This window comes from Ruegeria sp. YTSC003, assembly GCF_059609785.1.
On the sequence record NZ_JBXWMK010000014.1, the window covers coordinates 1 to 95093 of the forward strand.

A 95093-nucleotide genomic window follows, 5' to 3' on the forward strand; every position below is an offset into this window, starting at 1 on the left:
CGAGCCTGCGTGATCTGAGGTTTGTACTGGTCGAATAGTTTTCGAACAGGTTTTTTTGAGCATGATCTCGTTAAAGGGCTGTCATTTCCCCAAGGATGCAGTTTCGTACGTTGTTTACTTCTATCTGCGGCACACAGTGTCCTATCGTGACTTGGAAGAGATCATGGCTGAGCGCGGTGTGCGGGTTGATCATGCCACATTGAATAGGTGGGTTGTGAATTACTCGCTGATCGTCGCAGCTCGTGCGCAGTCAAAGAAGCGTCCAACACTGAGTTCATGGCGTATGGATGAGACCTATATTCGAGTTCGCGGCAAATGGATGTACCTCTATCGGGCCGTCGACAACGCAGGAAATACCCTTGATTTCATGCTGTCAGAGCGCAGGAACCGTCCAGCAGCCGCCAGGTTCTTCGCCAAAGCGCTATCGACAAATGGAACCCCGAGCAAGATCGTCATCGACAAAAGTGGCGCCAGCGCAGCGGGCATTCGAGAGGTGAACAAAATCCTCAATCGGTTTGGCTGCTCAGCCAAAATCCAAACGGTCAGGTCCAAGTATCTGAATAACCTGATCGAACAAGATCATCGATTTATCAAGCGTCGCTTCCGGCACATGTGTGGGTTCAAATCGTTCAGATCCGCCTCGGCTACACTGGACGGCATCGAAGTCGCCAACATGATCCGAAAGCGGCAATTCCCCAGCAATACGACGTCTGGCTTCCAGCTATTCGCAGAGATCGCAGGATAGGTGTATCCAGTAAGTCGCTGACTTTGGCCGTTCCTAATATTTGCGACAGAACCGTTTACAACAGATGCCTTTCCGAGGTTGCCCACCAGCGCAATGCGAATGCCATCACAGCTTGGTCGTCATTTTGTAACCAGAAGGAAAATAGAGTTTGGCGTGAGTTACGTTTTTCTCCACCAGCCAAGTGGTTCTTTCGATGGTGAACAAGGCCGTTCCTTCGTTTTCCCCCAGGAACTCCGCAACCTCCAGATTGGCGTTGGTCGCTGAAAACGTCAGTTCGATCTCGGTAAACGGAACCTCACGGACAAGCCACTCGTTTGGCCCAATTTCTTCGAACGACTGATCGCGTGCCTGAGGAATGGTCGCAAGATTGATCCAGCGCTCTTCGAACTGAAAGGCTTTGTTTGAGGCAAAGTGCATACATCTGAGATGCAGAACCTCACCCCCTTTTGGGATCTTGACCCGAGCGCGCAACCAGCCGGGGGCGGGGATGACCTCGCGCTCTACAAGCGAATACCGATAGGAGGCCCCGAGGTTGGTGATTTCTTCCCGAATAAGCGGAATTGTGATCCGGGCTTGGCGCGTCGGGGCTGTTTTAACCCGTGTTCCTGCCTTGCGCTTACGCTCAAGAACGCCATCATCAACCAGTTCGCGCATTGCTCGATTTACTGTGGCCCGCGCACAGCCAAATTCCTTGGCAAGCTGAATCTCACCGGGCACTGCCGCGCCGGGCGGCCAGGTGTTGTCGCGGATGCGGCCAAGGATGTTTGATTTTATATCCTGATAGCTCACCCGCACGACAAATGGCCTATAATATGTCTAAATTTATTGCATAATGTTTGTACTCGTATGCGGCGAGGGATTGCAACCGTCGGCGCGCCCAATTCGAACAACAGCAAGCATACGCAGCCTTCCTATGACCAACCCGAAATGCGAGCAGCAATGAAGCATGTCCGAACCAGAACCCTGGAGCCCATCCTGTGGAAAAACGGCATGGGGACCACGCGAGAAATTGCACGGGCAAGTGGCGAGCAGGGCGTCATCTGGCGTGTGAGCCTTGCTGACGTCGAAGCTGACGGGCCATTTTCCACATTTCCGGACATGTCTCGTATCCTGACCGTTGTCGAGGGAGATGGCTTTGATCTGGTTGGTCCGGCGACACCGTTGAACGCGCGGTTTTCCGATCCACTCAGGTTCTCAGGCGATCTGGAATTGTGGTGTCGGCTGATAGCGGGTCCAGTGCGCAATATTAATGTAATCTATGATTCTGTTCAGTGCGCTGCATCCGTGGATTGCCTGACCGGTGAGGACACTCATGAGCTCCAAGCGGGTCCGAACGAAGTTCTGTGTCTGTTTTCAGTGTACAAGGGCTGCTCTATCGACGGACACAGGGTTGAGCCCACTGAGGCTGCGATCCTTGAGGATGGCAATTTCACAGTCATCGGGCTCGAGGACAGCATTACGTTATTGGCGCGCCTCACGAACCGGTAGCGGGCAAGAGAACCTCAATCTACCATGGGAGGTAACCTAGCCGTCACGCGTTGAAATTAGCCCGGGGTGCATTTTTGCGTGCGAAGTTTCGACAGGTGGCTCAGCAATGCGTTCGCTGTTTTCCACGTCACCTGCTCCTTTTCTTCGGCGGTCAGTGCTGCCGGAACAACCGCATGAGTATAAGGATCGTCCGTGAAGATCGGATAATCCGATCCCAGCATAATTCTGTCTGCGCCCAAAAGCTTAACAGCTGCCTCCAACGCACGTGGCCCAAGCGAAGCGCAATCGTACCAGAGCCGACGCAGACGCTGGGTCGGGAACGGATCATCCGGGTTGCGATGCCGCGCAATGCTTTCTAACCGCTCAAAAATAAAGGGGAGCGTGCCGCCCAAATTAACTATCTGAAAGGAAACAGCCGGGTAAGAATCCAACAGGTCTGACATGATCATGGTCAAGGCGACCTGAGAAGCGCTGGATTGCAGTTCCACTGCGGACAGTCGATATTGCGTCAGGTCCGCAGGGCGCGGCGGCGGGTTTTGCCCGACTTTCAGACCAGGGTGCAGCATGATGTGACAGCCGTATTCGTTTGCCGCTTCCAATAGCGGTCGCAATGTGTCAGCTTCGGCCAAAGAGTTGAAATAGTTCGACGGCAAAATAATTCCAGGCAAACCCAGATCGCGACGAACACGGCGAAGCTCTGCACAGGCAATATCAAGATCATCCAGCGGAACTCCGGCCAACCCGATCAGTGCACCATCGCTATCAATTCCCAACTGGGCAAGGTGATCGTTAAAGGCAGAGATAACCGGTGCAATTTCCGTGGCGGGCAACAGATCAGCGCCAAGTGCTCCGGGGAAGGTCAGCAAGCGGTGCGTCAGTCCCTGCTTTCGCATTTCGGCCAGACACACTTGCGGGTCATGATAGGCATCGGTGAACGGAAATTCTCCATTCATCGCTGACATCACAGTGACACCATCTGTGCGTGTTCTGAGGCGAGGATGCGACTTTCGGGCGCGCAAAGTCTCGACCAGCCCACCACCGTAGTAATGGGAATGCATGTCAATGCGCATATCGGTCTCTCCTGACATCTCGATTACTGACGTAGCGCACAGAAAAGGCCCACCGATTGATTATCGCAGCGGGCCTTTTACAATGTCAAAGTCAGAACGTTACAGGCCCCATTTTGCGGCGGTCGCCGCGAAGAATCCCTGCGACTGACGCAGTTCGATCCAGCTGTTCACATAGTTGATCCATACCTGATCGCTTTGGGGCATCAGCATCGCGATCGGTGTCGGCGCACGCGCCTCATTTACTTCAATCTGACGCAGGTTTGGGAATTTTTCGAGCAGGGTCGAACCTTCGATATTCGATGTGATGAAAACATCAGCGCGCCCTGCCAGAACCTCCTGGAAACCGCGCGCCGGGGCCTCAACGACCTTGATGTCAGCGTCAGGGAACCACTCGCGGACGCTTTTCTCGAATGTCGTCCCCAAGGTGGTCGCAACCTTGACTTCCCCGTTGTTGATCGAGTCCCAATCCGAGAAGTTTTCAGCCTTTTCTTCAGTCGTAAAGGGATAGATTTCAACTGAGATATAGCTATTCGAATACCCGGCAGCTTTCAGGCGGGGCGGGCTGATAGAGGCCGAACCTGTAATGTGATAGTTCCCGGCAACGACACCGTTTACCAGGGTCTTCCAATCCGTTGCCACGAATTCAAGCTCCACGCCCAGATCTTCGGCGAGTTGGGTCATGACGTCGATATCATATCCCTTGTAGGAATTGGTTGCCGGATCCCGGACGGACATCGGGTTCCAGTCGCCGGTTGTCCCGACTTTCAGCACCCCATTGTTCAGTATGTCATTCAGAGCCGATTGGGCATTGGCCGCCCCTGTGAGCATTCCAAGTACAAGACCCGCGGCCAGGCCCATTGATTTCAGCAGCTTCATCGCTTCCTCCCCTTTTGTTCGCGCGTTCGCAACCAGATTTATGTCTGTATTTATCACATTTTGTATAGTTTTAATTTGAAGGCAAAGCTAGTCTTACGCTAACAATCTCAAAGGGGCAGGTCTATGTCAGATGCATCGCCGGTCATCACAATCCGCGACTTGAATAAGTGGTACGGAGACTATCACGCGCTCAGAGACATCAATCTGGATGTCTCGCTTGGGGAAAGAATTGTTGTATGCGGGCCTTCGGGATCCGGCAAATCAACGCTCATACGATGTGTGAATTCTCTGGAGGAGCATGATTCCGGTTCGATCACGGTCGACGGGATCAAAATGACGGACAAAAAGGCCGCCGAAGAAATCCGATCCGAGGTTGGCATGGTGTTTCAGCAGTTCAACTTGTTCCCCCACCTGACAATTCTCCAAAATCTGACGCTAGGACCAATCAAGGCACGTGGCCTGTCGAAATCGGACGCGGAAGAACGCGCCATGACATATCTCGAACGAGTCCGGATTCCTGATCAGGCGCACAAGCGGCCAACCGAACTTTCCGGTGGTCAGCAACAACGGGTCGCCATAGCGCGCTCACTTTGCATGGAGCCCAAGATCATGCTTTTTGACGAGCCCACCTCGGCGCTAGACCCCGAAATGATTTCAGAAGTGCTCGACGTGATCGTGGATCTTGCCCAAGAGGGAATGACGATGATCTGCGTCACCCACGAGATGGGGTTCGCGCGCAAGGCAGCGGACCGGATGATCTTTATGGATCAGGGCGAGGTGATCGAAACAGGTACACCCGAAGATTTCTTCGAGGCACCTAAATCAGAACGTTGCAAGCTTTTCCTCAGCCAGATCCTTCAGCACTAAGGGGTATCACATGAAACGTACAACGCTTGTCGCTCTTTGTGCGCTTGTCATTCTCGCCGGTTGTAGTTCTTCGGGCAACTGGGGATGGTACGTCGTCAACCCCTCTACAGAAACGGGTCAGAACAACATCCGATTTCTTTTGTCGGGTTTCTGGTCGACGATCAGCCTGTCGTTGATTGCCGCCGTTCTATCAATGGCCATCGGGCTTCTGGTTGCCCTGCCGGGCATGTCTTCAAACCGATGGCTGCGGTTACCAAGCAGGGTCTACATTGAATTCATCCGCGCCATACCGCTCCTGCCGATGTTGTTCTGGGTATTTTACGGATTCCCGGTTGTTCTGAAATCAATCGGTATCAATATCAGCATCGACGCGTTCTGGGGCGCGATCATCACGCTGGCCATTTCGGATAGTGCCTTCACCGCCGAGATCTACCGCTCGGGCATCCAGTCGATTGACAAGGGTCAGACCGAAGCGGCAAAAACTGTTGGCCTGAACTACCGCCAGACGATGCAGTATGTAATCCTGCCGCAGGCGATTAAGCGGATTCTACCCCCGTTGGCGAACCAGTTCATCTATATTGTAAAGATGTCCGCCTTTGCCTCGGTGATCGGGATGCAGGAGTTGACGCGCCGTGCCAACGAGTTGGTCGTAACGGAATACCGACCGCTTGAGATCTATACGCTTTTGATCTTTGAATATCTTGTTCTCGTCCTGATCATCAGCTTCTTCGTACGCTGGCTGGAACGAAAAATGAGATCGGACGAAAGCCGCTGATCAATGAACAAAGCTGGCGAAATCCGCGGCGACGGCCTGCGCCGCGGCATTGACGAGTTCACGCCCGTGTTCGGGTCGGGCCAGTTCAGAATAGGACCCAACGCGCCCATCGGGAAAGTCGCGCCGATGTTCATCGGGCGGCCCATGGCGGTCACCCGCGTGGGCCGCGATGTACTCGGCAGAAAGCTTGCGCGGAGGACTCGTGACTCTGGCCTGAACAACGCGATGGGTGGCCTGTGTAATCGCGACCTCGGATGGGGTGGCGTGCATACCCTCCCAGTCGCCGTAATAGCCACGTCGGAGTTTGTTGACCCGGTCAAAGTCCCACCAGCTCCGAATTCGGACTGTCGCACTTACGTCGTGGGCCGCCTTCCGCAAGGGCTCAAGGTTGGCACCGTGGCCGTTCAAAACATAGATCATCGAGAATCCATGGTGGGCCAGCCCATGCATAACCTCTCTCGCCAGATCGCCGTAGAGACCGGTGCTCAGCGAGACGGTGCCCGGAAAGCTCATGTTGAACGGCGCAGGGGCGTAAGTCAGTTCGGGTGCCACTATCGCGCTAGCGATATCGGCCGCAGCCCAGGCGATCTCGCGCGCGCAAATGGCATCCGTACCGATCAGACCGATGGGTCCGTGCTGTTCGATGGACCCGGTCGGCAGAATAACTCCCTTTCGGGTTTTGAGGTATGTCTCGACCTCGGTCCAGGTCATCTCTTCCAATCGCATATTGCCAGCTAACAGAACCATTCAAGAAAAGGAAAGACACGATGTCCTGGAGCGGATTTCTCACTGAAACAATGGAACGTATAGGCGTTTTGCAGAAACAGGCCCCGGGTATGTTCGAGGGGTTCAACTCGATGTCCAAAGCCGCCAAACGCAATGGCGCGCTGGATGAAAAGACCAAGGAGCTGATCGCCCTGGGCATTGCAATTTCGACGCGTTGCGACAGTTGTATCGGGTTTCACACCAAATCGCTTGTCCGGCTCGGCACTACCCGCGAGGAGTTTTGCGAAGCATTGGAGATGATCGGCTATATGGGTGGCGGTCCTTCGATCGCCTTTGGCGCAAAAGCGCTGGAAGCGTTTGACGAGTTCAATGGTACCGGTGCTTAGGGGCCACACTAAGGCAGCGTGCATCTTTTTCTGTCATCCGTCAGAGCTGTTGACCCACTGAACAGTACCTTCATCTGGTTTTGTTGCCAAGATTTGAGCCCGTTGAGTTGTTTGAGCACTCGCTTGTGAGTCAGGTGGCGAGCTCAGCGAACTGCTGAAATGGACAAAGTTCGGGCGTGAGTTGGCCGCTATGGATCATGTGCGACACTTCGCTTCCGTCGAGCGTTGCCGCCGCTGAAGCAATGGTCTTGAACCTGCACATGTGGCGTACCCTCTGAATGAATGGGATGTGTCGCAAACTTTTGGAAGGGCCAGTGGCGGCGATTTACTGGCACGCCTATGGTTCTGTTGCAAATTTTTGAGCATGGCGAGCTGAATCAGCGATCGTATCGGTGTTAACCGGCGAGTTCGGCAAAATGTTTGAATGGACAGACTCCAGGCGTAAGTTGCCGTTTGCGCACATGTTTTGAGAACTGGGGCAAGCCGCGGAGCTTTTGAGCCGCAGATCCAATTGAATTCCTGAGTCAAGCTGGTCAATTTCGAACCAGTTGTTTCCAATTTTGCACGAACTCGCGTGGTAGTTGCCGTTATGACATTGCGTAAATGGATTTGATCTGAGGAAACTCCATGGCAACGCCCGGCAATTTTATCTTTTTTGTAACGGACAATCATGCGCGCAACTTTCTTGGCGCAGCGGGGCATTCAACTGTGCTCACCCCGAGCCTGGACAAACTTGCTGGACGTGGAGTTCGTTTTGAAAACGCTTACGCCACCACAACTTTGTGTTGCCCGGCTCGCGCAGCGATCGCCACCGGCCAGTATCCTCACCAAACCGGGTTCTGGGATAACGCGACGATGTATGATGGATCAGTTAAGTCCTGGCACCATCGGCTGCGCGACGCAAACGTGCCAGTCACTGCAATTGGGAAACTGCATTACCGTTCAGAGCAAGATGACAATGGATTTGCCGAGGAAATTCACACGATGCACGTGGTCGATGGGATTGGATCCCCGCTGACGTTGTTGCGAGCAACTGAAGATGGGGTGCCAAGTCGCGCGGGTCACAAGGCAATCTATGGGAATTCTGGGCCGGGAGAGACAGATTACCAGATTTATGACCGCCAGATCACCGAACGCGCAATCGACTGGTTGCGCGCCAATGCCGACAACGCTGAGCCGTGGGCCTTGATCGTTTCTTATCCCAGCCCGCATCCCGCGTTCCGGGCGAAACAGGAGTTCTGGGATCTGTACCCTCCGGAAGACATGACTTTGCCGTCCACGTGGGACGCGTCTGATCGCTATGACCATCCAGCTATGGCGTATCTTGCGTGGATGAATCAGTTGCCTCAGGGCATGGACGAAGCATTCTTGCGAAATGCCTATGCCGGATACTGCGCCCTGATCACTCAAACCGACGCAGAAATTGGCAAAGTAATTGATATGGCTGAAGAACTGGGCCTGACTGACACCACGCGGATAGCTTACACATCGGATCACGGAGAGGCAATCGGTGCTCATGGTATTCTGGGTAAGGCCAATCTGTATGAGCATTCCGCCGGTGTTCCACTAATTTTGGCTGGTCCGGGATTGCCGGAGGGTAGGACGGTTTCAGATTGTGTCGGTCATGTGGACCTGTTCCCGACTATTTTGGATCTGTTTGACGTGCCAACCCCAAAGGACGGGGGCCTGCCGGGTTGTTCGCTTTTGCAAGTGATCAATGGCGAGCAGCCACAGAGAACGGGTTTTTCCGAATATCATGCGATGGGAAGTGTAAATTCCAGTTTCCTGATACGGCAGGGTGACTGGAAACTGATCTATCACGTCGATATGCCCAACCAGCTTTTTAATCTGGCGACTGACCCTGATGAAGCAATCGATTTGCTGGCCGGTGGGAACACCCACCCAAAAGAGGCAGAACTATCGGCACTGCTGTGCGCGATGGTCAATCCCGAAGAGCTGAACGCGGTCAGCAAGGCTGATCAGTTGGCCCGGATCGAGGAGTTGGGCGGTTATGAGGCCGTAAGAAATTCTGGCTCTATTGCGGCCTCGCCCATTCCCGGCATGAAAGTCAATCTGGAGAAGATCTGAGTCTGCCGTTTAGTCGGCATCCAGTTTCTTGTCCAATTCTTGCCGATACGCCAGAACCTCATTTCGGATCGCTTTTTTCATGAATGCAGCGGCTCCGTCGACTTCATTGTCGACGGGAACGACGAAGCCAACAGGAATAGAATGCTGTGTTTTAATGCGGCGCAGAACATGGGTTTCCCCAAGCAGGGCCTTGGAGAAAATGCCGTCCGTAATGGTCAAACTGCCGACTGCCAGCCCGATATTGATCGCGACGTCAACCGTTCCGCTTTCTTGCCGAACGTTTGGGATTAAACCCGCACTGTCGAACACCCGAGCAATGCGTTGACGCATGATCGAACCGCTCTCTATCAGCGACAGAGGTTCATTGGCCAAAGCCTGAACAGGAATTTCACGTTGGTCAGACAAACCATGTGTCCGAGGTAAAGTAACGCACAAGGGAAAGTCGATGATTGGCTCTCCGCGAACGCCGGCATGCACAACGGGAACCGTCGTGAGCGCAATGTCGAACATGCGCGATGCAGCCCAACGTTTGATACTATGTCGGGCCTCAACGCTGATGCTGACACGAGTGTTGGACTTGGTCTCACGGTAATAGCGACGAACAGCGCTTGGGAGAATTTGCTCGGCCATTCGGGGAAACCCGAGTATCCGGATCGTCTGCTCTTTGGTCGCGCCATTGCGAATGGCATCGGAAATTCGCGGCAGCTCATCTACGACACTGAGCGCTCGAATTGCTTCGGGTAAAAAGGTTTCAGCTGCCTCGGTAGGGATCAGGCGCTGCCGTTCTCTGCGAAACAGTTTCAGTTCCAGATCACGCTCTAACGCCGATAGCATTCTGCTGGCCGCAGATGGCGTCAAATGCATCTTCTCAGCGACGCTTGCAATTGTCCCTGCCTGCATGACCTCAACAAACAGCCTGAGTGAGGGAATTTTGGGCATTCTGGCGGACATTTCTGAACCCTGACTTGGTGCCAATTTGGTGTATTTTGGGAACCAACTTGCCGGAATTATTCAATCCGTGCACGAGTAAAATAGTCAGCTCGTGATCCGAATTTCCTCTAACACTCATATCAAAAAGATATTTTTGAACCGATTCCTGCGTTGGTACTGTTTTTACTAAATCTGGGATCTCTGATTGGATCTGTCGGTTCGAAAGTGGGGCACAAATGAACAATGACGCAATTGCGGCGGCCAAAGAGGTTATGCATCGCCATGTGCAGGCACTGAATGCACGTGATGCCACGGGCATATCGAAGACGCTCCACTTTCCACATTATCGATTGTCCGGCGAGGCGGTGAAGATCTGGGAAACCCCAGACAGCTATTTCAGCGATTTTAAGACGAGGGCTGGGGGCGATTGGGGCCATACCGAATGGGGGCATCTGAACGTGCTGCAATCCAGCCAAAGCAAAGTGCATTTGGACGTAATGGTGAACCGGTTCGACCACGACGGGCTGCCCTTGGTGTCTTTTCCTTCGCTGTGGGTGGTTACACGGATTGATGGTATTTGGGCGGCGCAGATGCGGTCATCGTTTGCGCAGGATCTGCGTTGAACTGATATCAGATTTTCTTCTTTCTCTGGCACGGCTATAGTGGTTTAGACTGCTTAAATTGCTAGAGTTTGATATGAACATCCGTCAGCTTCGCTATTTCATTTCAATCGTTGATCAGGGCAGTGTTTCCAGTGCCGCGAGGGTACTGCATATTGCCCAGCCCGCGTTGAGCCAGCATATCGCAAATCTGGAAGAAGAACTTACCACCGAATTGCTGATACGCTCATCACGGGGGGTCAAACCGACAAAGGCTGGCGAAGTTCTGTATCAACACGCCCGCAAGATAGTGGCGCAGATGAAGCAAGCCACCGATGACGTCCGGAAAGAGGCGGATACGCCCCGTGGTGAAGTTTCGATCGTCGTGCCGCCGATGTTGGGCGTTCATGTTGCGCCGTTGTTGTTGGAAAGGGTGGCCGAGAAGTATCCCGAGGTCGAGCTTCGAATTCTGGAGGAGCTGGCGTTGAACGTGAAAGAGATGATTGAAAACAGCCGCGTGGATCTGGGTATCCTGGCGACCCGCGAAAAAGCGTCCAAGGCTGAGTATCTGCATCTCTATACGGAACCTTTATACTTGGTGACCCGACGCAAAGAGGGCGACAAACCCTGTTCCGGGGATGAAACCATCGATGTCAAAGCCTTGTTCTCTACGCCATTGGTCTTGAGCCAGCAGTCTCATGCTGTCCGCGAAATTGTCGAAGATGTGGCTGAAAAGATGGGTCGAGCGCTGAACTTGCGTGTCACAACAGAATCCGCCCGGCTGAGGCTTAGCTACATCCGCAGCGGTGTAACGTCGGGTGTGCTGCCGTGGCCGTCAATTGATGCACTTTGGCGCCGCGGGGAAATCTCTGCAAAACGTTTGGTCAAGCCAGATTTGATCCGCGAAGTTTACTTGACCTGGCCACGCAATCAGCCGCTGAACGCGGGATCGCGGGCCGTTCGGCAAGAGTTGCTGGATATCTGCCACGAACTGTTTGACAGCGGTATTATCCGAGGCACGTTTCGGCATGTGCAAACCGAAGGTCAGAAGCCGTAAAGGCGCGCCGGATTATCTGACAGGATTGCTTTCCGAGTTTCTGCGGATGGGGCCCAAGTCGCCAATTCATCCAACAAATCGCCGTCATTGGGCATAGCGACCGGAATATGTGGGTGCGGCCAGTCGGTCCCAAAGACAACCTGATCTGGGTTCGCCGCAACCAATGCCTGCGCGACGCGTGTGACATCTTCATAAGGCAGCGTAGCCCGACCTGTGATCCGATATGCGCCTGAAAGTTTGCTCCAGGCCTTGCCTGTGCCCATCAGGTTCAACAAAGCCTGAATCCCTTCTGAATCGATGCCCCCTGCCACTGGAAAGTGCCCCATATGGTCAAAAACGGTCTGCAGCGGCAGGGTCGAGAAAAAGGCGTAAAGATCGGGGAAAGCGCTGACGTCGAGTAACACCTGAAGATGCCAGCCCATCGGCGCGATCTTGTCGGCGATAGTGCGTACCTCGGTCATCGCCTTTTCACCGCTGAACAGCAGATTGGCCCGGACTCCGCGCACGCCCTGATCATGCATGTGCTGCAACTCATCCTCGGTGATCGAAGCGTCAACCACGACCACAGCACGGTAGCGTTCAGGGTCGGTAGCCGTGGCCTCAAGCGTCGCACGATTGTCGGTGCCGTAAATGCTGGGCTGTACGATAACAGCGCGCTGAAACCCCAATGTTTTAAGCAAATGTTCATATGATGCCAATGACGCTTCCGGAGGGGTATACAATCTGTCCGGCACCATCGGGTACAGTTCTGGCGGGCCGAACACGTGGGAATGGCAATCGCAGGCCAACGGTGGCATTTTAAATTGCGGCGCGTGCGGTGCCCCATCCGGTGCCGCGCAGCTCGGGATTTCTGCGTTGGCCCCAGTCATGTCGAGGTGCCGTTTGACGCGACAAAGTCAGCGTTAACGCCCGGGGCAGGGGTTGCGCCAAACCCGCCACGCTCCAGTACCGCCTCAACACCGCCATGTTTCGCGATGATCGCCGCCTGATCAGCTTTGGCCTGACGGTCAACCGCATCCGGGTCGCAAACCTTGAGCAGTTCAGTATGCAGTTGGGCACGGGTCCCTTCGTACTCGGGCGCGGTCCCCAGATCGTTGACTTCACCCGGGTCGGTGTCAAGATTGAAGAGCTGTGGCTCATAGCCGGTGTAATAAATGTATTTCCACGGGCCCTTGCGGATCATGAACGCCCCGGACATGGCGCCGGCAGCGTGATACTCTGAGAATACAGCGCGGTCAGGGCAATCTTCCTCAGCCGCAATCCGGAACAGGGAGCGGCCGGGCAACTTAGGGTCATTGGCCTTAAAACCAGCGCACTCCAGTACGGTGGGAAAGACATCTGCCAGCGACACCGGTGTCTTGCTGACCTTGCCGCCGGGCACGTCTGGTCCGGCCATGATCATTGGAATGGCGGCGGCCTCTTCGTACATGTTGGATTTGCCCCACATGCCACGCTCGCCCATGTTGTCGCCGTGGTCGCTAACATAGATGACATTTGTGTTGTCGTTCAGCCCAGCAGCTTCGATCGCATCCAGAATTCGACCAACATTGTAGTCCATGAAGCTGACCAGTCCAAAATAACCGGTCAGCGCGGCCTGCGTGCGTTCCTCATTAAAATTGTCGTAGACAAAGCAATGGCGCAGTGCCTTGAGCCAGGGGTGGTCATCCTCGCGCGCAGGTTTCGAAGGTTTGAGATCCATGTCCTTGTACAGGTCATAAAACTCCTGTGGTGCGGTCAGCGGGAAATGGGGCGCAACCATCGAGATGAAAACTGTCCATGGCTTGTCGCCCGCCTGTTCATTGCCACGTTCGGCAATCCATTCGCATGCGGCATCGGTGATGTTGCGATCATACGTGGTGTACGAAGTTTCACCTGCGCCTGCGCTGTCGGCCAGATCGCGGGCTTTCCAACGGCGCGGCAACGGCTCTCGTACACATCCCAGCACGTCGCCGACACCGTTGACCAGATGCATCGGGATCTGCTGGAAATCCAACCCGACTGGGTCAGATGCGTTGCGGTAGTGCAGTTTGCCGATCGAACCCACCGGGTTACCGTTTTGCTGCAGGTAATGGCCCCATGACTTCGGCTCGCCCGTGTAAGGTGTGGCATTGTCCCAATGGCCGGTCTGATGGCCATATTTACCAGTTGCAAAACTGGCGCGTGCAGGCACGCAGATGGGCGCGTTGGTATAGGCGTTTTCGAATAAGGTGCCCCGCGCGGCCAGCCGGTCAAGATTGGGTGTCTTGATAAATGGGTGTCCGGCGCATCCCATGATGTTGGATGCGTGTTCATCAGACATCAGGACAATCATGTTAGGGGTGGTCATTGCGGCCTCCATTTTGTGCGTGCGCTTCAATCCGCGCCAAAAGTGCGGAGCTGGGATGTGCGGGTTTGACGTTGCCATACCGCCCCGCTTGGGACCGGCAGGAAAACCCGGTCGCCAAAGCGCCAGTTCCGGCAACGTTTAAGGGTTCGCGCCAAGACATTTCGAACAGTTGGCTAGACATGTCTCGGTGTTCGGCTTCGTGGCCAAACAAACCAGCCATGCCGCAACACCCGGTGCTGGCGATGTCGAGCGTCAGGCCGAAATGCCGAAACACTGCTTGCCAGCGCCGGGGGGTGGCGGGGTCGGCTGTTTTCTCGGTACAGTGTGAAAACAAGGTATAGCGCCCCGTGTCATCAACGGGCATTTGGGGAAGTGAGTGCAGAATGTCAGACAGGAATAGGTCCAATGACATGACTTTTCGCGCGCCCAGATCGTATTCCTTGTTCAGCAGGTCGGTCACGGCGGGTTCAAGGCTGATCAAGGGCAGATCGTCGGGCATGACCCGCAACAAAAAAGCGGTTGTCTGATCGCGCTGCGTTTCAAAGGCATCCATCATGCCACGCACTTGCCGTGCCTTGCCATTGGCCACAGGTGGAATGGCCCAGACAGTAAATCCCAGCTTCTTCAACAGGGCTGTTGATTGCGCAACCACGCCGGTGTCGAATGCGCCAGTGAAACTGTCGAGGACCAGAAGTGCCGGATTCTGACCCCATTTCGATGGCGTCGTGTCCGGATAAACAATGCGACCCCCGGCGTTTTGCACCGCCTCTTCTGCGGTCAGCGGCGCATAGCGCGGGATATCGACAAGGCCAAATCCCCGGTTCAACACAGCCCTGGTCAAGCTTTTCCCCAACACCAGATTGGCCAGACGCGGCAGCTTGCGCAGGGCAAGCGAAAGCCCCTCCATGTGGCGCAGCAGGTGATCGCGTGCAGGGCGCGCGCGGGTCTGGAAGTACTGATGCAAAAAGGCGGATTTCATCGCCGGGATATCTACGCGGACCGGACATTGACCGGTGCAGGATTTGCAGGACAGGCACGTGTCCAGACTGCGTTTCAGCGCCTCTTCAACAAGGGCGGCATCCTCGCCGGTTGAGCGCAGACGCGCCCATTCGCGGAATAGGCTGGCGCGACCCTTGGGGGCTTGAACCTTATCGTGCGTAGCCTTGTAGGACGGGCACATTGGATCGCTAGGTGCCCAGTTGTGGCACGCCCCGTTGCCATTGCAGGCAATCGCGCGTTCGATGGCGCCAAAGTTTTCTTCGTTGATTTCCGCATCGCGAGGGCCGCGCATGGGTACGGCGTCGATCTTCATCACCGTCAGATCGCTTTCGGCGGCTGTCACCAACTTGCCGGGGTTCAGGCGATTGTCGGGATCAAACCAAGCCTTGATTTTGCGCATCACCGCATAAAGCTCGGGACCAACATAGCGTTCAACATATTCGCCGCGCACGCCCTTGCCATGCTCGCCCCAAATCAGGCCTCCGTGTTTCTGACACAGGTCCGATACCGCGTCCGAGACTTTGCGGATCATCGCCCGATCCTGCGGCTCTCGCATGTTCAGCATTGGGCGCACGTGGACGCAGCCGACATCTGCATGCCCAAACATGCCATAAGATAACTCGAACTGATCCAGAAGCGCGCCGAATTCGGCGACAAAGGCTGACAAGTTTTCGGGCGGTACAGCGGCATCTTCGACAAAAGGCAGCCCGATCCGCTTTGTCTCAACCGCGGCCAGCAGTCCTACAGAGCGTTTGCGCATTTCCCACAATGCTGACATTTCGTCGGGTTCTGCCGTGGTCACCTGTGCTGTGACATACACGTGGTTTTGGTTCAGAATTCGGGCCAGACGTTCTTGACCGGCTGTGACGTCTTCAACCGTTTCACCGATGAACTCGACAAACAGGAACCCGCCTGCATCGCCGATCTGGCCTAGCACGCCCTCAAGCTCGCTCCACATGGGCGAGGCGGCGGCAAGGGCAAGGATCTTGTCATCCAGAAACTCTATTGCGCTTGGATCTGCCTGCACCAGATGCGGAACATGTCTGAGCGCCAATGCGCAGTCGTCATAAGCCAGAACTGTCAGCGCCCGCTGTTTTGGAATTGGTGTCAGTCGCAGGGTCAATTGGGTGGTCAGCGCCAATGTCCCCTCTGACCCAGCCAGAAGCTTGATAAAGTCGAATTCACCCGACGCGCCGCGCGCCTGATCAAGGTTATAGCCGGTCAGCCCCCGGTTCAGCTTTGGGAAACGTCGGGCGATCTCGGCGGCCTTGTCGTCCAAGTCCTGACGCAGAGCATGTCCCATTTGACCAAGCTCCGCATCAAGTGATCCGTGAGTGGTGACAGAGACAGGCCGCCCGTTGGCCAGAATCACATCCGCTGCGATGACATGATCAGACATGCGCCCATAGATCCGGCTGCCTTTGCCGCTGGCATCGGTGGCAAACATACCGCCGATTGTTGCCCGAGAAGAGGTCGACACCGTGGGTGCAAAGAAAAATCCGTGGGGTTCGAGAAAAGTGTTGAGCTGATCCAGCACGACACCGGGCTGAACCGTGACAGTTCCTGCCTGCAGACCCAGGGTCTCGATACCCCGCATGTGGCGCGACATGTCTACAATCACACCCGCGTTCAGTGATTGCCCGTTGGTTCCCGTTCCACCACCGCGTGCTGTCAGGGCAATGTCATGCTCTTGCGCCAATCGGGCCAGTATTGCGACGTCCTTGCCGGATTTGGGAAACAGGATCGCGTCTGGAGTAATGTGATAGATGCTGTTGTCCGTGGCGGCGACCAGACGAGCGCCTTCATCGTTTTCGACATCACCGGAAAATCCCTCTATGCGCAGCGCATCGAGATACCGAGACAAGGATTCGGGGGGGTGATCCAGCATGTTAGCGATCCTGCAGGGTTGGTCCGGGCGCAAATACGCCCGAACCCATGGCTTCAGGTTTGCGGCGTGGGCGCTTGGTTCGACGTCCGCATGCGGGCGATGATCCGAATACCAATGGCAACCAGCGGTATGGCAAAGAACACCAGCGCAACAGGACGGTGCAGGAAGATGCCAAAGCCGTCATCGGTCAGTAGCACCGATTGGCGCAGCGCTTGTTCGGCACCTGGTGCCAGAACAAAAGCAATGATCGTGGCAGCGGGGCTGAAGTTCAGAGTCCGCATGAAGTAGCCGATCAGACCAAAGAGGCAGGCAACGGTGACATCGAACATCGACGAGCGCGCCGTGTAGGCCGAGATCAGTGCCACAGCCAGGATAGTTGGATAGATCAGACGCTGCGGCACCTTGTCGATCACACGACCGATCAGTGGACCACCGAACCAGCCAATGAGACCATATAGAGCGATCCCGATCAAACCGGCTGCGAACAAACCGTAAACGATGTCGCCCGAGGTCTCAAAAATCTTTGGCCCCACTTGGATGCCATGGATCAGGAACACGCCCATGAGCATCGCCGCAATGGTCGATCCGGGCACACCAAGCGCCAAAAGCGGGATCATCGACGGACCGGACACGGCGTTATTGGCCGCTTCAGGTGCCGCGACGCCTTCGATCGCTCCTTTGCCCCATTCATCTTTGTTTGCAGCTTTCGCCCTGGACGAACCATAAGCCACAAAACACGCCACGGCGGAGCCAACGCCCGGAATCAGACCCACCATCGAACCGATCACCGAACCACGCCCGATGAAGGGCAGGCAGCGCTTGACCTCGGCCCAGCTTAGGCGGTCGTCATCGGGATTCTTGGCGCGGATTTCGTCATGATGTTCTTGACCTTTGCGCGCAGGGAAAACTTGAGCAAAAACTTCGGAGATCACGAACAGACCAATAAGAAGCGGAACCAGCGAGAAGCCGTTGTAGAGTTCGACCATACCGAAATCGAACCGCGGCTCGGACGTAATCGGATCCAGACCGATCATCGCCAGCGTTGCCCCGAACAGAGTCGATGCGATGCCTTTGAGTACCGAGTCTGAAATGACAGAACCGATGATCAGGAAGGCACAGACATAGATCGCAAAATAATCGGGCGGACCCAGCTCTCGGGTCAGCTGCGCAATAGTCAGCGCGCCAAAAATCAGGATGAACTCACCGACAAAGTCGCCAATGACCGAGGCCACAGTCGCCGTTTTCAACGCCTTGCCCGCCTGTCCTTTCTTGGTCAGCGCGTGCCCGTCGATTACTGTGGCCGCAGCCGCCGTTGTCCCAGGCGTGTTGAACAGGATCGCGGATATCGACCCCCCGAACCGTCCAGCCTTGCCGATGACGTAAAGAAAGGCCAATGCCGACAGAGGGTCGATGTAATACGTGATTGGCACCAGCATGGCGATCGCGGCCGAGGCCGTCAGCCCCGGCACAGCACCCACGATGACACCCAGGACCGCGCCAAGCACTACAAACATAAGCGTCTCGGGCGTGGTGAAGATGGTGTAGAAACCGTTCAGAAGTTCCATGTCATATCCCTCACTTCAGCCCGATCAGGGCCAGGGGGTTGAAAATGGTCGCCTCCGGTTCAAACACGGTCATCAGCTTGAAGAACAGCAGATAGAGCGCGACGGTCGCACAGACAGGCAACAGGATCAGGGCCGGGCCACGCACGGCGAAGATCAACGCGGCTACCAAAAGCAGCACGAAACAGGCTGTGACGTAACCAAAGGCGCCGAACATCCAGACAAAAGCGATTCCCAAAGCAAAGAGCGGCACTGCGTCGGCAAAGAAGCGTTTGATCTCAAAGCTTGACTTGTCAGCAGGGGCGACTTGCTCGCGCAGGCCAAAAACAGTCATGGTCACGCCGATCAAGCCCAGGGCGACACAGATGGCTTGTGGAAAGAACCTTGGTCCGATGCCTTCCTCATCAATGAAATCCAGCGAGATGTTGAAGGATTTCCAGAAAAAGAAAGCCGCGAGCACCACCAAGGCCAATCCGGCAAAAATGTTGTGGCGCGCAGTCTTGCGCGCCACTTCAATTTGAACACCCTCGGTCATTCCAGGGTTTCCAACAACTTGACCCACTCGACCTTCGAGTTTTCGATAGCCGACGCGGTATCGGGGCCGCTCACGCTCGAAGTCGGCAGGCCGGCCTTGGAGAGGGTGTCGATATAGGCAGTTTCCTGAGTGATCGCGACCAAGGCATCGGACAGTTGCGCAACAACCTCGTCAGAGGTACGAGCAGGAGCCATCACGATCATCGGGGTTGAAACTGGGATGAAGTCGACGCCCAGTTCCTTGGCCGAAGGGGCATCAGGCGCCGCCGGGTGACGGTCGTTTGACAACACGGCCAGCAGGCGCACGTCGTCCTCAAACCCACGGCCCAGGTGCGCGCCCATGACGCCAAAATCAACATCTGCGCTGGTCAGCGCAGCACGCACGCCTGAGCCACCTTTGAACGGAACGTCCTTGGCTTTGACGTCGTTGGGGTTCAGAACACCCAGACCCGCCATGTGCCAGACGTTGCCGCGACCAGTGTGACCCCAACGCAGTTTAGTGTCCGAAGTTTTGGCTGCTTCGATCAACTCGTCCAGCGATTGGATCGGCGAACCAGTGGGGACAAAGATGCCGGCGGTCAGCTCACCAATGGTGCCGACCATTTTGAAGTCATCTTCCGAAACAACCTGTGGTTTGATCAGATTTTTCAGAACCATCGAACCGGCGGACGCCAGATAGAGGGTGTACCCGGTGGGCGGCTGGTCTGCCACAAAGCGACCACCAACAAGGCCGCCACCGCCGGGTTTATTGACGACAACAACGGGCTGACCGTCCAGATGTGCGTCAGCGGCGCTGGCCAGCGCACGGGCGTAGGTGTCGGTGCCGCCGCCTGCCTTGAAGCCGACGATCAGGTCGATCGGGCGCTCGGGAAAATCCGCAGCCTGTGCCATGGAAGCGGCAGCCGCCAGGACAGTGCCGGTTAAGGCCGTTTTGATCTTAGCAAGTGTGAACACGTTTGTTTCCTCCCAAACATGAGTTTCGACCGAATGAGGTCATTGGATTTTGAATTGCATCGAGATTAGCGAGGGCTTGCTGATCGCAGAAATATTATATGCGTATCCCGGCTATCACGTTTTCCGATGCCCAGTTAAACGCGCTCCAATAGCACGGAAATACCTTGACCGACACCGATGCACATTGTGCACAGTGCTAACGAAGCTTCGCTCCGACAGAGCTGATTTGTGGCCGTCAAAGCCAAACGCGCACCTGACATGCCTAGGGGATGACCAAGGGCGATGGCGCCGCCATTTGGATTCACATGCGTCGCGTCATCGGGCAACCCAAGGGCGCGCGTGACGGCCAGCGCCTGTGCAGCAAAGGCTTCATTCAACTCGATCACGTCGATCTGGTCGATGCGCATGCCAATTCTGCTCAGCAGTTTTTGTGTAGAAGGTGCAGGACCATAGCCCATGATGCGCGGTGCAACACCTGCCGAAGCGCCTGCCACGATCCGTGCCCGTGGCGTCAGCCCGTGACGTTTGATGGCCTCTTCGCTGGCGATGATTAAAGCCGCCGCGCCATCATTGACCCCGGACGCGTTGCCCGCCGTCACCGACCCGCCCTCGCGGAACGGTGCGCGGAGTTTGGCCAGGCCTTCGGCGGTTGTTTCCGCGCGAGGGTGCTCATCAGTATCGATAACTTTGGGATCACTTTTGCGCTGAGGTATGATCACTGGTGTGATTTCTTCAGCGAAGACGCCAGCCGCCTGCGCCGCCGCCGTCCGCTGTTGCGAGCGCAAGGCGAATGCGTCCTGATCTGTGCGACTGATCCCGAAATCTTCGGCCACGTTTTCGGCCGTCTCAGGCATCGAATCGACGCCATACTGGGCCTTCATCAACTTGTTGACGAACCGCCAGCCGATGGTGGTGTCATGCACTTCATTGGCACGGCTAAAGGCGCTGGTGGCTTTGGGCATCACAAAAGGTGCCCGGCTCATGCTTTCGACACCGCCTGCGATGATCAGGTCTGCATCTCCCGATTTGATCGCGCGCGCGCCATAAGCAACCGCATCCAGGCCTGAACCGCACAGCCGGTTCAATGTCGTGCCGGATACGTTTTCGGGCAATCCCGCCAGCAGCGACGACATACGCGCAACGTTGCGGTTATCTTCGCCTGCCTGGTTGGCGCAGCCATATAGCACATCGTCCACAGCGGCCCAATCGACGTTCGGGTTCCGCTCCATCAGCGCCATTAAAGGCACAGCGCCCAAATCGTCGGCCCGAACAGAAGACAACCCGCCACCATAGCGCCCGATGGGCGTGCGGATGGCATCGCAAATAAACGCATCAACCATCAGATCACCCCCGCGTCGCGCATTGCCTGAATGGCAGCCGCGTCATGGCCCAGATTGCGCAGGATCTCATCCGTGTTTTGTCCTTTCTTGGGCGGAGCGGACTGAAACTCGTTCAGACCGGCGGAGAATTTGGTGGGGTATCCGGCCTGGAACGTCTTGTCCTCGCCTTCGCCCAACTCACCAAACATGCCGCGTTCGATCAAATGCGGGTCTTCGAACAGGCGCATGTCTTCATACACCACCGCCCAGGGCAGATCGGTCGGGCCAAAAAGCTCTTCCCACTTGGTCAGGGTTTTCGAGGCGAACATGTCCGACATCAACCCATGCACTGCCTGTTTCTGTTGGTTTCGCAGCTTGTTGGTGCGGAAATCCTCGCGCCGCAGGTCGGGGAATTCGTCGCCCATCATCTCGGCCAAGACCAACCAGAACTTGTTCTCGAATAGACCGATGGCGATGTGTTTACCATCTTTGGTTTCAAAGATGTCATTGTCGGGCATCACAAAGGACATCCGATCCGGATCACCGTCGCACAGATCATGCGCAATCCGCACAAGCGGTGAGGACCAGTTGACCATCGCATCGGTGATGGACACGTCCAGATACTGCCCTTTGCCGCTCATCTTGGCAGATCCCATGGCAACCGCCAGCGACAGCGCGCCATACATCGCCCCGGCGTAGTCCGACAGTCTGACCTTGGGGCGCGCGAGCTTGTCGTTGACCTGAGAGGGCACCGCAAAATAACCCGACAGTGCCAAAAAATCGATATCGTGACCCGCCCGTTGACGATAGGGACCCGTTTGACCAAAGCCCGAGAGTGAACAATAGACGATGGCCGGGTTTTGCGCCTTTACCGCTTCGTATCCGAAGCCCAGTCGGTCCATTACGCCGGGACGAAAGCTTTCGATGACGGCATCTGCGCTTTCCAAAAGCTTGGTCAGTACCGCTTTGCCTTCGTCGGATTTCAGATCCAGCGTCAGCGACTTCTTGTTGCGGTTCAGGCGGGCAAACATGTCTTTGCCCAGAAAGCGCCCCGGGTCGCCGTGTTTGGGTTCTTCGATCTTGATGACCTCAGCCCCCAGATCGGCAAGCGTTTGGGTTGCAAAAGGCCCGGGCAGCAAGCGCGACAAGTCTATGATGCGCATACCGTTCAGAAACGACCACTCATTCGTCATTGTGCGGCCTCCGGGTTTGCGGTTTTCCATTCTTTCTGGATGCCTTTTCCGATCGTGTTGCGTTGAATCTCTGAACTACCGGTGAGCACGCGGAACATACGCAGGCGGCGGAACACCCATTCTACTGGATGGTTCTTTGTCATGCCGGTTGCCCCATGGATCTGGATCGCTTTGTCAGCAACCTGAAAGGCATTTTCTGCCACGAAAACTTTGCACATCGACGCCTCGGTCCGGATGTTTTCCCCCCGGTCGGCCTTGGCGGCGGCCGCGTGGATCATTGAATGAGCAGCAAAGTTGGCGGTCTTCATGTCGGCCATCATGTGCTGGATCGCCTGGAAATTGGCGATAGGCTTTTTGAACTGCACCCGACGATTGGCATAATCCACTGCCTGTTCCAACGCGAATTGGGCATGGCCCAGCATGGTCGGGCATTGCAGCAGGCGATTGATGTTGATCCTTTCCATCCCCAATTTGAAACCACCACCCAGTTGGCCCAGTATGTTGCGCGCAGGCACGCGAACGTTCTCCAAGATAATGTCGTTGTCGATGTGTTGACCCGACATGGGTAGGTAATGTCCTTCGATCCGGTATCCGGGCGACTTTGCATCTACCAGGAATGCCGTCACGCCGTTGGTTCCGGCCTCTGGGTCAGTCACACACATGACGATGGCAAAATCCGCCGTGCGCGAGGCGGTGATGAACCGTTTGTGGCCGTTGATGATGTAATCATCTCCGTCCTTGACCGCGCTGGTCTGAATACGCGCAGCATCGGATCCGGCATTGGGTTCGCTCAACGCAAAACACCCTGCTCGTTCGCCGCGGGCTGCCGGGTAAAAGAACTCTTCGTTCTGCCCTTCTGTCGCTTGTGTGATGATATACCCGATCCTCATCGGGCCACCGTTTTCACCCAAAACGCAGCCATAAAGCGCCGCGTTCGACCGGGTGGCATCCTTTTTCAGAGTACAGAGCTGATCGATAGACAGGCCTAAGCCGCCGAACTCTTCGGGCAGGTTGCAACCATAGATGCCCAATTCGCGCGAGCGTTTCCACCATTCTTCGAGCTGAGCACGTTCGAACCGAGTTTCATGGGTCAGCCCGTTCTCTTTTTCGAACGGGAGCATTTCATTGTAGAGTAAGTCGTTGACCTTGGTGCGAAGCTCGGCAAATTTGCCCGCTTCCAGGCCAGCTGTTGCGCGGTTCAACCCCTGATTCATGATTACACCTTCCGATCCGAACCGGCCCAGTATCCATCACGCACCTGACGGCGCAGGATCTTGCCGGCGTCATTTTTAGGGAGCTCGACCACAACATCGACCGAATGCGGTTTCTTGAACTTGCCCAGCTTGTCCACGCAATGCGTTATCAGGGCATCGGTATCGATTTTGGCACCATCGCGTGCCACAACAACGGCCTTGACTGCCTCGCCGAGGTCAGCGTCAGGAACGCCGACAACGCAAACTTCGTAAACCTCAGGGCGTTCGAACAGGGCATTTTCAACTTCGTTGGGGTATACATTGAACCCGCCGGTGACGATCATGTCCTTCTTGCGGTCAATGATAAAGATGTAGCCGGTGTCGTCGATATAGGCGATGTCGCCAGTGTGATAACGCCCGTCTTTCAGAACCGGAGCAGTCAGCTCGGGCGCGTTGAAGTAGCCTTGCATGACATCCTCGCCCTTAACCACCAGCTCACCAGCCTCGCCCACGGGCAATTCGTTGCCTTCGTCATCGATCACCGCGACCTCAGTCTCAAAGAGGGCACGACCGCAGGAGCTAAACAGTTCGGGCCGCCCGTTCAGGGCCAACTCATGGTCCGCTTCGGTCAGCAGCGTAACCGAAGAGCACACCTCACCCGCGCCGTAACCCTGGTTTAGGATCGGGCCAAAGAACTCGACCGCTTCTTGCAAACGCGCTGGGGAAATGGGGGCCGCACCGTACCGAAGCAACTTAAGTGAGGAGAGGTCGTAGTCGCCTCGGTTTGGTGCGGCCAGAATGCGGTTGATCATAGTCGGGACCAGATAGGTCTGCGTAACCTTTTCGGCCTGAAGCGTCGAAAGATACGTGTCTACGTCGAACCGCGACAGGATGACGTTGGTGTGGCCCTGTGACAGCAAGGGCATGATCGCCATTCCGGATACATGGGTAATGGGTCCCACGTGCAAATACGTTTCATGTTGATCAGGATACAGCCGAGAACGGAAAGTGATCTTACGCAGGATTGCTCGGCGATTGCGGAGGGAATGCATCGCAGCCTTTAGCACACCTGAAGATCCGGAGGTGTAATGGTGCACCATGATGTCATCTGGCGAGACATCCGCGCAAACGGTCTCGGTCTTAGCCTGAGCTAGAGCATCCTCATAACTACCACCGTCGCCCATCACCAACAGCTGCAAGTTTTCGTTTTCATTGAATGCCTGCTGCGCCGCTGCCAAATGCGCCTCGTCTGTCAGCAGAATTTTGACTTCACTGTCCTTGCAGACGTGAACAACTTCGTCTGCTGACAGGCGTGCATTGATCGGCACGCGGGTAAAGCCACCTTTGAGCAGAGCCACCTCGGCCTCGACGATTTCGGACCGGTTCCAAGCCAGAACCGCTACACGATCACCCTTGGTCAATCCTGCATCCGACAACGCGTTCGCAAGCCGGTTTGTACGCTCTTCCAGTGTCGCATAGGACAGTGATACGCGTTCGTCCTTTACGGCAATCCGGTCGGCCCAGAACAGGGCGGCGCGTGTTACAAGATTTCCCAGGTTCATGTTCAATTCCTCGCATTATCCGATCCAGGCCTCGAAATGCGGAGGCACAGCAAGATTGAAAGGAAGGGTAGAGGGCTAGTTGTAGACAAGAAAATACTATTTACAGCTGTCTAAGATAGTAAAAACTTATTGCAGGATGATGCCCTGACAATGATTGTCGCTCTGCAATATTATAATAATTTATTATGGCGGTGATCACACCATAGTATTTTCCACGACTTTGGTGCTTCAGCTAAACATACAAGGCAAACCAAAGGCTGATCGAAGGGGAAAGTCATGAATGCGGTTACTTTGACGCGCAAAGATCAGGTTGGCATCGTCCGGGTCGACGCCCCCCCGGTGAACGCCATTTCCCAGACAGTGCGGCAGGGTTTGTTGGAAGCATTTGACGAGGTCACAAACGACCCGCAGATTGCTGTTGCGGTGCTAATATGTTCCGGCCGGACCTTCATGACAGGGGCAGACGTAAGGGAGTTCGGCAAACCGCCGATGCCGCCCCATCTTAACGATCTGGTGTCCTTCATCGAAAGCTGCCCTAAGCCTGTTGTTGCGGCAATTCACGGTCAGGCGCTTGGTGGTGGACTGGAACTTGCGTTGGCGTGTTCCCACCGGATCGCGACCGCGAATGCGCGCTTTGGGTTGCCCGAAGTAATGCTTGGAATCGTGCCCGGTGCGGGTGGCACGCAGCGGCTACCGCGATTGGTAGGCGTGGAACAAGCGCTTAACTTGGCGGTGGAAGGTAAGCCGGTCTCTGCCAAAGTAGCCGTTGAAATTGGCCTGATTGACAAGATAGCAGACGATCTTGAACCGGAAGCGATCACCTATGCAAATGCGCTGATCGGGGTCGATACTGCCCCTCTCAAGCTCAACCTGCCGATTTCGGCTGACAGCTTTGATCCTGCGCTGTTCGATCAATGGCGGGCCATGTGTGCCAAACGCAAGCGTGGCTTCGATGCGCCCTTGGCGGTTATCGACGCACTTGAGGCTGCCACCGGGCCGGATTTTCAGGCTGGTCTCGACAAAGAGCGCAACTTGTTTCTAACCCTGCGCCAAAGCACGCAATCTGGTGCATTGCGACATATCTTTTTTGCCGAACGCGAAACCTACAAAGTAGAGGGGCTGGATCTGTCGCAAGCAGGCGAGATCGGCAGTGTTGCGGTAATCGGGGCGGGAACCATGGGAGCAGGGATTGCGCAGGTCTTTGCCACCCAAGGCATTGCCGTCACTCTGGTCGAAATCTCGGACGAAGCGGCACAGTCCGGAATCAACCGAATCCGGGGCAATTTGGAACAAGGGGTCAAGCGCGGCAAGATGAGCGCAGCCCGTGCCGAAACCATTTTGACGCTGATTTCACCCACGACCGACTATGACGATATGGCTTTGACCGATCTTGTGATCGAAGCAGCGGTCGAAGACATTGTTATAAAAAAGAAAATCTTTAAACGGCTGGATAAGATCTGTCACCCAGGTGCCATTTTGGCGACGAATACTTCGTACCTTGATATCGACGAGATCGCCCAAGCGACCGATCGCCCCGAGCGCGTTGCCGGCCTTCATTTCTTCAGTCCTGCCCATATCATGAAGCTGGTCGAGATCATTCGCACCGATCAGACGGACCCGGCGGTAACGGCGACGCTGGCAGCGACAATGAAAAAGCTGGGAAAAACGGGTGTGATTGCTGGGGTCTGCCACGGGTTCATTGGTAACCGGATGTACCAAGCCTATCAGCGCGAAGCTGGGTTGTTGATGCTGGAATGTGGATCACCTGAACCGGTTGACGCCGCGCTGCGCCAGTACGGAATGGCGATGGGGCCGTTTCAGGTGCTGGATTTGTCGGGCATCGATATTGGCTATCTGATGCGCAAATCGCTGCCTGTCGGCGCAGTGCATCCTCACGCATTTCAGGTCCATGACCGGCTTGTCGAAATGGGGCGCAAAGGCCGCAAAACCAAGGCTGGCTTTTATGGTTACAACGAGAAGGATCCTTCGATAGACGAGGTTGTTCTGGGACTAATCCGGGAGGCGGCCGAAGATGCAGGGATCAATTCGCGCGATCTGAGCGCGGAAGAAATCGCGCGACGTTGTATCGACGCGCTGCAGCAAGAGGGTGACGAAATTTTGAAAGAAGGCATCGCGGCTAAGCCCGGTGACATCGACGTGGTGTTCGTCAACGGCTATGGGTTCCCTCGATACCAGGGTGGTCCGATGTATCACAAGAATTCAGTCACCGACCAAGTTCCGGTCTAAATTCGGCGGTTGTCGGGACGGGATGCGTCGCAAACGAGACTGTTATGTTAGATGGCGTGTTTCGAAATTGTGAGATGCGGCTTGAACCTTAGGTGGGCACTAGGAAGTGTTGGCGCATGAATTCGATTTCACCTCTGACGCCTCGTTGTTAGTAGTGAATGTGGCCGCGTTTGATGGTTCGGATGGTATCAATGCCACTCAAGGTCGCTTTTAATAAGGTTGTTACGCCGCTTCTTGTCGATGTGCCTGATGCTGACAAAATGCGGATCATAGGAATGATTAATCATCACGGATGACGCGCCGGTATGTTGGCGCTTTGTCTGTGCAGATCGACACTGGACATTGTAGCCCCGTCCTCTCATTTGCTTTGCGAAGAAAGGCTCGTGCAGCTTTGGCATCCCGCCTTACGGTTAGTCGGAAGTCGACCATTTGACCGTTTGCATCCATGACGCGCCAAAAATAGTGCCATTTGCCACCGACCCGAATGTTGGTTTCATCGGCATGCCAACCGACACTCGCCCGATGCAGATACTTCTCGGTCCGCCTGGTCAGCTCAGGCCCGAATTTTTGAATCCACCGGTACACTGTCGATCGATCTACCGAGATGCGACGCTCTGACAGAAATTTAACCACATCTAAAAAGGTAAGCGGGTAGCGCAAGTACCAACGCACGGCACAAAATATGATCTTACGCGGGAAGCGGCGTTTCTTGAAAGGGGAACTACGCGGCATGACCAACCTCAAACGCAAGAAACTGGCCAAATGAGCCGATTAACGCGATAGTCCCCAAGCGATGGGGTTATCGTCTGCCAGTTGACTTCATTGGCAAAGCGGTGCTGCAGGCCCACATAGATGCTGCAGACCCCCAGCAGGATCATGATGATATTTTTGAACACCGGGCCGACATTTGGAATCCACAGCAGGTTCTCAATTCCGCGCATGGTGATCAGAATTTTGATCCAGCGCATTATGATGACAATGATAGCGATGCCCCACGGGCTGAGCTCGAAGCGCAGAATCTGCGCCCTGACCAAAGCAAATAGGTAAAAGACCGCGGGAACCTTCGGGCAATGGTAGCAATAGGCCGAACTCGCAGTGCCAAATGCAACTCAGGGTTGGGTGTTTGCTAAAGAGAAACAAAAGGTTGCTCCAATCGTATGTTTGCGTGCGCCGATTAGTATTTCAAATGGAAGTATTTCGACGAAACAAACCACATTGGAGACAGATCATGTCCAAGTCGTCGTCTTTGGCGGTGTTAATGTGGCGGGCAAGATTTTGGACCTAAATCTGAATCCCCGCAAGATTGGCGAACCTCTTTCGAAGAGCCCCTGGCCCGTGACCTTGAAGGGCCCACTACCAAAGCCGAAGATCAAGGTCAAAGACGGTCCGAAACGACTGAAACGATCGGATAGTGAGGACAAAATGCCAGCAAAAAGAAAACTTTGCGTTCCGGACATTTTACAACTGCAGTAGTGGCGGAGGCAGTCGATAAAAGAACACTTTTAACGTACAAAAAGAATGACATCGCTTTCTGGAAGCGATTTTTGCTTCGGGTTTTCTCTCGATATATTCCGCACTTTAGGCGAATGGAAACTCTCTTGGAGTTCGGCCGACACGATGAAAGACCTTTGAGACGCAAATGGAAGAACGTGTGCACTTTTGAAATTGCAGCTAAAGCGAAATTAACAGCTTAGTGCAGCGTTAGTGGCAGAACTATGTGTCGCCCGACAGGTGGCGTTAGGTTTTATTCTAAGGGCAGGTTGACCGATCTGAGAAGCGCAACAATATTCGAACCGCGATTTTCCAGAAGCTTGGCAATTTGATGCACGCCAAATCCTGGAACATTCCACGTTTCGCTATCAGAATTCACTTTGTTCTCATCCATACTGGTGTTTCGACCCAGATAGAAGCACGCTGCTGAACCGAGGCTCTTTGCGTATTGGGCTACAATAGACAGGGAGTAAAAGCTAAGCAATCGTGTGGTTGCCAGCGGCAATGTAGTGGATCTTTTGCGCCTGCAGCGAATGTCGGGAACGAATGTTGCGACCGCAGCGGCCGAGAGTGGTGGTCAACGACCGGCTTGGGCTGCAAGAACCAAAAGGTGAACATGGAGTAGCCGATCTACCAACTCGTCGGATGCTTCTCTGAAACAACAGCGTACGCCTCAACCGGCTCCCTGATGCCCTTCATCTCCACCTCTCCCTTGCCTACGGCATCCACAACGCCTTCGACGGCAGCCCACATTCGGGGAGAAATCAGTACCTCATTGCGGGTGGCCATGTTGCAAAGCCGCACGGCCATGTTGATCGAGGTTCCTGAGGCAGTGCAATCAAATCGTCCCGCTGAACCGACGATACCGACCGTATTGTAGTCAAACGAGATGCCAACTCCAAAAAGAACCCGATTGCCCAGCTTTTGCCATTTGGCGCAGAACACTTGCATTTTATCGCGCATGGCCAGTGCCATGCACACCGCGTCGCCTGCCGGATGAATAACCGGAATCGAATCCTTGAAGGTATCGCAATTTGTGGACAGCTCCGGTTTTGCAAGGGTTTTCTTTGTGATTTTGATCGTTTTGCGTAGCGGTCGTTTGTCCGGCCTATTTGTGCGGCGCGTTTGACCGCTGGCCCTGATGAAATACGCATGCTGAATCCCCATCAAGTTGCCGGACTATGATGCCCTGGCAATGCCAAGGGGTGTTCCGGCGGCGGCAAAGATCATCATCACAGGAATTGCCCTTGCAACTCGTATGGAGCGTTTCTCATACGCCCCGAAATCTCAGGCTGGCTTGTATACTTCTTGCTTGGACAAGACCGCCCAGGCGATCCGGGCGGTCTTGTTGGCCAGAGCCACGCTGACCAACCGTGCGTGCTTTTTCTCCAACAAGCGCCGGACCCATTCTGCGGTTTGTGTTTGCATATGGATAACACGTCTGAGAACCGCAGTGTCACCTACGATAGGCAGTTTGCGTAGATACCCATCTCCCGTCTTCGTGATCCTTCCCAGCCGGTCCTTACCGCCAGAGGAGTTCTGTCTCGGGACCAGCCCGAGCCAGGCCGCAAACTGGCGCGCAGACCGGAGTTGCGCGGGATCAGCAATAGTGGCGGCAAGAGCCGTCGCGGTGAGCACCCCGACGCCCGGGATTGTGGCCAGCCGTTGGCTGACCTCGCTCGTGCGATGCCAACCCTGTATTTTGCGATCGAGATTGGTGATCTCTTCTTCCAGTTCATTCATCTGCCGGGCAAGTGACAGCAGCGCGACCCGCGCCACCTGAGGGATGTCGAGGTGACCTTCCTGAAGTCTGGCGCAGAGGTCGCGTATCTTGTGCGGACCTCGGGCAGATACGAACCCGAATTCCGCCAGATGGGCCCGCAACGCGTTGATCAGCATGGTGCGTTGGCGGACCAAAAGGTCGCGTGCTCGATGCAGCATCAGAACCGCCTGCTGATTGGCGCTCTTGATCGCGACGAAGTGCATGTTCGGTCGGGTAACGGCCTCACAAGTCGCCTCGGCATCCGCCATATCATTTTCTGCCGCCTCACATATGGCTTGACATACGAGGGCGCGATCAGACGTACCTCATGCGCGAGCGCGGCAACTTCGCGGGCCCAATGGTGGCTGGCCGCACAGGCCTCCATGCCAACCAAGCAGGAGGCCAGGCCGGACAGCATATCGAGCAATGCGTCGCGCCGAACCTTCTTTCTAAGAACAACCTCTCCATCAGCATCAACTCCATGAAGCTGAAAGACGGACTTGGCCAGATCGATCCCGAGTGTTGTAACATGCATGTGGACAGCTCATCTCTTCCGTTGGGTACAACAACGCCAACATTGGCACATTGCGATGCCGCGTGGTGGAGCTGTCCACACCATCAAGTTGTTTGACGGCGTTTGAAAGGAGCCGCGGAAGGCGCGGTCAGGCTGTTAGCTCAAAGGCATGGCCATTCCAAAGATCGTGTGCATCTGATCGTGCGCGGCGGAAGAAGACGGTACAGAGGCATAAGCGGCGGCGGAACATGGTGTTGATTTGGTTGTGGACGACGAGAAATCGTGGAGCATGGCGTGGTGAGTTGAACCGGCCCATCATCTTTTCCTGCTTTCGCGTCGGCCGATGTGATCCTTCGATCCGGTTGTCGGCCCCTTGCGCGCCGGATGATCGGTGCCCGGCGCGAAGGCCTGGGTCGGCTTGGTATAGCTGCGCAGCTTGTCCGTGATCACGACACGCGGTTCGCCATAGGCGGCAGCCAGTCGGCCGAAAAAACGCTTTGCGGCCTTGCGCATTGCGGCCAGGCTGAATCACAATGTCGAGTACATCTCCATTGCCATCGATTGCACGCCACAGCCAATGTTTCACGCCGTTGATCGGCACGACCACTTCGGCCATTTGCCATGTATCGTGCGGCCGGGGCCGGGCGCGTCGGATACAGGCCGCAAACTGAGACCCGAAACGGTTCACCCAGAGACGAACCGCTTCACGACTGACAATGACGCCACGCTCCGCCAGGAGGTCTTCGACATCCGCCGTGCTGAGAGCAAACCGATGATATGCCCGCACCGCATAGGCGATGATTTCGCAAGGAAAACGGAAGCCCTTCAGCCGCGGCAATGAGGTTGGTAAGGTCATGGGACCGCGCGATCCGAGAAGGACAACGCGATCAACTTGGTGTTGCTTTTCAAAGAGATCATGCTGAAGCTTACCAAAAAACTTTACGCTGAGAACAAACGTCGGACCCTGCGTACTTGTCAATCCAGACAAAAAGTTTGCGACACATCCTTTTTCACTCTGTGGCGGGTACCCACAATCCACCGATCTCTGTCTTCGCAATACGTATGGTCAACGCCATTGCGACAACCCAGCCGGTCATTACGGCCGCTGCTGTGCCGAACCACACTCCGGTTTCGTTGAATCCCAATATGCCAATAAACACCCAAACAAAGAACGCGACCCCAAAGGCCTGGCGATAAAGGCTAATCCAAACGGTCCAAATGGGTTTTTTGAAGGCCTGCAAAAGTGAGTTGATTGAAAATAGCATCATGTAAAAAGGCAGGATCAGACTGTCGACTCGTAGATATCCCACACCAACGCGTACAACCTCTGGGTCCGCTGTAAAAAGGCGCATAACTAAGGGACCACCAAGCCAAAGGATCGGGATCGCAACCAGCGACATATAAAACCCGACTCGCCAGCAATAAAACAACGCGGCGCGCACCCGCTGGCTGTCCCGAGCACCGAAATTCTGTGAGGCGATTGGAAGTAGGGCACCCGTGACACCCAGAATGGGCAGCAACAAAACCTGTTCAAGCCGTATAGCGATTGCATAACCAGCAATTGCATGTTCACCAAACAGCTTCAGCGCAAACTGCAGGACAAAGGCCGACAACAACATGATCGTAAACGAAAAGGCAGTGGGCAGAACCTGCAGCGAAATTTCTGCAAACCGTTTCAGGCGTGGTTTGAAGTAGGCTGCGCGCATGCGTTTCATTCGCCTCCGCCGAAGAACCTGCTGGATCAAAAAGATCATCACGCCTGTCTGGCTGATCACCGTAGATAAAGCCAAACCGTTGAAGCCGATGCCCGGGATTAGGCCCGGAATTCCGTATATCAGAAGGGGATTCAGGAAGATGTTCGCCAGAAACGCAACAATAAGTGCCCGTTGCATAGACACTGCGTCGCCATGGGCCTGCAAGATGCCATTACATCCATGAGCCAGAAGAAATCCAGGCATTGCCAAAAGCAACCAATAGAAATAACGAAGCCCGGCTTCACGATAAACGCCTGGTTCCGAGACAAGCTTGATTAACAATGGGCCGAACCAAAGCCCTGCCAGGGCAAGCAGGCAAGACGCAACGATTCCGTAAGTTATCCCTTGGGCCGCTAGGCGACGTGCCGCTCGGTTGTCGCCTGCACCCAGAGCGTTTCCAACCAGTGCACTCATAGCTGCACCGAGCCCGACGCCTACGGAAATGGAGATGAAAAAAGCTTGAAAACCTAGGGCCAACCCGGCTTGGGCGCTGGTCGACAACAGCCCGGCAAAAAAGATGTCGACGATGTTGTACAGTGTACTGAAAAGCATTCCGACTGCGCCGGGTATCGCCAATGTTCGGAAATGGCCTGCAATGGACCCTTGGGTCAGATTAAGGTCGATTGCCTGAGCCATGTTAACTGGGTGTCATGGGCGCTCGGCCTGAACTGTCAGAAAGACAAACTCAGGGGTCAGAACATCCTCAAACCCGTGGTTGAGTTCAGCGTCCACACTGATCGAGTCGCCGGCTGACAGCGTAAAGCGGGCCTCGCCATATCGGTAAACGGCTTGGCCTTCGAGTGCTTGTACAAACACTACGCCGTGGCCGACATAAGTGGGCGGCGGTCCGCCTTCGCGCAATAAAGTCACACGGCGCGCTTGAAATCGCAGGTCTTTACGAGAATGCAGTGAAAGATTGACATATTCGTGGCTGTGCCCCGCCGAGATACGGTTTGATTTCAGTCCCTCACCATGGCGCACGAGAGTGTAGTCAGTGTGATCTGTACGCGCTTCGCGGAACAAAGAAACAATCGGAACTTCGAGCGCTTCGGCCAGTGCCGCCAGAGTGTCGATTGAGGGAGAAACCAACCCATTTTCGATCCGGCTGATCATAGCGGCTGAGATACCGGACTGCTCTGCCAGCCTACGAGCGGATTGCTTCCGACTTTGGCGCAGTTCCTTCAGCGAGGCGCCGATGGCACGGTCGATCTGTCTGCCTGGAGTGTCTCCTTGCATGATCCGTCCTTTCAGTCGCTGCTATAATATCCCACCACATCGCCATCGGTGGTAACACCTAGGCCATTCAGCAATCGGTTGGCGTAGTTGAAATACCCTACGATCTGGTTGATTTCGAGTATCTCGCCATCCTCCCAACCGGTGTGTTTCAGGGCTGCCACATCAGAATCGACCATCGTACCCGGCGAAAGTGTAAGCTTTTCCGCATAGGTCAGTGCCGCCAAATGTGCGCCGTCGAACGCATCCTGCGGGCGATGTGCCTTGAGTGCGGCTTCGATCTTGTCGGCGCGTGTGGCGTCGTCGATCAGGTGACGGGCGTTGGACCAGTGGTTAGCATAGGAATAGGGGCAGGTGTTGAGAGTGGATACGTACGAACTGATCACTTCCTGAAACCACATGGGAACTTTGTTCGCCTCATCGTGCAGACAGGCTCGATACAGAATCACATGCCCCTTCATGGTGTTAGGCCGCAGGGAATGCACCCGCATGACATTGTCGACAGTGCCGTGCGGTGTACGCGCCAGATCCAAAGTGGCCTTCAGATGCGAGTCAGCATCTTCGTCAGATATCATGCTGATCCAGGCAGACATTTGCGATTCCTCCCTTGGTCGTCAGTATTATCTGAGGGCAGATCAAAAATTGCCCTCTGAGTTTTTTATTGACGAGTATTGCATATTAAGCAACCATATTAATTAGTGTGCAACGTATTTGAGGAGGCTCAGGCCTTGCCCGACTGCCCCAAACAATCGCAGCGCCAGCCCGGCCTCGGCTGTTTTGTCAGGCCTGGCACCACGACATGCCGGCCTGCCTTTGCAGGAACGGTGGAGGAAACTCCTTTGCGCGCCCGGTCCATCAAAAGACAAATTCGCATGGTGTCCCGAACCCAAGCAGGTACGACATGAACCAAGCCACTCCGATGATTGAAGTGACCAATCTGGATAAATATTACGGTGCGTTTCACGCGCTGAAAAACATCGATCTGACGGTCCATCAGGGTGAAAAAGTCGTGATCTGCGGTCCCTCGGGATCGGGAAAATCGACGCTGATCCGGTGCTTTAACGGGCTGGAGTGGCACAACTCCGGCCGCCTCGTGATCGATGGGATCGAGGTTTATGACGGGGCCAAAGAAATTCGCGAGCTGCGGCAGGAAGTCGGTATGGTCTTTCAGCAGTTCAACCTGTTTCCACACCTGACAGTGCTAGAGAATCTGACGATCGGTCCGATGAAAGTGCGCGGGATATCCAAGGCGCAGGCTGAAGAAACCGCACGCAACTATCTTGAACGTGTTCATATCCCGGAACAGGCCGACAAGTACCCAGCGCAGCTGTCAGGCGGGCAACAGCAGCGGGTGGCAATTGCGCGATCTCTGTGCATGGAAACTCGGATCATGCTGTTTGACGAACCGACATCCGCGCTGGACCCCGAGATGATCAATGAGGTGCTGGATGTGATGGTCGAGCTGGCCGACACCGGCATGACTATGGTTGTTGTCACCCACGAGATGGGTTTTGCCCGTAAGGTCGCAGATACGATGGTCTTTATGGAGGCGGGCCAGATCGTCGAAGTCTCACCACCCGAACAGTTTTTCACCAACCCCTCGAGCGAACGCTGCCGTTTGTTCCTAGATCAGATCTTGGCGCATTGACATGAGCGATCTGGGCATTTCCCGGCCAAAAGGTCAGCCGCTGCCAAAGCAGCCATTTTTAAAGCGGTTTTTTGACTCGACCCTGATTTCGGTCGGGATCTATGCCATTATCGTCGGGCTGATCGCCTATGGTGCATATACTGGTGCGCAGGGCATGGGGTATAACTGGCAATGGTACCGGGTGCCGCAGTTTCTGTATCGCAATACCGAGGTCGGTTTTGAATGGGGTGAGATTCCCATCGGGCTGGTCGCGACGATCAAGTTGTCGGTCACGGCTTTCATTTTGGCTATGGTTATAGGTCTGCTTGTGGCGTTGCTGCGCCTGTCGGACCTGGTCATCGGGTCTGCAATTGCAGTTGGATTTCTGGAGCTGATCCGTAACATCCCGCTGCTGGTTCTGCTCTACCTTTTCTATTATGTTCTGGGACCGATCTTTGGATTTGACCGATACACGGCCAGTATCCTTACCTTGGCCGTGTTCCATTCTGCCTTGATTTCTGAAATCTTTCGGGCCGGGATCAACGCCGTCCCCACTGGCCAGTGGGAGGCCGCTAAATCCATCGGGATGAGCCCCTCCCAGACCTATCGCTACATCATCCTGCCACAATCCGTCCGCTTCATGCTGCCGCCGATGACCGGCGAGGTCGTTCATCTCATCAAATCCTCGGCCATTGTCAGCGTGATTGCAGTGGCCGAGCTGACGACCTTCGGACGCAACATCATTTCAGACACATACATGAGTTTCGAAATCTGGTTCACCATCGCACTGGTTTATCTGGTGGTGACCCTGATCCTGTCGATTGGCGTAAGCCATCTGGAGAAGAAATATGCCGTCGACCAATAACCCAGAAAATATGTCGGACAACAAGGAGAACCAAGATGAAGCTTTCTCGCAGAATGCTCGGGGCTGCCCTCGGCGCGGTCGTGGCTACCGGTGTGGCGACCTCAGGCTGGGCGCAGAGCGCTACGCAGGAACTATCCAGCGAAAGTGTGATTGAAACTATCAAGCAGGATGGCGTGATCCGGATCGGTCTGTCGCTGTTCGTGCCATGGTCGATGCGCGACAAGAATGGAGATCTAATCGGATTCGAGCTAGATGTTGGCCGTCAACTGGCCGAGGATATGGGGGTTGAGGTCGAATTCGTGCCCACCGCTTGGGACGGTATCATCCCCGCGCTGGTCTCAGGCAATTTCGACGTGATCATCTCGGGCATGTCGGTGACGGCGCAGCGGAACCTGACCATCAACTTTACCGATCCATACGCCTATTCGGGTCTGGCCATTCTGGCCAATAAGTCGATGACCGAAGGCATGACGCTTGAGGATTTCAACAATCCCGAAGTGACCTTTGCCGCCCGGCGTGGTGCAACACCTGCGGCGGTGATTGCACAGAACTTCCCAGACGCGACCTTGCTGTTGTTCGATGAAGACGGTGCCTCGACTCAGGAGGTTCTGAATGGGAACGCTCATGCTTCCATGGCAGCGCAGCCAACTCCGAACCGCGAGGCTGGGTTGCACCCTGAAACGCTGAGTGTGCCGTTCGAAAATCTTTATGATCCGCGTGGTGAAGCCTTTGGTGTGCGAAAGGGCGACCCGGACGCCATGAACTATTTCAACAACTGGATTGCGCAGCAGTGGCGTTCCGGTTGGCTGAAAGAACGTCATGACTATTGGTTTGCTGGAAACGAATGGGCTGACCAGGTCGCCCAGTAACCCTGACCCACCCGGGGGGCAGCGATGCAGCCCCCCGGTTCTGATACGGAGCGTCTCGCGTGCAGGACTTTCTCAAAAAACTCAGATGGCCGGACTACCTGATCGCCGCGGTTCTGTTCGTGTTTTTCGGGTATATCTGGCTGTCGATTGAAGGCACGCTCAATTATAGGTGGCGCTGGGACGTCATCCCCAGTTACATTGTCGGCTGGCATTCAGGTCGTGAGGAATACTTTGCCAATTTGCTGCTGCAAGGGTTGGCCGCAACGGTTCGCATCAGCCTCTATGCCGGAATTCTGGCGTTGATCCTGGGCACCATTCTGGGTGTAGCCCGCTGTTCATCAAATCTGACCATCCGCATGCTGGCGCGCACCTACTTGGAATTCTTGCGCAATGTGCCGCCGGTTGTTGTCGTTTTCATCTTCTTCTTCTTCCTGTCCCAACAGCTGATCGATGCGTTGAATCTGGAACGCTGGGCGCGCGGTATCGCGCGGCAGGAAAACAATCAGGTGTGGGAGTTCTTCTTCGGTGAAATGCGCCGCTTCCCATCGCTTGTTTCGGGCGTCATAGTACTGGCCCTTTTTGAGAGCGCATTCGTTGGTGAAATTGTGCGTGCCGGTATCCAGTCGATCCCAAAAGGTCAACGGGAAGCTGCACGCTCTATCGGTATGAGCCGCATTCAGGAATTGCGCTATGTGGTCCTGCCGCAGGCGATGAAGAAAGTGGTGCCACCGCTCGCCAATCAGTTCATATCGCTGATCAAGGACAGTTCAATCCTGTCGCTGATTTCCGTGCAGGAACTGACTTATAAAACGGTAGAGCTTGTGGCCTCATCCCGCATGATATTTGAGGCGTGGATCACCACGGCCGCTTTCTACTTTGTGGTTTGCTTCGGCCTTAGCCGATTGTTTGCGCGGCTTGAAAAACGGTCAGATAAGCGCTGACATATAGGCCAGTATGATACGCCTCTATGATTTCCGGCTTTCGGGCAGCTGTCACAAAGTACGACTGTTACTGTCCATGCTGCAGCGGGATCACCAGATCATCGACGTAGACCTGCTGAACGGAGACCAAAACCAGAGCGCGTTTTTGCAGGTCAATCCGCTGAACAAGGTACCAGTTCTGGACGATGATGGGTTCATCCTGCGCGACAGTACTGCCATCATGGTCTATCTGGCGCAGAAATACGGCGCAGGCGAATGGGCCCCGACCACACCGAAGGAACACGGCGACATACAGCAATGGTTGTCGTTTTCTGTGAATGAAATCTTCCACGGCGTTGCGATGGCCCGGGCGATTGTTCTGTTTGAGCGCGACACCGATCTGGCCGAGCCGCAGGCGCTTGGGCAGAAATCTCTGAAGATCATGGAGCAACACTTGTCAGACCATCGCTGGCTGGCCTGCGACCGTCCCACCCTCGCAGATCTGGCCTGCTATCCCTACATAGCTTTGGCGTATCAGGGTGGAATATCGATGTCTCCATACCCGGCGGTGCGCGCGTGGATCGCGCGTGTTGAGGCTTTGCCTGGTTATGTCCCGATGCCGGGTTTGCCGGCACCGGGTTAGGGGCAATCGGGGCTATGCTCTGATCTGAACCATGCCGTTTTCGATCCGGGACTCAAACACTTTCATCGGCCGCGTCGCAGGCGCTGAAACCGGGCGCCCGTCTCGCACATCAAAGGCGCCCTGATGCAGGGGGCACTCGATGACATAGCCATCGAAATACCCGTCACACAGATCCGCGCCGCCATGATTGCACAGCGCTAGTGAGGCATAGACACCACCGGGCGTGTCGTAGATTGCGATAATACGTGATCCGAGTTCGACCCGTGTGACCCAATTTTTTTCCAACCGAGCAGCCTCGATCACGTCTTTCCACGGTTTTACATCTGTCATGGATCACGCCTCCTCCTTGTGCCGGATCTGACGCAGGATTTCGCGGTGGGCAGCCAGATAGCCGCCGGGCTCGATATGGATGTGGTCTTTCAGCTTCTCATGCAGGCGCGGGAGCGCGTGAAACGGGACCGAAGCAACATAGTGATGTTCCGCGTGGTAATTCATGTTCCAGCACAGAAAGGACCACGGTGCCGAAACCAGATTGGTGCGCGTATTTTCTGACATCTGCGCGACGGTAGGGCGTCCGACATGTTCGGTCATCCGGATGAAGCGCATCACCGGCTCGCCCAGAAACAGGGGGATGAACCAGTACCAGATCAGCCCCCACCAGCCCGTGATGGCCATTCCCAGAACGATCGCCGCATAAATAGCCAGCATTCTGCGGGCATCGCGATATACGGCCTGATGTTCGACTTTCGGAATGAACCGCAACTCGGTCTCACTGAGATTGCCGCTGGCGTGGCGAAACAGCTCCGTGAATTTGCCGCGCCAATAGGGCAGGGCGGACAGATAAAGCAGATATTCCTCCATTGTTTCGGGCAGAGGGATCAATTCGGGGTCTTCCCCGGTCAGTTGCGTATAGGTGTGATGATCGCAATGCTCGTAGCGAAAGAACCGATGTGGCAGAATGATGATGAGGCCGCAGATCTGACCTACCAAGTCATTCAGCCAACGGGTTCGGAACACTGTATAGTGCACGCATTCATGCTGTAGTGAGAAATGGTGCACCAGAACGATGCCTTGCAGGAACATTGCGGGCCAGATTAGCCAGCTGTTCCAGGTAAGGGTGACAAGGGTAGTTGTACCAGCCAGCACCAGTACCCAAAGCGCCAGATGGCGCAGGCCGGGGCCGTCGGACCGTTGCATGAGTCCTTTCAGTTCTTCACGCGTGAGCTTGCCTTCGGCCAGTGCCTGAGACAGGGGCGTAACGATTGCTTGTGACATGTGAGTTCCACATTTTTGCCGGTGCGGGGGCCGTGCCCTCATCGCATGTACCGGCACCGGAGACGGGAGTGCTCCGCACCATAGGACCTTGTCAAGTGGACCTATTGCAATCAGTTTAGCGCGATGGCACGCGTTCGATCAAGCGGGAAGGCTCAGCCAGTGCGGCGTAGACCGATATCCAGATCGGGGTCGGCGAACAGGGCAGCCGCGCAGGGGTGTTTGTCCAAAATGGTGGCTCCGCCGGGCAGACGGTCGGCGTGGAAAGCCCCGTTTTCCCAGTAGGTCACACCGTCGATTACGATCGTCGGATCAAACACGTTCCAGCTGATTTCGCCTGGGGCATAAGCACCGCAGGTGTGGAAGTGCAGAATACGCGGATTGCCGAAAGCGGACCCGCCCCAACGCTCGAAATTCTCGCGCATGTCCCATGGGTAGCCGCAGCCCGGGTGGATGCCCGCATGCCAGGAATGCACGAAGTTGCGGTCGATGCCAAACTGACCCGCGACCCGGTCATAATGAGCCTCGGCCCGCGCGGCGTCGGCAGGATCGCCATCAAACCCTGTCAGACGCCCGTTTTCCAGCATCGCAAACACCGGTCTTTCGAACTCTACTGTATAATCATCATAGTATTTTGATCCGGTGCCCGTCAGAAATTTCAACGCCACCCGGCCCGAAAAGCTGTGTGCCGGGACTGGCGTGAATACCGACATGGGGAAGCGTAGGATCGACGTATCGCCTGTCGTATCCAGGTTCATCTCAGGCCGCCCCTGAAAGTTCGTACCCAGAGGGCAGGTGACTCGCACGTCGGCGGCCCTGTTCAGAACGCCATTGATCCCAGCCTTGATGTCGAGGAAGGCATCGTGATGCCCGTTGGAAAAACCAGAGCCAAAAAGCTCGCGGCTCAGGGCGAAACTGACGATGATCTTCTTGCCCTGCGGCATTTCCGAGAACCGGAGTTGATCCCCGAGACGGGCCAGAAACAGGATAATATCGGCGGTTTCGAACCGCGCCAGGAGGTCGGTGGAAAGGTGTGGATTGTCCGGATTAAAACCCACATCCACTGCATCAACCGACAGCCCCATGGATCGCGCGGCATGCGTGACGATTTGGACACTATCCGCATCGAAATAGCCATGTTCGGGAGGTTCATAAGCGATCAACAACCGGTCGCCTGCCGTTGCGTGGGCGCAATTAGTCAATAGATTTCGCGCGCCGCGCTCGGGTGTGATGTCCGACATTCGCGTCTCCTATGGGTTCCGGTCAGTATAGATTAGGCTCGGGTTGAGCGCCTAATCTATTTGAAAGTGATTATGCCTGACATTAGGGTGACTAATATGATCGTAAACCTGCCCTATTCCGCCCTGCGCGCCTTCGAGGCAGTTGTCCGGCATTCCGGCTTTTCCCCTGCTGCAGCTGAGCTGGGCGTCAGCCAAAGCGCGGTCAGTCAGCATGTGCGGGCGCTTGAGGAATGGCTTGGTCGCGATCTGCTGGTACGTGGCGCGAGGTCATCGCGCCCGACCCGCGAAGGAGAGCTGCTGGCACTGGCCATTTCTGAAGGGTTGGGGCGTATTTCGGACGTTTGTACCCAGTTGAGGGACAAGACCCGCACCGACAGGACCATCGTGATTTCATGTCTGCCGGGTTTTGCGTTCAACTGGTTGTTTCCGCGCCTTTTAAACTTTGATCTTGCTCATCCGGACCTGTCGATTTCCATTGCTACGGATACCGGGCAATATCCGTTTTCAGGGGCGGATGCGGATATCGGTATTCGCTATGGACTGGGTGATTATCCTGGCTATCAGGTCGATCTTCTGATGACTGAGCAACTGTTTCCGGTCTGCGCTCCTTCTTTGATACCAAGTTTGCGTGGCGTCGAAGATCTGGCGCAACACACGATGCTGGTGGATGAGAACCTGCATCATGGGCCCGCAAGTCCAACGTGGGATTTCTGGGCGCGGCAATGCGGACTGACGCTACCGTGGCCCTTGCGAACACGGAGGTTTGGGCAATCCAATTTGGTTGTTCAGGCGGCCATCGAGGGGCTTGGTGTCGCTTTAGGGCGGGAACCTCTGGTCATCGACACGCTGTGCGACGGACGTTTGGTGCGACCAGTTCCGGAGCTGACGCAATCTCCGTTATCTTATTGGCTGGTTCGACCCCATGAAACTAAGGACAGCCCGAAAGTCGGTGAGTTTCTGAACTGGATCCGTGCCGAGGTTGAGGCGCAGCCGGACATTCCGCCAGCCGCGGGCGCCGGGAATTAGCCTGACTTATACGAGTCATTACCATTCCAGCATGGTGCAAGATCGGCTTGCCGCCCATACTTGCACAAGCCATCTGACAATCTGGAGAGCATTCCAATGTATCTGAGAAACTGCTGGTATGTCGCCGCCTGGAGCAAAGATATCGGTCGCGAGCTGAAGGCCGAGACGTTTCTGGGCGAGAATATCGTGCTTTACCGGCAGGAGGATGGCCGGCCAGTCGCGTTGGAGGATGCTTGCCCGCACCGCAAGCTGCCTTTGTCCAAGGGCAACCTGATCGGGGACGTCGTGGAATGTGGCTATCACGGGCTTAAATTTGACTGCACGGGCAAGTGCACAGACAGCCCGACGCAGCGCGGAATGACCCCGCGGCGGGCGGTGGTTAGATCATATCCGGTTGTGGATCGGTATCGGTTCCTTTGGATATGGATGGGCGATCCGGAACTGGCAGATCCTGACAAGATTTTCCCGATCGAGAATTTTGACGATGACAGCTGGGGCAAGACCGACGGTGGGGTATTGGATATCGACTGCCATTACCTGTGGGTCTGCGACAACCTGCTTGATCCCAGCCATGTCGCCTGGGTGCATGTATCTTCTTTTGCAGGCGCTGGAACGGATGAAGAGCCGCTGAACGTCGAGCGGACTGACCGTGGCGTCGTCGTCTCGCGCTGGATCGCGAACAAACCGCCATCGCCCTATTACGCCAAACTGGTGGCATTTGACGGCGATTGCGACAGGCTGCAGCATTATGAGATGTGCATGCCCGCGATCGGGCTGAACAAATCCATCTATACGCCGGTCGGGACCGGCGGGTATGACAAGCAACCCATTGCTGAAACGTTCATCAATATCTCCTATAATTTCATGACCCCAATCGATGAAGACCGCACCAGATACTTCTGGTTTCAGCACCGAAATTCCGATCCCGAAAATGCGGAAGTGTCCAAATTCATGAATGACGGTGCGCGCATGGCCTTTCTTGAGGACAAGGACGTTCTGGAAGAAGTCCACAAGGGTATGAAGTACGCCAAGACGCCCAATATCGATCTCGGGTTGGATGCGGGCGCCAAACTGTTTCGCAAAACGCTTGATCGCGCGATCGAAGCCGAAACCACCCCTGTGAGTACAACAGTTCCGGCTTGAGGCGCCTTCTGGGAAGGTTACACACGTAGTGTCAATAGATCGGGTTATTTGAAGTTGACCCCGCCCTGCCGACCTAATTTTTGGCAAGAAGGGCGGAGTTTGCCACTTGCTTGTTACGACGCTCTGTAGATCACTGGAAACCGGCCCCCGGCGAAGGGCGCACCGGGGCGCAAGCTGTCGTCGTGAAGCCATTCGGTGACAGTATCGCGGGGCTCATAGCTTGCGCCGTCCACAGCGAACCGGATCGCATAGCCGCGTCTGCGCCGGGTTGAGGTGCGGTTGCCCATCGCTGAATGTACAATCATACCGTCAAATGCCAGCGCATCACCGGGTTTCATTTTCGGGTAGTGAAAGATGTCGTAGTCGGCGCGGTTCATCTCGAAATCGGGCATGTCGATATAGTCTGGGTTGTCCACTTCCAGATAATGCAAAAAGCCCCCAAGTTGGTCTGTTTTGAAGGGCCGGTATTTGGCGCCCCAAGCATGCGAGCCTCTTACGAACTCCAACGCACCGTTGTCGGGGTCCACGGGGTCCAGCGCAATCCACATGGTCATGATCGGGCCTGAGACCGGCCAATAGGGTTGGTCCGTATGCCAGCCCGTTTGTGTTCTTGTGCCCGGTTCTTTGGCAAATATCTGGTCGTAGATCAGCGAGGTCCAGGGGCTGTTCGCTACCTCTGCCACACGCTGCCCAATATCAGAATTCAGGCAATAGTCTTGAAACACGCCAGGATTTTCACGCATGTTTTTGTAAGCAAAGTAACGGTCGCCTTTGGCAACTTCGTCATCGACAGCCTGGCGCAGCTTACTCAGCCAATCCTGTGACAGCACTTGTTTCAGCAGCACGACTCCGTCGCGCGCATAGGTATTCCGAACGGTTTTCAGGTCAGGTGTTTGTGTCATGTAACGTCCATTTCTGTCACCTCATTCACAGAGGCGGTTGCAGAGGGCAGGCGCGTTGCGCCCGGTTTTTCTGGCGTTACGAGGCGGGTGAACTGCGGCAGTTTATGATGAAGCAGGGCCAAAGCGACCGGGCCGACCATTTGCCGGCGAGACGTCGATGGAACTGTTCCACGCGAAAGCTCATTGCGTCACCTTTCTCCGATACCTTAGCCGCAATTTCCGCATTGGAATAGAACCCGTGGCGAGTTGTTTTGCATGTCGATAAATCTATTGACTAAATGTGCACAGTGATAAATATTATTACCATCATGCAAAATTATTCTGTTTTCTCGCTCGCCCGTAATGCGCTAACCGGGCACCGGAACTGGCCGCAGGTCTGGCGCAGCCCGCCGCTGAAAGACCGCTATGATGTCGTCGTGATCGGGGCAGGGGGTCACGGGCTGGCAACTGCCTATTATCTGGCCAAGGAATTTGGCATCACCAATGTCGCCGTGTTGGAACGCGGCTGGCTGGGCGGCGGCAACATCGCGCGAAATACGGTGACCATTCGGTCGAATTACATGAGGGATGAGTCAATCCCGTTCTATGTCAAATCCGTCGCCATGTACGAAGGTCTCACGGACGAGTTGAATTTCAACATGATGCATTCCAAACGAACCATGGTCGATGTGGTTCAGACCTGGCCCAAGCTACGCGAGCTTCGGCGGCGGCAGTTGGTGATGGACATCTACGGCTCGACCTACGAACAGATCACAACCGAAGAATTGCGCCGCCGCATTCCTGCGTTGACTGGCGGCGGCCCAGATGCACGACTGCCTGTGATCTGCGGCATGGTTCATACGGATGCGGGCGTGAACAGGCATGATGCGGTGGCCTGGGGCTATGCCCGCGCGGCTGATGCGCGCGGGATTGAGATTCATCAGCAAACAGCGGTGCAATCCCTGCTACGCGGGGCGGATGGGTCCATCGAAGGGGTCGAGACCAACCGGGGCACAGTTCGCGCAAAGAAAGTGGTCGTGGCAGTCTCAGGCCATACAACGACGCTGACCGAAACTGCAGGCCTCAAACTGCCGCTGCGGACGATGAACCTGACGGCCTTTGTGTCTGAGCCGGTCAAGCCGCTGGTTGATGTGATCGTGAACTGTCCGGACAGCGGGTTCTATTTCAGCCAGTCCGACAAAGGTGAGATGGTCATCGGCGGCGCGCCCGATATGGGGCAGAGCTTCCGTCGAGACATAAAGCAACATGTATTCGAGGATACCGTGACTGCGATGCTGTCGCTGTTCCCCAGTTTCAAGAAGCTCAAACTGATGCGGCAGTGGGGCGGGCATCTGGATATTGCCCATGATGCCTCACCCATCATGGATCAGACAGATGTGCCGGGCCTGTTTGTCACCGCCGGATGGTGGGGTGGGTATAAGGCTATCCCTGCGGGCGGGCTGACGCTGGCGCATCTGGTGGCCAAAGGTGAACCGCACCCGCTGATGGCACCCTTCACACTGGGCAGGTTCCGGCATCTGGATTTCGTAATGGAAGCCGGAACCACCACTGCGCGATAGGAAAGGACAGGATCATGATGCTTATAACCTGCCCGTTCTGTGGCAAGCGCAATGAAAGCGAATTTATCCATGGTGGCCCGGTAGGGGCGGTCCGCCCAGAACCCAATGCCGTCAGCGATGAGGAATGGGTCGAGTATCTGACGGTGACGCCGAATCCATTGGGTCCGGTTCAGGAGAAATGGTGGCACGCACGGGGATGCGGTGAATGGTTCACCATCTGGCGTGATACACGGACCCATGACATTGTGGAGGCACCCGATGGCACAACGTAACCGCCGCGCCTCGGGCGGGCGCATCGACCGAAACCGCCCTTTGCATTTCACCTTCAATGGCAAACCCTATGAAGGGTTTGAGGGCGATACGTTGGCCTCGGCCCTACTGGCCAACGGTATTCGTGTCACCGCCCGCAGTTTTAAGTATCACCGCCCGCGCGGTATTATGGGGCACGGGGTCGAAGAACCTGCGACTCTGGTGGAGCTGGACGGCGAGGATGCCTCGGGCAACCGTCCCGCGACCACGGTGCCGCTTCGGGACGGGCTCAGCGCACGTTCGGTCAATTGCTGGCCATCGCCCGAGTTCGATCTTGGCGGGGTCAATCAGTTGCTCTCGCGGTTTATCCCCGCAGGGTTTTACTACAAGACGTTCAAATGGCCGAACTGGCATCTGTTCGAACCTTCGATCCGCCGGGCTGCAGGGTTGGCGGCAGCACCCGAAAGCCCCCCGGCTTCAGGCCATTTCGAGGCCCGAAACGCCCATGCCGATGTGCTGATCGCGGGGGCGGGCCCAGCCGGACTGCAAGCGGCGCTTGAGGCTGGTCGCGCCGGAAAACGCGTGTTTTTGGCCGATGAGGGCGCCGAGGCGGGCGGTAGTTTATTGAACCGCAACCTGTATATCGGTGGGCAGTCAGCCGTGGACTGGGTCGCGGATGCGGTGGCTGAGCTGCGTGGGATGGAGAATGTCACCCATCTGCAGAATGCAACCGTCTGGGCCTATCGCGAGCACAATCTGATGATCGTGAACGAACGCGAACCCGAATTGGACGGAGTTCTGGAACGCAGCTGGCGCGTGCGGGCGGGGGAAGTTGTGATTGCAACCGGGGCCACCGAACGAGCCATGGTCTTTGGTGACAATGATCGACCCGGTGTCATGCTGGCCTCGTCGGTGCAGGCCTATGTCAATCGCTGGGGCGTTACGCCCGGGCAGCGTGTGGTGCTGTTTACCAACAACAACAGTGTTTATGCCGTGGCGGCCGATCTGGCAGCAGCCGGTATGCAGGTTGAGGCCATCCTCGATTGTCGCAAAACCGTTCCACCTGAAGCTATGAAGCTGGTGCCGGATATTCCGGTTCATGCCGCAACCGTTGCTGGTGACGTACGCGGGCGCAAAGGCGTGCGCGCAGTCAAAGCCGTTCCCGTGACCGGAGGAGCGGGTCGCTGGATCGACTGTGATGTGCTGGGTTGTTCCGGCGGTTGGAACCCGACCGTTCATCTTTGGTCGCAATCCCGCAGCACGTTGCGATTTGATGAGGATCTGGCAGCCTTCGTTCCTGACCAGGCGGTTCAGAATTGTCGCGCTGTGGGTGCAGCGGCTGGTGATCTGACGCTGGATAGGATTGTTGGTGGCGGCGAAGACCTGGCCTACGCGATCGAACCTCTCTGGCGGGTCAACGTGCCGGGACAGCGCGGGAAGGCTTTTCTGGACGTGCAGAACGATGTCTCGGTCAGCGATGTGCATCTGGCCCTGCGCGAAGGCTATGACAATGTGGAACATGTCAAGCGCTACACGACCGGCGGCATGGGGGTCGATCAGGGCAAGACCGGCAATATCAACATCATTGGCACTGTTGCGATGCAAAAGGGCGTGCCGCTGCAAGAGGTTGGAACAACCACCTTTCGATCCCCCTACACGCCTGTTTCGTTTGGTGCGATTGGCGGATTACGGGAAGGCTGGCGGCTATTCCCCTATCGCCATACCCCTGTAACCCAATGGAATAAGGACAGCGGCGCTGTAATGTATGAAGCCGGCGCGCGCTGGCGGCGTCCGGGCTATTTCCCAAAACCGGGTGAAGGCCTGCAAGAGGCGGTAAACCGCGAATGCCGCGCTGTTCGTGAAGGCGTCGGTGTCTATGACGGATCGCCTCTTGGCACGTTTGAACTGAAGGGGCGGGACGTTCCGAAATTCCTAGATTTCATCTACTCCAACCTTATGTCCACGCTGAAACCGGGTGACGGACGCTATGGGCTGATGTTGTCTGAAGATGGTTTAATCCTGGACGATGGCGTGGCCTTCCGGCTCGATGAGCACCGCTGGATGATTTCAACCTCGACTGGTCACGCGGATGCGGTGAACCAGCATATGGAAAAACTGCTGCAAACCGAATTCCCCGACTGGCAGGTTCTGATCACCACTGTCACCAGCCAGTGGAATAATGCCACTATCTGTGGTCCCAAGGCGCGTGAAGTTTTGCAGGCGGTAGGCTCGGATATCGACCTCGCGCCCGAGGCGTTCCCTTTCATGTCCTTCCGCGAAGGCACCGTCGCTGGTTTCCCTGCGCGGGTGGTGCGGGTCAGCTTCACCGGTGAACTGTCCTATGAGGTCAACGTAGCCCCGCGCCACATGGCGGCCCTTTGGGACAAGGTGATGGAGGTTGGTGCGCCCTTTGGCATCCTGCCTGTGGGTTCGGAATCCAGCCATGTGCTGCGGGTCGAAAAAGGGTTCCTGTCGTTAGGGCATGAGGTCGATGGCACGGTCGATGCCTATGATCTGGGAATGGGATGGGCGATGTCCAAGAAGAAACCTGACTATCTGGGCAAACGCTCGGTCCAGCTGCGCAGGTCAGGCGGCGGTACCCGGCGCGAGCTGGTCGGAATTCTGGCGGATGATCCGAACCGGCAAATCCCCGAAGGTGCGCCACTGACGCCCGGAGGTCGGAAAGAAGCCACCGACGGGTTGGTCACTGCCTGTGTATGGAGCGTGGTAAACAACCGCTGGGTTGGGCTGGCGTTGCTGGAAGATGGCCACGCGCGGCAGGGCGAAACCGCCCACGTCCGGCTGAAGGATGACGTGATCCCGGTCACGGTCACGAAACCGGTCTTTCACGACCCCGAAGGTAAATTGCTGAGGTCCTGAGATGAGTTATGACGTCACAATTGAACGGTGCGGCCTGATGGCTCTGTTCGACCTCAAAGGCGCGCCTGACGCGGTATCGAAATGGGCTGGGGACGCTTTACTTAGTTTGCCGTACCGCCCTAACAGCCGAACAGAAAAGGATGGCATCGAACTGTTTCACATCGGTCGTGACCACTGGATCACCCGCGCCCCACTGGCGCAGGAAGACGCGATGGAAGCCCGGCTGAAGCCCACGGACTGCCCGGCTGATATCAGTATAGTTCGGGTCTCGGACACGATGACCTTCTTTCGCTTAGTCGGCCACGATGCAGGTCAGGTGATGTCAATTGCCTGCCCGATGGATCTGCATGACAGCGTGTTCGGGACGGACGCGGTTTCCTATACCGAAGTATTTGGCCTCAAGGCTTTGGTGATGCGGTGCCAGGATGGTATTGAGTTCGCAGTCGAACAAAGTTTTGCGGATATGGTCGAAGACTATCTGATCCGCGCAACGGCTTGAGGGGAAGATCGGCATGGTTCGAACGCACATCCACAAGTACCAGACGCGCTATCACGCGAAAGCAACTTATTCCAAGGCGATCCGCGCCCGGGGTGACTTTGTTTTCATGCAGGGACAGGTTGGCACTCTGATGGATGGCACACTGGTTGGCGAAGGCGACCCGGGCGCGCAGGCAGATCAGGCCTGCCGCAACATCCAGCGCTGGATGGAAGAGGCCGGGGGAAGCTTGACCGATGTTTGCAAGTTGACAGTCTACGTCACCGATATTTCATACCGTCCAGCCGTTTACGAGGCGATCAATCGCTGGTTCGAAGGTGTTCATCACTGTTCGACAGGCGTGGTTGTGCAGGGGCTGGCCGATCCGTCGCTTTTGGTCGAGATCGACGCGATGGCTGTCATCGATGATGATGCTGATACCCGCGGCTGAAGCATTCGGGTCTATCCGACATCGCATTGCGTAGAAACGCCAGTCATGACAGTGTCCGGTCGAGCCGGCCCGGTTTTGTCTGCGAATTGTAATGCTTTCGACACTCACCTCGATACTGCCGATCTTTTTGATCATTGCGCTGGGCTTGGCCCTGCGCAAAGGCGGCATTCCCAGTACGGATTTCTGGAACCTGAATGACAAGCTTGTCTATTGGGTTCTGATGCCATGCCTTCTGTTCAGTAAAATTTCCCTGTCGCCGTTGGACAAGTCGGCGCTGGGCCTTTACTCGGTCGCCATTCTGGGTGGGTTCGTTGTGGCGCTTCTGTTTGCGCTTCTTAGTGCCCGTTTGATGGGTTTTGCGCCGCCGCAGGCCACCTCGATCCTGCAAGGCAGTGCGCGACATAACTCATTCATCGGACTTGCGCTGGCTGCCAACTTGTATGGGCCAGCGGGGCTGGATATCGCGATTCTGGCGACCGCAATTCTCGTGCCCACCACCAATATTGTTATGGTGGTTCTGATGGTTGGTGCGCTCAAAGGCGATCGGACCAACAGCCTGGCCGTTGCAATCCTGCGGGAACTCGCGCGCAACCCATATGTGATTTCGATCTTTCTGGCGGTCTGTGCCAACCAGTTGATCGGTGACAGGATAGCGGTCGTGCATGATGTGACGGATGTTCTGGGTGCAGGCGCTTTGCCGATCACATTGCTGGCTGTCGGTGCAAATCTGAGAGTCCGGGCAATGGCCGCAAGTGCGCTGCCCTTAATTCTGGCCTTCACGGGCAAGATGATTGTCTTCCCTCTGGCAGTTCTGGTGATCGGACTGCTGGTGGGGTTGCCGCGGGAGGTTCTGCAGATCGCCGTCGTCTACTCGGTGGTGCCGGCCGGTGCGTCTTCGTACACGCTGGCCAAGCACTTGGGTGGAGACGCGCCGCTGATGGCGGCCATTGTCACGTTGCAGACGTTGATAGCAGCCGTCAGCATTCCCGTATCACTTGCTTTGCTGTTGCCGATAATTCCTTAGGCGATTATTGCGACAGGTGTTCATGGGCCCAGACCGCTATGTCCAGCAGGCGGGCGTCATCACCCTTTCGTCCGATCAATTGAATGCCAAGCGGCAAGCCATTTTGGTCGGTTCCGAACGGCAAAGCGACCGAAGGCACCTGCAACAGGTTCCACATCCGGGAAAAAAGCGGATCTCCAGTAGCGTCCAAACCGGCAGGGGCTGGTCCGGGGGCCGACGGGACCAACAGAGCGTCCACATCACGGAACATCTGGTCCAGCATCGCACCCGCCCGGTCGCGCAGGTCCAGCGCAGCTTGGTATTCTGCGTCGGTGACCGCCAGTCCCGCTGTGACAAGGTCATGAAATTGCGGGCTGACGGCAGGCATGCCGATAGCGTATTCCGCAGCGCGCTGCCGCGCGACTTCATAGCCCATGACGGTGATCTGAGCCTGCGTGAGTTCGGCAAAAACGGGTGGAAAGGCAATTTCTCCGGTCTCTGCCCCCGTTGCGGCAAGGGCAGCCAACGCACGCGTGCATGTGTCTCGCATCTCGACCGAACCGTCCCGCCAGTGCGGGCCGCGCATTAGGCTGATCCGAGGCAAAGTCTCGTCGAACTCAACTGGCGGTGCGGGGTCAGTTTGGCACATTACCGCATCGGTCAGCACAAAGTCGCGGGGATCACGAGCCAGAAGGCCGAGTGTATCCAGGCTTTGGGACAAGCCCATGACACCCGTCAGAACATACCGTCCGGTGGTTGGCTTGAACCCGCAGACCCCGCAATACGCTGCTGGTCGGATCAGCGAGGCTGCGGTTTGCGAACCAAATGCGAGCGGAGCCATGAAATCGGCCACAGCTGCGGCAGAGCCGGATGACGAGCCTCCCGGCGTATGCGCCGGATTCGCCGGATTGGCAGTTTTACCGGGCTTGAAGTAGGCGAATTCGGTGGAGATGGTTTTTCCGATTGGGATCGCGCCCGCGTCCAAAAAAGCCTGAACGCATGCTGCATTGCGGTCGGGGCGGCACCCGGCATACAGGTCGCTACCCCATCCTGTCGGCATGTCTTCGGTGTCGATGATATCCTTGATCACAAACGGCACGCCATGGAGCGGCCTACCAACGGGGAGAGTATCGGCGGCCTTTGCACGCTCCATGGCGCGGTCCGCATCGAGGGTTTGAAAAGCCCCGATGACGGGTTCACGGTTTGTGATCCGGTCCAAATGGGCCGCCATCACCTCGGAAGGCTTCACCTCACCTGCCCGGATCAATGTGGCAAGTTCATGGGCAGAATTATGGTTCAGCCCGGTCATGCCTCCAGCGCTTTCAACGCGTCGGCAAAGGGGGCGACTGGCATGTCGTAGATGCCACCGCCCAAGCGACCGGCCTCGCCCAATCGGTCAAGAATGCCCAGCCCGATCACAGGCCCCGAACCCTGTTCCACGGCACCCCGCGCCGTGCTGCCCAGCCGAACATCCAAGGCCCGGAAATACGGATGCGTTCCGGCTGACAGACCTGACATTCGCGCTTGAGCGTCGTCGGGCAGATAGGCACCCAGACCCTTCTTTTGTTCAGGGCTCAGATCTATGGCCATTGCCCCCAGCCCGAATGCCTCGACCACGGCACTGTCGCCGATCGCGCCAAGGGCGCGGTCCTGCGGCAAATCCACGTCAAACGCCCCCTTGGGAGGGCTGGCCGGATTTGTGAACCAACGGCCCGGTAGGCCCGAGATCTGGATGCCAACTTCGCGCCCATTGCCGCCTGCAGCGGTGACGAAGCTTGATCCTTCAATGCCCTCCGCCAGTTTCATCATGCATTTGGTCGCCGCCATCCAGAGGTTGAGAAATAGTGAGGGTGAGCTGTCCATAAAGGCCAACACGTCGTCATCCGTGATCCCGCTGGTGGTGCGATCCTTGAGTTCAGCAATCAACGCCTGTGCGGCCACGGGTGTCCGGCCATGGCAATCATCCCCGCCCATCAGGCCGATCACGGCCAGCGGGACCAGCGCGATCCCTTCGGCAATCCCTTTCTCCAGAACATCAAGAAACCGGGTGTTGAGCCAGCGAATGTGGTTGAGCACCGCCTCGGACCTCAGCCCTAAACGCATGGCCGGGCGGCTGCCTGCATTGATCGGCGCATAAACACGTTGTTGGCCGCGCCACGCGTCATAGACTGTGTGCAGCGGCATATCCGCCGAGACCACAGCCGCCAGAGGTGTCACGACATCGTGGTCTTGTGCGGGTTTCAGCACGATCTCGCCTGCGTTAATCATCGCCTCGGCCTGATCGAAATTCTGCGCCAGCCCTTGCCAGACTGCAGCGACACAGGCCGAGTTCAGGATCGGCGCGGTGATCTGATCCGGGCTGGCGAAGGCGGGACCGGCATGTAGCAGGACATTTTCGTCCAACCTCAGCGCCTCGGACGCAGTATTGAACCGGTTCCAGACCGGTTGTGTCACCATGGCCTTGTCGAACGCCAGCTGATCAGCCGGATGCAGCATCAAGTATCCTCCGGCGGGATGATCCATGTTTCCGAGAAGTAGAGGAAGGCAGTCGTTGTTTCATACCCAGCCTGCACCCGTGTGCCCAACTTGCCCGGTAATGCGTGACCATTAACGATGATCTGAGCCGAATGTGCTGGCACCAGTAGCGAGAACATGTTCTGCTCGCCCGAAGCGACCTCATGCGGAGACAGCTCCAGCGCGCGAGGCGGCTCGAGCCCTTCCCAGACCAGTTCAACTGTCAGGTTTTCTCCGGCGATGGTTTCGGTATAGCGGTGGCTCATCGGATCGCCCGAGGATCGGACGACCTGCGCGCCTATCTCGGGCAGGGAGGCAAAAGCGGGAGCATTTGCGAAAGCGGCCAGTTTGCTGATGAAGTTGGCCTTCAGAAAGGCGGTCAGATCGGGATTATCGCTCAGGATCACGTTCGGTGCCTCGGGCGGTCCGTCCATCTGATCTGGCGTTCCGTACAGCAGCAGCACCTGACCTTGCCCAACCGGAGACCATGCCACGCGAAAGAACAGCGCCATAGCGGTGAAATTGTTGTTGTCGTCTTTCAGCAGGATGCCGGGGTTCTCGCCTGTCCAGTCGACGGTTCCGGGGGTGATCGGTTCGTTCAACGGCATTACAGATCCTCCTGCGGGGTCACCCAGGTTTCGGAAAAGGCCAGAAAGGCGGTCGACATGGTGCGGCCAAAGAACTGGCGGCTTGCAACCTGACCGGGGAGCAGGGTGCCGTTGATGACGACCTGCGCCGCCTTGGCCTCAAGGAACACTGAATACATCTCATGCTCTTTGGTTGCCGAGTTTTCCTTAGTGACCTCAACCGGCAAGGGTGGACCCATTTCCTGCCAGATCATCTCGACTGTAACGCCCGAGCCGCGCAGGGTCTCGGAATAGCGCGACCTCAAATCGCCGGGGCGTTTTTCGACGCTGTCACAGTCCAGCCAGCTCATCGCGTCGAGGCCTGCCTTTCCGATGAAGGTGGGCATCTTGGTGACCCAACCATCCACGATCCAGCGCATCATGCGTTGGTTGTCCGTCATGATCAGATTGGGTGCTTGCGGCCAACCCTGAGCTTGATCCGGCGCGCCCAGGATCAATGCAGCATGGCCCCGACCATAGGGCGACAGTACCACCCGAAAGAACAGCGCCAGCGTGTCATAGTGGCCCTGCGTTGAGTTCTGTTTCAGATAGATCCAGGGGTTTTCGCCGGACCAGTCGACCCGGCCCGGATTATGTGGAACACGATTGGTCATGACCAGCTTGCCTCATACTTTTTCAGCGCATCGACGATGAACGTCTTGCGCGCCTCGCCCTGCAAATGGTCGCCAGATTTGTAGATCTCAGCCACCTGATGCGAGATTTCCTTGAGCACAGCACCATCGTCGCGGCCGTCCTGAAGCGGGATGCGCAGCATTGTGTCCCCGGCATAGGTCGGTATCACCTGACCGGCAAAGCTATCGGTCGGTTGCGGGGGGGACTGACCGTCTTTCAACGCACGAATGGCGTTGCGCAGCAGGCGGCGTGCCTTGGCCACACCCCGATCCGTAAAGCTGAGGTTTTCGCGGGCATGGATGTTCCGCGGCCCTTGACTGACCCAGGCGTCATAGTCGCCGGGGTCCCGCTGGCGCATCTCATAGGGTCGATCGGGATCCTGGCCATAGAAATCGGTCATCCCAAAGCCCACTTTGTTTTTGTCCGTTAGGCCCTTTGGATCGTCATTCGCCGCCGCATCCCGGAAGTGGCGCCATGCGATGACCATCGTGTTGGTGTCGTCAATTGGGGTTATCCAACGCGACAGCCCGCCGCGCCCAAAATAGCGTGACCCGTCTGGCACCGGGAAGTGGCCGCCATTTTGCGTGAACGACGGCAGCATATGGTCATGTATGCGCACCCAGACGATATCTTCGACACGTCGGACATTGGTGTAAAAATCGCCCGTTTGACTATCGTGAAACTCGATCATCGGCATCTCGGCAAAAGCGTCGATGAACTGGCTGCGAACGGCCAGTGTATGCAGGTAGACAACATGGAACGGGTCCCATGCGTTTTCCATCACCTGAAGCCAGTTGCACGGGGATTTGATGAGGTAAGGCACCAACTCGTCGCCATCTTCGTCAAATGTGTCCATTACTGGGAATGGGGGTTGCTCCTCGGGGGGACCCATAAATGCAAAGGCCAAACCCTTGTATTCGATCACCGGATAGGCCCCCAGACAGGCTTTTTTCTTGACTTGTGAGGCGGGCGGCTCACACGGGGTTTCCAGAATGGTGCCGTCCAAACCGTACTTCCAACCGTGGTATGAGCATCTAATTCCGCCTTCCTCAACGATGCCGAACTCCAGGCTCATGTTGCGGTGGCAGCAATGCAGATGGGTCAGGCCCAGCTTGCCCTCTTTCTTTTCCCGGAACAGAACCAGATCTTCGCCCAGAATACGCAGGCGATAGGGCAGGTCGCCAATCTGATCGGTCATTGCCACCGGCATCCAGAACCGGCGCAGGTATTCGCCGCACGGAGTGCCCGGGCCAACCTCGGTCAGTTCCGGGTCAGGTTCTTGTTGCCAGACTTTTTGTTGGTCGTGACCGCGGAAATTGCCCTTGGGGGCTGAGAAATGATCGTTCATGCCGTCCTCCGTGCGTATCGGTGGTCAGGGAAACGGATCGGGTACCGGCGTGGTGCCGGTCCAGATCGATTTGACCTGACAGAAATCCCTTATGGCGTCCGGGCCCAATTCACGCCCGTAGCCCGACAGTTTGATCCCACCAATCGGGCAGGCAGGGTCAACGCTGCGATAATGGTTGATGTAAACAGTGCCCGCCTCGATTGCCTCGGCTACCCGCGCGCCCTTATCGGCATCGGTGGTCCAGACACCGGCGGCCAGCCCGTAGTCGCTGTCATTGGCCAGCGCGATGGCTTCGTCTTCGGTGGTGAAAGAGGTGACGGCCAGAACCGGTCCGAACACTTCTTCACGCCAGAGCTGCATGCCGGGCGTCACATCGTCGAATACCGTTGGTCCGATATAGAACCCATTCCGGCCTGCAGTCGTGGCGGTGCCGCCCAATAAGCAAATCGCACCGTCGGCTTTGGCGCGTTCGATCATTGCCGTAACCTTTTGCAGATGCGGTTCATTGGCCAGCGGTGCGACCTGAGTATCCGGGTCCATCGGATCCCCCATCTGCAATGTGCGGGCGCGGTCGATCAGGCGGGATAACAGCCTGTCCTTCAGCCCGGCCTCAAGGATCAGCCGCGATCCGGCGACGCAAGTCTGACCATTTGACAGGAAGATGCCGGACAGAATTCCGTTGACCGCATTGTCCATGTCACAATCGGCAAACACCACCTGCGGAGATTTGCCGCCCAGTTCCAGCACCGCCGGGATTACACCGGCTGAGGCAGCCTCGGCCACTTTTCGTCCGCCAAGGTCCGAACCGGTAAAGGTGACCTTGCGTGTTAGAGGGTGGCGGACCAGTGCTTCGCCGACCTCGTGACCCAGTCCGGTGACGACGTTCAGCACCCCGGGTGGTAGTCCCGCCTCATGTGCCAGGCGTGCGAATTCCAAGGTTGAAGCCGAAGCCATTTCCGAGGGCTTCACTACAACCGTATTGCCAGCTGCCAGTGCCGGGGCCAGTTTCCATGCAAGGATCATCAGCGGAGAATTCCAGGGCGTGATGGCGACCACGACGCCATAGGGCCTAAAGTGGCCCACGCTATGCACGCCGGGGATGGAATTGGCCTGAGGTTCGGGCTGCAGCTTGCGTGCCTCTGTCGCAAAAAACCGAAACCAGCTGTGCAGCCCGGCAAACTGCCCGCGCACCTCAGTAATGCGTTTGCCGTTGTCGCGAATTTCGGGTGTGACAAGGTCTTCCCACCGGGTTTCCAGCATGTCAGCTAAACGATCAAGCATATCCGCCCGTTCTGTCGGCCCAGCTTTGGCCCATGGCCCGCTGCGGAAGGCCTGGTCGGCGTCCCGGATGGCTATGTCGGCGGTCTGTGCGTCGCTACGGGCGATCATGCTCCACACCTGACCGGTGGCGGGGTCGATACTGGGCAGGGTTTCACCGTCCCAATCGACAAAGGCACCGGAAATGAACGGTGAATAGGTTTTCATTCAACTTTCCTCGGACAGAGGTTGAGCCACCAATGCCAACAGATCGCCACGGCGCACCATGCCACGATTGCCATGAGCCAGAACGTGCCCGGCTGTGGGAAATTTAAGTTCGACAGCCGAGCGTTCCGGTTCGGTGGGGAAATGCAGCGTGCCTGCCAGATCGCCTCGTTTAACCTGTTGTCCTGCGGAGCAGCGTCGGTCGAACAGTCCATCTGCGGGTGCATGGACCGAATGCGATGGATCGGCGATTTCGATACATTGCGTCGGAACAGGATCCGGTGCACCGCCGGGCAGGATACGTAAATGCCTCAGACAGCGTTTGAGTCCGGTTTCGGCAAGGTCCGCGGCATGTGGATCGACACCACCCCCGCCGTTGAGTTCAGCTGCGATCATCGGGACACCAACCCGCGCGGCCGCGGCATTCACACTTCGGTTGTCGTTATGTGCGCCCAGCACCCAGATCAGAGGCAACCCGAAAGCGCGGGCCAGTTCCATGTTGGAAGCGGTCAGGTCCGCGCCATCCCCCCGCGCTGCCAAGGCGCAGGGCTCGAATACAGACGCCTTGCCACCCGAGTGCAGGTCAATAGCGGCATCCACGCGCGGCAGCAGTATAGTCTCAACATAATGCGCCAGCATCGCTGTCGGACCTCCATTCGCGGCGCCAGGAAAAGCCCGGTTCAGGTTTTGCCCATCCAATGGCGAAACCCGCGATGAAGCCAGAAACGCGGGGGCGTTCAAGGCCGGGATCAGGATCACCTGTCCGGTCAGGTCAGATGGGTTCAGCTGGGCCGCTAGCCGCAGGATCGCAGCGGGTCCTTCGAATTCGTCTCCATGAATGCCGCCCAAAATTAGAACAGAAGGTCCGGGTTTCCCACGTAAGCTGATGACCGGGATCGGGTGGTATCCCAACGGTACGGCATTGTCGGACCATTTCAGCATCAGATCCCCGGACTGTCGACCTGGCGCATCCAGATCGATGGTCAGGTGAAGCCTGCTGGGTTGGGGTGAAAGCGTATCGGTCATCCGGGTTCTTTTGCTGAGTCACAGTCTTCATAACATAATTTTTTTGAAAGTGAATTGCTTAGAACTCCATGCTATGTGATATATGGTGAAAATTGCCATTACCGCCCTCTGGCGGTGCCGGAGGAGTTGGATGGGCATAACCCTCGCAAAAACAGGAATAGGCAGGATTAAACCTCATATGATTGGAGGGGCGTCTGCTGACGTTCCACCGCCTGCGATCCTTTTGAACTCGAATGAAAGCGTGTTTGGTCCTAGCCCGTCTGCCCGCGCTGCCGCTTGTGCGGCAATCAGCAATGTCGAGCGCTATTTGGAAAACCCTGACGATATCCTGGCCCCGGCGATTGCCGCGCAGTACGGGTTGGATGCGGCCCGGATCACCACAGGACAGGGATCGGACGATCTGCTGGCCCGTCTGGCCCGTGCCTACCTAGGGCGGGGCACCGAGCTGATCCGCAGCGCTAATGGCTATCTCAAGGTGCCAAACTATGCTTTTGCCAACGATGCCGAGGTGGTGTCAGTCGCGGATGACGCATTCAAACCTTCGGTCGACCGGATGATTGATGCGTTGACCGAACGAACCCGGATCGTCTACCTCGCCAATCCGGAGAACCCGGCAGGCACCTATCTGAACGGCGCAGAGCTGCGGCGCCTGCATGCCGCGTTACCGGAAAACGTTCTGCTGATCATCGATGCTGCCTATGAGGAATATATCGATACGGCGGATTATGAGCCCGCGCATAAGTTGGTAGAGGCTGCCAAAAACGTGGTCATGTGCCGGACGTTTTCCAAGATATTCGGGCTGGCTGGGGCGCGTGTTGGTTGGATGTACGGGGCCAGCGATGTGGTGGACAATGTATGCCGGATCGGCCTGACCTTCCCGGTGGCGTCCTCTTCGGTCGCAGCGGCTGTTGCGGCACTGGAAGACACGGCACATACCCGTTTCGTGCGAGAGGCTAATTTGAACAACCGAGCCTGGCTTAGCGCCGCGCTAACGGAAATGGGTCTGCATGTTGTCCCAAGTCAGGCCAATTTCGTACTGGTTCATTTTCCGGACCCTGTGAAATCTGCGGAAGCGGCCGATCACTACCTACGGGGACAGGGAATTGCTGTGCGCCGGTTCGCCTCACCCGCCTACCGTGATTATGTTCGCATCACTATCGGTCATAGGCATGAACTGAAGGCGGCACGGGATGGGCTTGCCGCATTTCTGGACGGAGGTGCCTGATGGTTGCGTCCCCTCTACCGACCGAATATACGCCGCAGGTCAAGCATCCTTCAGGTGCGGCTATCATCGCTGCTATCAAAGCGGCGGGTGTTGGTGAAATCGTGGCATTGCCGGACATCGTTACCAGTGACGGGCTGCTCTGGCCGATCTCGCGAGATCCCGAATTTCGCCTGACCCGGATCTGCAAGGAGGATGAGGGCGTCAGCATCTGCGGGGCGATGTCCTTTAACGGCACGCGCGCGATCCTGATGATGCAGCAAACGGGGCTGATGGATTCATTGAATGCGATCCGGGCCATTGGCGTCGATTATGAACTGCCGGTCGTTATGATGGTCGGTCTGCAGGGTAAGGAGCCACATATTCACCCCGACCAATCTGCCTCTTACGGGGTGCGGATTGTTCGGCCAGTGTTGGATGCGATGGAACTGTCACATTCCCTGATCGAATGGCCAGGGGACGAGGCTCATATCCCGCAGGCGATTGAAGCGGCATATGCAACTTCAAGACCCCATATTTTCCTGATCGGCCGAGCACCGGAGGCATCATGACCATGCACCGCGACGCAGCGCTTAAGGCCCTGATCCCTCATATCCGCGAGGACGATATTGTTGTTGCCGTGTATCAGAGCTGTTTCGACTGGCTTGCCCTGAACCCGCGCGACCTTAATTACGTGGCCGTCGGGGCGATGGGGCAGGCGTCGTCCCATGGTCTGGGTCTGGCGCTGGCCAATCCTGACAGGCGGGTCATCGTTCTGGATGGCGATGGCAGCCTGCTGATGAATCTTGGGACATTGGTGACGATTGCCAATGCAGGGGTGACGAACCTCTATCATTTTCTGTCGGCTAACCGGGTCTATGAGGTGAACGGGTCGCATCCCCTGCCTGGTGCGGATAGAGTTGATTTCGCCGCCATGGCCTGGGCCGCCGGGTATGCCAGTGTGCAGCGCTTTACGGAGCTGGATCAGTTTTCAGCTGCGGTGCCTCAGGTTCTGTCATCCACCGGCCCGCAATTCGTCTCGATGGAACTGACGGCAGGTGCCCCTTACCCTCGGGACTACGCCTATATTCACAGCGCGCAGGCGCGAGCCAGTTTTCGCGAGGCGCTTAATCGTCGCTGATCTGCGATTGCACGATCTTCAAAAAGGACTGTCCCACGGCGGACAAGGGCTTGTTCTTGGACCAGAACAGGACTGCCCGAAACGTCAGAGGCGCCGCAAAAGGCAGCGCGACACAATCGGGAATGGTTTTGAGATAATCCAGGCTTGCTCCGACAACCGAAACTCCGAGGCCGCGGGCGACCAGACGGCACACTGCGTCGGTAGTGCGGGTTTCATACTGCATCTGACGTGAGATGCCTTTGGCCTCAAAAAACTGGTCAATCTCAAACCGGAAGCGTGAGGACGGCATATATGAGATAAAGCTCTTACCCGCCAAGTCCTGCGCCTGAACTATGGTTTTCTCTGCCAGAGGATGGCCGGTTGGAACGACGCAACAGACGTCGCTGTTCCGGATAACCAGGCTGTCAAAGGACGGGTTGGCGGGTTGGGTTGTCGTGATCCCGAAATCGTAATTCTGCGAAACCATCCATTCGACGGCGTCATCGCTGGGCGCGATTTCCATTCGGGCCATGGCTTTTGGCCAAGTAGCAGAAAATTCCTGAAGCAGATCCGGAGCAAGCTGAGAGGACACCCCCGGCGTGATCACCAGGTTAAGCCGCGCGTGACCGAACTTGCCAATGGCATTGGCGGATTCCTTTATGTGCTCCATGCCGCTAACGGCCTGCCGAACTTCTTCCACCAGCAAGCGTGCTTCATCCGTGGGTACCAGGACGCGGCCCGAGCGCTGAAACAGCTGAAAACCGACTTCGGCCTCGAAATCCGAGATCAGGCGGCTGACAGCGGGTTGCGAGATTCCCAGCATCGCTGCTGCTTCGGTTACAGTTCCGGTGGAGACGACGGTTCGAAATGCATCAACCTGTTTGAAGGTAATTTTCATGGGGGCTCAGTGCCTGATTGGGATATGCGGTCGGATTATTCATAGTTTCACATAATACAAGAATATGAAACGGTCCGGGTAGGTTATACGGCCTGAGGGTGCCAAATCGCGGTCTGAATCTACTGCGGGCGAGTTGATACAGTGATGAATTCGATCTCATCCGACACGATCTTGCAAAACCCGTGACGCAGCTTGGCATCGAAGCTTAGGGTATCGCCAGTTGCCATAACAAAATCCTCGGTGCCACACCTGTATATAGCGTCGCCCATTATCATGTAGAGAAAAACACAGCCTTCGTGCTGGTAACTGGGCAATGTCCCAGATTGGTCCTTTGAAATGATGATACGGGCAGATTGAAACAGACCTCCCGGCCCGCCATGTTTACCAAGCAACAGGTAGTTATGCACGTGGCCCTGCGTAATACGCCGGGACATGAGACCTTCGCCTGCTTTGACGTGATGTACGTCGGCCGAAACTTCGGTGTCCGCAAACAGGGCCATCAGAGGAACATCCATCGCGTCCGCCAAAGCCTGTAGCGTGCCAAGAGACGGAGAGACGCTACCGTTCTCAATCCGGCTGATCATCGAGGTCGAGACCTGCGATGTTGTCGCCAGCTCAGAGAGGATCAGATTGCGTTCCTGCCGTAACCTTTGCAATGTTTGCCCGACTTCACGCTCGATATCTCTTTGTTTGATCACGGTTTTCAGTGCCGATACTGCTGTTGTTGCTTAGAAGATTGTTTGCTTTAGTTGTGTCAGTTTTTTGCATTCAGTCAATTGGTCTTTGTCAGGTTATTGAAGGCCGTTCAGCAGATTAACGATACACCATTCTGAAATTACCTGACTTGTCCCGCAGAGTTGATCCTCCGTTTCCTTACTATTGGGGTGGACCATTTCAGTGGAGGAGGATCAGACGGCAAGGGTACATTGAACCCCCACGCGTATGATAAACCCGTCATGACAAGGCTTTAGGACGTGACTGAAGACGCGACAGGGTTAAGCTGGGAGCTCTAGACCAACCGGGTACGATACGGTTGCTGATGCTATGCCTCAAGAGCAGAAATTAGTGCGCGCGTAACATCTGGAAGAACGTGTTCCTGTGAGGCATTGGCCTCTGTGTCGATGAATGGCCGGTATGCATATTGGGTCAGAATTACTTGACGTTTGGGTCAGAATTGAATGACGCGATTTACCGATTTATTGAGGTTTTGGTTGTCAATTGAGCCAAATATTCGTGATGTTCTACATTTACTATGTGGCGACAAATAGTTTTGCTTTTTGCGACAGAAATTTTCCTTTGCGCCGCATAGCTTTGCCTTCTGCCAATTGGTTGCGTTGAGCATGTTTCCCCATAAAAACTGGTTTTGAGCGAAGCCCTTGAGGGCGCTCGTCTCCAAAACCTGCTCCCAGCGAGGGTTGGGGGTAGCAAGTGCAAAACAATTCGACAGGGTAGTGCGGCCCACAGGCGTTCGCCGAGGATACGGCCCTGTCTAATTGTATTGCGGGCGCGGGGGGCGACGTCCCCTAGCTCTGCTGTATTGCAGGTCGGGCGGAAACCGGTCGTTCGCTGCGGTGCAAAGAAAATGCTACACTACTCCAAAGCAGTCATTGAATCGGACAGACTGCTCAAAAGACCCGGATGATAGTGATCTATCAAAGTTCGCTTCATCTGTTCTCCTCGCATCGAATAAAGCCCGATTTTTGTCTGTGGCAATAGGCCCATTGCCGGGCGTAAAAACAATCGACCCGTTTTCGCGAATCCAAATTGAGTGGCTGCGACGGCGGGGAGTTTAGTAGTAAGCGATCTTACAGGAAATGATATCGGAGAAACGATACTCGTGTCGGAAGATCACAAAGCGTGAATGTCCAATGGATCGGAGAAGCCCTTGATCTGGGTCCCGCCAAATGTCTCCTGAATATCGACCCCGTCGAGCAGATTCAGGGTCTCTTGATCAACCAAAATCCGGCTTCCGGTGTTCTGGGTTTCCGCTTCCAATCGGGCTGCGAGATTTACCGCGGATCCGATACAGGTATAGGTCGCCCGGTTGTCAGTGCCGGCATAGCCCGCGACGACTTCGCCTGTGGCGATACCGATCCCGATCCTGAGACTCCGTTCTCCATCCGCGAGCCGGTCATGATTCAGCATCTCTATCATGCTATGCATTTCATGCCCCGCAGCTACCGCGCTTTGCGCGGTATTGTTCAGAGGTTGTGGAACACCGAAGAGAGCCATCAACCCGTCACCAAGCATCAGGCTGACAATGCCGCCATTGCTGGTCACCGCCTCGAACATCAACGTGTAGAAGGTGTTGAGCAGATCAATTGTTGCCTCGGGCGCGAGGTTTTCCGAAAGGGCTGTGAAACCGCGAATGTCGCAAAAAAGAACCGATGCGTTTGCACGTTTGCCACCGATGGCAAAGCCAGACTCTTGCAGGTCTTGCGCAACTTCGGAGGTCGCGAAACGTTCGAGCAGGCGTCTTTGTTCGTCCCGCAATCGCTTCTTTTCGAGGCCGCTGGAGACGCGGGCGCTGAGTAGCGTCTTGTTCACCGGCTTGGGCAAGTAGTCTTCTGCGCCTAACTCGATGCAGCGCACAATATTGTCGAGCCCTTCGACAGAGGAGGTCACAATCACCGGCAATTCGCGCAGGTCGGGGTCCGCATTGATTGCCTCCAGAACCTGAAACCCGTCCATTTCCGGCATTTCGATATCGAGTAGAAGCAGGTCATAAGACTGACTCGACAACATCTCCATCGCGACGAGGCCGTTTTCCGCGACAGAGGCTTTGTGCCCCAACAATTCAACATTGCGAGACAGGAGTAGCCGATTGACTTTGTTGTCATCAACGATGAGGAGATGGCCGCGTGTATCAGTCATTGTTCAGGGTCCGCAGGGCCGCAGCAGCTTTGGCGAAAGCGGCCTCCAGAGCTTTCGCATCTGTAAGGTCGCCAGTCGCTGGTATGTCCCCGAGCTCGATTTTTCTGGCCAACTCGGCCAGTGCAGTCGCACCAAAGGTGTTTGCATTCGACTTAATGGAATGAGCCGCGCGGCGATATCCATCAGCGTCAAACGCGTCGGCAGCCGCTTTCAATTCGGCGATCATGCCAGGGGCTTCGTCGAGGAAGGTGTTCACAAGCTCGGCGGCAAATTCGTCGCCTGTCGCGTCCTTGAGTTCAGCGAAGATATCAAGATCAATTGGACCGTTTGTCATGGATTACTTGCTTTTCCTAGGAACATTCAAAAGGGCTTCGATAAGAATAGGCAGGCGGATCGGTTTGGCGATGTAGTCGTCCATCCCGGCATCTAAACACATCTCGCGGTCGCCTTGCATGGCGTTAGCGGTCATGGCGACTATACGCGGTCGGTCTTCTCCGGGAAAATCTTGGTTTATGCAGCGTGAGGCTTCGAGCCCATCCATTTCGGGCATCTGCACGTCCATCAATACGACATCGTATGCTTGCCGGTTCACGCTTTCGACCGCCTCAGCGCCGTTGCTGGCCAGATCAGCGCGATAGCCCATCTGTTCAAGCAGGTGAAGCGCAAGTTTCTGGTTCACCAAATTATCCTCAGCCAGCAGAATACGCAGAGGGTGGCGTTTGGCCATCTGTGGATCAGTCTGGGGTTTGTCTGCGGGTTTGGTCGCTTTCACGGGAGTATCTTCGGTTGAAAACAACGTGACCAGAGTATCGAAAAGATGCGACTGACGCAGCGGCTTGGTGAGGTTGGCAGCAAAGAGACCGTCTTCGAGGTCAATGTCGCGCGGACCAAGAGAACTAAAGAGGATCAGCGGCAAGTCCGGATGCTTGGCCCGAATTTTCCGGGCAAGTTCCTCACCATCCATTTCTGGCATGTGCATGTCGAGAATTGCCAGATCGAACTTTTGAGCCTTCTCGAGTGTGGCCAGCGCATTGGACGGGGTTTCGCAGGTAGTGGTTTTAGTGCCCCATTTCTCGGTCTGGAGCGACAAGATTTTACGGTTGGTGGCGTTGTCATCCACCATAAGGATGCGTTTGCCTTCAAGCTCGGACTGAATGCCTACCAGATCACGCGACGATGATTTGACAGGTTTGGAAGGTTTGGTCTGGATCGTAAACATAAAGGTCGAACCGTGCCCCTCGCCGTCACTTCGTGCCCACATGGTGCCGCCCATGAGTTCCGCAAGACGTTTGGAAATCGCCAGGCCGAGTCCGGTGCCGCCATATTTACGGGTTGTTGAGCTGTCTGCCTGACTGAAGGACTGGAACAGACGGCTCATACCTTTTTCGCTCAGGCCAATACCAGTGTCGCGGACTGTGAAAGTCAGCTCAAGCGATCCGCGTTTCTTGGTGGTTTGTTCAACAGATAGAACCACTTCCCCGCTTTCGGTAAACTTCACGGCGTTGGAAAGAAGGTTCAGCAGGATCTGCCGCAACCGGGTCAGGTCGGCACTGATCGCAAGGGGCAGAGCGTCGTCAAATTCATAGGCCAGATCAAGCTTCTTTTCGGCAGCCTTGCCGCTGATCAGATCTAGCGCGCTTTCGATACATTCACGCAGGTCAAACGGATGGTTCTCGATGTCCATCTGCCCGGCTTCGATTTTCGAAAAATCGAGAATTTCGTTGATGATGCCAAGCAGCGCGTCGCCACTGTCGCGGATCGTGTTGGCATAATCGCTTTGTTCGGCGTCCAACTTGGTATCCATCAGGAGCCCACTCATCCCGATAACGGCATTCATCGGTGTACGGATTTCGTGGGACATGGTGGCGAGGAACGCGCTCTTCGCTTCGTTAGCAGACTCGGCCACCTCACGGGCCTTTTCGGCCTCGCGGAAAAGGCGCACGTTCTCAATGGCAATAACAGACTGATCCGCAAAAGACTCAGCCATAGCAATATCGTCGTCCGAAAACGGTATTTTTGATTTCCTGATGAAATAGAGTCCGCCCAAACACTTGTCTCCGCGCATCAACGGTATGCCAAGAAAAGCTTCAAATCCGTTTTCTTCGTGAAGCTTCTTGGCCAACCGCGGTAAGCCCTGTGACGTCAAATCGTGTACATGCATGGTTTTCCCGGACAGTAACACGGACGACAGAAAATTATCCTTCGGGTCCAACGGGTGTCGGGTTTGTCCGAAATCACGTAATAGGCCTTTTGGCGTCGCCAAAGCCACTTGCCACCAGAAACTGTCATCTGACAAAGCGGCGCCTGCCATGTCGCATGAAACAAGCCGTGTCGCGGAATTTACAATCGCCTCAAAAACAGGTGTGGTATCTGAAGGCGATTGGCTGATCACCCGCAGTACATCAGCACTGGCAGTCTGTCGCGCTAAGGAAGCCTGAGTTTCATTGAACAGACGCACGTTTTCCAGCGCGATGATAGCCTGATCCGCGAAAGATTCGGCAATGGCTACTTCGTCATCACTGAAAGCCTTCGACGTTCTCCGAATAAAGACGAGAGTGCCGAAACAGTCTTTCCCTCGCATCAAGGGTACCATCAAGAACGACTTGAATCCTTGTCGCTCAACGATTTCCGTGTCCCGCGGAGATAGTTCATCAAAGCGCGTTTCATCCAATTGCAGCGTCTTGCCGCTCTGGATGACGCGGGATGGCAGGTTGTCGTCGGGATCAATTGGCAGGCGCTCAGTCCAAGTGATTTCCTCTAAACCATCCGGAGTTGCGGCCGCCACTTGCCAGTATTCAGTTTTGTTAGCCTGCATGGCAATCGACAAGTCGCAATCGATGAGAGCTGTCGCCAGTCCGACAATCTTCTCAAAAACCGGTTTGGTATCTGTCGGGGATTCCGAGATCACTCTGAGAACATCCGCACTTGCCGTTTGGCGAGAGAGTGCGACTTGCGTATCGTTGAACAATTTAGAGTTTTGAATCGCTATGATCGCCTGCGAGGCAAAAGTCTCCATCTGCTTGATTTGCTTGTCCTCAAAGGCGGCTTTATTTCGGCTGCCCATACTGATGACACCAATCGTGTCACCGTCGCGTATCAAAGGTACAGAGAGAACCGACCTGTATCCTTGCAAGTTGGACCTAAGGACCGGATCATAGTTAGGGTCCGCTTGAGTATCCTCAACGTAGTCGGCGCGCCCATATAAAAGCGCCCGGGCGGTCGCCGACGTTTCGCCCGGTTCAAATGGATGCGACTCGAGGAATTTGGCAAAACTCTCTGTGAGATTGTGCCCGGCAAAGAAATGGAATTTTCCGTCCTCGGGTTTCTTTAGCGCCACAAAAGCATCCTGTAGGCGGCAGATGCGCGACGAAACCGCTACCAACGCTTCCAAAACCGGCTCTAAAGCGTCAGGGGAACGGGAAATAACCTCGAGCACTTCGGATGTCGCCTTCTGATACCCCAGTGCCTCTTCAACTTCTGCAGTGCGGGCCTGCACTTCTTTGAACAGTCGCGTATTGTTGATGGCGATCACGGCCTGAGACGCGAAGGTTTCCAGCAGGCTGACTTGTTTGTCGCTAAACGCAGCTGCCTGCCGATGCGCCATAACAATAACGCCAACGGTTACGCCATTGCTGACCAAAGGGACACCAAGAGTAGTAAGATAGTCCCCGATCTCAGCCGCTTTTTTCCATGTGTAAGTCGGATCTCTACGGGTGTCTTTTATATAGACCGTCTTGCCTTGCAGAGCCGTGCGCCCGATGCAAGACCCCTCTTCTGGCGCGATAGGGTTGTCGGACAGGAATTTGAGAAAAGCATCACTCACATTGTGGGACATGGCCACGCGGTATAGGCCATCGTCAGCATCCTTCATTGCAAAGAACGCGTATTCCGGTGAACAGATACGCGACGAGACCTCCAGGATCGCGTCCAAAACCGGTGGAAGATCGTTCGGTGAGCGCGAGATGACGTCGAGCACTTCGGACGTCGCCGTCTGATACTTCAGCGCCTCCTCGACTTCAGCAGTGCGTTCCTGAGTTTCCCGGAATAGCCGTGCGTTCTCGATGGCGATGCTGGCTTGATTGGCAAAACCCTGAACGAGCTCGACGCTGTTTTGTTGCGGCGGTCCGGCCTCGGCCCAACCGACAATTATGACGCCCCAAATCCGCGCCTCTGCCCGGATCGGTACGGCCATCAAGCGCCGATACCCAGCCTTTCGGGCAAGCTCTGGACTGAAATACTCGGGCCCCCGCGCATCCGCTAGATGCTGGACTTCGCCGCTTTCAACGACCAATGGAGCCAGATGACCCTTGGAAGCTTCCAAGGGATAATCCGAAGTCAGTGCCTTCAAAGTAGTCTGCGGAAACCCGTATTGTGCGCAGAAATGATAGAGATTGCCGTCAAAGCGTTCGAGGACGCAGAACTGCGCTCCACAAAGTTCAGCGGATTTTTGCACGACAAGGTCAAACACAGGCTGGATGTCGGAAGAAGCTTCGTTGATCAGTTGCAAGATTTCAGCACTGGAACGTTCGCGCACCAATGCGTCTTCAACTTCGGTCGTACGCGCCCGTACTTCCTCGAAGAGTTGAGTGTTATTGATGGCAATCAACGCTTGCGAGGCGAACGTCTCCAACAGAGATATCTGTTTTGAATCGAATGGTGCGACTTTGTCGTGGCAGAGCACGATCACACCGACCACAACCTTATCCTTGACCAAAGGGACACCCAGAAGCGAGCGATACTTGCCAATACGCGCGGCTTCCTTCCAGGCGTATTCGTCAGCTTCAGTGTCCTCGTAGTAGACTGTTTTGCCGCGTGAAGCTGTTTGGCCAATACCGCTTCCATGACCTGCCGGCACTGGGTGTGCTTTCATGAACTTCATGAAATCACTGTCAAAGTCGAGCATGATGTCAGTATGGTAAAGGTTGTCTTGCGGATTCAGGATCGAGATCGCAGCATATTTTGGCTCGCAGATCCGGCCGGCGACTCTCAGTATCTCTTTCAGCACCGGCTCCAGCTCATTCGGAGATCGCGAAATCACCGACAATACGTCTGACGTGGCGGTCTGATACTCCAGCGCCTGCGTGACTTCTTCTGTCCGCTCCTCCAACTCGTGGAAAAGGTTTGCGTTGGTAATCGCGATAACCGCCTGATCCGCAAAAGTTTCCAGCAGTTTGATCTGTTTGGCGGAAAAACCCGAGACCATTGGCGCCCCAAGAGAGATAACGCCTACGACTTCGCCGTTTTTGACAAGCGGAAGTCCAAGCAATGATTTGTAATCACCCACGCCGCTTTCTTCCAACCAGGTGTAGGTGTCATCCGCTTCGACATCTTCGACATAGCTTGTGCGTTTCGACAGGATCGCACGCCCGCTTACACCGTTCTCCGCTGGTGAAATCGGGTGAGCTTTGACGTACTCTGCAAAGGCCGTATCCTGTGTTAGCGTCGAGTGCACATGAAAAAGCCCATCGTCCGGGTTGAGCATCGCGACATAGGCATCCTGCAATTCGCAGATGCGCGACGCTTCTTTGAGAATGGCGTCCAGAACGGGCGACAGTTGATTGGGAGATGCTGAGATCACACGCAGAACTTCGGATGTTGAAGTCTGATACTCCAAGGCTTGCGTGACCTCCGCCGTACGGTCTTGCACCTCTCGGAACTGGCGTACGTTATCCATTGCGATCACGGCTTGGGCCGCAAAGGTTTGGACCAGAGCGACATCATCATCCGAAAATGGCGAAACTTCACGGCGATAGAGAACGATCACCCCAAGACCGGTGTCGTCTTTCATCAACGGCACCGCAAGGACCGAGCGAGCACCTTCAATCTCAACCATCTGAACCCGTTTTGGGTCACGGTCCCGGTAGTATAGTGGATCATCGGCGATATCGTCTTGGCGGATAACCTGACCATCGATCATTGGTCTGATCGCAACCAGTTCAGTGCGCGTTAATGGCTCTACGAAATCTTTGAGCGCTTCATCAAAATCAGTTCTCGCACCGATATTGGCTGGAATCGTTGCGTGCCCTTGTTCGTGGTCAGCGACACACAAGAAGGCCAGCGGTGCTTTGCACAAACGGCTTGCGTTCTCGAGAATGCTATAAAAGACCGGTTTGTCGTCATCGCGGCTGCGGCTGATGACTTCGAGTATTTCACGCGACGCTTCTTCCCGTTCAAGTCGTTCCTGAACTTCACGAAACTGGCGCGTGTTTTCGATGGCAATGACTGCATGTTTGGCGAATTCTTCAATCAACTGCACGTCAGGGTCAGCAAATGGCCGCACCTCCCGGCGGCTAACTGCGATGGCTCCGATGGCCTGATCTCCTTGCATCAGGGGGACTGTAACGCGTGACCGAATGCCTTCGATCTCAACCATCATGGCAGCTGTAGGATGGCCCGAGCGATAAAAATCCGTGTCGGTCAAATCATCGATGCGACCAACCTTACCTGTTCGTATCGCAGTGGCTATTGGAATCGATTCGTCCAACTGCCACTCGTCTCCAACATCAAATTCGGTTCTCTGATGCCCCCAATTCGCCGCCAACCGCCCGTGGGTCCCTGCTGCGTTAATCAAAATAAGGACCGCCTGATCTGCATCACATACCCTGGTGGCCTGCTGAAGCACTGAATCAAAGACGCGCGCATCGTCATCACGGCTTTGGCTAATGACCGTTAGAATTTTCTGTGTTGCCGCCTGACGCTCCAACTGCGTATGCAGTTCATTCAATTGTCGCGTGTTATCCAAGGCGATCACGGCTTGGGCGGCGAATCCCTCAACCAGAGAGATCTCGTCGTTTGTAAATGCGCGAACCTCACGTCGGTAAATCCCGATGACGCCCACGGGCGTGCCATCTGCCGACATTAGTGGGACCGTCAGAAATGACCGGACACCTTCTTCGTCTACAAGTTGACGGCGCCATGGGTCGCCTTTGATATACTGGTCAGTCAGGCGCAAATCGACATTGTGAATAACGCGTGCCTCGCGAACGGACTCCGCAATCTGGAGATGTGAGTCCAGTGACCAACGATCTACGCCAACCTCGTAGGTCGCCAACTGATCACCGAAATGGGCCGCATATTCGAGGTGGGTTCCTGCTTCATTCAAAAGGCTTAGTGTGGCGACATCCGTTTCGCAAAGCCGGGCTGTATTTTCCAGGATCGTCTGGAACACCGGCGTCTCATCTTCCCGCGATCGGCTAATTGTCTCGAGAACTTCACGCGTGGCGCCTTCGCGTGCCAGACGGATCTGCAATTCGCGAAATTGGCGAACATTCTCAATGGCGATTACCGCTTGGGCGGCAAAGGTTTCGACGAGCTTGACCTGATCGTCGGTATAGGGCCGGACCTCGTCTCGCGCCAACATCAAGCATCCGATTGCACCGCCATCTACCTTTAGAGGAACAAACAGATTACTGCGGCACCCATGCTTGTCGACAATCAGCTTGAACCGCTCATCGCCGGATTTGTGGAAATCAGTGTCTCCCATATCCACAACGCGTTTGGTCTCGCCGCTGAGGATTGTTTCAGTCACCAGAGAATTGCCCGGCTCCATCGTGTATTTGCCGTCGCGCCAAAGCTGCTGAATGTCAGGGTGCAGGTTAACACTGGCCACGAGCCGCTGAAGTGTGTCGCCTTCCTGTCCAAGAACCAGACCAGCAAAAACAGCGTCGCAAAGGTCTGTGGCAAGCTCAACAATCAGATCGCAAACCGGCTGAACGTCGTCCTTGGTCACAGAGATCACCTGCATCACCTGAGCGGTGGCTTCAAACCGCGCCTGTTGATCAGCTGCGCTTAACTCCGAACTTGGCGCAGATGATGGCGCGGGACTTATCGAGGTCCCTGATGCCTTTTTGTCGCCCAACTGCGCCCAAACTCCCACGTCAATTCTGACTAACAACTGTCCGGAGTTTAGAGAGCATGTTATAGAAGTCACTGGAATTCTTTACCGATGATGCCCTTTGCATTCATGCACGTGCGAGCACGGCCCACTTAGCTCGGATCATCCGGCTGATCAGCGCGATGAATCAACAGTGTAGTGCCAAGGCGCTGGATAGACTTGTAGGCCTTACTGTTCTGGCACTCCATATGCGACTCGAAAACGTCACGACGTTCGATCTCTGAAGCGCTCCACCGAGCGTCATTGCTTAAACCCAGACTTCTGTTGGCGAAAGGCAGCATGTGCTGGACACGCAAGCCCCTGTGAACTCTCTGGGAAGATGCACTGCGAAGTGTACTGCTCGCTTAAAAGGACGGCAGGCATGTTCCCATCTCGGCCATCGAAGCAAAGGAAATGTTGCAAATGTCGGAACGGCGGCTTTCAAGAAGCTGATTAGTTAATCATGGTTCAAGCTCAATGTCCGGTTTGGGCCGGTCTTCATCCAAGTGAAATGCGCCCGACCTCCGAATGTTGTATTGCCCCCACACGCCTCAGCCCAATTCAGTCATCCATCGTTGCTTGGGCAGGACAATAAATTGCGCATTTGACAACAAGTATTTGCGGCCCACATGCTGAAACGTGAAAATCGAGGTGGAACGACCAAAGGTAATTTCATGTTTAGATCATCAACCCGAAGTGAAGCAGAAAGCTTGTTAAGCGGACTTGCTCTAGGATTTTCTGCCGACCCATTCATGCGCTGGTTGTATCCTGAACCTGCCGATTTCCTTACCCACTTCCCGCGAGTAATGGACTTCTTTGGAGGGCGTGCATTTGAACAGGGCAGCGCGTTTCGAAACGATGATTTTACTGCTGGCGCACTTTGGCTTCCGCCAAGCATTCACCCTGACGAAGAACGGCTTGTCGCCTGTTTTGAGCAGACGGTCTCATCAGAAAAGCATGATGCGTTGTTCGAAACCTTCGGGCAGATGGACAATTATCATCCCGATGAGGACTGCTGGCATTTAGCTTTTATTGCGGTCGATCCAATTCGCCAAGGAAAAGGGTTGGGGTCCGCGTTGCTTGAATGCTGCCTCAAACGTTGTGACGAAGATGGAAGACCTGCTTACTTAGAGTCGACAAACCCTACAAATCTATCGCTGTATAAGCGCTATGGTTTCCAAGAGATGGGTCTAATCAAAGCCGACCAAGCCCCACCCCTGTTTCCGATGTTTCGAGCCGCCCAATAGCGGTAGATCAAACGGCTGCATTGTCCGCAACCTGTGAGTTTGTGCAGCGCCAAAATTTGCACTTGCAGCGAATGACCGGAATGCGGGCGCGGTCGCAGTGTCTCGACCAACCGGTGAAAGGCAGCTGTGGGCCGGACTGACAGTAGTCTGGGTCGCTGGTTGCAATGTTGTTCCACGGCCTTCGAAGTCGGTTCAGAGTCCGAAACAACCAAGGCGGCCCGACACATGAACGGGCTCAACCTTCGCATTGTTTGCGCTGGCAACGACAGTATCGACCTTGTTGATTGAGAATAGCGCGAAGCCCGCCCGTGATTTGGCTTACCCAAGCGACGACGCGGCCCTCCAACAATACTGCCGAATGTCTGGCCGCATCAGGGGTAAACAGATCAACTTGTTCGTTGCTTGTAATAGGTGTCCTTATGGACAATCAGCCTATCACGGTAGGTCAGGATGTCGACGCTCAGGAACTCTTCTTTCGTGCCATCCTTATGCTCCGCGGTTCGGCGGTATTCGCAATAGGCTTTATTGCCGGAGATGGCGCAGTCCAGCGTTTCCCAATGGACGTTATCCACTTTTTCAAACAACGCGGAAAAGGCACTGCGGATTGTCTCGGCCCCTTCAAGACGCACGCCATGTTCGTCCGGGCCGACGGCGTGGTCAAATGTTGCGTCGTCTGCGAAGTGCTTCATCACTGCATCGATGTCGTTGGCGTTAAACGCGTCGCCGACAGCGTCGACGAGGGCTCGGGTCAAAGCGGTCATGATTGCGGTCCTTTTCCGTGAAGCATATCGCAAGTGTGTTTGAAGAACGGGCTTGCCGGGTCGACAAGCACGTTCAATTCGTCAAAATGATCGACGTCCGGGACGATGTAGAGGCCGACCTTGCGGTCTGCGGTCCCAAATTTTTCGACATACATCCGAGCTTGCCGGTGGAATTCGTCGGTTTCCGAGCCACCGACGACGACCAGCTGCGGCGCATTCGTGATCGGAGGGTGGTTGGTCATCGGGCTTTCCGCTTCTGCCTCTTCCGGGGTCATCCGGATACCGGCATTGAGTGCTTCGGTCAGACGCACCGGTTCAAGGTAACTGAGCGGAGAAACCGGGATGCCGGATTTGATCAGGTCCGCAGGAAGATCGTCGCCAAAAGCAAGCCAGTTGGTCGCCATCATCACCTGGGTGATATGACCTCCAGCCGAGTGGCCCATCACACTGATACGGTCTGAATTAATGCCCAAATCGCGCGCATTGCGCCAGATATAAGCAATCGCTTCGCGGATTTCTTCAGAAATACGAGTGATGGTCACCGATGGGCACAGGTCATAGCCAAGCACAACTACATTGATCCCCGCCGCGACAAAGGGCGGTGCAATGAAGCTGTAGATCGACTTGTCGCCGCGCTGCCAATACCCGCCGTGCACATACACCAACGTCGGTGCGGTCGCATCCGGGCAGCGGAAGACATCCAGCTTTTGCTTCTCACCTCCGCCATAGCGGATATCGAGGCTGCAATCGGATGTCGCACGGGCAGCCTTGCTGTCGTTGCTCCACGCGGGAATAACGGTGGCTTCGTAGTCCGGTCGGCCGGCCCGCAGATTGTATTGCGTGTCGAATTCATCAGGGCCGAAGCGGGTGTGAAAGGTCAGATGATCGCTCATGATGAAGCCTCGGGTAGGGGCGCGGAGAAGAACGCGCCGCGGCAAAAGACAAGGGGCGGAACGGGCGCCTGGGCGTAGTTGATGACGCGGCCCAAGAGGATCTCGTGATCGTCTGCGTCGACCCTGCTGTGAACCGTACACTCCAATTGCGTCGAGACACCGGGGATCAAGGGGGTCACGGTTCCGGGGATCCAATCGGTGTCGGTAAACCGGTTTTCGACATCGCTTGCAAAGTGCATAGCAAGGTCTTTCTGCTTGGCCGACAGGATATTGACCGCAAAATGATCCGATTGCGACAGCGTTGGGAAGACCCGGCCTGACTTTGCAACACAGACCGAGATCACCGACGGCTGCAATGAGACCGAAGTGAATGAGTTGGCGGTCAGACCCCACGGTTCTCTGTCCGCGTCGTAGGTGGCTACAATGGTAACACCCGTCGGAAAGGCGCCAAGTGCGCGGCGATATTCTCGGACGTCCATCATAGCACCCCTTCGCTGGCACAGGCTTTTTCCAAGGCAGCCCATTCATCAGGGTTGGTCCCGAACGGGCGCATGACGTGATCCTGATAGGCGGGGCGTTCCGCCAGCCGCTGATACCAGGCCTCGACATTCTGTAAGGGCGGGCGGTCGACCTCGACGTTAAAATAACGATAGGCCACACATCCCAAGGGAATATCCGCCATGGTGAAGCTGTCGCCGCAGACATAGGTGCGTTCCGCAAGGTGCCGGTCTAGAAGGGTCAGGGCCTCGTGCGCCTCATCGCGCAGCTTGGCGATCTCTTCCGGTTCACGCTGGCCCGGTTGCGTGCGCACCGTTGCGAAGAACAGATAGATCACCGGCCCAAAGGCGCGGCTTGCCGACCACTCCATCCATTGATCCGCAATCGCGCGGGTCTGAATATCGGATGGGCTCAGCGTTCCTGCCCCGAACCGATCACAGAGGTAGCGTACGATGGCAAGGCTTTCCCACAGCGCAAAATCCCCGTCGCGGATCGCAGGAATCATCCTGTTGGGATTGATTTGCGCATACATCTCGGTGTCGAGCTTGCCAAAGCTGCCCCCGGCAAGTTGCAGCGTATAATCCAACCCCAGTTCATTTGCTGTCCAGATCACCGGAATGACGTTCGATGAATAGGGGCGCCCCCAAATCTCAAGCATGTTCCAGCATCCATTTCTGCGCGATGGATTGCGTGCCGAACTTTGGAACCACATGTTCGAACAGACGATGCCAGCTGGCGAGGATCTTTTCGTACGGCACACCGGTATATTGCTGCATCAGCATCAGGTGATCGAGACCGATGGTTTCCTGCCGTTCCGCAAACCGATCCGCGACGTATTCGGCGTCACCCACCACGATGATCCCGCGTTTGTTGAGGAAGTCGAACCAGTCCATATCCTCATCCTCGGGCATCATCTCTTCACCCACGTCCAGATAGCCGTGCTTGGTCCATTCCCCCTTGGGACGCGACCCGCCGAGAAATTCGTAATAGGCATTGATCGGACCACGGATTGTGTTCTCCGCTTCTTCCATGCTTTCACCGACATAAAACGCTGTGCAGACACCAACGCCCTCGCCTAGGCTTACCTCGCGCCCTTCGCGTTGCGACAGGGCCTGGCGGTAGGGCTCCCAACAGGTCTGCGTCGCCTTGGGCCCCGCCGCCATCGAGATCACCCCCCAACCGCGCTCTCCGGCCAGTTTGAAGGTGGGCGGCGCATTCGACATCAGCCAGACTGGCGGATGAGGGTTGGAATAGGGGCGTGGATGCACATACATCGCTTTGTATTCGCCATCTTCATCGTGATAACGCGGGTCCAGAGGGTCAAAGAACCGGTTGGTCTCTTTCCAGCCGGGCACAGGGAACTGATAGAATTCACCGTGATGGGTGAAAGCCTCATTGGTCCAGGCTTTCAGGATGATCTCCAGACTCTCCTGATACAGCCGCATGACCTTGGCATTGTCGCGCCGGTCCGCGTCCTTGTTGAACTGGATGGTCGAGCGCTCATTGATGCCTTTGGCGACGCCGAAATCAAAACGACCCAGTGTCATGTTGTCAAGCATTGCAGCATCTTCAGCGACACGTAGCGGGTGCCAATCGGGCAGGATGATCGGCGCCGTGCCTACCCGTAGTTTCTTGCAATGCGCGGCCACGTGAGTCCCCATCTGGATCGGGTTGGGCGGCGCATTCATATACCCGTTATGTGCAAAATGATGCTCGGTGAACCATGCGGTTGTGAAACCCGCCTCTTCGGCCAACGAACACTGTTCGAGGATCATTTCCAGCGTACGCGTCCATGGAATCGTCTCACCGGGGCTAAAATTCGCAATCAAATCAAAGCGCATAACATCCTCCCTGCCGGTGGAAAATCAGTTGATTTTCTCTCGTCTTTTCAACTAAGTTGATTTACGCTCGAAAAGTCAACTAAAATCATCTATTCTGAAGTCATGAAAAGTGACGTGTCCCAGACCGACGCCCAAAGGCTCGGCAGTGAAATTCGCGAAGTGCGCAATGCGCGTGGACTGACCTTGCAGCACCTTTCCGAGGTGGTGTCGTGTTCCAAAGCCTATCTCAGCCGGATTGAGCTTGGGACGGCCAAGGTGTCGGACGACCTGCTTGGCGAAATCAGCGATGCGCTTGCAGTTGACCCCAATTGGTTCTTTCCCAAACAGGAAGGCAACGGTCCGCTTGAGCGAAAACACGTCGTGCGACGCGAGAACCGCCGGGCGCTGTCTGCGATGTATACGCGCTCAACAGATGAATTGGGCTTTGAGGACGAATTGCTTTCCAGCACCTTGTCCGGCCAGTGCTATTTGATCCTTTCACGATTCCGTCCCGGCGCAGGACAACCGCCCGAGCCGCTCGAAGGGTACTCCTTTGAAGGTGAACAACACGCCATCGTCCTTAGCGGCGAAGTTGAGCTGCGACTTGGGGAAGAGGTCATTTTCTTGCGCGAAGGGGACAGTTTTTCCTATCCCTCCATGATCGCCCACCGCTTTCGCAACAAGACCGAAAAAGAGGCTACAATGATTTGGGCGATGTCGCCGATCCGTATCACGTGGTGACGGTTGGCCTGCTATTGCTAATGCAAGAACTACTTTTGTGTATGGCGCACTAAAAACGACCCGTTACTTGCGTTGCCATTTTGACCGTGTTGCTTGTTCTTCAATGCAACAAATAACTGCTGTGCTGTCCAACATCCTGATCTGGCATGACAGATTCACGCCGAGGCCAGTTGTTTGGTTGATAGAAAAGATAATCGGTTTTTTCACAACATCTGCCCCTCGATCAAACTCGGATTGCGCACGCGCAACGAAAGTCTGGTTTGGCGGGCTGCAGCACAGAATTAAAGCAACAGAATGAACGGCAGGAATGTGCCGCACTTATCAAAATCCACATATTGGAGTAGTCTTTTCCGATAGCGTATCCGGGTTTGAAATCGAAGATGGAAAAAGTACTGGGCTTTGGCGGGTTTTTCTTCAGGGCAAACGAGCCCGTCGACTTGGCGGCATGGTATCGTGACAATTTGGGCATTGATCTCGTACCAAACGACTATGAAACACCGTGTTGGAAGCAAGAAGCAGGTGAGACTGTATTCGCCCCGTTCGAAAAAGTGACAGAGTATTTCGGGAACCAAGAAAAGGCATTTATGCTGAATTTTCGTGTTCGCGACATTGAGAAAATGATTGCACAACTCGAGTCTAAGGGTGTTGAAGTCCGTCGCGATCCAGATTCACCTTATCCAAATGGCAAGTTCGCGTGGCTCAATGATCCAGAAGGAAACCCAATTGAGCTTTGGGAACCCGCCTAGCATTCGATTAGCATCTCGGTTTTCCAAGTGACTATCTTGCGACGTTGCATTGTGGACCGGTTGTAGGATTTGCATGTCCTCGCGCGTCCTTGCACCATGTGAATGAAGCATGGAGGCGAAAATGATATACGCAATCACGATTTATGGGGAGCCGGGCGTATTCGAAGCGCTGCCCAAAGATCGCCAGAACGAAGTGATGTCGGGCCATGGCGCATTGCAATCGGCGCTATCAGAGCGCGGGGAGTTCGTGTCGATAAAATTGATGCCGCCGACCTCTGCCGTGATGGTCGAGCCTGCTCCAACCGAAGGCTCAGCGCCTTTGATCACCGACGGTCCATTCGCCGAGACCAAGGAGAACTTCCTTGGATTTTATGCTGCTGAATTCGAAGACCTTGATGAGGCATTGGAATACGCGAAAATGATCTCATCCCCTGTAGCAAGGCTTGAGGTGCGACCGGTGGCCTGGGCTGGCGGCGTGATCTCGTCGGAATAGAACATGTCGGACTGGCTCGAGGCCACTTTCACCCTGCACCGACCGCGTGCGCTTGCTGCCCTGATCCGGATGTTTCGGGACATCGATATTGCGGAAGAGGCGTTTGCCGATGCCTGCCTGAAGGCGCTGACAGTTTGGACAAATGATGGTGAACCTCGTGACCCGTTAGCATGGTTGCTGACGACTGCACGCAACTCTGGCCTTGATCATGTGCGCAAATCACAACGCCGCGCCGCAATCCTGTCGCGTCATATGGAGGAGTTTAAACCGGTGCCTGCCGAAACCCCGGATCCTGACGAAATGCGCGATGATGTTTTGCGGCTTCTGTTCATCTGCTGCCATCCGGAACTCGAGCGGCGGGATCAGATTGCCATTGCACTGCGCGTGGTCCTAGGGTTGAGCGTAGACGAAATTGCGAGTGGATTTCTCATCAAGCCCAAGACTATGGAACAGCGGATCACCCGTGCCAAAAAGAAGATAGCGAGCAATCCGGTTGCCTTCAAAACACCCAGTCCGGCTGAGCGGGGTGCGCGCTTGGGTGAAGTTTCTCTGATGGTTTACTTGATGTTTAGCGAAGGGTGGTCAACCTCGGCCGGTCCAAAGCAAATCAAATTTACCTTGTGTGAAGAGGCGATCCGTCTGGCCCGTCTACTAGCGGCGCTATTTCCAGCGATGGGGGAACAGGCCGCATTGCTGGCGCTATTGCTATTTCAACACGCAAGGCGGCGTGCGCGTATTGATCCAGAAGGCAAGCTTGTCGCGCTGGACGATCAGGATCGCAGTCTTTGGGATCGTGCGAACATCGCCGAGGCGACGGGTCTTTTGCAAAAGGCCCACCGGACGGGACATCAGGGTGTTTATATTATTCAGGCTGCAATCGCAGCGACACATGCCCATGCGGCCTCGGTTGATCACACGGACTGGGCATCGATCGAAAGTCATTACGCCGCTCTCTATGCATTGCAGCCAACGCCTGTTGTCCGACTTAACCAGATTGCAGCACAGGCCAAGCTGCACGGTCCGGATTATGCGCTAGAGGCGATGGAGCCTTTGGCACAGGAGTTGTCCACTTATCGCTGGTACCACGCGATGCGCGGCGGGCTTTTACAAGAAACAGGTGAGCATCATGCCGCGATTGCCGCTTTCGAAACGGTGATGACGCTCAGACCAACTGCGCCCGAACGTGTTGCGATCACTGAAAAAATTGAGATCTGCCAAGAAAGTTTACGCGACGTGTAGGGATCGCTGGGCTTCGCGCGTCCTTGTATCAGACCCGTATGTGGCGGGCGAAACCAAGGGAGAAGCACATGAGTATTCTTGAGATGACCACCGTCGGGAACTCCGGCTGGATCGGACATTCCGGCCCAGATCAGGGCAAAGCCAAATCGTTTTATCAGGAGGTGCTTGGCTGGACGATCAACGACATGCCCATGCAGGACGGATCAGGCTATTCAGCCGCCGTTGTTGGCGAAACCGCAATTGGTGGCTTTTCGCCAATGCCCGAAGATCATGGCAGTTGGACGATCTTTTTTACCGTGGCTGACGTGGACGCCAGCGTCGCCAAAGCTGAGGCCAAGGGTGCCGCGATTGTTCAGCCTGCTATGGATATGCCGGGAGTCGGTCGCATGGCCACGCTGACTGATCCACAAGGGGCACGGTTCGCGCTGATCACTTACGAAAGCATGGCGTCTTAAGCGAGATCAGAAAGGAGGCATCACATGGAACAGTTTCCGCAGATCGCGCTGGTTGTCACTGCCATTTTTGTTTTGATGAGCATTCCGATGGCGATTGCCGTTGGTGTTCGTCGCACCAAGACCGGGATCTCTTTGCTGCATGGTGAGGATGAAAGCTTACTGCGGCTGATGCGGGCGCATGGGAACTTCATCGAATACGTGCCACTTGCATTGTTGGCCTTAGCAGGGGCCGAGATCGCGGGAACTGCACCCTGGCTGGTCGCTGCCTGCGGTGGCGTGCTGCTGCTTGCCCGCCTCATTCACTATTTCAGCCTCAGCACTTCGGTGAATGGCAAGGGGCGCGCGGTTGGGGCGGCGCTGACGACTATGGCAATGCTGGTGCTTGCGCTGGCGATCCTTTGGCAGCTTTGGATCGGCAGCTGATGCCAGTGGATGAAACACTTAACACCCGCATGCGAGACGCTCTGGCCACGCATGTGGGCATTTCCGAAAAGCGGATGATGGGCGGCCTGTGCTTTTTTTTGAACGGTAACATGCTTTGTGGTGCACGCAGACATCAGGATGGCGTGGGCCGGTTCATGTTCAGGGTGGGAAAGGTGAACGAGCCTGCGGCATTGCAGGACCCCACGGCCCACGCTGTGGTTCACGGAACCCGCAAGCTGGGTGGTTTTGTCCGTGTGGACGAAGCAGATTGCAATGACGCTGCTTTGTTGCGGTGGCTGCACCTGTGCCTCGAGCATGCCGCGGCGCTGCCCAAGAAAGACTGAATGGAGGATCTTATGGCCCAATTCGATTGCTTTGCTGCCGAGGCAGTAGGCTTCCTGCAAGAACTGAAGGCCAACAATACCAAGCACTGGTTTGCAGCGAACAAGTCGACGTATGAGACCTACATTAAGTCACGCAGCAAGCTGTTCGCCGAAGAGATTGAGTTGGCGCTACGTGACCTTACTGGGCAAGATCACGGCAGCAAGATCTTTCGAATTCACCGAGATGTTCGGTTTTCCAAAGACAAGACACCCTATAACGCGCACCTGCACCTCGCGTTCATACCGACAGGGCAAGCGGTACAGCCGCCTATGTGGTTCTTTGGCCTTTCCCCAGAAAAGCTTTCCCTCGGCTGTGGGGTTTTTCAGTATGAAAAAGGATCGTTGGACGCATTCCGCGACGCCATGGTGGGACCCTTGGGGGCAGAGTTAATGCAGACCACCACAGAGTTGCGAGAACGGGGTTACAGGATCGGTGAGCCGGAGTTGAAGCGCGTTCCCTCCGGTTTTGACAAAGACCACCCCCATGAGGAAGCGTTGCGGCGCAAGGGCTTTGCAGTTTGGATGGATACCGAGACCCCAGCCTTTGTTTTAAAGTCGAATCTGACGGAACGAACAACTGCCGAGTTCGCCAAACTGAGGCCGGTGTTTCAACTGCTTTCTCGGATCAAGTGACCCCACTATTGCGAACGCAGCGAATGGCGGCTTTGACGGGCGCACCGCAACTTGGTTCCGATTGGATGAATGACCGCAACGGGCCGCTCGGCACAGCGCCAAGCTGGTGCTTAAATAAATCCCGGCCTCAATCGGCTGATCACCAAGCGGGTATATCCAGATTCTTGGTGTACTGAAAGCGCATCTCGAAGTGCTAAGTTTCGATCGGCTTGTCGGGTAGTCCAATCGCTTCTCGAACAGCTTTGGGCAACTTTAAGTTCGGTGCAAGCACATCCGGCTTACCCGACGCGATTTCTGCCGACTGATTAGCTTCAACCGCTTCCCTGTCGTTTCCGGATTCCCTGAGTATCCAGGCTTTGACAAGCCAGAAGTGCCGACAAGTTGGCCGCAGTTCGGTTGCTTCCGTAATTGCTGAAAGCGCAAGATCAGCCTGTCCTGCCATCATCCGCGAAACTGCAAGCGGATAAAGTCGGTATGGTAGATAGGGATCGTCTTCGGAGCGGACCGCTGCCTCTGTCAATGAGTTGCAAGCGGCTTCCCAATTGCCAGCGATGAGCTCGATGTACCCACGAGCTTCTATTCCAAGCGCATAGCCAGGATTAAGCTGGGTCAGCCGTTCAATGTCCTTCCTTGCCCCTTCAACGTCACCTTTAAGGCGTGCACGTATCAGCGCCCGAACATACCTAGGGTAATCGGATCGCGGTGAAAGCTGAACGGCCTTGTAAGAGTTTTCCGTAATACGTTTCAGCAGATCTGTATCTGCATTCCTGTAATGCGCATCCAGCATGCACATCTGAGCTTCGCTCCACATCGCTAGCCCGGATGCGTTCTGCAGGTCGAGGCGTAGTGCCCGCTCCAAAAGGTTCACCGCGCGAAGATAGTCCGCAATCGTGGTGCGATAGATCAGTAGTGCCGCGCGAGTCCTCAATTCGCTGGCGCTTAACTGATCATCAGGTAAATCGGCCAATCGTTCGCCGTCAAATGCATTGATCTGAAGTCGCAACGCGTCCGAGAGCTGTTCAGCGGCCCGGTCCGAGACCTCAAACAGATCCTGCGCATCCCCTTCGATTACCCGCGACCATGTAACCTGCCCATCGCTGCGGCGAACAAGGCTGCAGGTGATCCTTGCAATCGTTCCACGGGACCGGAGCCGACACCTAAGGCTATATGTCGCATCAGACTCGGCAGCTTCGTCCGCAGCAAGAACCCTGACGCCGGTACGTCGCGATAGGGTGTGGACAAGTTGATCTTGTAAATCAGCTGCGGCTTCGCGTGTCTCGCGGATATCAGGTGCCGCTTTCACATCTTCGACCGCAATGACTGGCACAGCATCGATGCGTCTCGTCTGTTGATTGGATGGCCGCCATTGATATCCGGTTACCGGAAACGCGACATTTTTGAGTTGAAATGTACCGGCGTCACTAAAGCCTATTGCAAGTCTTTCATCCAACTGTCTGCGTAGGTCTTCCGAAATCATCATGCCGCCAGGCGGTGCCTCGGTCTGAAGGCGCGCGGTAATGTTTATGCCGGCGCCATACATATCTGCTTCATCTTCGACGATCTCGCCGAGATGAACGGCGATCCTGAGTTGGATACTTTCGTGAATGGCCAACGCCGATTGTACCGACTGACCTGTCTCGACCGCATCCGTTACCGAGGGAAACGCGAATATCCAACCATCGCCCAGACGCTTCAGAACTTCGCCGCCACGCTTTATGGCTTCAGGTTCCAACCACTTTTGTCTGAGTTCACGGATCAATTCGATAGCACCCGCCTGGTCAGATCCCATCGCAGACGTGTAGTCGACCATATCGGCCATCAGGATTACAGCAAGACGGCGTCTCATGAGGGCAACTTAGTCGGTCGCATAGATGTTGTCATGCTTGGTCAACATCCGAGGCACAGACAAACGCGCTCTCGCCAATCCGAGCACAGGGTTTGCGACACACCCGGATTATGTCCATTTTCACGTCGATGGATGAATAACCCGAAACGGGAAATCCTCTGCTTTGCAGCGGTAAACGCGTTGCGTCTGGGAGCAAATGCTGTGTGAGCAAGCATCCGTAAAGACAACGGCTAACCAACAATATCAGCCGCAAGTATGGCTGCCAGATGTCGTTCCAAACAAAAATCCTCCCGCGGTTCTATTGTAAAGGAGTGTCTAAGGGATATCAGGGGCTTCGCGTACAAAACGGTCAGACCACGTCTCGGAAGTCGGCCGCACGATAAGGAACAATCAGTTCAGAAATCGGCGCCAGGAAACCGCGTTTGCGAAACGGGTCCGCACTCATGTCGAGTAGGAGTTCATCGTGATAGTGGCACATGTGAAGCAGAAGTGTGGCGGAACGTGCTGGCCCTTCTGGCATCCAGGATTGTTTCCAGGACTTGAGCGCATCGATATCGCTTTGCATGACCTCAGCATCCGGTAGGAGCACACGACCTGCAACGACTTCCGCAAGCCATTTGGCCTGAAGCGCGAAGGTCGTCACACTCATGAAGGAGGACGCCCGACCCACGAATGCAAGGTTTGACACCGAGGGGTGCAGGACATGGCGGTATAAATAGAACCCATCCGGCCCATCATCCAAAGAGTTGAGTATCGACTTCGGTAGATATGGGTAGCCGGTCTTCCAGCCCGTGCCGAAGACCACGCAATCGACCTCAAGAGAATCCCCGTCCGCAAGGTCGATCCCGTTGGAAGAGAATGCACTCACACCTGTTCGATGCGCAGAAATCTTACCTGACCGGATAGAGTTGATGAGCTCCGGACGTGGAACCATGGTCACTTCCGTAAACGCGTCGAATTCGACAGGCGTCTCAGGCATCAGGGTCTCACCACGCGCGATTTGCATTCGCAATCGTTGCTGGGTACTGAGCAGCAGTTCTACGACACGCCAGAACAGCCAGGGCAACGGATATCCTATTGAGTGGATAGCGCGCACGATTGGGCTGGGCCTGACATACGGAGGGATCAGGGCTGCAACAAGGCGTGTAAGCATTCCCCATTTGAAGGGAAGAACACCCAGCAATTTGCGCGGTACAGGCCAGTGTGCGGTTCGGAAAACGAGGTGAACCTTTTCCGCGACACCCACAGCCGAACCCGCTATATCTGTGGCACTTTTTCCGTAACCGATTACAGCGACACGATGGTCTTTGAGTTGCGATATGTCTTTGATTTCGCTCGCGTGAAGGACTTCTCCTCCAAAATCTTCACGTTTGGGAATGTTCGGGACATTTGGTGTCTCTGAATAGAGCCCGGCTGCAACGACAACGAGATCGGCCTCAATACTTTCAGAACTTCCGGAACCATCAACCTCAAGTGACCACCGGTCACCTTTGCGCTCAATCATGGTGACGCGGGTGCCTAACCGTAGGCACTCTCGTATTCCGAAATGATCGCAATAATCCTCCAGATACTCCTGAAAGACTGGCCCCGGAGTGAAATGAGACGCTTCTTCGGAAAGCGGAAAATCCGGGAACTCGTACAGGTCCTTTTGCACCTGAACGCCAAAATCGTGGTAGCCATCAGCCCAGACACCGCCTAGGTACGGGTTGCGATCAAAAATCTTGCAGTGGACGCCGACCTTCGTCAGGCATTTTGCAGTAGCAAGCCCAGACACCCCCGCACCAATGATAGCGGCGGTTTTGACTTCCCCCACTATCATGCCTCGGATCCCCGTCGCAAAATTCGCGATAAGCCCAAGAGAACAACGCCCAGAAGCCAGAGCGCCAGAACATAGGCTCCGAACACAGTCCAAAGCGCCCATACCCACAGGCCTTGCCAAATTGTCTTGGCTTGATTTAACCCGGTCTGACCGAGGCGAGAACGCAAAATGAACAACATATTGAGCAATCCAATGGCAGCGCCGATTGCTGTTCCAATCCAAAAGAAATCGCCCATAACATCCCCCCAAGGCGATACCAGGATATCACGAAATCACAGTTTTAGATAGCAAGGCGGCCATTAGCGCTTTGGAAATCACAGACGGCATCAGAGTCGCCGCTGCCGTCATGCCCCTGAGAATCCGTTCAAAATCTAAGCTTGCCCGCTCATACCAAGATTGTCGCTACAGCCTGTTTCAATGGGCTATTGGAGGAAGCCGCACCGCTGCACCTGATAGCGAGATAAGTGTCGGGAAGGGGCACGTCGACAAACTTTGCAAAATCCGCTTTCTGCGCACAGCGACAAAAAACGCCGCCAAAACTTCATCGTGTCGAATGTCTCAAAGGTCCGCAGACTGTGAGTTACCGTTCTACAGGATTTTGCACGCGCGACGAACGGCAGCTATGCGGGCTGCGACTGCAGCATCGAGACAAGCCGATGGATGTCGGCTTTGAGCCGCAATGGCAGGAACCCTTCCAAGGTCAGGAATGAACGGGGTTCGCCGGGACGTGGTGGGCTCTAGTCAAACCACCATCTAATTGGCAGCCACGTGGGCAAGATCACGCAGAAATTTGGCACTTTGGTCGTCGGCCGGAAAAAACAGCTCAATCTTCAAATCGTCCAGCGTGACATCCGTGACCGTGCTGAATTGCGCAATGGTTCCAAACAGGGAAATGGGCCGTGTGCAAACTTGATACCATCAAGTCTGAATGACAGATGCCATGAGCATGACGATTACCCTCAACCCAACCTGCACCCGTTATGCTGTACAATCCAGGACAAGATTGCTATTTGGCCTATTCCTGCAAATCATTGCAAACTTCAGACTAGAAAGGTGGTGTAAACCACATGCAGGTTAGTGTTCGCGACAACAATGTCGATCAGGCCCTTCGGGTTCTTAAGAAAAAGCTCCAGAAGGAAGGCGTTTTCCGTGAAATGAAGCTCAAGCAACATTTCGAGAAGCCGTCCGAGAAAAACGCACGCCAGAAAGCTGAAGCGATCCGCCGCGCCCGTAAGCTGGCACGTAAGAAGATGGAACGCGAAGGGTGACATAGGTCATTTCCCGACGCTGAAAAACAGCCCCCGTTGTCCGATGGCATCGGGGGTTTTACGTATCAACGGGCTATTTGGATCGAGATCGCTGTCGGTATTCAAGGATGTAGTGTTATCACACGAAAACAACTCCGCTCGCACAAATTTTCTGATGTGGCTCAGTCGAAGTAGCGCACCAGCGGGCTGGCGGCCCGAAAGATCACGACCAGCAGATCGATTACCTCGTCTTCAAGCAGCAGAGCGTCCGGCAAATCTTTGCGGCATCCCAGGCCAGCCATTTTCAAATAGGGTGCGGCGGGGTCGCTACTTGCAAAGCCTTCCGGCACAGTGCCCAACGCCTTTCGCGTGACAATTCCGTCTGGGAAAGTCTTTTTGAACTCAGGGCCAGCCAAGATGGCACTCATGCCGTTCGGATCATCGACCAAACGCATCCGCAAACGAGCGAGCGCGGCCTTGGATGGTTGGAATAATGCTGCACCCGCGTGGCAATTCCCTGGCTCGATGTGGAGGTAGTATCCGAAGTCCTCTGCGGGATTACCAGCATTGGCAAAAACATCCACGTCCGAGCGGTATAGTGCACGCCCGATGCGGTCTCGCGGCTCCTGAAAGAACTTGGTGTAGCTTCGCTTTGGTTTGATCCCCGCCTCAGCGACGAAAGGATCAAAGCGATCAGCATAGTCGTGCAGTGTCATTGCGATACCAGCGAAATTGCGCAAGGCGTCGTCGCGTTCTTCGCGGTGCTCGTCCATCCAGGCTTTGCGGTTGTTCATTCCGAGATCCGCAAGGAACGCAAATGTTTCTGGCTCTACCACCGGCGCAACTCCTGTTTCGCAGTTGCCAAGATGCCCAATGCGGCTATCTCACCAAGTCACTGTAAAATTGCAGTCGGCCTATGCCGATTTATTCTGTGCCTTTTTGCCAGTCTTAGTTGGCCTCTCCCCATGTCGTCCGGCAGTGCCGTTGAGCGCTTGATGCCAAGCAGGCTTCTTGACAGGGTTTGCACCCGGGCGCTTTGCCTTGGGCTTTTTGGATTTAGGCATTGGGTGTCCTCACTTGGTTTCAGGCAGCCATAGAGGGTTTGAGACCGGATTGATACCACCCAGTTCGGGCGTGGACATGACGTTAAGCAACAGAGATCGGCGCAGTTCAATCGTACCTCCATGTTAAAACTCATCAAGGTTTGTTTTGCCCCAGCTACAAAACAGATCATTTAGGAATGCTGCGTCGTGCATGAACGGCAGCAATGGCGGGCTGCGACCGCAGCATCTAGAGTGGTTGCCGGAAGTCCGGTTTGGGCCGGATTATCATGCCGCTTTAGAAAATGCGTGAAATCTGGGCAAAGGCCGGTCAGGGCTCTTACCACCAGTTGAAGCGTTCCGCAGAGAATGGCAGGAGTGAGCCCACAACGGAACTGTCGAATTCTCGTTGCGTACGCTCGCATCATAAGAAATGTCGAAGTAGCACAAACTGGTGCGCTGCGACGCAGCAGGACAACGGGTCATTCATGCGGGCCCCGCCAAATCTGAAACTGCAGACTTACATAGCGGCAAACTATCTGTGAGTTCGTAGCACTTGTGTGAAAGATCTTTGGTTCACTTCGGGTTTAAGCAATACTCAATGCGGACGGGCGATTTGAGAGATACGCTGGAATTTCTTCCTGTATGCCGCCGGCGACAAACCGGTACCGCGTTTGAATACGCGCCGAAAGGATGCCGGATCCTCATATCCAACAGCCGCTCCGACATCGTCATTTGAAAGCTCATCAGTCTCCAGCATTTGTTTGGCTTCTTCGACGCGAAGCGCCTGAACATACTCGATCGGGGCAAAGCCCGTCGCCATGCGAAATCTTCGCGAAAAGGTCCGTGCATTCAACCCCGACCGCTCAACCATCTTCTCAACCGGCTTGGCAGAGGCGTAATGATCCGCGATCCAAACCTGGCAATCAGAGATCGGACCATCGTTTGATTCCATCGGGCGGGTCATCACCGAATAGGGTGACTGACCTTCGGCGTGCCCACTGAACAGGAAGACCTTGGCGGTTTCAATCGCGGTTTGGTAACCACAATATCGTGCAATCAGATAGACCGTGAGGTCATGCCAGGCGGTGACCCCACCTGCGGTTACGATCCGGTCAGCCTCAGCTGCCAGGCAAAGTACTGTTTCATTGCGAAATGTAATCTTGGGAAAATGGCGCTGAAACATATCGCGATAGGCCCAATGTGCAGTCGCCTGATGGCCATTCAGCAACCCGGACTCCGCGAGCAACAAGGAGCCGGAACACACCGATGTCAGTAACGCCCCCTGCTGGTGCATCCGCTTGAGCCAGTCGACTTCGCGTGGATATCGACCTTTGGGCACATCATAAATCGATGTGTACAGGTCGCAGATCACAACAGCGTCGGCATCGTCAATTTCGCCAATGGAGCTTTGTGGCTCCACCGGGATATTGCCGATACAGTGAAAAGGCTTGCCATCTGCGGATACGATGCGGACATCCAGAAGTTCATCACCCGGGGCACCGGTCACCATATCCGGATAAACTGCACCTGCTGACATCAGGACATCGTAGAGCCCATAGAGGACCGATGCGGATGTTTCCGGGGCGGCGAGCAGCACGATGAGCGGTTTTTTGGCGGTGTCCATATAACCCTCCTGTCTGAAATGGCACGGTTTTGGCAAGTTTGCCATATTCGTTTGTCCAGTATGCCGCATCTTTGGCCATCTTGCCACTGATGTGGGTGCCGCCAGTGGCATAGCATCCCAGAAGATCACAAAGGGAATTGCATTATGAACAGTATGGATACAGACCAGAATTTATCACCTGTCGGACTCAAAGCTGAGACATTGATGCCCGGCATGGCAGAGTTTGATGAGACGCGCGCCGTGTGGAACGCGATGATCGACCGGAAGCCTGCAATGATCGTACGCTGCCGGAATGCAGATGACGTTGTCGCCGCTGTTAATCACGCGCGCAACAACGATCTTCCAATCTCTATTCGCGCGGGGGGCCACAATGTTGCGGGCCATGCAGTTTGCGACGAGGGTCTGATGATCGACCTCAGACTGATGCGCAACGTGACTGTGGATGCCGACAATCGCACCGCATCGGTGGAAGGCGGAGCGCTTTGGCGGGACGTGGACGAAGCAAGCCAGGCCCATGGTTTGGCAACACCCGGTGGCCTGATCTCGGATACCGGTGTTGCCGGATTGACCCTGTCAGGTGGGATCGGCTGGCTGAGGGCCAAGCATGGGTTGTCGATTGACAATCTTGTTGCGGCAGATGTGGTGACCGCCGATGGTAAGTTGGTTCACACGAATGCAAAAGAAAACCCTGAACTGCTCTGGGCACTCAAGGGCGGTGGCGGCAACTTTGGAGTGGTTGTCCGGTTTGACTTTGCCCTGCATCCCATCGGCCCCGAAGTCATGTTTGCTGCCCCGATCTATGCTGTTGAGGACGGGCCTGGACCCATCCGGGCATGGCGCGACTTTCTGGCGAAACACGGTGATCTAGTTGGATCACTGTGCGAGTTTTCAACGGCGGGCGGTGAAGACTTCCCAGAGGAAAGCTGGGGAAAACGCGTCTATACTTTGGCTTGTGTCTACAACGGAGATGCCGCCGAGGGAGAGGCGTTGCTGCAACCCCTTAGTGAACTCGGCAATATGGTGACCGACTTCTCGAGCCGAATGAATTATTGTGATGTGCAACAGCTCTTTGACACGCTGATGCCAGCCGGAGAATATCGGTGCTACTGGAAGGCGCGCTACCTGTCGGAATTGTCGGATGAAATGATTGATCTGGCGATGAAGAACGCTTCCGCTGCCCCTTCGGACAACTCGATCTCGTCTTTGTGGAACTTTGGTGGTGCCACGGCAGCAGTCGCGGCAGAGGCAACGGCCTTTGGTGACCGATCCATGGGCTGGATGTATTCCCTGGATGGCGTGTGGTCAGATCCGGGTGACGATGCGGCCAATATTGGCTGGTCACGTCAGGGCTGGGAAAGCGCTGAACCGTACGGTCATCACGGCCGGGCCTATCTGAACTTTCCTGGCCATGGAGAGGACGGGGACGCGTTGACGCGGGCTACGTTTGGCGCGAATTATCAGCGGTTGGTCAAGATCAAGATCAAATATGACCCTGAAAACCGGTTTCGCTTTAACCAGAACATTCAGCCGGAGGTCTAATATGACCGTTCAATCCCCACTTCCACCAATGGGTTCCGGCGAGTTCTTTCTGACCGAAGGCGGTACAGAAACAGAAATCATGTATCGCCATGGGTTTGAATTGCCTGAGTTTTCAATGCTACCGCTTATGGACAATCCTCGGGCTGTTTCCGCAATGCGAGATGTGATTTCTCAGCAGCTTGATGTTGCTGCCGAATTTGGCTTGTCGTTTCTGCTGACCGGCTTTGACTATCGCGCCAGCCCGGACTGGGGTGCAAAACTGGGCTATTCAGCGTCAAGCTTGGCAGATGCAAATATTGCCGCAATTGAGCTTCTCCGCGAAATTTCAAAAGGGTATGAAGGTGATATTCCAAACCTTCTGATTGGCGGAATTCTCGGGCCACGCGGCGATGCCTATAGCCTCAATCAGGAAATCACCGCCGAATCCGCCGAAGAGTATCACGCCGTTCAACTGGAGACATTGAAGCGGGCAGATGTGGATTTCGTCAGCGCACTGACATTCAACAATATCGAGGAATCTGTTGGTGCCCTACGCGCGGCGGAACGGATCGGTCTGCCATTGTCGGTTTCTTTGACGCTCGACAGTACGTGCAGGCTGAAATCAGGCCCCACGCTTGCCGAGGCCATAGTTGAAATCGACATGCAGGCCGGAGAGGCGGCGCCGGAGTACTACATTGTCAATTGTTCCCACCCGCTTGAATACGAACCGGCCCTTGAGAACGGAAACTGGATCAAACGGCTGCGCGGCGTGCGCCCGAATGCGTCGAAGATGGAGAAGCTGGCCCTGTGCAAATTGCACCACATTGAGGATGGCGATCCTGTCGAACTTGGCTCACAACTGTTCAGCCTGACGGAACGCTACCCGCATATGGACATTTTCGGCGGTTGCTGTGGAACAGGGCACAGACACCTGCGAGAGATTGCGAAAGCGCTGGTAAGACATTGACGGTCAAGTTCAGCTGATGCACCGATTTCCTCAGTTCTGTCTGCAGAAATGAGCATTGAGGGCTCAGTCACTCGTGTCAGCCAGCAGCCAAACCATGCGGTCCAGAAACCAGAGCTTTGCACCTATAGCCAGCGTCGAGCCTACGAATACCCAACCCAATTCGAGCCGCCAAAGCCCGACTGCGAGAATGACGACCCCGAGCGCGGCGGCATATGTCAAACGACTTATGACTTGTGCATGATGGATGGGGATCGACGCCGTTTTGCGATTAAGCCAAATACGCTCACCCAGCACACCTTTGGTCATCCAGGCGTCGTGATGCTGCGGCGGGCCAAACAAGCGTGGATTGAGCCAGGTCCAAATGACAACGGCCAGAACGAACCAAAGTGCGCCCCAGCCCAGCCAGACTCGGCTCCAGATAGCCAGGCAAAAGAGCGGAAGGATTGTCATGCGCGACCAACCACTCCACGGGTTCGCATGTCGTTGCCAGGTGGCGTCATCCATACCCATCAGGCGGGCCGATAGTTCCGCGATATCCATGGTTCATTTCTCTTGTGTAGCAAAAACCTTGCGAGAACAGACTCCGCGTCATCTGATATCAGAGGCAAGCGCATCCTGAACGTAGGTTAGCGTTTCGATCCGATTTGCGTGGGCTCGTATGGCAGGCCAATCACGGGTGCAAAGCCCAGAGTCGCATATCCAGCGAGACATAACATACATGTAATAATCTGCACCATTGGGAGTGTCTGCACACAAATATTGCCGCCCCGTCAATTGTGTCTCAATGACGGACAACCGGTTTTTCAGGTGATGTTGACCGGGCACAAGGAACTCTCGCGGGGTGTTCGGGCGAAATAGCGGGCTGAAGCTTTTGTGGATTTCTGTCGCAACAAAAACAAGCCAAGTCATGGCCTCTTGTCGCCAAGTGGTCCCTTGCAGGCCCAGCAGCGCGGCCTTTGGTGCTTTGAAGTCGATCCAGTCCAGAATGGCAATCACCTCTGTCAGGCAACTCCCATCATCCAGCACCAATGCCGGGACATAGGCCTTTGCGTTGATTTTGGAAAAGTCGGAACCATCCCGCAATTGACGAGAAGCGTAGTCAACTTCGATCAAATCAAACGGAATGTTTGCCGCCCGCAGGGCAATATTGACGACAAGCGAACAGGCGTCTGGGTAGTAATACAGCTTCATTGGAAACAATCGACCGCGACGGGTGCTTGTGTGAGTACAACAAGAGCCAGATCATAAGGTCCTTCATTCACCTCAAACATGCGATGACCTTTCCCCTGAAGATCACGCGCCAGAAACTGATCCCCAACCTGCAAAATCCGCGTATCCAGATTGCTGGTTTCTATGCGCACGGTCCCGCGCAGGACCGTCCCAAGAACCACGGCTGGCGCGGTGTGCCATGCATCCACATAACCTGCGGGATGATGCATCATCAGAATTCTCTCGGCGTCCAACGGTGGCGAGATGCGGTATCCCGATGGAGAGGGCGGCGTGAAACTGCCTTCTTCCAGAACCCAGGCATGATCCAAAAATCGTGAGCCTCCGGTTTCATCCTGGTCAATGCAAATGATCTTCATGGCTGGGCTCCTTGTTGGGGCGGTTCTTGCGGGTGAAGTCATGTCTTGGCCTCGTAGCATAGCTTGCCCAGACGGGAGGTGGTTTGCACAACCGGCAACCAGTCCGGCAAGCCTCGGACATCTATCGTTGCGTCTCACATCTGTTGAGCGGGGCAAGACGTGGAAGCGGTGTGTTGTGTCCGTCGTCAGGGATTTTGGGACAGATGGCGCTCTGATCTAAGAGAGGATGTGGCTCATCTGGTTGGTTTGATTA

The 95093-nt window shown here is 55.5% G+C and carries 88 protein-coding genes and 2 pseudogenes; 38 read left to right on the top strand and 52 right to left on the bottom strand.

What is annotated here, in order from left to right; translation table 11 throughout:
• Positions 1–61: 61 nt before the first annotated feature.
• Positions 62–745 (top strand): IS6 family transposase, encoded by a 684-nt coding sequence (locus tag AC2FFH_RS20225; RefSeq protein WP_496845190.1) that lies wholly within the window; start codon positions 62–64, stop codon positions 743–745.
• A 105-nt stretch (positions 746–850) separates the two neighbouring features.
• Here AC2FFH_RS20225 and hutC read toward each other — a convergent pair whose 3' ends face one another.
• Positions 851–1534, bottom strand: coding sequence for a histidine utilization transcriptional repressor HutC (gene hutC, locus AC2FFH_RS20230; RefSeq protein ID WP_496845191.1), 684 nt, complete (start codon positions 1532–1534; stop codon positions 851–853).
• 150 nt (positions 1535–1684) lie between these two features.
• On the opposite strand from hutC, the gene AC2FFH_RS20235 reads away from it, so the two are divergent.
• Positions 1685–2233, top strand: a complete 549-nt coding sequence (locus tag AC2FFH_RS20235) for a HutD/Ves family protein (protein ID WP_496845192.1) — start codon at positions 1685–1687, stop codon at positions 2231–2233.
• 56 nt (positions 2234–2289) lie between these two features.
• Here the strand turns inward: AC2FFH_RS20235 and AC2FFH_RS20240 are convergent, their stop codons facing one another.
• On the bottom strand, positions 2290–3303 hold the full coding sequence (locus tag AC2FFH_RS20240) for an amidohydrolase family protein (RefSeq protein ID WP_496780784.1): 1014 nt from the start codon (positions 3301–3303) through the stop codon (positions 2290–2292).
• Positions 3304–3402: 99 nt separating this feature from the next.
• Entirely contained in the window at positions 3403–4179 is a 777-nt protein-coding gene (locus AC2FFH_RS20245) for a transporter substrate-binding domain-containing protein (RefSeq protein WP_496780783.1), read from the bottom strand.
• A 123-nt stretch (positions 4180–4302) separates the two neighbouring features.
• Between AC2FFH_RS20245 and AC2FFH_RS20250 the strand changes: the two genes are divergently transcribed.
• Both AC2FFH_RS20250 and AC2FFH_RS20255 read left to right on the top strand, forming a co-directional pair.
• Positions 4303–5046 (top strand): amino acid ABC transporter ATP-binding protein, encoded by a 744-nt coding sequence (locus AC2FFH_RS20250; RefSeq protein WP_496725760.1) that lies wholly within the window; start codon positions 4303–4305, stop codon positions 5044–5046.
• 10 nt (positions 5047–5056) lie between these two features.
• Entirely contained in the window at positions 5057–5821 is a 765-nt protein-coding gene (locus AC2FFH_RS20255) for an amino acid ABC transporter permease (protein WP_496725759.1), read from the top strand.
• Here AC2FFH_RS20255 and AC2FFH_RS20260 read toward each other — a convergent pair whose 3' ends face one another.
• Positions 5822–6568, bottom strand: coding sequence for a creatininase family protein (locus AC2FFH_RS20260; RefSeq protein WP_496845193.1), 747 nt, complete (start codon positions 6566–6568; stop codon positions 5822–5824).
• Between the two features lie 20 nt (positions 6569–6588).
• Here AC2FFH_RS20260 and AC2FFH_RS20265 point away from each other — a divergent pair, with 20 nt between their 5' ends.
• Together AC2FFH_RS20265 and AC2FFH_RS20270 are read left to right on the top strand one after the other, a co-directional pair.
• Entirely contained in the window at positions 6589–6933 is a 345-nt protein-coding gene (locus AC2FFH_RS20265) for a carboxymuconolactone decarboxylase family protein (protein ID WP_496845194.1), read from the top strand.
• A 627-nt stretch (positions 6934–7560) separates the two neighbouring features.
• The gene (locus AC2FFH_RS20270) at positions 7561–9021 is read left to right on the top strand and encodes a sulfatase family protein (RefSeq protein ID WP_496740967.1); all 1461 of its coding nucleotides are present in this window, start codon (positions 7561–7563) and stop codon (positions 9019–9021) included.
• 9 nt (positions 9022–9030) lie between these two features.
• Here AC2FFH_RS20270 and AC2FFH_RS20275 read toward each other — a convergent pair whose 3' ends face one another.
• The gene (locus AC2FFH_RS20275) at positions 9031–9960 is read right to left on the bottom strand and encodes a LysR family transcriptional regulator (RefSeq protein WP_496740969.1); all 930 of its coding nucleotides are present in this window, start codon (positions 9958–9960) and stop codon (positions 9031–9033) included.
• 227 nt (positions 9961–10187) lie between these two features.
• Here AC2FFH_RS20275 and AC2FFH_RS20280 point away from each other — a divergent pair, with 227 nt between their 5' ends.
• Both AC2FFH_RS20280 and AC2FFH_RS20285 read left to right on the top strand, forming a co-directional pair.
• The gene (locus tag AC2FFH_RS20280) at positions 10188–10574 is read left to right on the top strand and encodes a hypothetical protein (protein WP_496780778.1); all 387 of its coding nucleotides are present in this window, start codon (positions 10188–10190) and stop codon (positions 10572–10574) included.
• A 73-nt stretch (positions 10575–10647) separates the two neighbouring features.
• Positions 10648–11607, top strand: coding sequence for a LysR family transcriptional regulator (locus AC2FFH_RS20285; protein WP_496725753.1), 960 nt, complete (start codon positions 10648–10650; stop codon positions 11605–11607).
• Here the strand turns inward: AC2FFH_RS20285 and AC2FFH_RS20290 are convergent.
• From AC2FFH_RS20290 to AC2FFH_RS20335, 10 genes are all read right to left on the bottom strand, one after another.
• The gene (locus tag AC2FFH_RS20290; RefSeq protein ID WP_496845195.1) at positions 11595–12476 is read right to left on the bottom strand and encodes an amidohydrolase family protein; all 882 of its coding nucleotides are present in this window, start codon (positions 12474–12476) and stop codon (positions 11595–11597) included. The genes AC2FFH_RS20285 and AC2FFH_RS20290 overlap by 13 nt on opposite strands.
• Positions 12473–13933, bottom strand: a complete 1461-nt coding sequence (locus AC2FFH_RS20295) for a sulfatase family protein (RefSeq protein WP_496845196.1) — start codon at positions 13931–13933, stop codon at positions 12473–12475. Before AC2FFH_RS20295 ends, AC2FFH_RS20290 begins: the two co-directional genes overlap by 4 nt.
• Positions 13920–16820 (bottom strand): FAD-binding and (Fe-S)-binding domain-containing protein, encoded by a 2901-nt coding sequence (locus AC2FFH_RS20300; RefSeq protein ID WP_496845197.1) that lies wholly within the window; start codon positions 16818–16820, stop codon positions 13920–13922. Before AC2FFH_RS20300 ends, AC2FFH_RS20295 begins: the two co-directional genes overlap by 14 nt.
• Positions 16821–16873: 53 nt before the next feature.
• Positions 16874–18385: a tripartite tricarboxylate transporter permease gene (locus AC2FFH_RS20305; protein ID WP_496725749.1), complete on the bottom strand. Its 1512-nt coding sequence runs from the start codon at positions 18383–18385 to the stop codon at positions 16874–16876.
• Between the two features lie 10 nt (positions 18386–18395).
• The gene (locus AC2FFH_RS20310; protein ID WP_496845198.1) at positions 18396–18917 is read right to left on the bottom strand and encodes a tripartite tricarboxylate transporter TctB family protein; all 522 of its coding nucleotides are present in this window, start codon (positions 18915–18917) and stop codon (positions 18396–18398) included.
• Positions 18914–19870 (bottom strand): tripartite tricarboxylate transporter substrate binding protein, encoded by a 957-nt coding sequence (locus tag AC2FFH_RS20315; RefSeq protein ID WP_496845199.1) that lies wholly within the window; start codon positions 19868–19870, stop codon positions 18914–18916. The genes AC2FFH_RS20310 and AC2FFH_RS20315 overlap by 4 nt, the downstream gene beginning before the upstream one ends.
• Before the next feature lie 134 nt (positions 19871–20004).
• Positions 20005–21210 (bottom strand): 3-oxoadipyl-CoA thiolase, encoded by a 1206-nt coding sequence (gene pcaF, locus AC2FFH_RS20320; RefSeq protein WP_496845200.1) that lies wholly within the window; start codon positions 21208–21210, stop codon positions 20005–20007.
• The gene (locus AC2FFH_RS20325) at positions 21210–22382 is read right to left on the bottom strand and encodes a CaiB/BaiF CoA transferase family protein (RefSeq protein WP_496845201.1); all 1173 of its coding nucleotides are present in this window, start codon (positions 22380–22382) and stop codon (positions 21210–21212) included. Before AC2FFH_RS20325 ends, pcaF begins: the two co-directional genes overlap by 1 nt.
• The gene (locus tag AC2FFH_RS20330) at positions 22379–23596 is read right to left on the bottom strand and encodes an acyl-CoA dehydrogenase family protein (RefSeq protein ID WP_496845202.1); all 1218 of its coding nucleotides are present in this window, start codon (positions 23594–23596) and stop codon (positions 22379–22381) included. The genes AC2FFH_RS20325 and AC2FFH_RS20330 overlap by 4 nt, the downstream gene beginning before the upstream one ends.
• Positions 23597–23598: 2 nt before the next feature.
• Entirely contained in the window at positions 23599–25137 is a 1539-nt protein-coding gene (locus tag AC2FFH_RS20335; RefSeq protein WP_496845203.1) for a class I adenylate-forming enzyme family protein, read from the bottom strand.
• Positions 25138–25413: 276 nt separating this feature from the next.
• Between AC2FFH_RS20335 and AC2FFH_RS20340 the strand changes: the two genes are divergently transcribed.
• Complete coding sequence (locus AC2FFH_RS20340) at positions 25414–27384, top strand: 3-hydroxyacyl-CoA dehydrogenase NAD-binding domain-containing protein (protein ID WP_496845204.1); 1971 nt, start codon at positions 25414–25416, stop codon at positions 27382–27384.
• A gap of 148 nt (positions 27385–27532) precedes the next feature.
• On the opposite strand, the pseudogene AC2FFH_RS20345 reads toward AC2FFH_RS20340, so the two are convergent.
• Both AC2FFH_RS20345 and AC2FFH_RS20350 read right to left on the bottom strand, forming a co-directional pair.
• Positions 27533–28116 (bottom strand): annotated as a pseudogene (locus tag AC2FFH_RS20345) (IS6 family transposase).
• 8 nt (positions 28117–28124) lie between these two features.
• Complete coding sequence (locus AC2FFH_RS20350) at positions 28125–28352, bottom strand: hypothetical protein (protein ID WP_496740993.1); 228 nt, start codon at positions 28350–28352, stop codon at positions 28125–28127.
• Positions 28353–28479: 127 nt separating this feature from the next.
• On the opposite strand from AC2FFH_RS20350, the gene AC2FFH_RS20355 reads away from it, so the two are divergent.
• Entirely contained in the window at positions 28480–28857 is a 378-nt protein-coding gene (locus AC2FFH_RS20355) for a hypothetical protein (RefSeq protein ID WP_496845205.1), read from the top strand.
• A gap of 648 nt (positions 28858–29505) precedes the next feature.
• On the opposite strand, the gene AC2FFH_RS20360 is transcribed toward AC2FFH_RS20355, so the two are convergent.
• The 6 genes and pseudogenes from AC2FFH_RS20360 to AC2FFH_RS20385 all read right to left on the bottom strand — a co-directional run bounded on the left by AC2FFH_RS20360 (position 29506) and on the right by AC2FFH_RS20385 (position 34731).
• Entirely contained in the window at positions 29506–30042 is a 537-nt protein-coding gene (locus AC2FFH_RS20360; protein ID WP_496740997.1) for an adenylate/guanylate cyclase domain-containing protein, read from the bottom strand.
• Positions 30043–30162: 120 nt separating this feature from the next.
• Positions 30163–31172, bottom strand: a pseudogene (locus AC2FFH_RS20365) (IS110 family RNA-guided transposase).
• A gap of 127 nt (positions 31173–31299) precedes the next feature.
• Positions 31300–32007, bottom strand: a complete 708-nt coding sequence (locus tag AC2FFH_RS20370) for an IS6 family transposase (RefSeq protein ID WP_496845206.1) — start codon at positions 32005–32007, stop codon at positions 31300–31302.
• A gap of 154 nt (positions 32008–32161) precedes the next feature.
• Complete coding sequence (locus AC2FFH_RS20375; protein ID WP_496845207.1) at positions 32162–33541, bottom strand: MATE family efflux transporter; 1380 nt, start codon at positions 33539–33541, stop codon at positions 32162–32164.
• 12 nt (positions 33542–33553) lie between these two features.
• Positions 33554–34141, bottom strand: a complete 588-nt coding sequence (locus AC2FFH_RS20380; RefSeq protein WP_282154157.1) for a helix-turn-helix domain-containing protein — start codon at positions 34139–34141, stop codon at positions 33554–33556.
• Positions 34142–34152: 11 nt separating this feature from the next.
• Positions 34153–34731 (bottom strand): carboxymuconolactone decarboxylase family protein, encoded by a 579-nt coding sequence (locus AC2FFH_RS20385; protein ID WP_496845208.1) that lies wholly within the window; start codon positions 34729–34731, stop codon positions 34153–34155.
• A gap of 308 nt (positions 34732–35039) precedes the next feature.
• Here AC2FFH_RS20385 and AC2FFH_RS20390 point away from each other — a divergent pair, with 308 nt between their 5' ends.
• Genes AC2FFH_RS20390 through AC2FFH_RS20410 form a run of 5 tightly spaced genes read left to right on the top strand, consistent with a single transcriptional unit; the run spans position 35040 to position 39062 of the window.
• Entirely contained in the window at positions 35040–35786 is a 747-nt protein-coding gene (locus AC2FFH_RS20390) for an amino acid ABC transporter ATP-binding protein (RefSeq protein WP_282121048.1), read from the top strand.
• Between the two features lies 1 nt (position 35787).
• Complete coding sequence (locus AC2FFH_RS20395; RefSeq protein WP_496725729.1) at positions 35788–36630, top strand: amino acid ABC transporter permease; 843 nt, start codon at positions 35788–35790, stop codon at positions 36628–36630.
• A 35-nt stretch (positions 36631–36665) separates the two neighbouring features.
• On the top strand, positions 36666–37499 hold the full coding sequence (locus tag AC2FFH_RS20400) for a transporter substrate-binding domain-containing protein (RefSeq protein WP_282121046.1): 834 nt from the start codon (positions 36666–36668) through the stop codon (positions 37497–37499).
• 59 nt (positions 37500–37558) lie between these two features.
• A complete protein-coding gene (locus tag AC2FFH_RS20405; RefSeq protein ID WP_282121045.1) occupies positions 37559–38440 on the top strand; it encodes an amino acid ABC transporter permease in 882 nt (293 codons plus the stop codon).
• 13 nt (positions 38441–38453) lie between these two features.
• Positions 38454–39062, top strand: coding sequence for a glutathione S-transferase family protein (locus AC2FFH_RS20410; RefSeq protein ID WP_496780761.1), 609 nt, complete (start codon positions 38454–38456; stop codon positions 39060–39062).
• A gap of 12 nt (positions 39063–39074) precedes the next feature.
• On the opposite strand, the gene AC2FFH_RS20415 is transcribed toward AC2FFH_RS20410, so the two are convergent.
• The 3 genes from AC2FFH_RS20415 to AC2FFH_RS20425 all read right to left on the bottom strand — a co-directional run bounded on the left by AC2FFH_RS20415 (position 39075) and on the right by AC2FFH_RS20425 (position 41575).
• Positions 39075–39392, bottom strand: a complete 318-nt coding sequence (locus AC2FFH_RS20415; RefSeq protein ID WP_496845209.1) for a non-heme iron oxygenase ferredoxin subunit — start codon at positions 39390–39392, stop codon at positions 39075–39077.
• A gap of 3 nt (positions 39393–39395) precedes the next feature.
• Positions 39396–40337 carry a fatty acid desaturase family protein gene (locus AC2FFH_RS20420; protein WP_496845210.1) on the bottom strand — a complete coding sequence of 314 codons (942 nt, stop codon included), beginning with the start codon at positions 40335–40337 and terminating at the stop codon, positions 39396–39398.
• A gap of 152 nt (positions 40338–40489) precedes the next feature.
• Positions 40490–41575 carry a hypothetical protein gene (locus AC2FFH_RS20425; protein ID WP_496845211.1) on the bottom strand — a complete coding sequence of 362 codons (1086 nt, stop codon included), beginning with the start codon at positions 41573–41575 and terminating at the stop codon, positions 40490–40492.
• A 96-nt stretch (positions 41576–41671) separates the two neighbouring features.
• Between AC2FFH_RS20425 and AC2FFH_RS20430 the strand changes: the two genes are divergently transcribed.
• Both AC2FFH_RS20430 and AC2FFH_RS20435 read left to right on the top strand, forming a co-directional pair.
• Complete coding sequence (locus AC2FFH_RS20430) at positions 41672–42601, top strand: LysR substrate-binding domain-containing protein (protein WP_496845212.1); 930 nt, start codon at positions 41672–41674, stop codon at positions 42599–42601.
• A 96-nt stretch (positions 42602–42697) separates the two neighbouring features.
• Positions 42698–43744 (top strand): aromatic ring-hydroxylating dioxygenase subunit alpha, encoded by a 1047-nt coding sequence (locus AC2FFH_RS20435; RefSeq protein WP_496845213.1) that lies wholly within the window; start codon positions 42698–42700, stop codon positions 43742–43744.
• A 113-nt stretch (positions 43745–43857) separates the two neighbouring features.
• Here AC2FFH_RS20435 and AC2FFH_RS20440 read toward each other — a convergent pair whose 3' ends face one another.
• Complete coding sequence (locus tag AC2FFH_RS20440) at positions 43858–44646, bottom strand: phytanoyl-CoA dioxygenase family protein (RefSeq protein WP_496741013.1); 789 nt, start codon at positions 44644–44646, stop codon at positions 43858–43860.
• A gap of 308 nt (positions 44647–44954) precedes the next feature.
• Between AC2FFH_RS20440 and AC2FFH_RS20445 the strand changes: the two genes are divergently transcribed.
• The 6 genes from AC2FFH_RS20445 (at position 44955) to AC2FFH_RS20470 (ending at position 51284) form a co-directional block, all read left to right on the top strand.
• A complete protein-coding gene (locus AC2FFH_RS20445; RefSeq protein ID WP_496725722.1) occupies positions 44955–46205 on the top strand; it encodes an FAD-dependent oxidoreductase in 1251 nt (416 codons plus the stop codon).
• Between the two features lie 14 nt (positions 46206–46219).
• Positions 46220–46477, top strand: coding sequence for a sarcosine oxidase subunit delta (locus tag AC2FFH_RS20450; RefSeq protein ID WP_496845214.1), 258 nt, complete (start codon positions 46220–46222; stop codon positions 46475–46477).
• Positions 46464–49334: a 2Fe-2S iron-sulfur cluster-binding protein gene (locus tag AC2FFH_RS20455; protein WP_496845215.1), complete on the top strand. Its 2871-nt coding sequence runs from the start codon at positions 46464–46466 to the stop codon at positions 49332–49334. The genes AC2FFH_RS20450 and AC2FFH_RS20455 overlap by 14 nt, the downstream gene beginning before the upstream one ends.
• Position 49335: 1 nt before the next feature.
• A complete protein-coding gene (locus AC2FFH_RS20460) occupies positions 49336–49833 on the top strand; it encodes a sarcosine oxidase subunit gamma family protein (protein ID WP_496780754.1) in 498 nt (165 codons plus the stop codon).
• 13 nt (positions 49834–49846) lie between these two features.
• On the top strand, positions 49847–50260 hold the full coding sequence (locus AC2FFH_RS20465) for a RidA family protein (protein WP_496780753.1): 414 nt from the start codon (positions 49847–49849) through the stop codon (positions 50258–50260).
• 91 nt (positions 50261–50351) lie between these two features.
• Entirely contained in the window at positions 50352–51284 is a 933-nt protein-coding gene (locus AC2FFH_RS20470) for an AEC family transporter (protein WP_496780752.1), read from the top strand.
• Between the two features lie 4 nt (positions 51285–51288).
• Here AC2FFH_RS20470 and AC2FFH_RS20475 read toward each other — a convergent pair whose 3' ends face one another.
• From AC2FFH_RS20475 to AC2FFH_RS20505, 7 genes are read right to left on the bottom strand one after another with little or no spacing between them, the layout of a single operon-like run.
• A complete protein-coding gene (locus tag AC2FFH_RS20475; RefSeq protein WP_496845216.1) occupies positions 51289–52572 on the bottom strand; it encodes an amidase in 1284 nt (427 codons plus the stop codon).
• The gene (locus AC2FFH_RS20480; RefSeq protein ID WP_496725716.1) at positions 52569–53759 is read right to left on the bottom strand and encodes a YlbE family protein; all 1191 of its coding nucleotides are present in this window, start codon (positions 53757–53759) and stop codon (positions 52569–52571) included. The genes AC2FFH_RS20475 and AC2FFH_RS20480 overlap by 4 nt, the downstream gene beginning before the upstream one ends.
• Positions 53759–54385: a hypothetical protein gene (locus AC2FFH_RS20485; protein ID WP_496845217.1), complete on the bottom strand. Its 627-nt coding sequence runs from the start codon at positions 54383–54385 to the stop codon at positions 53759–53761. Before AC2FFH_RS20485 ends, AC2FFH_RS20480 begins: the two co-directional genes overlap by 1 nt.
• On the bottom strand, positions 54385–55017 hold the full coding sequence (locus tag AC2FFH_RS20490; protein WP_496845218.1) for a hypothetical protein: 633 nt from the start codon (positions 55015–55017) through the stop codon (positions 54385–54387). Before AC2FFH_RS20490 ends, AC2FFH_RS20485 begins: the two co-directional genes overlap by 1 nt.
• Positions 55014–56384, bottom strand: coding sequence for a Rieske 2Fe-2S domain-containing protein (locus tag AC2FFH_RS20495; protein ID WP_496845219.1), 1371 nt, complete (start codon positions 56382–56384; stop codon positions 55014–55016). Before AC2FFH_RS20495 ends, AC2FFH_RS20490 begins: the two co-directional genes overlap by 4 nt.
• A gap of 24 nt (positions 56385–56408) precedes the next feature.
• Entirely contained in the window at positions 56409–57869 is a 1461-nt protein-coding gene (locus AC2FFH_RS20500) for an aldehyde dehydrogenase (RefSeq protein ID WP_496845220.1), read from the bottom strand.
• Entirely contained in the window at positions 57870–58892 is a 1023-nt protein-coding gene (locus AC2FFH_RS20505; protein ID WP_496845221.1) for a succinylglutamate desuccinylase/aspartoacylase family protein, read from the bottom strand.
• A 178-nt stretch (positions 58893–59070) separates the two neighbouring features.
• On the opposite strand from AC2FFH_RS20505, the gene AC2FFH_RS20510 reads away from it, so the two are divergent.
• Genes AC2FFH_RS20510 through AC2FFH_RS20520 form a run of 3 tightly spaced genes read left to right on the top strand, consistent with a single transcriptional unit; the run spans position 59071 to position 61234 of the window.
• Positions 59071–60117 (top strand): pyridoxal phosphate-dependent aminotransferase, encoded by a 1047-nt coding sequence (locus tag AC2FFH_RS20510; protein WP_496845222.1) that lies wholly within the window; start codon positions 59071–59073, stop codon positions 60115–60117.
• Positions 60117–60665 (top strand): decarboxylase, encoded by a 549-nt coding sequence (locus tag AC2FFH_RS20515; protein ID WP_496845223.1) that lies wholly within the window; start codon positions 60117–60119, stop codon positions 60663–60665. Before AC2FFH_RS20510 ends, AC2FFH_RS20515 begins: the two co-directional genes overlap by 1 nt.
• Positions 60662–61234 (top strand): thiamine pyrophosphate-dependent enzyme, encoded by a 573-nt coding sequence (locus AC2FFH_RS20520; RefSeq protein WP_496845224.1) that lies wholly within the window; start codon positions 60662–60664, stop codon positions 61232–61234. The genes AC2FFH_RS20515 and AC2FFH_RS20520 overlap by 4 nt, the downstream gene beginning before the upstream one ends.
• Here the strand turns inward: AC2FFH_RS20520 and AC2FFH_RS20525 are convergent.
• The 5 genes from AC2FFH_RS20525 to AC2FFH_RS20545 form a co-directional block, all read right to left on the bottom strand.
• A complete protein-coding gene (locus tag AC2FFH_RS20525; RefSeq protein WP_496845225.1) occupies positions 61221–62111 on the bottom strand; it encodes a LysR substrate-binding domain-containing protein in 891 nt (296 codons plus the stop codon). The two genes, AC2FFH_RS20520 and AC2FFH_RS20525, sit on opposite strands and share 14 nt — an antisense overlap.
• Positions 62112–62230: 119 nt before the next feature.
• A complete protein-coding gene (locus tag AC2FFH_RS20530; RefSeq protein WP_496845226.1) occupies positions 62231–62809 on the bottom strand; it encodes a helix-turn-helix domain-containing protein in 579 nt (192 codons plus the stop codon).
• Positions 62810–63959: 1150 nt separating this feature from the next.
• Positions 63960–64985: an adenylate/guanylate cyclase domain-containing protein gene (locus AC2FFH_RS20535; RefSeq protein WP_496845227.1), complete on the bottom strand. Its 1026-nt coding sequence runs from the start codon at positions 64983–64985 to the stop codon at positions 63960–63962.
• Positions 64978–65319, bottom strand: a complete 342-nt coding sequence (locus AC2FFH_RS20540; RefSeq protein ID WP_496845228.1) for an Hpt domain-containing protein — start codon at positions 65317–65319, stop codon at positions 64978–64980. Before AC2FFH_RS20540 ends, AC2FFH_RS20535 begins: the two co-directional genes overlap by 8 nt.
• 3 nt (positions 65320–65322) lie before the next feature.
• Positions 65323–72714: a GAF domain-containing protein gene (locus tag AC2FFH_RS20545; protein WP_496845229.1), complete on the bottom strand. Its 7392-nt coding sequence runs from the start codon at positions 72712–72714 to the stop codon at positions 65323–65325.
• A 773-nt stretch (positions 72715–73487) separates the two neighbouring features.
• Between AC2FFH_RS20545 and AC2FFH_RS20550 the strand changes: the two genes are divergently transcribed.
• Entirely contained in the window at positions 73488–74105 is a 618-nt protein-coding gene (locus AC2FFH_RS20550; protein ID WP_480596544.1) for a GNAT family N-acetyltransferase, read from the top strand.
• Positions 74106–74491: 386 nt separating this feature from the next.
• Here the strand turns inward: AC2FFH_RS20550 and AC2FFH_RS20555 are convergent, their stop codons facing one another.
• From AC2FFH_RS20555 to AC2FFH_RS20575, 5 genes are read right to left on the bottom strand one after another with little or no spacing between them, the layout of a single operon-like run.
• Positions 74492–74866 carry a nuclear transport factor 2 family protein gene (locus tag AC2FFH_RS20555; protein ID WP_496737863.1) on the bottom strand — a complete coding sequence of 125 codons (375 nt, stop codon included), beginning with the start codon at positions 74864–74866 and terminating at the stop codon, positions 74492–74494.
• A complete protein-coding gene (locus tag AC2FFH_RS20560) occupies positions 74863–75759 on the bottom strand; it encodes an alpha/beta hydrolase (protein WP_496737862.1) in 897 nt (298 codons plus the stop codon). Before AC2FFH_RS20560 ends, AC2FFH_RS20555 begins: the two co-directional genes overlap by 4 nt.
• Positions 75756–76241 carry a flavin reductase family protein gene (locus AC2FFH_RS20565; RefSeq protein WP_496737861.1) on the bottom strand — a complete coding sequence of 162 codons (486 nt, stop codon included), beginning with the start codon at positions 76239–76241 and terminating at the stop codon, positions 75756–75758. Before AC2FFH_RS20565 ends, AC2FFH_RS20560 begins: the two co-directional genes overlap by 4 nt.
• Positions 76238–76915 (bottom strand): glutathione S-transferase family protein, encoded by a 678-nt coding sequence (locus AC2FFH_RS20570; RefSeq protein ID WP_496737860.1) that lies wholly within the window; start codon positions 76913–76915, stop codon positions 76238–76240. Before AC2FFH_RS20570 ends, AC2FFH_RS20565 begins: the two co-directional genes overlap by 4 nt.
• A complete protein-coding gene (locus AC2FFH_RS20575; RefSeq protein WP_496845230.1) occupies positions 76908–78098 on the bottom strand; it encodes an LLM class flavin-dependent oxidoreductase in 1191 nt (396 codons plus the stop codon). The genes AC2FFH_RS20570 and AC2FFH_RS20575 overlap by 8 nt, the downstream gene beginning before the upstream one ends.
• A 102-nt stretch (positions 78099–78200) precedes the next feature.
• On the opposite strand from AC2FFH_RS20575, the gene AC2FFH_RS20580 reads away from it, so the two are divergent.
• The 8 genes from AC2FFH_RS20580 to AC2FFH_RS20615 all read left to right on the top strand — a co-directional run bounded on the left by AC2FFH_RS20580 (position 78201) and on the right by AC2FFH_RS20615 (position 83190).
• Complete coding sequence (locus tag AC2FFH_RS20580; protein ID WP_496845231.1) at positions 78201–78818, top strand: helix-turn-helix domain-containing protein; 618 nt, start codon at positions 78201–78203, stop codon at positions 78816–78818.
• 380 nt (positions 78819–79198) lie between these two features.
• Positions 79199–79564: a VOC family protein gene (locus tag AC2FFH_RS20585; RefSeq protein WP_496737857.1), complete on the top strand. Its 366-nt coding sequence runs from the start codon at positions 79199–79201 to the stop codon at positions 79562–79564.
• Positions 79565–79685: 121 nt separating this feature from the next.
• A complete protein-coding gene (locus AC2FFH_RS20590) occupies positions 79686–80057 on the top strand; it encodes a YciI family protein (RefSeq protein ID WP_496845232.1) in 372 nt (123 codons plus the stop codon).
• Between the two features lie 3 nt (positions 80058–80060).
• A complete protein-coding gene (locus tag AC2FFH_RS20595) occupies positions 80061–81296 on the top strand; it encodes an RNA polymerase sigma factor (RefSeq protein WP_496737855.1) in 1236 nt (411 codons plus the stop codon).
• 68 nt (positions 81297–81364) lie between these two features.
• A complete protein-coding gene (locus AC2FFH_RS20600; RefSeq protein WP_496737854.1) occupies positions 81365–81751 on the top strand; it encodes a VOC family protein in 387 nt (128 codons plus the stop codon).
• A gap of 24 nt (positions 81752–81775) precedes the next feature.
• A complete protein-coding gene (locus AC2FFH_RS20605) occupies positions 81776–82174 on the top strand; it encodes an MAPEG family protein (RefSeq protein WP_496737853.1) in 399 nt (132 codons plus the stop codon).
• A gap of 5 nt (positions 82175–82179) precedes the next feature.
• Complete coding sequence (locus AC2FFH_RS20610; RefSeq protein ID WP_496737852.1) at positions 82180–82518, top strand: TfoX/Sxy family protein; 339 nt, start codon at positions 82180–82182, stop codon at positions 82516–82518.
• Positions 82519–82530: 12 nt separating this feature from the next.
• Positions 82531–83190 carry a DUF2461 domain-containing protein gene (locus AC2FFH_RS20615; protein WP_496737851.1) on the top strand — a complete coding sequence of 220 codons (660 nt, stop codon included), beginning with the start codon at positions 82531–82533 and terminating at the stop codon, positions 83188–83190.
• A 193-nt stretch (positions 83191–83383) separates the two neighbouring features.
• Here the strand turns inward: AC2FFH_RS20615 and AC2FFH_RS20620 are convergent, their stop codons facing one another.
• From AC2FFH_RS20620 to AC2FFH_RS20630, 3 genes are all read right to left on the bottom strand, one after another.
• Positions 83384–85036 carry a hypothetical protein gene (locus AC2FFH_RS20620; RefSeq protein WP_496845233.1) on the bottom strand — a complete coding sequence of 551 codons (1653 nt, stop codon included), beginning with the start codon at positions 85034–85036 and terminating at the stop codon, positions 83384–83386.
• Positions 85037–85385: 349 nt separating this feature from the next.
• The gene (locus tag AC2FFH_RS20625; protein ID WP_496770115.1) at positions 85386–86855 is read right to left on the bottom strand and encodes a flavin-containing monooxygenase; all 1470 of its coding nucleotides are present in this window, start codon (positions 86853–86855) and stop codon (positions 85386–85388) included.
• A complete protein-coding gene (locus AC2FFH_RS20630; protein WP_496770117.1) occupies positions 86852–87091 on the bottom strand; it encodes a hypothetical protein in 240 nt (79 codons plus the stop codon). The genes AC2FFH_RS20625 and AC2FFH_RS20630 overlap by 4 nt, the downstream gene beginning before the upstream one ends.
• A gap of 831 nt (positions 87092–87922) precedes the next feature.
• Between AC2FFH_RS20630 and rpsU the strand changes: the two genes are divergently transcribed.
• Positions 87923–88123, top strand: coding sequence for a 30S ribosomal protein S21 (gene rpsU, locus AC2FFH_RS20635; RefSeq protein WP_496737746.1), 201 nt, complete (start codon positions 87923–87925; stop codon positions 88121–88123).
• A 161-nt stretch (positions 88124–88284) separates the two neighbouring features.
• Here the strand turns inward: rpsU and AC2FFH_RS20640 are convergent, their stop codons facing one another.
• Positions 88285–88938 carry a DUF2461 domain-containing protein gene (locus tag AC2FFH_RS20640; protein WP_496737745.1) on the bottom strand — a complete coding sequence of 218 codons (654 nt, stop codon included), beginning with the start codon at positions 88936–88938 and terminating at the stop codon, positions 88285–88287.
• Positions 88939–89740: 802 nt separating this feature from the next.
• A complete protein-coding gene (locus AC2FFH_RS20645) occupies positions 89741–90769 on the bottom strand; it encodes a GlxA family transcriptional regulator (protein ID WP_372574879.1) in 1029 nt (342 codons plus the stop codon).
• Positions 90770–90913: 144 nt separating this feature from the next.
• Between AC2FFH_RS20645 and AC2FFH_RS20650 the strand changes: the two genes are divergently transcribed.
• Complete coding sequence (locus AC2FFH_RS20650; RefSeq protein WP_496737744.1) at positions 90914–92308, top strand: FAD-binding oxidoreductase; 1395 nt, start codon at positions 90914–90916, stop codon at positions 92306–92308.
• A gap of 1 nt (position 92309) precedes the next feature.
• The gene (locus AC2FFH_RS20655) at positions 92310–93254 is read left to right on the top strand and encodes a homocysteine S-methyltransferase family protein (protein ID WP_372574881.1); all 945 of its coding nucleotides are present in this window, start codon (positions 92310–92312) and stop codon (positions 93252–93254) included.
• Positions 93255–93317: 63 nt separating this feature from the next.
• On the opposite strand, the gene AC2FFH_RS20660 is transcribed toward AC2FFH_RS20655, so the two are convergent.
• From AC2FFH_RS20660 to AC2FFH_RS20670, 3 genes are read right to left on the bottom strand one after another with little or no spacing between them, the layout of a single operon-like run.
• Complete coding sequence (locus AC2FFH_RS20660; protein WP_372574882.1) at positions 93318–93794, bottom strand: DUF6653 family protein; 477 nt, start codon at positions 93792–93794, stop codon at positions 93318–93320.
• A 48-nt stretch (positions 93795–93842) separates the two neighbouring features.
• The gene (locus AC2FFH_RS20665) at positions 93843–94445 is read right to left on the bottom strand and encodes a glutathione S-transferase N-terminal domain-containing protein (RefSeq protein ID WP_372574883.1); all 603 of its coding nucleotides are present in this window, start codon (positions 94443–94445) and stop codon (positions 93843–93845) included.
• The gene (locus tag AC2FFH_RS20670; RefSeq protein ID WP_372574884.1) at positions 94442–94840 is read right to left on the bottom strand and encodes a cupin domain-containing protein; all 399 of its coding nucleotides are present in this window, start codon (positions 94838–94840) and stop codon (positions 94442–94444) included. The genes AC2FFH_RS20665 and AC2FFH_RS20670 overlap by 4 nt, the downstream gene beginning before the upstream one ends.
• Positions 94841–95093 lie beyond the last annotated feature (253 nt).

Excerpts from the sequence above, each read along its gene's own strand:
- AC2FFH_RS20225 (WP_496845190.1), top strand. The coding sequence starts at position 62 with ATGATCTCGTTAAAGGGCTGTCATTTCCCCAAGGATGCAGTTTCGTAC.
- AC2FFH_RS20235 (WP_496845192.1), top strand. The coding sequence starts at position 1,685 with ATGAAGCATGTCCGAACCAGAACCCTGGAGCCCATCCTGTGGAAAAAC.
- AC2FFH_RS20240 (WP_496780784.1), bottom strand. The coding sequence starts at position 3,303 with ATGCGCATTGACATGCATTCCCATTACTACGGTGGTGGGCTGGTCGAG.
- AC2FFH_RS20245 (WP_496780783.1), bottom strand. The coding sequence starts at position 4,179 with ATGAAGCTGCTGAAATCAATGGGCCTGGCCGCGGGTCTTGTACTTGGA.
- AC2FFH_RS20250 (WP_496725760.1), top strand. The coding sequence starts at position 4,303 with ATGTCAGATGCATCGCCGGTCATCACAATCCGCGACTTGAATAAGTGG.
- AC2FFH_RS20255 (WP_496725759.1), top strand. The coding sequence starts at position 5,057 with ATGAAACGTACAACGCTTGTCGCTCTTTGTGCGCTTGTCATTCTCGCC.
- AC2FFH_RS20260 (WP_496845193.1), bottom strand. The coding sequence starts at position 6,568 with ATGGTTCTGTTAGCTGGCAATATGCGATTGGAAGAGATGACCTGGACC.
- AC2FFH_RS20265 (WP_496845194.1), top strand. The coding sequence starts at position 6,589 with ATGTCCTGGAGCGGATTTCTCACTGAAACAATGGAACGTATAGGCGTT.
- AC2FFH_RS20270 (WP_496740967.1), top strand. The coding sequence starts at position 7,561 with ATGGCAACGCCCGGCAATTTTATCTTTTTTGTAACGGACAATCATGCG.
- AC2FFH_RS20275 (WP_496740969.1), bottom strand. The coding sequence starts at position 9,960 with ATGCCCAAAATTCCCTCACTCAGGCTGTTTGTTGAGGTCATGCAGGCA.
- AC2FFH_RS20280 (WP_496780778.1), top strand. The coding sequence starts at position 10,188 with ATGAACAATGACGCAATTGCGGCGGCCAAAGAGGTTATGCATCGCCAT.
- AC2FFH_RS20285 (WP_496725753.1), top strand. The coding sequence starts at position 10,648 with ATGAACATCCGTCAGCTTCGCTATTTCATTTCAATCGTTGATCAGGGC.
- AC2FFH_RS20290 (WP_496845195.1), bottom strand. The coding sequence starts at position 12,476 with ATGACTGGGGCCAACGCAGAAATCCCGAGCTGCGCGGCACCGGATGGG.
- AC2FFH_RS20295 (WP_496845196.1), bottom strand. The coding sequence starts at position 13,933 with ATGACCACCCCTAACATGATTGTCCTGATGTCTGATGAACACGCATCC.
- AC2FFH_RS20300 (WP_496845197.1), bottom strand. The coding sequence starts at position 16,820 with ATGCTGGATCACCCCCCCGAATCCTTGTCTCGGTATCTCGATGCGCTG.
- AC2FFH_RS20305 (WP_496725749.1), bottom strand. The coding sequence starts at position 18,385 with ATGGAACTTCTGAACGGTTTCTACACCATCTTCACCACGCCCGAGACG.
- AC2FFH_RS20310 (WP_496845198.1), bottom strand. The coding sequence starts at position 18,917 with ATGACCGAGGGTGTTCAAATTGAAGTGGCGCGCAAGACTGCGCGCCAC.
- pcaF (WP_496845200.1), bottom strand. The coding sequence starts at position 21,210 with ATGGTTGATGCGTTTATTTGCGATGCCATCCGCACGCCCATCGGGCGC.
- AC2FFH_RS20325 (WP_496845201.1), bottom strand. The coding sequence starts at position 22,382 with ATGACGAATGAGTGGTCGTTTCTGAACGGTATGCGCATCATAGACTTG.
- AC2FFH_RS20330 (WP_496845202.1), bottom strand. The coding sequence starts at position 23,596 with ATGAATCAGGGGTTGAACCGCGCAACAGCTGGCCTGGAAGCGGGCAAA.
- AC2FFH_RS20335 (WP_496845203.1), bottom strand. The coding sequence starts at position 25,137 with ATGAACCTGGGAAATCTTGTAACACGCGCCGCCCTGTTCTGGGCCGAC.
- AC2FFH_RS20340 (WP_496845204.1), top strand. The coding sequence starts at position 25,414 with ATGAATGCGGTTACTTTGACGCGCAAAGATCAGGTTGGCATCGTCCGG.
- AC2FFH_RS20350 (WP_496740993.1), bottom strand. The coding sequence starts at position 28,352 with ATGCGCTGGATCAAAATTCTGATCACCATGCGCGGAATTGAGAACCTG.
- AC2FFH_RS20360 (WP_496740997.1), bottom strand. The coding sequence starts at position 30,042 with ATGGGGATTCAGCATGCGTATTTCATCAGGGCCAGCGGTCAAACGCGC.
- AC2FFH_RS20370 (WP_496845206.1), bottom strand. The coding sequence starts at position 32,007 with ATGACCTTACCAACCTCATTGCCGCGGCTGAAGGGCTTCCGTTTTCCT.
- AC2FFH_RS20375 (WP_496845207.1), bottom strand. The coding sequence starts at position 33,541 with ATGGCTCAGGCAATCGACCTTAATCTGACCCAAGGGTCCATTGCAGGC.
- AC2FFH_RS20380 (WP_282154157.1), bottom strand. The coding sequence starts at position 34,141 with ATGCAAGGAGACACTCCAGGCAGACAGATCGACCGTGCCATCGGCGCC.
- AC2FFH_RS20385 (WP_496845208.1), bottom strand. The coding sequence starts at position 34,731 with ATGTCTGCCTGGATCAGCATGATATCTGACGAAGATGCTGACTCGCAT.
- AC2FFH_RS20390 (WP_282121048.1), top strand. The coding sequence starts at position 35,040 with ATGAACCAAGCCACTCCGATGATTGAAGTGACCAATCTGGATAAATAT.
- AC2FFH_RS20395 (WP_496725729.1), top strand. The coding sequence starts at position 35,788 with ATGAGCGATCTGGGCATTTCCCGGCCAAAAGGTCAGCCGCTGCCAAAG.
- AC2FFH_RS20400 (WP_282121046.1), top strand. The coding sequence starts at position 36,666 with ATGAAGCTTTCTCGCAGAATGCTCGGGGCTGCCCTCGGCGCGGTCGTG.
- AC2FFH_RS20410 (WP_496780761.1), top strand. The coding sequence starts at position 38,454 with ATGATACGCCTCTATGATTTCCGGCTTTCGGGCAGCTGTCACAAAGTA.
- AC2FFH_RS20415 (WP_496845209.1), bottom strand. The coding sequence starts at position 39,392 with ATGACAGATGTAAAACCGTGGAAAGACGTGATCGAGGCTGCTCGGTTG.
- AC2FFH_RS20420 (WP_496845210.1), bottom strand. The coding sequence starts at position 40,337 with ATGTCACAAGCAATCGTTACGCCCCTGTCTCAGGCACTGGCCGAAGGC.
- AC2FFH_RS20425 (WP_496845211.1), bottom strand. The coding sequence starts at position 41,575 with ATGTCGGACATCACACCCGAGCGCGGCGCGCGAAATCTATTGACTAAT.
- AC2FFH_RS20430 (WP_496845212.1), top strand. The coding sequence starts at position 41,672 with ATGATCGTAAACCTGCCCTATTCCGCCCTGCGCGCCTTCGAGGCAGTT.
- AC2FFH_RS20435 (WP_496845213.1), top strand. The coding sequence starts at position 42,698 with ATGTATCTGAGAAACTGCTGGTATGTCGCCGCCTGGAGCAAAGATATC.
- AC2FFH_RS20440 (WP_496741013.1), bottom strand. The coding sequence starts at position 44,646 with ATGACACAAACACCTGACCTGAAAACCGTTCGGAATACCTATGCGCGC.
- AC2FFH_RS20445 (WP_496725722.1), top strand. The coding sequence starts at position 44,955 with ATGCAAAATTATTCTGTTTTCTCGCTCGCCCGTAATGCGCTAACCGGG.
- AC2FFH_RS20450 (WP_496845214.1), top strand. The coding sequence starts at position 46,220 with ATGATGCTTATAACCTGCCCGTTCTGTGGCAAGCGCAATGAAAGCGAA.
- AC2FFH_RS20455 (WP_496845215.1), top strand. The coding sequence starts at position 46,464 with ATGGCACAACGTAACCGCCGCGCCTCGGGCGGGCGCATCGACCGAAAC.
- AC2FFH_RS20460 (WP_496780754.1), top strand. The coding sequence starts at position 49,336 with ATGAGTTATGACGTCACAATTGAACGGTGCGGCCTGATGGCTCTGTTC.
- AC2FFH_RS20465 (WP_496780753.1), top strand. The coding sequence starts at position 49,847 with ATGGTTCGAACGCACATCCACAAGTACCAGACGCGCTATCACGCGAAA.
- AC2FFH_RS20470 (WP_496780752.1), top strand. The coding sequence starts at position 50,352 with ATGCTTTCGACACTCACCTCGATACTGCCGATCTTTTTGATCATTGCG.
- AC2FFH_RS20475 (WP_496845216.1), bottom strand. The coding sequence starts at position 52,572 with ATGACCGGGCTGAACCATAATTCTGCCCATGAACTTGCCACATTGATC.
- AC2FFH_RS20480 (WP_496725716.1), bottom strand. The coding sequence starts at position 53,759 with ATGCTGCATCCGGCTGATCAGCTGGCGTTCGACAAGGCCATGGTGACA.
- AC2FFH_RS20485 (WP_496845217.1), bottom strand. The coding sequence starts at position 54,385 with ATGCCGTTGAACGAACCGATCACCCCCGGAACCGTCGACTGGACAGGC.
- AC2FFH_RS20490 (WP_496845218.1), bottom strand. The coding sequence starts at position 55,017 with ATGACCAATCGTGTTCCACATAATCCGGGCCGGGTCGACTGGTCCGGC.
- AC2FFH_RS20495 (WP_496845219.1), bottom strand. The coding sequence starts at position 56,384 with ATGAACGATCATTTCTCAGCCCCCAAGGGCAATTTCCGCGGTCACGAC.
- AC2FFH_RS20500 (WP_496845220.1), bottom strand. The coding sequence starts at position 57,869 with ATGAAAACCTATTCACCGTTCATTTCCGGTGCCTTTGTCGATTGGGAC.
- AC2FFH_RS20505 (WP_496845221.1), bottom strand. The coding sequence starts at position 58,892 with ATGACCGATACGCTTTCACCCCAACCCAGCAGGCTTCACCTGACCATC.
- AC2FFH_RS20510 (WP_496845222.1), top strand. The coding sequence starts at position 59,071 with ATGATTGGAGGGGCGTCTGCTGACGTTCCACCGCCTGCGATCCTTTTG.
- AC2FFH_RS20515 (WP_496845223.1), top strand. The coding sequence starts at position 60,117 with ATGGTTGCGTCCCCTCTACCGACCGAATATACGCCGCAGGTCAAGCAT.
- AC2FFH_RS20520 (WP_496845224.1), top strand. The coding sequence starts at position 60,662 with ATGACCATGCACCGCGACGCAGCGCTTAAGGCCCTGATCCCTCATATC.
- AC2FFH_RS20525 (WP_496845225.1), bottom strand. The coding sequence starts at position 62,111 with ATGAAAATTACCTTCAAACAGGTTGATGCATTTCGAACCGTCGTCTCC.
- AC2FFH_RS20535 (WP_496845227.1), bottom strand. The coding sequence starts at position 64,985 with ATGACTGATACACGCGGCCATCTCCTCATCGTTGATGACAACAAAGTC.
- AC2FFH_RS20540 (WP_496845228.1), bottom strand. The coding sequence starts at position 65,319 with ATGACAAACGGTCCAATTGATCTTGATATCTTCGCTGAACTCAAGGAC.
- AC2FFH_RS20550 (WP_480596544.1), top strand. The coding sequence starts at position 73,488 with ATGCTGAAACGTGAAAATCGAGGTGGAACGACCAAAGGTAATTTCATG.
- AC2FFH_RS20555 (WP_496737863.1), bottom strand. The coding sequence starts at position 74,866 with ATGACCGCTTTGACCCGAGCCCTCGTCGACGCTGTCGGCGACGCGTTT.
- AC2FFH_RS20560 (WP_496737862.1), bottom strand. The coding sequence starts at position 75,759 with ATGAGCGATCATCTGACCTTTCACACCCGCTTCGGCCCTGATGAATTC.
- AC2FFH_RS20565 (WP_496737861.1), bottom strand. The coding sequence starts at position 76,241 with ATGATGGACGTCCGAGAATATCGCCGCGCACTTGGCGCCTTTCCGACG.
- AC2FFH_RS20570 (WP_496737860.1), bottom strand. The coding sequence starts at position 76,915 with ATGCTTGAGATTTGGGGGCGCCCCTATTCATCGAACGTCATTCCGGTG.
- AC2FFH_RS20575 (WP_496845230.1), bottom strand. The coding sequence starts at position 78,098 with ATGCGCTTTGATTTGATTGCGAATTTTAGCCCCGGTGAGACGATTCCA.
- AC2FFH_RS20580 (WP_496845231.1), top strand. The coding sequence starts at position 78,201 with ATGAAAAGTGACGTGTCCCAGACCGACGCCCAAAGGCTCGGCAGTGAA.
- AC2FFH_RS20585 (WP_496737857.1), top strand. The coding sequence starts at position 79,199 with ATGGAAAAAGTACTGGGCTTTGGCGGGTTTTTCTTCAGGGCAAACGAG.
- AC2FFH_RS20590 (WP_496845232.1), top strand. The coding sequence starts at position 79,686 with ATGATATACGCAATCACGATTTATGGGGAGCCGGGCGTATTCGAAGCG.
- AC2FFH_RS20595 (WP_496737855.1), top strand. The coding sequence starts at position 80,061 with ATGTCGGACTGGCTCGAGGCCACTTTCACCCTGCACCGACCGCGTGCG.
- AC2FFH_RS20600 (WP_496737854.1), top strand. The coding sequence starts at position 81,365 with ATGAGTATTCTTGAGATGACCACCGTCGGGAACTCCGGCTGGATCGGA.
- AC2FFH_RS20605 (WP_496737853.1), top strand. The coding sequence starts at position 81,776 with ATGGAACAGTTTCCGCAGATCGCGCTGGTTGTCACTGCCATTTTTGTT.
- AC2FFH_RS20615 (WP_496737851.1), top strand. The coding sequence starts at position 82,531 with ATGGCCCAATTCGATTGCTTTGCTGCCGAGGCAGTAGGCTTCCTGCAA.
- AC2FFH_RS20620 (WP_496845233.1), bottom strand. The coding sequence starts at position 85,036 with ATGAGACGCCGTCTTGCTGTAATCCTGATGGCCGATATGGTCGACTAC.
- AC2FFH_RS20625 (WP_496770115.1), bottom strand. The coding sequence starts at position 86,855 with ATGATAGTGGGGGAAGTCAAAACCGCCGCTATCATTGGTGCGGGGGTG.
- AC2FFH_RS20630 (WP_496770117.1), bottom strand. The coding sequence starts at position 87,091 with ATGGGCGATTTCTTTTGGATTGGAACAGCAATCGGCGCTGCCATTGGA.
- rpsU (WP_496737746.1), top strand. The coding sequence starts at position 87,923 with ATGCAGGTTAGTGTTCGCGACAACAATGTCGATCAGGCCCTTCGGGTT.
- AC2FFH_RS20645 (WP_372574879.1), bottom strand. The coding sequence starts at position 90,769 with ATGGACACCGCCAAAAAACCGCTCATCGTGCTGCTCGCCGCCCCGGAA.
- AC2FFH_RS20650 (WP_496737744.1), top strand. The coding sequence starts at position 90,914 with ATGAACAGTATGGATACAGACCAGAATTTATCACCTGTCGGACTCAAA.
- AC2FFH_RS20655 (WP_372574881.1), top strand. The coding sequence starts at position 92,310 with ATGACCGTTCAATCCCCACTTCCACCAATGGGTTCCGGCGAGTTCTTT.
- AC2FFH_RS20660 (WP_372574882.1), bottom strand. The coding sequence starts at position 93,794 with ATGGATATCGCGGAACTATCGGCCCGCCTGATGGGTATGGATGACGCC.
- AC2FFH_RS20665 (WP_372574883.1), bottom strand. The coding sequence starts at position 94,445 with ATGAAGCTGTATTACTACCCAGACGCCTGTTCGCTTGTCGTCAATATT.
- AC2FFH_RS20670 (WP_372574884.1), bottom strand. The coding sequence starts at position 94,840 with ATGAAGATCATTTGCATTGACCAGGATGAAACCGGAGGCTCACGATTT.